The sequence below is a fragment of the Variovorax sp. RA8 genome (assembly GCF_901827175.1).
GTDB lineage: Bacteria > Pseudomonadota > Gammaproteobacteria > Burkholderiales > Burkholderiaceae_C > Variovorax.
In genome coordinates, this window is record NZ_LR594662.1 from 667722 (window position 1) to 776871 (window position 109150).

General features: G+C 68.0%; 113 protein-coding genes, 1 tRNA gene and 3 riboswitches (2 of these 117 only partly in view). Of the genes, 67 read left to right on the plus strand and 47 right to left on the minus strand.

What is annotated here, in order from left to right:
• Positions 1 to 1153, minus strand: the 5' portion of a protein-coding gene (locus E5P3_RS03195) for a WS/DGAT/MGAT family O-acyltransferase (protein ID WP_162584648.1). 446 nt of this gene lie to the left of the window's left edge; the window shows 1153 of its 1599 coding nt (coding positions 1-1153); its start codon is at positions 1151 to 1153; its stop codon lies beyond the left edge, outside the window.
• 307 nt (positions 1154 to 1460) lie between these two features.
• On the opposite strand from E5P3_RS03195, the gene E5P3_RS03200 reads away from it, so the two are divergent.
• The 7 genes from E5P3_RS03200 (at position 1461) to E5P3_RS03230 (ending at position 5317) form a co-directional block, all read left to right on the plus strand.
• Complete coding sequence (locus E5P3_RS03200; RefSeq protein ID WP_174263033.1) at positions 1461 to 2012, plus strand: hypothetical protein; 552 nt, start codon at positions 1461 to 1463, stop codon at positions 2010 to 2012.
• 57 nt (positions 2013 to 2069) lie between these two features.
• The gene (locus E5P3_RS03205; protein WP_162584649.1) at positions 2070 to 2555 is read left to right on the plus strand and encodes a phasin family protein; all 486 of its coding nucleotides are present in this window, start codon (positions 2070 to 2072) and stop codon (positions 2553 to 2555) included.
• A 16-nt stretch (positions 2556 to 2571) separates the two neighbouring features.
• Entirely contained in the window at positions 2572 to 3204 is a 633-nt protein-coding gene (locus E5P3_RS03210; protein WP_162584650.1) for a TetR/AcrR family transcriptional regulator, read from the plus strand.
• Positions 3205 to 3272: 68 nt separating this feature from the next.
• A complete protein-coding gene (locus E5P3_RS03215; RefSeq protein WP_197893933.1) occupies positions 3273 to 4046 on the plus strand; it encodes an esterase/lipase family protein in 774 nt (257 codons plus the stop codon).
• A gap of 48 nt (positions 4047 to 4094) precedes the next feature.
• Positions 4095 to 4286, plus strand: coding sequence for an addiction module protein (locus E5P3_RS36410; RefSeq protein ID WP_162584651.1), 192 nt, complete (start codon positions 4095 to 4097; stop codon positions 4284 to 4286).
• Between the two features lie 37 nt (positions 4287 to 4323).
• Positions 4324 to 4878, plus strand: coding sequence for a hypothetical protein (locus E5P3_RS03225; RefSeq protein ID WP_197893934.1), 555 nt, complete (start codon positions 4324 to 4326; stop codon positions 4876 to 4878).
• 55 nt (positions 4879 to 4933) lie between these two features.
• On the plus strand, positions 4934 to 5317 hold the full coding sequence (locus E5P3_RS03230; protein ID WP_162584652.1) for a RidA family protein: 384 nt from the start codon (positions 4934 to 4936) through the stop codon (positions 5315 to 5317).
• Positions 5318 to 5332: 15 nt separating this feature from the next.
• Here E5P3_RS03230 and E5P3_RS03235 read toward each other — a convergent pair whose 3' ends face one another.
• The 3 genes from E5P3_RS03235 to E5P3_RS03245 all read right to left on the minus strand — a co-directional run bounded on the left by E5P3_RS03235 (position 5333) and on the right by E5P3_RS03245 (position 10630).
• Entirely contained in the window at positions 5333 to 8554 is a 3222-nt protein-coding gene (locus tag E5P3_RS03235) for a bifunctional cytochrome P450/NADPH--P450 reductase (protein ID WP_162584653.1), read from the minus strand.
• Positions 8555 to 8653: 99 nt separating this feature from the next.
• Positions 8654 to 9907 (minus strand): branched-chain amino acid ABC transporter substrate-binding protein, encoded by a 1254-nt coding sequence (locus E5P3_RS03240; RefSeq protein ID WP_162584654.1) that lies wholly within the window; start codon positions 9905 to 9907, stop codon positions 8654 to 8656.
• A 51-nt stretch (positions 9908 to 9958) separates the two neighbouring features.
• Positions 9959 to 10630, minus strand: a complete 672-nt coding sequence (locus tag E5P3_RS03245; protein WP_162584655.1) for a TetR/AcrR family transcriptional regulator — start codon at positions 10628 to 10630, stop codon at positions 9959 to 9961.
• A 74-nt stretch (positions 10631 to 10704) separates the two neighbouring features.
• Between E5P3_RS03245 and E5P3_RS03250 the strand changes: the two genes are divergently transcribed.
• The 4 genes from E5P3_RS03250 (at position 10705) to E5P3_RS03265 (ending at position 17574) form a co-directional block, all read left to right on the plus strand.
• Positions 10705 to 12327, plus strand: coding sequence for an AMP-binding protein (locus E5P3_RS03250; protein ID WP_162584656.1), 1623 nt, complete (start codon positions 10705 to 10707; stop codon positions 12325 to 12327).
• Positions 12328 to 12338: 11 nt separating this feature from the next.
• Positions 12339 to 15638: a carboxyl transferase domain-containing protein gene (locus tag E5P3_RS03255; RefSeq protein ID WP_162584657.1), complete on the plus strand. Its 3300-nt coding sequence runs from the start codon at positions 12339 to 12341 to the stop codon at positions 15636 to 15638.
• Between the two features lie 40 nt (positions 15639 to 15678).
• Positions 15679 to 16998 carry an SGNH/GDSL hydrolase family protein gene (locus tag E5P3_RS03260; RefSeq protein WP_162584658.1) on the plus strand — a complete coding sequence of 440 codons (1320 nt, stop codon included), beginning with the start codon at positions 15679 to 15681 and terminating at the stop codon, positions 16996 to 16998.
• A gap of 120 nt (positions 16999 to 17118) precedes the next feature.
• The gene (locus E5P3_RS03265; protein WP_162584659.1) at positions 17119 to 17574 is read left to right on the plus strand and encodes a thrombospondin type 3 repeat-containing protein; all 456 of its coding nucleotides are present in this window, start codon (positions 17119 to 17121) and stop codon (positions 17572 to 17574) included.
• Positions 17575 to 17629: 55 nt separating this feature from the next.
• Here E5P3_RS03265 and E5P3_RS03270 read toward each other — a convergent pair whose 3' ends face one another.
• Genes E5P3_RS03270 through purU form a run of 4 tightly spaced genes read right to left on the minus strand, consistent with a single transcriptional unit; the run spans position 17630 to position 21111 of the window.
• Complete coding sequence (locus E5P3_RS03270; RefSeq protein ID WP_162584660.1) at positions 17630 to 18358, minus strand: LrgB family protein; 729 nt, start codon at positions 18356 to 18358, stop codon at positions 17630 to 17632.
• 3 nt (positions 18359 to 18361) lie between these two features.
• The gene (locus E5P3_RS03275) at positions 18362 to 18721 is read right to left on the minus strand and encodes a CidA/LrgA family protein (RefSeq protein WP_162584661.1); all 360 of its coding nucleotides are present in this window, start codon (positions 18719 to 18721) and stop codon (positions 18362 to 18364) included.
• A gap of 1 nt (position 18722) precedes the next feature.
• On the minus strand, positions 18723 to 20228 hold the full coding sequence (locus tag E5P3_RS03280) for an FAD-linked oxidase C-terminal domain-containing protein (RefSeq protein WP_162584662.1): 1506 nt from the start codon (positions 20226 to 20228) through the stop codon (positions 18723 to 18725).
• Between the two features lie 34 nt (positions 20229 to 20262).
• Positions 20263 to 21111 (minus strand): formyltetrahydrofolate deformylase, encoded by an 849-nt coding sequence (gene purU, locus E5P3_RS03285; protein ID WP_068674653.1) that lies wholly within the window; start codon positions 21109 to 21111, stop codon positions 20263 to 20265.
• A 90-nt stretch (positions 21112 to 21201) separates the two neighbouring features.
• Between purU and E5P3_RS03290 the strand changes: the two genes are divergently transcribed.
• Positions 21202 to 22536, plus strand: a complete 1335-nt coding sequence (locus tag E5P3_RS03290; protein WP_162584663.1) for an aminotransferase class III-fold pyridoxal phosphate-dependent enzyme — start codon at positions 21202 to 21204, stop codon at positions 22534 to 22536.
• 37 nt (positions 22537 to 22573) lie between these two features.
• Here the strand turns inward: E5P3_RS03290 and E5P3_RS03295 are convergent, their stop codons facing one another.
• Positions 22574 to 23410 (minus strand): ChaN family lipoprotein, encoded by an 837-nt coding sequence (locus tag E5P3_RS03295; RefSeq protein WP_162584664.1) that lies wholly within the window; start codon positions 23408 to 23410, stop codon positions 22574 to 22576.
• 77 nt (positions 23411 to 23487) lie between these two features.
• Between E5P3_RS03295 and E5P3_RS03300 the strand changes: the two genes are divergently transcribed.
• On the plus strand, positions 23488 to 24558 hold the full coding sequence (locus tag E5P3_RS03300; protein WP_232072967.1) for an AbrB family transcriptional regulator: 1071 nt from the start codon (positions 23488 to 23490) through the stop codon (positions 24556 to 24558).
• Here E5P3_RS03300 and E5P3_RS03305 read toward each other — a convergent pair.
• Positions 24555 to 24833: a BTH_I0359 family protein gene (locus E5P3_RS03305; RefSeq protein WP_068674884.1), complete on the minus strand. Its 279-nt coding sequence runs from the start codon at positions 24831 to 24833 to the stop codon at positions 24555 to 24557. The two genes, E5P3_RS03300 and E5P3_RS03305, sit on opposite strands and share 4 nt — an antisense overlap.
• 121 nt (positions 24834 to 24954) lie before the next feature.
• Positions 24955 to 26124 carry a DUF3108 domain-containing protein gene (locus E5P3_RS03310; RefSeq protein ID WP_232072968.1) on the minus strand — a complete coding sequence of 390 codons (1170 nt, stop codon included), beginning with the start codon at positions 26122 to 26124 and terminating at the stop codon, positions 24955 to 24957.
• Positions 26125 to 26206: 82 nt separating this feature from the next.
• Here E5P3_RS03310 and E5P3_RS03315 point away from each other — a divergent pair, with 82 nt between their 5' ends.
• On the plus strand, positions 26207 to 27211 hold the full coding sequence (locus E5P3_RS03315) for a fumarylacetoacetate hydrolase family protein (RefSeq protein ID WP_162584666.1): 1005 nt from the start codon (positions 26207 to 26209) through the stop codon (positions 27209 to 27211).
• 117 nt (positions 27212 to 27328) lie between these two features.
• Here E5P3_RS03315 and E5P3_RS03320 read toward each other — a convergent pair whose 3' ends face one another.
• Positions 27329 to 28108 carry a helix-turn-helix domain-containing protein gene (locus tag E5P3_RS03320; protein ID WP_162584667.1) on the minus strand — a complete coding sequence of 260 codons (780 nt, stop codon included), beginning with the start codon at positions 28106 to 28108 and terminating at the stop codon, positions 27329 to 27331.
• Positions 28109 to 28182: 74 nt separating this feature from the next.
• Here E5P3_RS03320 and E5P3_RS03325 point away from each other — a divergent pair, with 74 nt between their 5' ends.
• The 3 genes from E5P3_RS03325 to E5P3_RS03335 are packed head-to-tail and all read left to right on the plus strand — an operon-like array spanning position 28183 to position 31162.
• The gene (locus E5P3_RS03325) at positions 28183 to 29928 is read left to right on the plus strand and encodes an FAD-dependent monooxygenase (protein WP_162584668.1); all 1746 of its coding nucleotides are present in this window, start codon (positions 28183 to 28185) and stop codon (positions 29926 to 29928) included.
• Positions 29925 to 30155, plus strand: a complete 231-nt coding sequence (locus tag E5P3_RS03330; protein WP_162584669.1) for a DUF2783 domain-containing protein — start codon at positions 29925 to 29927, stop codon at positions 30153 to 30155. The genes E5P3_RS03325 and E5P3_RS03330 overlap by 4 nt, the downstream gene beginning before the upstream one ends.
• A gap of 32 nt (positions 30156 to 30187) precedes the next feature.
• Positions 30188 to 31162, plus strand: coding sequence for a Bug family tripartite tricarboxylate transporter substrate binding protein (locus E5P3_RS03335; protein ID WP_162584670.1), 975 nt, complete (start codon positions 30188 to 30190; stop codon positions 31160 to 31162).
• Positions 31163 to 31174: 12 nt separating this feature from the next.
• Here the strand turns inward: E5P3_RS03335 and E5P3_RS03340 are convergent, their stop codons facing one another.
• The gene (locus E5P3_RS03340) at positions 31175 to 32341 is read right to left on the minus strand and encodes a toxin-antitoxin system YwqK family antitoxin (RefSeq protein WP_162584671.1); all 1167 of its coding nucleotides are present in this window, start codon (positions 32339 to 32341) and stop codon (positions 31175 to 31177) included.
• 7 nt (positions 32342 to 32348) lie between these two features.
• On the minus strand, positions 32349 to 32762 hold the full coding sequence (locus E5P3_RS03345) for a VOC family protein (RefSeq protein ID WP_162584672.1): 414 nt from the start codon (positions 32760 to 32762) through the stop codon (positions 32349 to 32351).
• 112 nt (positions 32763 to 32874) lie between these two features.
• On the opposite strand from E5P3_RS03345, the gene E5P3_RS03350 reads away from it, so the two are divergent.
• The 5 genes from E5P3_RS03350 to E5P3_RS03370 all read left to right on the plus strand — a co-directional run bounded on the left by E5P3_RS03350 (position 32875) and on the right by E5P3_RS03370 (position 38279).
• Positions 32875 to 33228 carry a DUF2946 family protein gene (locus E5P3_RS03350; protein WP_162584673.1) on the plus strand — a complete coding sequence of 118 codons (354 nt, stop codon included), beginning with the start codon at positions 32875 to 32877 and terminating at the stop codon, positions 33226 to 33228.
• A gap of 102 nt (positions 33229 to 33330) precedes the next feature.
• The gene (locus E5P3_RS03355) at positions 33331 to 35658 is read left to right on the plus strand and encodes a TonB-dependent receptor (protein ID WP_162584674.1); all 2328 of its coding nucleotides are present in this window, start codon (positions 33331 to 33333) and stop codon (positions 35656 to 35658) included.
• A 25-nt stretch (positions 35659 to 35683) separates the two neighbouring features.
• Entirely contained in the window at positions 35684 to 36178 is a 495-nt protein-coding gene (locus tag E5P3_RS03360) for a copper chaperone PCu(A)C (protein ID WP_162584675.1), read from the plus strand.
• 70 nt (positions 36179 to 36248) lie between these two features.
• The gene (locus tag E5P3_RS03365; RefSeq protein WP_162584676.1) at positions 36249 to 36980 is read left to right on the plus strand and encodes a PhaM family polyhydroxyalkanoate granule multifunctional regulatory protein; all 732 of its coding nucleotides are present in this window, start codon (positions 36249 to 36251) and stop codon (positions 36978 to 36980) included.
• A gap of 30 nt (positions 36981 to 37010) precedes the next feature.
• Positions 37011 to 38279, plus strand: a complete 1269-nt coding sequence (locus E5P3_RS03370) for an FIST signal transduction protein (protein WP_162584677.1) — start codon at positions 37011 to 37013, stop codon at positions 38277 to 38279.
• On the opposite strand, the gene E5P3_RS03375 is transcribed toward E5P3_RS03370, so the two are convergent.
• Positions 38276 to 39448, minus strand: a complete 1173-nt coding sequence (locus tag E5P3_RS03375) for a M20 aminoacylase family protein (RefSeq protein WP_162584678.1) — start codon at positions 39446 to 39448, stop codon at positions 38276 to 38278. The genes E5P3_RS03370 and E5P3_RS03375 overlap by 4 nt on opposite strands.
• A gap of 10 nt (positions 39449 to 39458) precedes the next feature.
• Positions 39459 to 40442: a tripartite tricarboxylate transporter substrate binding protein gene (locus E5P3_RS03380; protein WP_162584679.1), complete on the minus strand. Its 984-nt coding sequence runs from the start codon at positions 40440 to 40442 to the stop codon at positions 39459 to 39461.
• Between the two features lie 123 nt (positions 40443 to 40565).
• Here E5P3_RS03380 and E5P3_RS03385 point away from each other — a divergent pair, with 123 nt between their 5' ends.
• Positions 40566 to 41453, plus strand: a complete 888-nt coding sequence (locus E5P3_RS03385) for a LysR family transcriptional regulator (RefSeq protein ID WP_162584680.1) — start codon at positions 40566 to 40568, stop codon at positions 41451 to 41453.
• Positions 41454 to 41455: 2 nt separating this feature from the next.
• Here E5P3_RS03385 and E5P3_RS03390 read toward each other — a convergent pair whose 3' ends face one another.
• The 3 genes from E5P3_RS03390 to E5P3_RS03400 all read right to left on the minus strand — a co-directional run bounded on the left by E5P3_RS03390 (position 41456) and on the right by E5P3_RS03400 (position 45381).
• On the minus strand, positions 41456 to 42724 hold the full coding sequence (locus tag E5P3_RS03390) for a D-amino acid dehydrogenase (RefSeq protein ID WP_162584681.1): 1269 nt from the start codon (positions 42722 to 42724) through the stop codon (positions 41456 to 41458).
• A 93-nt stretch (positions 42725 to 42817) separates the two neighbouring features.
• A riboswitch (glycine riboswitch) is annotated at positions 42818 to 42925 on the minus strand.
• Between the two features lie 4 nt (positions 42926 to 42929).
• Positions 42930 to 43034, minus strand: a riboswitch (glycine riboswitch).
• A 40-nt stretch (positions 43035 to 43074) separates the two neighbouring features.
• Entirely contained in the window at positions 43075 to 44319 is a 1245-nt protein-coding gene (locus E5P3_RS03395; protein ID WP_162584682.1) for an FAD-dependent oxidoreductase, read from the minus strand.
• 80 nt (positions 44320 to 44399) lie between these two features.
• A riboswitch (glycine riboswitch) is annotated at positions 44400 to 44507 on the minus strand.
• A gap of 139 nt (positions 44508 to 44646) precedes the next feature.
• Positions 44647 to 45381 carry a helix-turn-helix domain-containing protein gene (locus E5P3_RS03400; protein WP_162584683.1) on the minus strand — a complete coding sequence of 245 codons (735 nt, stop codon included), beginning with the start codon at positions 45379 to 45381 and terminating at the stop codon, positions 44647 to 44649.
• Positions 45382 to 45505: 124 nt separating this feature from the next.
• Here E5P3_RS03400 and E5P3_RS03405 point away from each other — a divergent pair, with 124 nt between their 5' ends.
• The 7 genes from E5P3_RS03405 to E5P3_RS03435 all read left to right on the plus strand — a co-directional run bounded on the left by E5P3_RS03405 (position 45506) and on the right by E5P3_RS03435 (position 52078).
• The gene (locus E5P3_RS03405) at positions 45506 to 46351 is read left to right on the plus strand and encodes a hypothetical protein (RefSeq protein WP_162584684.1); all 846 of its coding nucleotides are present in this window, start codon (positions 45506 to 45508) and stop codon (positions 46349 to 46351) included.
• Positions 46352 to 46374: 23 nt separating this feature from the next.
• Positions 46375 to 48339 carry an MFS transporter gene (locus E5P3_RS03410; RefSeq protein ID WP_162584685.1) on the plus strand — a complete coding sequence of 655 codons (1965 nt, stop codon included), beginning with the start codon at positions 46375 to 46377 and terminating at the stop codon, positions 48337 to 48339.
• Entirely contained in the window at positions 48339 to 48992 is a 654-nt protein-coding gene (locus E5P3_RS03415; protein ID WP_162584686.1) for a phosphatase PAP2 family protein, read from the plus strand. Before E5P3_RS03410 ends, E5P3_RS03415 begins: the two co-directional genes overlap by 1 nt.
• A 103-nt stretch (positions 48993 to 49095) precedes the next feature.
• Positions 49096 to 49581, plus strand: a complete 486-nt coding sequence (locus E5P3_RS03420; RefSeq protein WP_162584687.1) for a YiaA/YiaB family inner membrane protein — start codon at positions 49096 to 49098, stop codon at positions 49579 to 49581.
• Positions 49582 to 49622: 41 nt separating this feature from the next.
• A complete protein-coding gene (locus tag E5P3_RS03425; protein ID WP_162584688.1) occupies positions 49623 to 50081 on the plus strand; it encodes a hypothetical protein in 459 nt (152 codons plus the stop codon).
• A gap of 83 nt (positions 50082 to 50164) precedes the next feature.
• The gene (locus tag E5P3_RS03430) at positions 50165 to 50962 is read left to right on the plus strand and encodes a DUF2145 domain-containing protein (protein WP_162589520.1); all 798 of its coding nucleotides are present in this window, start codon (positions 50165 to 50167) and stop codon (positions 50960 to 50962) included.
• A gap of 27 nt (positions 50963 to 50989) precedes the next feature.
• Positions 50990 to 52078 (plus strand): zinc ribbon domain-containing protein, encoded by a 1089-nt coding sequence (locus E5P3_RS03435; protein WP_162584689.1) that lies wholly within the window; start codon positions 50990 to 50992, stop codon positions 52076 to 52078.
• Here the strand turns inward: E5P3_RS03435 and E5P3_RS03440 are convergent.
• The 3 genes from E5P3_RS03440 to queA all read right to left on the minus strand — a co-directional run bounded on the left by E5P3_RS03440 (position 52051) and on the right by queA (position 55381).
• A complete protein-coding gene (locus E5P3_RS03440; RefSeq protein ID WP_162584690.1) occupies positions 52051 to 52827 on the minus strand; it encodes an SDR family NAD(P)-dependent oxidoreductase in 777 nt (258 codons plus the stop codon). The genes E5P3_RS03435 and E5P3_RS03440 overlap by 28 nt on opposite strands.
• A gap of 326 nt (positions 52828 to 53153) precedes the next feature.
• Positions 53154 to 54326 carry a tRNA guanosine(34) transglycosylase Tgt gene (tgt, locus tag E5P3_RS03445; protein WP_162584691.1) on the minus strand — a complete coding sequence of 391 codons (1173 nt, stop codon included), beginning with the start codon at positions 54324 to 54326 and terminating at the stop codon, positions 53154 to 53156.
• Between the two features lie 14 nt (positions 54327 to 54340).
• A complete protein-coding gene (gene queA, locus E5P3_RS03450; protein ID WP_162584692.1) occupies positions 54341 to 55381 on the minus strand; it encodes a tRNA preQ1(34) S-adenosylmethionine ribosyltransferase-isomerase QueA in 1041 nt (346 codons plus the stop codon).
• A gap of 73 nt (positions 55382 to 55454) precedes the next feature.
• Here queA and recG point away from each other — a divergent pair, with 73 nt between their 5' ends.
• From recG to ubiA, 4 genes are all read left to right on the plus strand, one after another.
• Positions 55455 to 57563: an ATP-dependent DNA helicase RecG gene (gene recG / locus E5P3_RS03455; RefSeq protein WP_162584693.1), complete on the plus strand. Its 2109-nt coding sequence runs from the start codon at positions 55455 to 55457 to the stop codon at positions 57561 to 57563.
• Positions 57564 to 57628: 65 nt separating this feature from the next.
• Positions 57629 to 58600: a LysR substrate-binding domain-containing protein gene (locus E5P3_RS03460; protein WP_162584694.1), complete on the plus strand. Its 972-nt coding sequence runs from the start codon at positions 57629 to 57631 to the stop codon at positions 58598 to 58600.
• Between the two features lie 152 nt (positions 58601 to 58752).
• On the plus strand, positions 58753 to 59346 hold the full coding sequence (locus E5P3_RS03465) for a Dps family protein (RefSeq protein WP_162584695.1): 594 nt from the start codon (positions 58753 to 58755) through the stop codon (positions 59344 to 59346).
• A gap of 79 nt (positions 59347 to 59425) precedes the next feature.
• Entirely contained in the window at positions 59426 to 60307 is an 882-nt protein-coding gene (gene ubiA, locus E5P3_RS03470) for a 4-hydroxybenzoate octaprenyltransferase (RefSeq protein WP_162584696.1), read from the plus strand.
• A gap of 19 nt (positions 60308 to 60326) precedes the next feature.
• Here ubiA and proC read toward each other — a convergent pair whose 3' ends face one another.
• The gene (gene proC / locus E5P3_RS03475) at positions 60327 to 61184 is read right to left on the minus strand and encodes a pyrroline-5-carboxylate reductase (RefSeq protein WP_162584697.1); all 858 of its coding nucleotides are present in this window, start codon (positions 61182 to 61184) and stop codon (positions 60327 to 60329) included.
• Between proC and E5P3_RS03480 the strand changes: the two genes are divergently transcribed.
• The 20 genes from E5P3_RS03480 to E5P3_RS03575 all read left to right on the plus strand — a co-directional run bounded on the left by E5P3_RS03480 (position 61177) and on the right by E5P3_RS03575 (position 70737).
• Entirely contained in the window at positions 61177 to 61446 is a 270-nt protein-coding gene (locus E5P3_RS03480) for a hypothetical protein (RefSeq protein WP_162584698.1), read from the plus strand. The genes proC and E5P3_RS03480 overlap by 8 nt on opposite strands.
• Before the next feature lie 185 nt (positions 61447 to 61631).
• The gene (gene rplN / locus E5P3_RS03485) at positions 61632 to 62000 is read left to right on the plus strand and encodes a 50S ribosomal protein L14 (RefSeq protein ID WP_068674584.1); all 369 of its coding nucleotides are present in this window, start codon (positions 61632 to 61634) and stop codon (positions 61998 to 62000) included.
• A 10-nt stretch (positions 62001 to 62010) separates the two neighbouring features.
• On the plus strand, positions 62011 to 62328 hold the full coding sequence (gene rplX, locus E5P3_RS03490) for a 50S ribosomal protein L24 (protein WP_162578314.1): 318 nt from the start codon (positions 62011 to 62013) through the stop codon (positions 62326 to 62328).
• Positions 62329 to 62339: 11 nt separating this feature from the next.
• Positions 62340 to 62879 (plus strand): 50S ribosomal protein L5, encoded by a 540-nt coding sequence (gene rplE / locus E5P3_RS03495; protein ID WP_068674580.1) that lies wholly within the window; start codon positions 62340 to 62342, stop codon positions 62877 to 62879.
• An 8-nt stretch (positions 62880 to 62887) separates the two neighbouring features.
• Complete coding sequence (rpsN, locus tag E5P3_RS03500; protein ID WP_106556362.1) at positions 62888 to 63193, plus strand: 30S ribosomal protein S14; 306 nt, start codon at positions 62888 to 62890, stop codon at positions 63191 to 63193.
• A gap of 20 nt (positions 63194 to 63213) precedes the next feature.
• Positions 63214 to 63609, plus strand: coding sequence for a 30S ribosomal protein S8 (gene rpsH / locus E5P3_RS03505; RefSeq protein WP_068674576.1), 396 nt, complete (start codon positions 63214 to 63216; stop codon positions 63607 to 63609).
• A 25-nt stretch (positions 63610 to 63634) separates the two neighbouring features.
• Entirely contained in the window at positions 63635 to 64168 is a 534-nt protein-coding gene (gene rplF / locus E5P3_RS03510) for a 50S ribosomal protein L6 (protein WP_162584699.1), read from the plus strand.
• 14 nt (positions 64169 to 64182) lie between these two features.
• The gene (rplR, locus tag E5P3_RS03515) at positions 64183 to 64548 is read left to right on the plus strand and encodes a 50S ribosomal protein L18 (protein WP_102905243.1); all 366 of its coding nucleotides are present in this window, start codon (positions 64183 to 64185) and stop codon (positions 64546 to 64548) included.
• An 18-nt stretch (positions 64549 to 64566) separates the two neighbouring features.
• Complete coding sequence (gene rpsE, locus E5P3_RS03520) at positions 64567 to 65085, plus strand: 30S ribosomal protein S5 (RefSeq protein WP_106556360.1); 519 nt, start codon at positions 64567 to 64569, stop codon at positions 65083 to 65085.
• Between the two features lie 14 nt (positions 65086 to 65099).
• Positions 65100 to 65285 carry a 50S ribosomal protein L30 gene (gene rpmD / locus E5P3_RS03525; RefSeq protein WP_057593150.1) on the plus strand — a complete coding sequence of 62 codons (186 nt, stop codon included), beginning with the start codon at positions 65100 to 65102 and terminating at the stop codon, positions 65283 to 65285.
• A 24-nt stretch (positions 65286 to 65309) separates the two neighbouring features.
• Positions 65310 to 65741 carry a 50S ribosomal protein L15 gene (gene rplO / locus E5P3_RS03530; protein WP_162584700.1) on the plus strand — a complete coding sequence of 144 codons (432 nt, stop codon included), beginning with the start codon at positions 65310 to 65312 and terminating at the stop codon, positions 65739 to 65741.
• A 22-nt stretch (positions 65742 to 65763) separates the two neighbouring features.
• Positions 65764 to 67074: a preprotein translocase subunit SecY gene (gene secY, locus E5P3_RS03535; protein ID WP_068674567.1), complete on the plus strand. Its 1311-nt coding sequence runs from the start codon at positions 65764 to 65766 to the stop codon at positions 67072 to 67074.
• Positions 67075 to 67086: 12 nt separating this feature from the next.
• Positions 67087 to 67305, plus strand: a complete 219-nt coding sequence (gene infA / locus E5P3_RS03540) for a translation initiation factor IF-1 (RefSeq protein ID WP_162584701.1) — start codon at positions 67087 to 67089, stop codon at positions 67303 to 67305.
• Positions 67306 to 67338: 33 nt separating this feature from the next.
• The gene (gene rpmJ / locus E5P3_RS03545) at positions 67339 to 67452 is read left to right on the plus strand and encodes a 50S ribosomal protein L36 (RefSeq protein WP_038201958.1); all 114 of its coding nucleotides are present in this window, start codon (positions 67339 to 67341) and stop codon (positions 67450 to 67452) included.
• A gap of 23 nt (positions 67453 to 67475) precedes the next feature.
• Entirely contained in the window at positions 67476 to 67841 is a 366-nt protein-coding gene (gene rpsM, locus E5P3_RS03550; RefSeq protein ID WP_019653977.1) for a 30S ribosomal protein S13, read from the plus strand.
• Positions 67842 to 67853: 12 nt separating this feature from the next.
• Positions 67854 to 68258 carry a 30S ribosomal protein S11 gene (rpsK, locus tag E5P3_RS03555; protein WP_009124825.1) on the plus strand — a complete coding sequence of 135 codons (405 nt, stop codon included), beginning with the start codon at positions 67854 to 67856 and terminating at the stop codon, positions 68256 to 68258.
• Positions 68259 to 68393: 135 nt separating this feature from the next.
• A complete protein-coding gene (gene rpsD / locus E5P3_RS03560) occupies positions 68394 to 69017 on the plus strand; it encodes a 30S ribosomal protein S4 (protein WP_077002176.1) in 624 nt (207 codons plus the stop codon).
• Between the two features lie 128 nt (positions 69018 to 69145).
• Positions 69146 to 70135, plus strand: coding sequence for a DNA-directed RNA polymerase subunit alpha (locus E5P3_RS03565; RefSeq protein ID WP_086919805.1), 990 nt, complete (start codon positions 69146 to 69148; stop codon positions 70133 to 70135).
• 105 nt (positions 70136 to 70240) lie between these two features.
• Entirely contained in the window at positions 70241 to 70642 is a 402-nt protein-coding gene (gene rplQ / locus E5P3_RS03570; protein WP_162584702.1) for a 50S ribosomal protein L17, read from the plus strand.
• A gap of 18 nt (positions 70643 to 70660) precedes the next feature.
• Positions 70661 to 70737, plus strand: a tRNA-Met gene (locus E5P3_RS03575).
• A gap of 392 nt (positions 70738 to 71129) precedes the next feature.
• On the opposite strand, the gene E5P3_RS03580 is transcribed toward E5P3_RS03575, so the two are convergent.
• The 6 genes from E5P3_RS03580 to E5P3_RS03605 are packed head-to-tail and all read right to left on the minus strand — an operon-like array spanning position 71130 to position 78029.
• Positions 71130 to 71525, minus strand: coding sequence for a RidA family protein (locus E5P3_RS03580; RefSeq protein ID WP_162584703.1), 396 nt, complete (start codon positions 71523 to 71525; stop codon positions 71130 to 71132).
• A complete protein-coding gene (locus E5P3_RS03585) occupies positions 71522 to 73138 on the minus strand; it encodes an AMP-binding protein (RefSeq protein ID WP_162584704.1) in 1617 nt (538 codons plus the stop codon). The genes E5P3_RS03580 and E5P3_RS03585 overlap by 4 nt, the downstream gene beginning before the upstream one ends.
• Positions 73135 to 74331 (minus strand): acyl-CoA dehydrogenase family protein, encoded by a 1197-nt coding sequence (locus tag E5P3_RS03590; protein WP_162584705.1) that lies wholly within the window; start codon positions 74329 to 74331, stop codon positions 73135 to 73137. The genes E5P3_RS03585 and E5P3_RS03590 overlap by 4 nt, the downstream gene beginning before the upstream one ends.
• Before the next feature lie 4 nt (positions 74332 to 74335).
• Positions 74336 to 75190, minus strand: a complete 855-nt coding sequence (locus tag E5P3_RS03595) for an enoyl-CoA hydratase family protein (protein WP_162584706.1) — start codon at positions 75188 to 75190, stop codon at positions 74336 to 74338.
• Complete coding sequence (locus E5P3_RS03600; protein WP_162584707.1) at positions 75187 to 75663, minus strand: MarR family winged helix-turn-helix transcriptional regulator; 477 nt, start codon at positions 75661 to 75663, stop codon at positions 75187 to 75189. The genes E5P3_RS03595 and E5P3_RS03600 overlap by 4 nt, the downstream gene beginning before the upstream one ends.
• A 2-nt stretch (positions 75664 to 75665) precedes the next feature.
• On the minus strand, positions 75666 to 78029 hold the full coding sequence (locus E5P3_RS03605; protein ID WP_162584708.1) for a bifunctional salicylyl-CoA 5-hydroxylase/oxidoreductase: 2364 nt from the start codon (positions 78027 to 78029) through the stop codon (positions 75666 to 75668).
• A 100-nt stretch (positions 78030 to 78129) separates the two neighbouring features.
• On the opposite strand from E5P3_RS03605, the gene E5P3_RS03610 reads away from it, so the two are divergent.
• The 4 genes from E5P3_RS03610 to E5P3_RS35675 all read left to right on the plus strand — a co-directional run bounded on the left by E5P3_RS03610 (position 78130) and on the right by E5P3_RS35675 (position 81926).
• On the plus strand, positions 78130 to 79416 hold the full coding sequence (locus tag E5P3_RS03610) for an SAM-dependent methyltransferase (protein ID WP_232072969.1): 1287 nt from the start codon (positions 78130 to 78132) through the stop codon (positions 79414 to 79416).
• A 12-nt stretch (positions 79417 to 79428) separates the two neighbouring features.
• On the plus strand, positions 79429 to 79752 hold the full coding sequence (locus E5P3_RS03615; RefSeq protein ID WP_162584709.1) for a DUF1840 domain-containing protein: 324 nt from the start codon (positions 79429 to 79431) through the stop codon (positions 79750 to 79752).
• Positions 79753 to 80461: 709 nt separating this feature from the next.
• Positions 80462 to 80998, plus strand: coding sequence for a hypothetical protein (locus E5P3_RS03620; RefSeq protein ID WP_162584710.1), 537 nt, complete (start codon positions 80462 to 80464; stop codon positions 80996 to 80998).
• 409 nt (positions 80999 to 81407) lie between these two features.
• A complete protein-coding gene (locus tag E5P3_RS35675) occupies positions 81408 to 81926 on the plus strand; it encodes a hypothetical protein (RefSeq protein WP_232072970.1) in 519 nt (172 codons plus the stop codon).
• A gap of 110 nt (positions 81927 to 82036) precedes the next feature.
• On the opposite strand, the gene E5P3_RS03630 is transcribed toward E5P3_RS35675, so the two are convergent.
• Together E5P3_RS03630 and E5P3_RS03635 are read right to left on the minus strand one after the other, a co-directional pair.
• On the minus strand, positions 82037 to 83044 hold the full coding sequence (locus E5P3_RS03630) for a Bug family tripartite tricarboxylate transporter substrate binding protein (RefSeq protein WP_162584712.1): 1008 nt from the start codon (positions 83042 to 83044) through the stop codon (positions 82037 to 82039).
• A gap of 136 nt (positions 83045 to 83180) precedes the next feature.
• Positions 83181 to 84119: a LysR family transcriptional regulator gene (locus tag E5P3_RS03635; RefSeq protein WP_162584713.1), complete on the minus strand. Its 939-nt coding sequence runs from the start codon at positions 84117 to 84119 to the stop codon at positions 83181 to 83183.
• Between the two features lie 110 nt (positions 84120 to 84229).
• Here E5P3_RS03635 and E5P3_RS03640 point away from each other — a divergent pair, with 110 nt between their 5' ends.
• On the plus strand, positions 84230 to 84991 hold the full coding sequence (locus E5P3_RS03640) for an SDR family oxidoreductase (RefSeq protein ID WP_162584714.1): 762 nt from the start codon (positions 84230 to 84232) through the stop codon (positions 84989 to 84991).
• Here the strand turns inward: E5P3_RS03640 and E5P3_RS03645 are convergent.
• From E5P3_RS03645 to E5P3_RS03670, 6 genes are all read right to left on the minus strand, one after another.
• Positions 84988 to 85470 carry a MarR family winged helix-turn-helix transcriptional regulator gene (locus tag E5P3_RS03645; protein WP_162584715.1) on the minus strand — a complete coding sequence of 161 codons (483 nt, stop codon included), beginning with the start codon at positions 85468 to 85470 and terminating at the stop codon, positions 84988 to 84990. The two genes, E5P3_RS03640 and E5P3_RS03645, sit on opposite strands and share 4 nt — an antisense overlap.
• Positions 85467 to 86465, minus strand: coding sequence for an alpha-ketoacid dehydrogenase subunit beta (locus tag E5P3_RS03650; protein ID WP_162589522.1), 999 nt, complete (start codon positions 86463 to 86465; stop codon positions 85467 to 85469). Before E5P3_RS03650 ends, E5P3_RS03645 begins: the two co-directional genes overlap by 4 nt.
• Positions 86462 to 87481 carry a thiamine pyrophosphate-dependent dehydrogenase E1 component subunit alpha gene (locus tag E5P3_RS03655; protein WP_162584716.1) on the minus strand — a complete coding sequence of 340 codons (1020 nt, stop codon included), beginning with the start codon at positions 87479 to 87481 and terminating at the stop codon, positions 86462 to 86464. The genes E5P3_RS03650 and E5P3_RS03655 overlap by 4 nt, the downstream gene beginning before the upstream one ends.
• A 100-nt stretch (positions 87482 to 87581) precedes the next feature.
• A complete protein-coding gene (locus tag E5P3_RS03660; RefSeq protein ID WP_162584717.1) occupies positions 87582 to 88298 on the minus strand; it encodes a hypothetical protein in 717 nt (238 codons plus the stop codon).
• 1339 nt (positions 88299 to 89637) lie between these two features.
• Positions 89638 to 89964 carry a hypothetical protein gene (locus tag E5P3_RS03665; RefSeq protein WP_162584718.1) on the minus strand — a complete coding sequence of 109 codons (327 nt, stop codon included), beginning with the start codon at positions 89962 to 89964 and terminating at the stop codon, positions 89638 to 89640.
• A 25-nt stretch (positions 89965 to 89989) separates the two neighbouring features.
• Entirely contained in the window at positions 89990 to 90292 is a 303-nt protein-coding gene (locus E5P3_RS03670) for a hypothetical protein (protein WP_162584719.1), read from the minus strand.
• Positions 90293 to 90455: 163 nt separating this feature from the next.
• Here E5P3_RS03670 and E5P3_RS03675 point away from each other — a divergent pair, with 163 nt between their 5' ends.
• The 7 genes from E5P3_RS03675 (at position 90456) to E5P3_RS03705 (ending at position 97143) form a co-directional block, all read left to right on the plus strand.
• Positions 90456 to 90659, plus strand: coding sequence for a hypothetical protein (locus E5P3_RS03675; RefSeq protein WP_162584720.1), 204 nt, complete (start codon positions 90456 to 90458; stop codon positions 90657 to 90659).
• A gap of 55 nt (positions 90660 to 90714) precedes the next feature.
• Entirely contained in the window at positions 90715 to 91548 is an 834-nt protein-coding gene (locus tag E5P3_RS03680; protein WP_162584721.1) for a DUF6502 family protein, read from the plus strand.
• Complete coding sequence (locus E5P3_RS03685; RefSeq protein ID WP_162584722.1) at positions 91545 to 92924, plus strand: DUF5666 domain-containing protein; 1380 nt, start codon at positions 91545 to 91547, stop codon at positions 92922 to 92924. Before E5P3_RS03680 ends, E5P3_RS03685 begins: the two co-directional genes overlap by 4 nt.
• A 9-nt stretch (positions 92925 to 92933) precedes the next feature.
• Positions 92934 to 93884: a hypothetical protein gene (locus E5P3_RS03690; protein ID WP_197893935.1), complete on the plus strand. Its 951-nt coding sequence runs from the start codon at positions 92934 to 92936 to the stop codon at positions 93882 to 93884.
• Positions 93885 to 94077: 193 nt separating this feature from the next.
• Complete coding sequence (gene xylF / locus E5P3_RS03695) at positions 94078 to 95103, plus strand: D-xylose ABC transporter substrate-binding protein (RefSeq protein ID WP_162584723.1); 1026 nt, start codon at positions 94078 to 94080, stop codon at positions 95101 to 95103.
• 13 nt (positions 95104 to 95116) lie between these two features.
• The gene (locus E5P3_RS03700) at positions 95117 to 96307 is read left to right on the plus strand and encodes a sugar ABC transporter permease (protein ID WP_162584724.1); all 1191 of its coding nucleotides are present in this window, start codon (positions 95117 to 95119) and stop codon (positions 96305 to 96307) included.
• Entirely contained in the window at positions 96304 to 97143 is an 840-nt protein-coding gene (locus E5P3_RS03705; protein ID WP_232072972.1) for an ATP-binding cassette domain-containing protein, read from the plus strand. The genes E5P3_RS03700 and E5P3_RS03705 overlap by 4 nt, the downstream gene beginning before the upstream one ends.
• A 24-nt stretch (positions 97144 to 97167) precedes the next feature.
• On the opposite strand, the gene E5P3_RS03710 is transcribed toward E5P3_RS03705, so the two are convergent.
• The 3 genes from E5P3_RS03710 to E5P3_RS03720 all read right to left on the minus strand — a co-directional run bounded on the left by E5P3_RS03710 (position 97168) and on the right by E5P3_RS03720 (position 100891).
• Positions 97168 to 98145: a tripartite tricarboxylate transporter substrate-binding protein gene (locus tag E5P3_RS03710; protein ID WP_162584725.1), complete on the minus strand. Its 978-nt coding sequence runs from the start codon at positions 98143 to 98145 to the stop codon at positions 97168 to 97170.
• Between the two features lie 227 nt (positions 98146 to 98372).
• Complete coding sequence (locus E5P3_RS03715) at positions 98373 to 99374, minus strand: zinc ribbon domain-containing protein (protein WP_162584726.1); 1002 nt, start codon at positions 99372 to 99374, stop codon at positions 98373 to 98375.
• A gap of 179 nt (positions 99375 to 99553) precedes the next feature.
• Positions 99554 to 100891 carry a cytosine deaminase gene (locus E5P3_RS03720; protein ID WP_162584727.1) on the minus strand — a complete coding sequence of 446 codons (1338 nt, stop codon included), beginning with the start codon at positions 100889 to 100891 and terminating at the stop codon, positions 99554 to 99556.
• A 141-nt stretch (positions 100892 to 101032) separates the two neighbouring features.
• On the opposite strand from E5P3_RS03720, the gene E5P3_RS03725 reads away from it, so the two are divergent.
• On the plus strand, positions 101033 to 101590 hold the full coding sequence (locus E5P3_RS03725) for a type 1 glutamine amidotransferase domain-containing protein (protein WP_162584728.1): 558 nt from the start codon (positions 101033 to 101035) through the stop codon (positions 101588 to 101590).
• 71 nt (positions 101591 to 101661) lie between these two features.
• Here E5P3_RS03725 and E5P3_RS03730 read toward each other — a convergent pair whose 3' ends face one another.
• The 7 genes from E5P3_RS03730 to E5P3_RS03760 all read right to left on the minus strand — a co-directional run.
• Positions 101662 to 102909: a phenylacetate--CoA ligase family protein gene (locus E5P3_RS03730; protein WP_162584729.1), complete on the minus strand. Its 1248-nt coding sequence runs from the start codon at positions 102907 to 102909 to the stop codon at positions 101662 to 101664.
• Positions 102906 to 103718 (minus strand): ABC transporter ATP-binding protein, encoded by an 813-nt coding sequence (locus E5P3_RS03735; protein ID WP_162584730.1) that lies wholly within the window; start codon positions 103716 to 103718, stop codon positions 102906 to 102908. Before E5P3_RS03735 ends, E5P3_RS03730 begins: the two co-directional genes overlap by 4 nt.
• A 136-nt stretch (positions 103719 to 103854) precedes the next feature.
• Positions 103855 to 105171, minus strand: a complete 1317-nt coding sequence (locus tag E5P3_RS03740) for an ABC transporter substrate-binding protein (RefSeq protein ID WP_162584731.1) — start codon at positions 105169 to 105171, stop codon at positions 103855 to 103857.
• Positions 105172 to 105211: 40 nt separating this feature from the next.
• On the minus strand, positions 105212 to 106276 hold the full coding sequence (locus E5P3_RS03745; RefSeq protein WP_162584732.1) for a branched-chain amino acid ABC transporter permease: 1065 nt from the start codon (positions 106274 to 106276) through the stop codon (positions 105212 to 105214).
• A gap of 2 nt (positions 106277 to 106278) precedes the next feature.
• Entirely contained in the window at positions 106279 to 107208 is a 930-nt protein-coding gene (locus E5P3_RS03750; RefSeq protein ID WP_162584733.1) for a branched-chain amino acid ABC transporter permease, read from the minus strand.
• Positions 107208 to 108041 (minus strand): ABC transporter ATP-binding protein, encoded by an 834-nt coding sequence (locus E5P3_RS03755; protein ID WP_162584734.1) that lies wholly within the window; start codon positions 108039 to 108041, stop codon positions 107208 to 107210. The genes E5P3_RS03750 and E5P3_RS03755 overlap by 1 nt, the downstream gene beginning before the upstream one ends.
• A protein-coding gene (locus E5P3_RS03760; RefSeq protein ID WP_162584735.1) for an AMP-dependent synthetase/ligase crosses the window boundary here: on the minus strand, positions 108038 to 109150 show its 3' portion. Its footprint extends 846 nt past the window's final position; the window shows 1113 of its 1959 coding nt (coding positions 847-1959); the start codon falls outside the window, past its right edge — the gene reads right to left on this strand; its stop codon occupies positions 108038 to 108040. The genes E5P3_RS03755 and E5P3_RS03760 overlap by 4 nt, the downstream gene beginning before the upstream one ends.

The window sequence follows — 109150 nt, forward strand, 5'->3', positions numbered from 1 at the left end:
CCGCCAGCCGCGAGCGGCCGTACATCGAGGCCAGGCCCGACATGAGCCATGGCGCGCCGAAGGACGGGTAGTCGGTGGGGATCGCGGCCTTGATGCTGCCCATCAGGTTCTTGGCCGCTGTGGAGGATTCGCGGATGCGCTCGATCCGCTCGATCGGATCGGCCACGTCGGTCGCCAGCGTCATCACCGTCATCGACACCTGGTTGTTCGACGAGGTGTCGCCCGGCGCGCGCAGCGTCACGGGAATCGCCGCGCTCATCGGCTTCTTCGGCAGCTTGCCGTGGTCCGCCAGGTAGCGGCGCAGCGCGCCGGCGCAGAGCCCCATCACCACGTCGTTGAGGCTGGCACCCAGCTTCTTGCCGGCCTGCTTGACCTCGGCCAGCGGGATCGAGCGCACCGCATAGGCGCGCTGGTTGGTGATGGCCACGTTCAGCGGCGTGCGCGGCCCCAGCAGGTTGAGGTTCTTCGGCTGCTGCCAGAAGCTGGCCCCCTCGCTTCGGGGCTGCGGCACGATCAGGCTCTGCACCGCGCGTGCCATGTCCGGAAAGGTCTTCACCAGCTTGACGTACTGCTGCAACGTGTTGCTGACGGCGGCACCCGCCAGCTCGGCCACGCCCAGTTGGTAGCGGTTGTGGCGGCGGGCCTTCTGGCGCGGCGCCTTGACCGGCTCGGGATGCGGCTCCAGGTCCATGATGGCCTGCGCGAAGGCCGTGCCGGCCTGGCCGTCGATGCCCGCGTGGTGGACCTTCGTGTACATCGCGACGCGGCCGCCCTGCAGCCCGTCGATCACGTAGAACTCCCACAGCGGGCGGCTGCGGTCCATCAGCGTCGAGTGGAGGCGGCCTACGTACTGCTCGAGCTGGCGCAGCGTGCCCGGCCGCGGCAGCGTGACGCGGCGCACGTGGTAGTCGAGGTCCACGTCGTCGTCCTCCACCCACACCGGGTTCGACAGCTCGAAGGGCATCAGCGCGAGCTTGCGCGTGAAGATCTCCGACAGGTGCATGCGGCTCGCCACATGCGCCTGCACGTCCTCGTAGAAATCGCCCTTGTAGCCGGCCGGCAGCTCGAGCAGGTGCAGGCCGCCGACATGCATCGGCGTCTCGGGTGTCTCGGTGTGCAGGAAGGTCGCGTCCAGGCCGCTCAGGTGCTTCATTCGGATGTTTCCTCTTGTTGTCGTGGGCGCATGGTGCGCGATGGAGCGATCGAAAATGATCCGCAATGTCCGCGGGCCCCGATAGCGGGTAAGCCCGGGGAGCCAGGGGCGCGGCGGCTGCGTGGGTCGTCGTAGCATCGCGAGGCCCGGGAAATTGGGGCAGTTGGCCTAACTATCCGACGCTTCTAGTTTTTCAGGCCTAGGGCTTTGCGAAGAAGATGGGGCCATCGCGTCGGAACCATGGCGCGTGCGATGGCAGGATCGGTTCCCGCTGTCGTGTGTCCCCATCCAACTTCAAGGAATCATCATGTCCACGCAGAACATCTCCACCGCCGCCGTCCACGTCATCGGCCAGTACAACGATGCCGGCAAGACCCTGGTCGGTGCCTACCGCGCCGGTGCCCATCGCCTGCTGAACGGCGCCGCCTCGCGCACCAGCGAATTCCTCAATGCCCGGCAATTGCCGCTGGTGAGCGAGACGCTCAAGGCCCGCTTGATCGGCGCGCAGGAGAAGGTCAACGGCTTCCTGGCCAACCGCCTCGACATCGACACCGGCCGCGTCGTCGCCGTGATGGACCGCATTGCCGGCACCACTGCCGGCGGTATCGAGACGGTCGCCAACGCTGCTGGCCGCATCGAGTCGCCGCTTGGCAACTCGATGCTGCAGGCCCTGGGCAACCTGCACCAGCCGATCGCCGCCGTCTCGGTGCAGATCGCCGATCGCATCGCCGCCGGCGCCAAGCAGCTCGAAAGCCGCGTGGCGGGTGCTTCCGACGAAGCAGCGCCGGTCAAGACCGTGAAGGCCAAGGCCCGCACGGCCGCGCGCCGCCCGGTGCGCACCGCGCGCAAGGCCGCCTGAGCGCAGGCGCCATGGCCGGCCGGCCGCCTTTCCGATTGACCTGTCCTGGAGCAACGCATGGCGACTCGCCGCGATGAAACTGTCAGCATGAAGACGAAGGCGGCTGCGGCCGGCAAGAAGACGCTTCCCGCAAAGAAGACGGCGCCGCGCACGAAGGCGGCCCCGGCGAAGAAGGCAGCCCCCGCGAAGAAGGCCCTGCCACCCGGCAAGCAGGCCGGCGCCCAGGGTTTGCTGCGCGCCGGCCTGAAGGCACTGGGCAACGTGCGCGACGACGTCGTCAAGCGCCAGACCAACGTCATCGAGAGCCTGCTCGGCATCGGCCAGCCCAAGGGCGATGCGGCGCCGCGCGGCTTCGCGCTCGAGAGCTTCGGAATCCGCAAGTTCGAGGACGTGTTCGACCAGCGCGTGGCCACTGCGCTGCAGCGGCTGGGCATGCCGACTGCGCAGGAGATCCAGGAGCTGCGCGACCAGATGAAGCGCCTGCTCGAACACCTGGAGCGCATCGAATCCGAGCGCATCGAATCGGGACAGCGCAAGCGCTGAGTCGAATCCAGAGCCCGTGGCCAGCATCAACACGCGCGAGCGCATCCTGCAGACCAGCCTGGCGCTGTTCAACGCGCAGGGGCTCGCCGCGGTGTCCACGCACCGCATCGCGGCCGAGCTGGAGATGAGTCCCGGCAACCTGCACTACCACTTCAAGGCCAAGCAGCTGATCGTCGATCGCCTGTTCCGGCGCTTCGAGGAGCGGCTGGAGCTGCTTAACGCCTCCTCGAATACGGTGCGCGCGATCGACGACCTTTGGCTCGCGCTGCACCTGCGCTTCGAGGCCATCGACGCCTACCGCTTCGTCTACCGCGACATGGCCTTCCTGGCCGGCGAATACCCGGCGCTGGGCCAGCGGGCGCAGGCCCTGACCGCGCAGAACCTGCTGGCCGCGCAAGCGCTGTGCGAGACGCTCGTGGCCGCCGGCGTCATCGAGGCGACGGCAGAAGATGCGCAGATGCTGGCCCTGCAGATGGTCTTCACCACCACCTGCTGGCTCTCCTTCGAGCGGCTGGTGCCGGGGCGCGATGCGCTGCAGCAGGCCGATCCGGGGCTGGCGGCCTTCTACACGCTGACGCTGGTTTCGCCGTATGTTTCCCGCGAATCGAGGGCTTACCTCGATTACCTGCGTGGCAAATACCTCGGATAACCGGCACAGTCCCGCACACAAGGGAACCGTGCGCATGCGCGCGGGGACTCAGAACGAAGGAGAGATTCATGATGGCAGCCGCCGGTGATCCGATCAAACCCCCTTCGCGCCTGCTGCTGCTGGCCGAAGGACGCGCGCTCTGGGAAGCCGGCGCCGCGCTGGCCCTGTGGCCGCTCCTGCAACTCACGCCGCGCGGCGACGGCCATCCCGTGCTGGTGCTACCGGGCCTGGTGGCCAGCGACATGTCGACCAGGCTGCTGCGGCGCTATCTCGAAGGCCGCGGCTACGACGCCCACGGCTGGGGCCTGGGCCGCAACCTCGGCCCGCGCGAGGGCATCGAGGACGGCATGACTGCCAAGCTCGAGGCCCTGCACGCCGAGAGCGGCCGCAAGGTCAGCCTGGTGGGCTGGAGCCTGGGCGGCGTGTATGCGCGCCTGCTTGCCGCGCGCCATCCGCAATGGGTGCGCAGCGTGGTCACGCTGGGCAGCCCCTTCACCGGCAGCGCGCGCGCCACCAACGCGTGGCGAGTCTACGAAGGCGTGAGCGGCCAGAGCGCGGAGGACCCGCGCCGCATGAAGCACGTGCGCCCCACGCCACCGGTGCCCACCACCTCCATCTTCAGCCGCAGCGACGGCGTGGTCGCCTGGCGCTGCAGCGTCGAGGAGGCCGGGCCGCAAGCCGAGAACATCGAGGTGATCGCCAGCCACCTCGGCCTGGGCGCCCATCCGGCCGTGCTCTATGCGCTGGCCGACCGGCTGGCGCAGGCCGAGGGGCAGTGGAAGCCTTTCGATCGCGGGCTGTGGGGGCCGCTGGTGTATCCGGACCCGGGGCGGCCGGAGTAGGCTCGGGCTGATCCATCCGCCGAACGCCGGGACACACACTTCACGACCATGCCCATTGCCCCTTCCGATCGTTCGCACCTTCTCGAGCGGTTCATCGTGAGCCTTGATACGGATCCTGGGACCGAGGAAGCGTGGGAGCGCGAGGCGGACAGAAGGGAAGCGGAACTGAACACCGGCGGGGCGACGGCAGTCGCCGGACCCGAAGCCTTGCGTCGCCTTCGATCAAGGCTGTCTAGGTGACCATCAGCATCGAAAGCCGAATTTCGGCGGCCAGACATTGATCGGCCAGGTGAGTGTGTCCTCTATCCACGCCTGCGAACTGCCGGATCAATCGTTACTCGCACGGTATGCGCATGGCGGTGCCTATGCGGATTGCTACGCGACCGAAGTCGCCGGTGTCGTGTCGCACGCGGCGTACGTCGAAGCGTTCTACACCGGTGCCATCTTCAGGCTGGAAAGATTCCTGCTCGCGCGGCTCGCATCCAAGCCGTCGACGGACGCGCAGGTGAGGCAGCTCGCTGCCGGCGAACGAGACAGCTTTTCTGCCTGGAAGGTAGAGGCGCGAACGGCAGATCAGTTGCTGATGTGCGATCTTGCCGGTCGCACGCGTTCGTGGCTGATGGTGGCGCAGGCGCCCGGCGATTCATCCTCCACGCGCCTGTACTTCGGCTCGGCCGTGGTGCCAGTCGTTGACAAGGTGTCCGGCGAAGCGAGGATGGGCTTTCTCTTCAAGGCCTTGCTCGGGTTCCACAAGCTCTATTCGCGGGTGCTGCTGCACGCGGCCCGATCGCGTCTTCGCGCCGTGCTTGAGGAAGACAAAAGAAAAGCCTGAGGCTGCGCTGCGGCCAGGGCGAGAATCGCATTCCCTCGACTTCGCAAGCCAGCCCATGACACGCAGACTCATCAGCTCCGGCTCGACCTTCGAGCAGGAGATCGGCTATTCCCGCGCCGTGGTGGACGCCGAGTGGGTGTTCGTCTCCGGCACCACCGGCTTCGACTACGCGACCATGACCATTCGCGACGGCGTGGTCGAGCAGGCCGAGCAATGCCTGCGCAACATCGCCGCGGCCCTCGCCGAAGCCGGCGCCTCCTTCGCCGACGTGGTGCGCGTCACCTACGTGCTGCCCAAGGCGGACGACTTCCCCGCCTGCTGGCCCGTGCTGCGCAAGTACTTCGGCGAGTCCAGGCCGGCCGCGATGATGATCTCGGCAGGGCTCGCCGACCCCCGGATGAAGATCGAGATCGAGGTCACCGCGCGCAAGCGCGCCTGAAATCCCGGGCGGGGCTCAGTTGCCCGCCCACACGTCCAGCACGTAGCGCCTGTCGGCGATCATGCGTTCGAGCCAGGCATCGCCATCCTGTCCATGCTCGCGCGCGATGTCGGACAACGCGCGCCGCACGTCGGGCTCCATGCGCGAGCCGTCGCCGCACACATAGACGATCGCACCCTGCTCCAGCAGCCGCCAGACCTCGGCGCCCTGCTCGCGAATGCGGTCCTGCACGTAGACCTTGCGCTCGCCGGCGCGCGAGAAGGCGGTGAAGAGCCGCACCACGCCGCGCTCGGCCCAGCCGTTCAATTCGTCGGCGTAGATGAAATCCTGCTCCGGATGGCGGCAGCCGAAGAAGAGCAGCGCCTCGCCGGGCGCCGTGCCCTTGGCGATCTGCGCCTCGCGCTCCTGCAGGAAGCCGCGAAAGGGCGCGAGGCCCGTGCCCGGCCCCACCATGACCAGCGGCCGCTGCGCATCTTCGGGCAGCCGGAAGCCCTCGGCCGTGGTCTCGCGCACCACGCCGTGCACCAGCTCGCCGGCCTCGGCGCGCGCCAGGTAGCTGGAGCACACGCCCTCGAACCTTCCCAGGCCCGAGCGCGCCGGCCCGGCCACCACGCCCACCGTGATGCTGCAGCGCCCGCCATCGACCAGCGGCGATGAGGAGATGGAGTAGTAGCGCAGCGAGAGCGGCGACAGCATTTCCAGGAAGAGCGCGAAGGGCAGCTGGCAGGCCGGGAATTCCTCCAGCAGGTCGAGCACCGACTTGCGCTTGTGCAGCACCTCGCTCCTGTAGAGCGCAGCCGAGGCCTCGTCGGCGCCCGACAGGGCCTCCAGCCTGGGCCGTGTGAAGGGGCATTGCGTATGCGCCGCGAGCTGGGCGATCTGCTTGCGCGTGGCCACGTCCTGCAGCTCGACGTAGTCGCCCAGCAGCCGGTCCACCGCGATCACTTCGTCCACCGGCAGCGCGGCCTTGCGCCCCGGCGCGGCCTGCAGCCGCACGTGGGCCTTGCGGTCGAAGCCGAAGCGCGCCATGGCTCGCTCCACCTGCGCCGCGCCGTTGCGCGGCACCACGCTCAGGTGGTCGCCGGCGCGGTAGCTCACGCCTTCGGGCAATTGCAGCTCGACGTGGCGCGTGGAGCGGTCCTGCGAAGGGTCGTTGCCGCAGCGTTGCAGCTCGCGGTTCTCGAGCACGCGCAGGCCCACTGCGCCCAGGGCATCGACCAACGCGTTCTTCTGCGGCGGCGGCATCTCTTCCAGCGTGTAGAGCGGCTCGCTCTGCAAGGGCGCTGAGTCGGCGTCCTTCAGATCGAAGGCCTTCGCCAGCTGCGGCCACAGCGCATCGCTCCAGTCCTGGAAACTTCCATCCATGTCCTCGCGCGCATCGCCCTCGCCGCGCGCATGCACGCGCGTGGCGCCCAGCGCGGCCAGGCGCTCGTCGATGCGCCGCGGCACGGCCTGGTAGGTGGAGGCCCAGTCGGTGTTGCCGCAGCCGAAGACGCTGAAGCGCACGCCGTTGAGCGAATCGTCGGCAGTGTCGAGCCAGCGATGGAACTCGGCCGCGTTGTCCGGCGCCGTGCCGTTGTAGGAGGCGGAGACGATCGCGACCGCGCCGCTGGCGGGCAGCCGCTCGGCATAGTCGTCCAGCGATGCGAGCTGGGTCGAATAGCCGCGCATCTCGCCGGCTTCGGCCAACTGGCGCGCCAGGTCTTCCGCGGTGCCGAGGTTCGAGCCCTGCAGCACCAGAAGCGAGGTGCCATGGCGTGCGGCCTGCGGCTTGGCCGCGGCAGGCCGCGGGGCCGCCGCCTGCACGGGTTGCGATGCGGTGGAGTCGCCTCGCGCGCGCGTGGCCGGATCGCGCGGCACCGCGCGGATCTTGAAGCCCTCCGGCTTGATCGTGAGCGCCTCGCGGATCTTGAGCTGGTAGCCGGTGTGGTCGACCAGATCGAAGCGCTGCAGGATCATGCCCAGCGTGAGCACCGCCTCCTGGAGCGCGAACTGGCGCCCGATGCACGCACGCTGCCCATTGCCGAAGGGCTTGAAGGCATTGACCGGCCGCTCCCGCTCGGCCTCCCGGCTGAAATGGTCGGGGTTGAAGCGGTCCGCGTCCTCGCCCCAAACCGTCTTGTCGCGGTGCAGCGCGAGCGCGTGCAGGATCACCATGTTGCGCCGCTTGATCGTGTACTGGCCGCCGATGGTCGTGTCCTCCTTGGCGGCCATCGCGACCGCCGGCGCGGTCGGGAACATGCGCAGCGATTCCTTGAGCACCTGCAGAACGTAGACCAGGCGGTTGACCTGCGCGTAGGTCGGCTTCACCGAGGGGTCGGGGCCGAACACGTGGTCGACTTCGGCTTGTGCCCTGGCCATCGCCTCGGGGTTGTTGAGCAGGAAGTAGATCGCGAAGGACAGCAGCCCGCTCGTGGTCTCGTGGCCCGCGATCAGGAACTCGATGCACTCGTCGCGGATCTGCCGGTCGTCCAGCCGCTCGCCGGTCTTCTTGTCGACGCCGGCGATCATGTAGCTCAGCAGGTCGGGCTTGGTCGCGATGTCGGCCCCGCTCTGGCGACGCTCCTGGATGATGTCCTCCACCATCTTGTGCATGAAGCGGATGTCCTTGCGCTGCTGCGCCAGCTCCTTCTTCAGCATCAGCTCCTCGAGCGGGATGCCGCGCCGGTTCTGCACTGTCTCGAGCGTGCGCACCATCGCGTCGACGAAAGGATGGAAGCCCTCGCGGTAGAAGGAGTTGAAGCGGTAGCCGAAGCCGCACAGGCCGATGGTGTCGAGCGTGAGCGCGGTCATGTCGCGCACCACGTCCACCTCCTCGTCGAAGTTCAGGCGCTCCCACTTGGTCACCAGCTGCTCGGCGATGTCCAGCATCATCGGGTGGTAGGCCTGCATCGCGCGCTGGCTGAAATTGGCCAGCAGGATGTTGTGCGGCTTGGACCAGGTCGACTCGTTCGTGTCGGAGGTGAAGAGCCCATGCGAGAGCGCGCGCAGCCGGCGCAGCGTGCCCTTGGTGCTCTTGTCGAAGCGCTTCTCGTCGCACAGCTCGTCGACCAGCGCGGCCGAGGAGACCACGATCACCGGCATGCCCGGCATGTCCAGCCAGTAGATCGGGCCCAGCTCCTGCGCGATCCTCCACATGTCGAGCACCGGCGACTCGGAGCCGATCGACAGGATGTTGCCGACGAAAGGCTTCCTCGCGGGATGCGGGATCGGATAGAGCGGGTTCTTGCCTGCCATGGTGTTCTTCGACCTCCTGGTCAGCCCTTTGCGAGCGACATCGCAGTATCTCGATGCCGCCGCGCGCGGCGGGCAGGGCTATCCCTTAGCGCAAGGGGATCAGGAAGCGGGCCGCACCATCTTGCACTCCGTGCCCTGCGCCAGCTCGTTGCCCGTATAGACTGCATCGGTGCGGAAGCCGTAGTTCGTGCCTTCCCAACCCACCTTCACCGCCTTGCCGTCGACAGGCGCGATGGTGTTGACCACCTGTGGCAGCAACAGCTGGTGGTCCTCGGCGCGCATGCGCACGGGGCCGACCACCGAATCGAAGCTCATGTCTTCCATCGCGCGCGCCACCTTGATGGTGTCGGTGCTGCCGGCCTTGTTGATGGCAGCTGCCAGCAGCCGCGGCGTGAGCTCGATGCGCGGCGCCAGGAAGTCCTTGCTTGTCTTGGCCTTGTAGGCCTTGGCCAGCGCATCGGCCTTCGGCCGGTCGGCCTGCCCCGGATGCCATTCGGCCACCCAGGTGAGCTTGCCCAGCTTGGCCTGCGACACCGCCAGCACCGTGCCCGGAACCGAGCCCGCGCTGTGGTTGAAATAATGCAGGTCGTAGCCCGCGTCGCCCGCGGCCTTGAGCAGCAGCGTCATGTCCTGCCCCCAGTTGCCGGTGATCACCGAATCGGCGCCGGCCTGGCGCACGTTGGCCAGGTAGGGCGCGAAGTCCTTCACGCGCCCGATGGGGTGCAGCGTTTCGCCCACGAACTGGATGTCGGGCCGCGCCAGCCCGACCAGCTGCCGGCCGTAGCTGGCCCATTGCTTGCCATGTGCGTAGTCCTGGTTGAGCAGGTAGACCTTCTTGATCTCCGGCGTTTTCTTGATGTGGTTGGCCAGCGCCTTCATCTTCATCGCGGTGTTGGCCTCCGTCTGGAAATGCCAGAAGCTGCAGGCCTTGCCCGTCATCTCGGGATCGATCGAGGAGTGGTTGAGCACGATCAGTTCCTTGCCCGGATTGCGCTGGTTCCAGCGGTTGACCGACTGCACCAGCGCCGTCACCACCGAGGAGCCCGAGCCGCCGGTCACGATGGCCTGGGCGCCCTGGTCGATTGCGGCTTGCAGCGCACTCTGGCTCTCCTGCGCCGAGAGCTTGCTGTCGAACTGCAGCAGTTGCAGCCTGGTGCCGCCGAGGACGCCGCCCTTGGCGTTGATGTCCTCGATCGCGTACTGCGTGTGCGTGAGCATCAGCTCGCCGACGTTCGCGAAAGGGCCCGAGAGCGGGTCGATGTAGGCGATCTTGTAGGTCTGCTGGGCGTGTGCGGCGCCGGCGGCGAGCACTGCGGCGGCGGCCAGAGGCGCGAGCGCGAAGGTGGACTTCATGGCTTGTCTCGGAAAGTTGGGGTGGACGAAAGGGAAGGACGCGCGGGCCGGTCAGCCCCCACGCTCGCGCAGGCCCAGCACGCGCCACGAGAGCTGCGTGAGCTCGGCCACCACCTCGTCGGGCGAGAGGCGGCCCTCGGGCCGGTACCAGCTGTAGAGGAAGCCGGGCAGGCTGAGCGCGGCCAGCGCGGTGATCTTGGTCTCGTGAAAGTCCAGGTCGCCATCGCGCCGCGCCTCCTCGAGCAGGGGACAGAGGCGGTCGTAGAAATGGTGCGCCAGCTTCTTCTGCGCCGCGACGTACTCGGGCCGGTAGACCTGCGGCTCGCGGTACGGAAAGAAGGCGCAGGGATGATGGGCCACCGTGGCGCGGATCAGGCGCTCGATGCCTTCCTTCACCTTCTCGACGGCGGGGCGCGGATCGCCTTCGGCGAAGTCCAGCGAGGTGAAGCAATCGACCGTGGGCTGCCACGAGAGCGTCTCGAAGATCTCCTGCTTGTCGCGGAAGTAGTAGTAGACGAAGGGCTTGGTGACCTCGAGCGCGCGCACGATCTGGGCCATGGTGGTGTTGGCATAGCCCTGCGTTGCGAAGAGCTGCGCGGCCGCCTGCAGGATGCGCTCGCGTTGGACGTCGGTCCCCGCGGTGGCCGCGCGCTGGCGGCCGGTGCCCTGCGGCAGGTCGGTGCGGTCAGAGGGTTTGCGAGGTGTCGCCGAAGTTATACCCATGGGTAGGATTGTTGGAGCACCATCGGGGCTTGGCAAGCGGCCAGTCCTATCGATAACCCTGTGAGAGTGACGCCATGGAGACATTGACCCGGCTCCCCGATCGCCCCGAGCAACCCCTGCACGAGTACCTGCGCGCGCATGCGCGCGAGCGCGGCAGCCATCCGGCATGCATCTGGTACGGCCATTCGATGAACTACGCCGAGCTCGACGCGGCGAGCGATGCCTTCGCGGCGCGGCTGCAGGCGATCGGCGTGAGGAAGGGCGACCCGGTCGTGCTCTTCCTCAACAACTGCCCGCAGTACCTGGCGGCGCACTTCGGCATCCAGAAGATCGGCGCGATCGTCTGCCCCAGCGGCCCGCTGAACAAGGAGCACGAGCTGGCCTACCAGGTCAATGACCTGAACGCGCGGGTGATTGTCGCGGCCTCCTCGCTGCTGCCGGTGGTGGACAAGGTGCGTGGCCAGAGTGCGTTGGCGCACGTATTCGTGGTGCACTACGCGGACCTGCTGCCGCAGGCGCCCACGCTCGACCTTCCAGGCGACCTGGCCGCGGCGCAACGCGAGCCGCGGCTCGTGCCGGACGGATGCGAGGACTTCCTGGCCGTCATGAAAAGCGGAGCGCGCCCGGCACCTGTCGCCCTGTCGATGGACGACGTTGCGCTGATGACCTACACGTCCGGCACCACCGGCCTGCCCAAGGGCGCGATGCTGAGCTACGGCAATGCGCTCTTCAAGACGCGCGCCGCCGCCGACTGCAACGGCGTGGCAGGCGGCGACGTGCTTCTGTCCATCGCGCCGCTCTATCACATCGCCGGCATGCTGATGGGCGTCAACGTGCCGGTGCTCACCGGCGCCACCTCGGTGCTGCTGCACCGCTTCGAGCCTAGCGCGGTGCTCCAGGCCATCGAGCGCTACCGCGTCAGCTGGTGGTACAGCATTGCGCCGATGAACGTGGCATGCATGCAGGTGGAGGGCATCGAAGGCTTCGACCTGTCCAGCCTGCGGATGAATCCGGTCACCAGCTTCGGCATCACCTTCACCGAGCCCCTGGCCGCGCAGTGGCGCAGCGTTGCGAAGAACTGCGCATCCTTCGAGGCGGCCTATGGCTTGTCGGAGACCCACACCTGCGACACCTACACGCCGCACCATGCGCCGCGCTGGGGCACGCAGGGGATCGCGGTGCCGGGTGTCACCATCCGGATCATCGACCCCGACTCCGGCGCCGACCGGCCCGTGGGCGAGATCGGCGAGATCGTGCTCACGAGCCCCGGCAGCTTCAAGGGCTACTGGAACAAGCCGGAAGCGACCGCCGCGACGCTGCGGCACGGGTGGGTGCACACCGGCGACATGGGCAAGCTCGATGCGGACGGCTACCTGACCTTCATCGGTCGCTTCAAGGAAATGATCAAGGTCTCGGGCTACAGCGTCTTCCCCGAGGAGGTCGAGACCCTCCTCGTCAAGCACCCGGCCGTGGCGCAGGCGGCGGTGATCGCCGAGCCCGACCCGGACAAGGGCGAGGTGGTCAAGGCCTTCATCGTGCGCAAGCCTGGCGCTGCGCTCGAAGCCGACGCGCTGGTGGCCTGGGCGCGCGAGAACATGGCGCCCTACAAGGCGCCGCGCACGGTGCGCTTCATCGATGCGCTGCCCACCACGGGCGCCGGCAAGGTGCTGCGCCGGCTGCTGAAAGACCATCCCTGAAAGGGCCTGCGTTGTTCAAGAAGATCCTTGTGGCCAACCGCGGCGAGGTCGCGGTGCGGCTGGTGCGCGCGCTGCGCGACCTGGGCATGGCGAGCGTCGCCGTCCATGCGAAGGACGATGCCGCGGCCCTGCACGTTCAACTGGCCGACACGGCGGTCCCGCTCGGCCTCACCGGGCCTGCCGCGTACCTGGACGGCGCCGCGCTGATCGAGATCGCGCGTGCCGAGGGCTGTGATGCCGTGCATCCCGGCTACGGCTTTCTCAGTGAGAGGGCCGATTTCGCGCAGGCCTGTGCGGACGCGGGCTTGTGCTTCATCGGCCCTGCGCCGGATCAGCTCGCGCTCTTCGGCGACAAGGCGCGTGCCCGCGCGCTGGCGCAGCAATGCGATGTGCCGGTCATGCCGGGCAGCGCCGGTGCCGTGACGCTGGCCGAGGCGCAGGCCTTCTTCGCCGCGCAGCAGGCCGACAAGGCGGGCGTCATGGTCAAGGCCATCGGCGGGGGCGGAGGGCGCGGGATGCGCGCCGTGCTGAGTGCGTCCGACCTGCCGCAAGCGCATGCGCGCTGCGTGTCCGAGGCGAAGGCCGCCTTCGGCGTCGAGGGCGTGTACGTCGAGCGGCTGATGCGCCACGCGCGACATATCGAGATCCAGGTGCTGGGCGATGGACGTGCGGTCGCGAGCCTGGGCGAGCGCGAATGCACGCTGCAGCGGCGCTTCCAGAAGCTGGTCGAGATCGCGCCCAGCCCCTCGCTGCCGACGGAATTGCGCGAGCGCCTGACGCAGGCCGCGCTGCGGATGGCGAAGGCCGTGGGCTACCGCGGCCTGGGCACCTTCGAATTCCTGGTGGATGAAGAATCGACGAGCCTGCCCTTCGTCTTCATCGAGGCCAATCCGCGCCTGCAGGTCGAGCACACGGTGACGGAAGCGGTCACCGGGCTCGACCTGGTGCAGTTGCAGATCGGCGTCGCGGCAGGGCAGCGGCTCGATGAACTGGGCATCGAAGCCGATCGCAGCGCGCCGCAGCGCGGCTTCGCGGTGCAGTGGCGCCTCAACGCCGAGACACTCGACGCGCAGGGCCAGGCGCGCCCGGCCGGCGGCGTGCTGTCGCGCTTCGACCTGCCTGCCGGCCTCGGCGTGCGCATCGACACCCACGGCTACACGGGGCTCGCGCCCTCGCCGCACTACGACACGCTCCTCGCCAAGCTGATCGTCCACACCGCCTCGCCGCGCTTCGACGACGTGCTGCGGCGCTCGTTGCGCGCACTGGAGGAATGCCGCATCGAGGGCGTCTCGACCAACCTTGCGCTGCTGCGTGCGATCGGCGAGCGACCGGAGTTTGCGACGCAGAAGCTGCACACCCGCTTCGTCGAGGAGCACCTGTCCGACCTGCTCGCGGCGGCCTCGCGCATCGATGCGGCGACGGCCGAGGCGGCCCACCCGCCGGCGGTCGAGCCGAAGGCGATGCCGCCGCAGGAGGACGGGAGCGGCCTGGTGGTCAAGGCCCCGATGCCGGCGCGACTGGTGCAGTTCGAGGTCGAGGTGGGCGACATCCTGCCGGCCGGTGCGCAGCTCGGCGTGCTCGAGGCGATGAAGATGGAGCATCTGCTGCATGCGCCTGCAGCAGGCCGCGTGGTCGCGCTGCTCGCCGCGCCCGGCGACTACCTGGTGGAGGGCCAGTCGCTGCTGCGGCTCGAGCCGGTGGATGCGCAGGCCGCCGAGGCCGAATTGCATCCCGAGCAGGACCTCGATGCGATCCGGCCCGACCTGCAGAAGGTGATCGATCGCCACGCCTTCACGCTCGACGCCAACCGCGGCGCAGCGGTCGCGAAGCGCGAGGCTAAGGGCGGCCGCACCGCGCGCGCCAATATCGCGGACCTCTGCGACCTGGCCGAGGAGCCGGCCAACTTCAATGAATACGGTGCACTCGCGATCGCGGCGCAGACGCGCCGCCGCCCGCTGGAGGACCTGATCGCCAACACGCCGGCAGACGGCATGGTGACCGGCATCGGCAGCGTCAACGCGAAGCAGTTCGGCCCCGAGAAGTCGCGCTGCGTGGTCATGGCCTACGACTACACGGTGCTTGCCGGCACGCAGGGCCTGCGCAACCACCAGAAAACCGATCGCATGCTGGGCATCGCGCACCAGCTGAAGCTGCCGGTGGTGCTGTTCGCCGAAGGCGGCGGCGGGCGACCGGGCGACACCGACATGCCGATCGTCGCCGGTCTCAACAACCACACCTTCAGCCGGTTCGCGGCGCTCTCCGGCCAGGTGCCGGTGGTGGGCATCGTGCACGGGCGCTGCTTTGCCGGCAATGCGGCGCTGCTGGGCTGCACCGACGTGATCATCGCCACCGAGGCCAGCAACATCGGCATGAGCGGGCCGGCCATGATCGAGGGCGGCGGGCTCGGCACCTTCGCGCCCGAGCAGATCGGGCCCAGCGCCGTGCAGTCGCGCAACGGCGTGATCGATATCCTCGTGGAGGACGAGGCGGCGGCGGTGGCGGCGGCGAAGCAGTACCTCTCGTACTTCCAGGGTTCGATGCGCGAATGGCAGTGCGCCGACCCGCGCGCGCTGCGCCATGTGGTGCCCGAGAACCGGCTGCGCGTGTACGACGTGCGCGCCGCGATGCGCGGCGTGGCCGACACCGGCTCGCTGCTGGAGCTGCGCGCCGGCTTCGGCGCCGGGATCGTCACCGCATTGGCGCGCATCGAAGGCAAGCCGGTGGGCCTGCTCGCGAACAATCCGCACCACCTCGGCGGCGCGATCGACGTCGAGGCCGCCGACAAGGCCGCGCGCTTCATGCAGCTGTGCAACGCGCACGGCCTGCCGCTGGTCGCGCTGTGCGACACACCTGGCTTCATGGTGGGCCCGGAGATCGAGGCACAGGCCCAGGTGCGCCATGTGTGTCGCATGTTCATGGTGGCCTCGCACCTGCGCGTGCCGTATTTCGCGGTGGTGCTGCGCAAGGGCTACGGGCTGGGCGCGCAGGCGATGACGGCTGGTGGCTTCGACGCGCCGGTCTTCACCGTGGCCTGGCCCACCGGCGAGTTCGGTGCGATGGGGCTGGAAGGCGCGGTGCGCCTGGGCTTTCGCAAGGAGCTCGAGGCCGCGGCCGAGGGCCCCGAGCGCGATGCCTTGTTCAAGAAGCTGGTGGCGCAGCAGTATGCGAACGGCGAGGCGATCCACATGGCGCAGACGCTGGAGATCGATGCGGTGATCGACCCGGCCGACACGCGCGCCTGGCTGGTGCGCGGACTGGCCTCGGCCTCGGTGGCGCCGCGGCCGGCCACGCCGTTCGTGGATACCTGGTAGCCCTCACGGGCCTGCGTCCGACACGCCGGGGCGCGAGCTCATGCGTAAACTGCCGCGCTTGCGCACGGACCTGTTGACACGACGACGATTCGCCCAGGCCGGGCTCGCGCGCTGCGCGGGCCTGGGGCTTTTGGCCATCATTCCGCTTCCCCTGCGCGCGCAGTCGAAACCAGCGCAAGCGCCGCGCTGGGCCGCGAGCTGGGCTGCGGCGCCGTTCGACTACGTGCCGGCGCCGCTGTTCCCCGGCCTGCCGGCGCTGCCCGCCAGGCCGCAGCGCTTCGAAGGGCAGAGCCTGCGCCAACTGATGGTGTCGGCCCTCGCGGGCGGGCGCGTGCGTGTGCGCTTCTCGAACCTGTTCGGACGCCAACCCCTGCGCATCCTGGAGGCCAGCGTGGGGCTTGCCGCCGGCGCCGACGTGGTGGCGCCGGCCACGCTGCAGCGCCTGCGTTTCGGCGGGCGTAGCGGCGTCACGATCGCGCCAGGGCGCGAGGCCTGGAGCGACGGGACGCCGCTTGCCGTCGAGTCCGGCCAGACCGTCGCCGTGAGCTACCTGGTCGAAGCGGGCACGCCCTTCGCAACCATGCATCCGCTCGGCGCGACGGTGATGGTGCCCGGCGCCGCGGCGATGCGCGCGAGCTGGCGCGGTGCTGCTCCCTCGCCAATCAACCACATCGTCACCGGCCTGGACGTCGCCATGCAGGCCACACCGCGCGTGGTGGTGGCCTTCGGCGACTCGATCACCCAGGGCACGGGCAACGGCGAGGCCGCGCCGGCGAGCTATCCGGATCGGCTGGCCCAGCGCCTGCGCGAGCAGCAGCCCGGTGGACAAGGAGGCTTCGCGGTGATCAATGCCGGCATCGGCGGCAACCGGCTCCTCTTGGACGGCACGGGTCCGCGCGGCGTCGATCGCTTCCGGCGCGATGCGCTGGGTCAGAGCGGCGTGACGCATGTGCTGATCCTCATCGGCATCAACGACCTCGGTGTCAGCCTGCCGGCCGCGATGCAGGGGCTGTCGCGGGCCTTCAGGCCGCCGAGCGCCGAGCAGCTGGCGGCCGGGCTGCGGCAGCTGATCGGGGAGGCGCGCGGCCGCGGTGTGAAGGTGCTGCTCGGCACGATCACGCCCTTCAAGGGTGCCGGCTACTGGAGCGAGGAGAAGGAGCTGCGCCGGCAGGCCCTGAACCGCTGGATCCGTGGCCGCCAGGACGTCGATGCGGTGGTGGATTTCGACCAGGCACTGCGCGACCCCGCCGATCCGGCCACCATGAACCCGCTGTACGACAGCGGCGACCACCTGCACCCCGGTCCCGCCGGCTATGCGGCGATGGGCGATGCGATCGACCTGCGCGAGCTGAGCGAATAGCGCGCTTTGGGGTTGCAACAAAAAGCGACACACGTTTACAAGAAGCTGCGCAGCGGGCTTACACGCGCTTCACACCGTCCCGCGAGGATGAAGGCTCCAACAACTCATGAGGGCCTCCCCATGAAAAAACTCGCGATTTCTCTTGCCGTGGGCGCCGCCTCGCTCCTGTCGCTGGGCACCGCCGTGATGGTCCCGACGACCGCACAGGCCCAGCCCGCGATCGTCATCCAGACCCCGCCGCCCCCGCCGCGCTCCGAGCGCGTGCCGCCGCCGCGCCGTGGCTACGTGTGGGCACCGGGCCACTACGAGTGGCAACGTGGGCGCCACGTCTGGGTGCGCGGCGCCTGGGTCCGCGCCCGGCCGGGCTATGCCTACCGTGCGCCGGAATGGCGTGAGCGGGATGGGCGCTGGGAATACAACCGCGGCCGCTGGGACCGTGATCGCGACGGCGTGCCGAACCGCTACGACCGTGACCGCGACAACGACGGCGTGCCCAACCGGTACGACCGCGACCGCGACAACGATGGCGTGCCGAACCGCCGCGACAACCGTCCCAACAACCCGAACCGCAGCTGATATGAGCCAGAAGGAAACGCCCGCGCAGCGGGCGTTTTTTCTTCTGTCGAGGCATTCAGCGAAGCATGCTGAACACCAGCGGCATCAGCAGCGCCGCCAGCACCACTTGCATCCCCAGCGCGAGTCCCGCGTAGGCCCCTGCATTCGCATCCACGTGCAGGGCGCGCGCGGCGCCGATGCCGTGGGCGGTGGTGCCGAGCGCAAAGCCGCGCGCTGCGAAGCCGTGGGGGCTGGTGCCGATGCGCAGGGCATCGAAGAGGTATTTGCCCGAGAGCGCGCCAATCATGCCGGTCAGCACCGCGAACACCGCGGACAACGCCGGGATCCCGCCGATCTTCTCGGAGATGCCCATCGCCACCGGCGCGGTGACCGACTTGGGCGCCAGCGAAAGCACCACGTCGTGCGGCAGTCCCACGGCCCAGGCCAGCGCCACGGCCGAGGCGCTCGCCGCTACGCCGCCCAGCAGCGCCGCCAGCAGCAGCCGGCCGAAGCGCGTCCTGAGCTCGGCGCGCCGTTGCCACAGCGGCCAGGCCAGCGCGACGACCGCGGGGCCGAGCAGGAAATGGATGAACTGGGCGCCCGCGAAATAGCTGGGGTAGTCCACGCCGGTCGCCAGCAGGCCGCCGGCCAGCGCGATCACCGACCACAGCACGGGATTTGCCCAGGGTGCGCTGCCCAGCCGCGCGTAGGCCGCATTCGCGAGAAGGTAGGTCACCAGCGTGGCCGTGAGGCCGAAGAGCGGCGTGGCCGAGAGATAGATCCACAGTTCGACGAAGCGGGGCATGGGTCAGCGCTCCTCCTCGCGGCTGCGCTTGCGATCGGGCCAATAGAGCACCGTGGCCGTCACGGCCAGCCCGATCCAGGTCGATAGTGCGATCACGAACAGCATGCGGCCGCCATATTGCGCAAGCAGCGCGAGGTGCGTCATCACGCCCACGCCGACCGGGATGAAGAGCAGCGACAGGTGCGAGAGCAGGAAGTTCGCGCATTCGGCCACCGGCTCGCGCACGGGTTCGAAGTTGAGCGCGGCGAGCAGCAGCACCAGGCCCAGCACCGGTCCGGGCAGGGGAAGAGAAAGCCCTCGCGACAGCAGCTCGCCGATCGATTGCAGGACCAGAAGCCAGGCCAGGCCGCGCAGTCCTTTCATCTCAGAAGCGCGGCAGGTCGCCGTGCGGCATCGGCTGCCCTGCGCGGAACACCTGCTTGCCGTACTCGGCGCAGCGCTGCAGCGTCGGGATGGTCTTGCCCGGGTTGAGCAGGCCCGCCGGGTCGAAGGCACGCTTGACGCCGAACATCTGCTCGTTCTCCTCGGCCGTGAACTGCACGCACATGCTGTTGAGCTTCTCCACGCCCACGCCGTGCTCGCCCGAGACCGTCCCGCCCATGGCGACGCTGGTCTCCAGGATGTCGGCGCCGAAGAGCTCGCAGCGGTGCAGCTCGTCGGGGTCGTTGGCATCGAAGAGCACCAGCGGATGCAGGTTGCCGTCGCCCGCGTGGAACACGTTGCAGCAGCGCAGGTTGTATTTGATTTCCATCTGCTGGATCGCCAGCAGGATGTCGGCCAGGCGCTTGCGCGGGATGGTGGAGTCGAGGCACATGTAGTCGGGGCTGATGCGGCCCGAGGCCGGGAAGGCGTTCTTGCGCCCGCTCCAGAATTTCAGGCGCTCTTCCTCGCTGGTGCTCACCGAGATCGCGGTCGCGCCCGAGGCCCGCAGCACGTCGCTCATGCGGCCGATCTCTTCCTCGACCTCCTCCGGCGTGCCGTCCGATTCGCACAGGAGGATGGCCGCCGCCTCGAGGTCGTAGCCGGCGCGCACGAAGTCCTCGACCGCGGCCGTCATCGGCTTGTCCATCATCTCGAGGCCGGCCGGGATGATGCCGGCCGCGATCACCGCCGCCACCGCATCGCCGGCTTTGCGCACATCGTCGAAGCTGGCCATGATGCAGCGCGCCAACTGCGGCTTGGGCACCAGCTTGACCGTGACTTCGGTGGTGACGGCCAGCATGCCTTCGCTACCCACCACCAAGGCCAGCAGGTCGAGCCCTGCGCAGTCCAGCGCCTCGCTGCCGAACTCCACTGCTTCGCCCTCGGCGGTGAAGCCGCGCACGCGCAGCACGTTGTGCAGGGTCAGGCCGTACTTGAGGCAGTGCACGCCGCCCGAGTTCTCGGCCACGTTGCCGCCGATGGTGCAGGCGATCTGGCTCGAGGGGTCGGGGGCGTAGTAGAGGTTGAAGGGCGCGGCCGCCTCGCTGATCGCGAGGTTGCGCACGCCGCACTGGACCACCGCGGTGCGGCTGACCGGATCGACCTTCAGGATGTTGTTGAACTTGGCGAGCGAGAGCGTGACGCCCATCGCATGCGGCATCGCGCCGCCGGAGAGCCCGGTGCCTGCGCCGCGCGCCACCACCGGCACGCCGAGCGCGTGACAGCTCTGGAGCACGGCCTGCACCTGCGCCTCGGTCTCGGGCAGGGCAACCGCCAGCGGGCGCTGGCGATAGGCGGTGAGGCCGTCGCATTCGTAGGGCGTGGTGTCCTCGGGTTGCCAGATCAGCGCATGGGCGGGCAGGCGGGCCTGGAGCGCGCGGACCACCTCGGCCTGGCGTTCGGAAGCCTGCAGCAGCTCGCGCTGGGTGGTGGTCGTGGGCGCGTTCATGGACCCGACTCTACGGCAAGGGCCGCGGGGCGTGCTATTTGAAGACCACCGTGCGGTGCCCGTTGAGCAGCACCCGGTGTTCGCTGTGCCACTTCACGGCGCGGGCCAGCACCTGGGTCTCGGTGTCGCGGCCGCGGGCGGTGAGGTCCTCGACCGTGTCGGTGTGGTCGGACCGCTCCACGTCCTGCTCGATGATCGGGCCCTCGTCGAGGTCGGCCGTCACGTAGTGGGCGGTGGCGCCGATCAGCTTCACGCCGCGGTCGTGCGCCTGGTAGTAGGGCTTGGCGCCCTTGAAACTGGGGAGGAAGGAGTGGTGGATGTTGATCGCGCGGCCGGCGAGCTGGGTGCACAGGTCGTTGCTGAGGATCTGCATGTAGCGCGCCAGCACCACCAGCTCGGCGCCCTCGGCCTCGATGATCTCCAGCTGCTTCGCCTCGGCCTGGGCCTTGGTGGCCGCCGTGACCGGGATGTGGTGGAAAGGCACGTTGTAGCTGGCGGCCAGCTGGTAGAAGTCGCGGTGGTTCGAGACGATGGCGCGCACGTCGATCGAGAGCAGACCGCTCTTCCAGCGGAACAGCAGGTCGTTGAGGCAGTGGCCTTCCTTGCTGACCAGGATCACCGTCTTCATCGGCTCGGCCGCCACGTGCAGCTTCCAGCGCATGCCGAAGCTCGCAGCCAGGCCCCCGATCTGCTCGCGCAGCGCCGCTTCGCCGTGGTCGGCGCAGGCAAAGCGCACGCGCATGAAGAACAGGCCCGTGCCGTGGTCGTTGTACTGCGCCGCTTCTTCGATGTTGCCGCCGCGCTCGAGCAGGAAGCCGGATACGGCATGGACGATGCCGGTGCGGTCGGGGCAGGAAAGGGTGAGGATGTACGCGGGGGTCATAAGGGGCAGGATTGTCGCAGGGCTGCCGAAGAACGCGGCCGGTGCCAAAATGCCCTTCCCCCCAGCGTCCACCCTGCAGGAGCGAACAAGATGGCCTACAACGACTTCAGCATGGACAACCAGTGGTTGCCCTTCACCCCCAACCGCCATTTCCGCAAGGATCCGCGCGTCTTCGTGGCCGCCGACGGCATGGAGTTCACCACCCACGACGGGCGCAAGGTGATCGACGGGATCTCCTCGCTCTGGTGCGTGGGCGCGGGCCACAACCGCAAGCCCATCAACGAGGCGATCAAGAAGCAGCTGGACACGCTCGACTACGCAACGGCCTTCCAGGTCAGCAACGACAAGGCCTTCAAGGCGGCCGAGATGATCGCCGCGATGGCGCCGGGCGACCTCAACAAGGTGTTGTTCTGCAACTCCGGCAGCGAGGCGGCGGACACCTCGCTGAAGGTGGCGCTGGCCTACCACCGCGCGCGCGGAGAAGGGCACCGCAACGTCTTCATCGGGCGCGAGAAGGGCTACCACGGCGTGGGCTTCGGCGGCATGTCGGTGGGCGGCATCCCGGGCAACCGCAAGGTGTTCGGCTCGGCCTTCCTGCCGCGGGTGGACCACATGCGCTTCATCCACGATCCGGTGAACCATGCCTACATCCACAACCAGGAGCCGGTGTGGGCCGAGGACGCGCTGGCCGACCTGGAGCAGCGCATCCTGCCGCTGCACGATCCGAGCAATGTGGCCGCGATCATCGTGGAGCCGATAGCAGGCTCTGCGGGCTGGTACCTGCCGCCCAAGGGCTACCTGCAGAAGCTGCGCGAGATCTGCGACAAGCACGGCATCCTGCTGATCTTCGACGAGGTCATCACCGGCTTCGGCCGCATGGGCACCAACTTCGCGTCGGACTTCTACGGCGTTGTGCCCGACATGCTGAACTTCGCCAAGTGCGTGACCAACGGCGTGATCCCGCTGGGCGGCGTGATCTGCCGCGACAAGCTCTACGACGCGATGATGAACACCTCGGCGCCCGAGTACGTCGTGGAGTTCTTCCACGGCTACACCTACTCGGGCCATCCGGTGGCCTGCGCCGCGGCGATCGCGACGCTCGAGCTGCTGCAGCAGGAAAAGCTCTTCGCCCGCGCCGGCGAGATGGCCAAGGTGCTGGGCGATGCCTTCCATGGCACGTTCAAGGGCCTGCCCAACGTGATCGGCATCCGCAGCCTCGGCTTGGCCGCGGCGGTGGAGTTCGCGCCGATCGCCGGCGCGCCGGGCAAGCGCGCCTACGACATCTTCCTGGACTGCTTCCACAAGGGCTCGCTGGTGCGCCCGGCCGGCGACGTGATCGTGATCGCGCCGCCCTTCGTGGTGGAGAAGTCGCACATCGACACGCTGGTCAACACGCTGGCGGACTCGATCCGGAAGAACGCCTGAACCTGAATCGGCCCGTCTTTCGCGTCTTCCGCGCCTTTCAGCTCCCGGGCCCGGCCTGCGCCCGGAGAGTCGCGCAATAGTCCTTCTCCGGCAGCGCGGGCGTTTGCCACACGGCATCGAAGGCGCCCGGCTCGCGCGGCGGGTTGGACGTGCCGCCGGCCTGCAGCTGCACCGTCTTCACCGCGAGATCGCTCGGCAGGTGCTGCGGCACGCCGAGCGCCCTGGCCGTGTGGCCGGCACCGCTCAGCAACAGCACCGTCTTGCCCGGCACGCGCGCCTTGACGATGGTCTGCGCCATCGCGCGGTCGCGTGCGATCTGGATGCGCGTCATGGGCGCGATCTGCGACTCGGGCAGCAGGTTGCAGTGGCCGCTGCGCACGGCCTCCTGCTGGGCCTTGTGCGCCTCGGCCCCCAACTGCACGTCCAGCGACACGTCGGCCATGGCGTCCTTCATGCGCTCGCGCGGCAGGTTGGCGCCGAGCACCGGCACGCCGGCGCGTACCGCGGCCATCACGGCGGGGCCGTAGGCGCTCCAGGGCCAGGCCTTTTCGTTCCAACCGAGGGCGGTCTGCACCTGGGCTTCGGTCGCGGCGGGGCCGAGGTGGGCCGTGCCGCTGCCTTCCTCGGCCATCTCGATCGCCAGTGCAGCCAGGCGCCCGCGCGCGGCCAGCGCCTCCACCGTCTCGCGCTCGATCACGTGGTGCTCGGGCGCGTCGTGCTGCTCGCCCAGCAGCAGCGCGTCGGCCGGCAGCAGGGCCATGGCGCGGCGGGCGACCGGCGCACCCGCCGGTCCCGGTGCAGAGCAGCCGGCGAGCAGCGCCGCGGCCAGCAGGGACGGCAGCCAGCCGGGCGGGAGCAGGGGGCGATGCGGCATCGGGCCATACTACGCGAGGGCGGCCGCGCCGCGTCGCCATCCATCGTCCCTTCCTCCTGTCCGTGCCCCCGCCTCGATTGACGCTGCGCATCCTCGCCACCCTGTTGCTTGCGCTCGTGGCCGCAGGCGCCTGCCTCGCGCTGCACACCCCGCTGCCGTGGATGATCGGGCCGCTGCTGGCAGTGTCGCTCGCCTCCATCGCCGGGGCGCCGACGGCCAGCTATACGCTGCTGCGCAATGCGGGGCAGTGGGCGATCGGGCTGGCCCTGGGGCTCTATTTCACGCCGCAGATGGTGGGGCTGGTGGCCGGCCTCTGGTGGGCCATCGTCCTGGCGATCGCCTGGGCGCTCGGCCTGGGCTGGCTGTTCGGCAACTGGTTGCAGGTCATGCATGCCACGCGCATGCCGCATGTGCCGGTGCATTCCATGAGAGCCACGACTTACTTCTCAGGCGCGATCGGCGGCGCCTCGGAGATGACGCTGCTGGCCGAGCGGGCGGGTGCGCGCACCGATCTGGTGGCCGCGGCCCACAGCCTGCGGCTGGTGCTGGTCACAGTGGCGATTCCCTTCGCCATGCAATGGAGCGGGCTGCACGGGCTCGAGCTCCATGCGGCGGGGCCGCGCGAGGTGCGCTGGGGCGGGCTTGGCCTGCTGGCGCTGGCGACCGGGGTGGGCGGGCTGGCGATGCAGCTCGCGGGGCGCACCAATCCCTGGTTCATCGGGCCGCTGGTGGTCTCCATGGGATTCGCCGTCGCGGGCCAGTCGCTCTCGGCCGTGCCAGCCTGGCTGTCGAACACGGCCCAACTGGTGATCGCTGTCAGCCTGGGCGTGCGCTTCAGCCGCGAGTTCCTGCACACGGCGCCGCGCTGGCTGGCGACGGTGGCGCTGGGAACCCTGGGGATGATCGTTCTGTGCGCCGGCTTCGCGTGGCTGCTGGCATGGGGCACGGGGCTGCATCCGGCTACCTTGATCCTCGGCACCTCGCCGGGCGGCATCGCCGAGATGGCGATCACCGCCAAGGTGCTTCAGTTGGGGGTGCCGGTCGTGACGGCATTCCAGGTGTGCCGGCTGGTAGCCGTGCTGCTGATCGTCGGGCCGATGTATGGCCGCTTGTACGGAACGAAAGGAAGCCGGACTCCTGGCGCTTAGTGCACCAGCACGGGCGTGTGGGCGAGCTCGGCGTAGCCCTCGAGCGTGTCTTCGACCTCTTCCTGGGTCGGGGTGTTGACCTGCCACGCGGCGATCTGCTGCTGGAACAGCTCCGCCCACGAGCCGTCGAGGTAAACCTCCTTGCCGGAGCGCTTGTCCACGATCTCGAAGCCATGGCGTGCGAGCACGGGAATGTTCGGCGCCACCGGCGTGTCGCCTTCGGTCGGCTGTACGTGCACGACGACGAAGGAGTCGGAGTCGTAAAGCATTTGCATGGCGGGTCCAGTGAGGATGTCGATAGCCTTCATGGTCGTTAGATAGCAATCAACGCGCCAGTTTCAATAAGCGCTGTTGTTTTGTAGGCACGGGCCGTTATTTTTTGTGCTTTGTTCGGCTTCAGGGCCGCGCGCCCTGGGCGTCGCGCAACTGGAAATCCGCGAAATCTCCATTGGCCAGGGTCTGCCGGATCCGCACCGGCAGGTAGCCGAGTTCGGGCGCGAGCCAGAGCTCCACCTTGTCGTCGTAAGGCTTGCGCGGGTTGCGCGTGAGCTTGCGGGCGTTGTATTGGCCAGCCGGGAGCGTCAGGTGCTCGTCGTCCTCGACCTTGAAAATCCAGAGGTCGGCGTCGCGCGGCCCGACGGTCTGGATCGCGAAGGCGCCGCCGGGCGGATAGCGCGCCGGGTCCCCGGCCATCAGGGCACCGAGCTGCAGCATCACGCTGAGCCGGTCCTGCGCGCCGGGCAGGAGCGGCACGCTCGGCGCGTTGTTGCTGAACACCACCTGGCCCTGCTCGCGCATGAAATGCGCGGCCACCTCGCTGCGGCGCGTGTCCGAGAAACGCGCGGGCTCGATGCCTCCGGCACCGATCGCGCCGTTGCTGTGCTGGCTGCGGATGGTCTTGAAGAGAAAGCGAAGCGACAGCTGGGCATCGTATTGCTGGCCGTCCTGCTGCCAGACCAGCGTGCCGAACACGCCTTGCATCGGCGCGCTGCCCATCTGGCCCGTTACCGCGAAGGCGAGCTGGACCGAACCCGGGACGTGCGTGGGCGGCGGGGCTTCGGCCTGGCCCGCGGCGGCGCCAGCGCCGGCGGTGGAACCGTCGGATGCCGCGCCGGCAGCGGCGCCCGCGGCCGGTTCGGAAGGTGCCTCCGCGGCGGCCGGCTCCGCCGGAGCCGTGACCTCGGCCGGGGCCGCCTGTTCGGGAGCCGGGCTGTCGGAAGGCGGCGGGCTCGGGGCCGCGGGCGCCTCGGGCCGGGCCGGGGGGCGTGGCCGCACGGGTTTGGGCGCGGGGGGCTTGGAGGCGGCCGGCGGCGCTGGCGCTGCCAGCGGCTCCGGCGCCGCCACCGGCGGCGGGGCGATCACGATGGTTCGCGTCACGAACTTGCCCGCCAACGGCGAGGGATGCGGCCCTCCTGCCAGCGGCGCCAGGCCCAGCAAGGCCAGGTGCGTGAGCAGCACGGCAGCGGCCAGCAGCGCCAAGGCGCGCCACGGTGGGCGCGGGACGCCGGGGAGGGCTGGAGCGGCGGGGCGCAGGTGCATCGGGAGTGGATCGGAGGCCGTTGCCAAGGTGCAGCTCGGTACACTGCCGGCCCGTCCAATCAGTTTAGTAGCAGCGATGCCACGTCGGCATCCGCACCCCGCTTCATCCATGAAACTCGCCACTCTCAAAGACGGCTCGCGCGACGGCCAGCTCGTCGTCGTTTCGCGCGACCTGGCCAGCGCCCACTACGCCACCGGCATCGCCAACCGTCTGCAGCAGGCGCTCGACGACTGGGGCTTCATCAGCCCGCAGCTGCAGGATCTGTCGGATGCCCTCAACGCCGGCCGCGCCCGCCACGCCTTCCCCTTCGACCCCGCGCAATGCATGGCGCCGCTGCCGCGCGCCTACCAGTGGGCCGACGGCTCGGCCTACCTCAACCACGTGGAGCTGGTGCGCAAGGCGCGCAACGCCGAGGTGCCGGAGAGCTTCTACAGCGACCCGCTGATGTACCAGGGCGGCAGTGACGACTTCATCGGCCCGTGCGACCGCATCGTGGTGCCCAGCGAGGCCTTCGGCATCGACTTCGAGGCCGAGGTCGCGGTCGTCACCGGCGACGTGAAGATGGGCGCCACCCCCGAACAGGCGCTCGACGGCATCCGCCTGCTGATGCTGGCCAACGACGTGAGCCTGCGCAACCTGATTCCGGCCGAGCTGGCCAAGGGCTTCGGCTTTTTCCAGAGCAAGCCCGCCACCGCTTTCAGCCCCGTGGCCGTCACGCCCGATGAACTTGGCGAGGCCTGGCAAGGTGGCCGCGTGCACCTCACGCTGCAAAGCAGCTGGAACGGCCGCAAGGTCGGTATGTGCGATGCCGGCGAGGAGATGACCTTCCACTTCGGCCAGCTGATTGCGCACATCGCCAGGACGCGCAACGTGCGCGCCGGCAGCATCGTCGGCAGCGGCACGGTCAGCAACAAGGGCGTCGAGAAGAACGGCCGGATGGAGTGGCCCAAGGGCTACAGCTGCATCGCCGAGAAGCGCTGCATCGAGACCATCCAGGACGGGCAGCCCTCCACCGAGTTCATGAAGTACGGGGACACGATCCGCATCGAGATGAAGGGGCGGGACGGGCAGTCGGTGTTCGGGGCGATCGATCAGGAAGTGGCGGCGCCCTGATCGCTCCAACGGAACGTGTCGTTATTTTTCAATTTCGACGACATGAGCTTGCCCTCATGTCGTTGACCGCGACATGAACCTCGGGATGTGTCGCACATTTTCGGTGTTGACGACACGTCAAGCCGAAGCGCCGCGCAGCAGATCCTTCAGACTCCTGATCCCCAGCCGCCGAAACGCCCGGTACTGGTGGGTCCGCACCGTGGTCAGCTCGACGCCGATTTCGCGCGCCGTTGCCTTGGCAGTCTTGCCGGCCAGCAGATGGCCGACGACCTCGCGTTCGCGCAGGCTGAGCGCGAGCAGACGGGTGCTCAGCGTAGGTTCGGCCGCCTCGCGGGCCGCCATCGCGCTGCGGCCGTGTGCGAGGGTCGCATCGGCCAGCACCGTGGCGTGGACCTCCAGCAGCGCGAAGTCCGCATCGCCGAACTCGGGCTGCGCCAGGCTGCGATAGAAACTCACCGCCGTGCGCTGCCCGGTCGGCAGCAGCAACAGCACCGAGGCGCGCTCGCGGATGCCGACGTCGCCATAGCAGGCCGCGCGGTAGGCCGGGTCCGCCACCTCCTCGGCGACCTGGTGCCCCATCCAGAGCTGGGGCCGCTTGGGCAGTTTGCGGGCCGCGAGCCACACCATGTTCGGATCGAGCCGGTCGAAGCGCTGGGCCACATAGCGCTCGGCCGTGCGCTCGGCGGTGCTGCCGTAGCTGCTCGCGGCCGACACGGTCTCGATGCGGCCGGCGGCGCTCACGGTGAAGACGGTGCAGAAGGTCACCGGCAGCACCCGGTGCATGGCGCTCAGGTAGCTGGCCGCCAGGTGCGGCGTGCCGATGCCGGCGAGCACGCCGCTGACCACGGGAGCCGCAAGCAGGCGCTCTTCCGCGCTGTTCAGGGGCCAGCGCCTCATAGAAGTCTCAGGGTTAACACTTCGTACGAAGTTATGACACCGGCGGGCGGGACGCATCGGGACAATCCCTTCGCATGAACACCGCAGTCCTGTCCTCGCCAGCCGCGCGCCCCGGCGATGCCGCCACCGGCCCGCTGCCGCCCGCGGCCGGCGCGTTGCCGCCGCCGGTCGGCGACTTCCGCTACACCCGCTTCGCGCCCGTACTGCCCCCGCTCCAGAACGGGGTCGAGGCCGGCCGTCATCCGGTGGTGATCGCGGGCGGCGGCCCGGTCGGCATGGCGCTGGCACTGGGCCTGGCCAACCACGGCGTGCGCAGTGTGATCCTGGAGGCCGACGACACCGTCTGCGTGGGCAGTCGCGCCGCCTGCATCTCGCGCCGCAGCCTGGAGATCGTCGAGCGGCTGGGCGTGCTCCGATCCTTCCTGGCCAAGGGCCTGCCCTGGACCGGCGGGCGCAGCTTCTACAAGACCGAGGAGGTATTCCGCTTCGAGATGCCGCACGACGAGCGGCAGAAGCTGCCGCCGATGATCAACCTCGAGCAGTACTACATCGAGCAGTACCTGCTGGACGAGATCGTGCGCCGCAACGCGGCCGAGCCGGGGCTGATCGACATCCGCTGGGGCACCGAACTCACCGGCCTCGCGCAGGAGGCCGATGGCGTCTCGCTCCAGGCGCGCAATGCCCTGGGCAGCTATGCGCTGAACGCCGCGTGGCTGGCCGGCTGCGACGGTGGCCAGAGCTTCGTGCGCAGGTCGCTCGGCCTCAACCTCGAGGGGACGGGCTATGAAGGTCGCTACGTGATCATCGACATCGAGCTGCACAGCGCGCACCCGACCGAGCGCCGGGCCTGGTTCGACCCGCCGTGGAACCCCGGCTCGACGGTGCTGATGCACCGCCAGCCCGACGATATCTGGCGCATCGACTACCAGCTGCGCGCCGGCCAGAGCACGGAAGACGCGCTGAAGCCCGACGCGGTGACCGAGTTCGTGCAGCGCCACCTCGACGCCATCGGCGAGGGCCATCTCCCGTGGAAGACGGTCTGGACTTCGGTCTACCGGGCCGGCGCGATGACGCTGCAGAGCTACCGCCACGGCCGAGTGCTCTTCGCCGGCAACGCCGCGCATGCGATGCCCATCTTCGGCGTGCGCGGCCTCAACTCGGGCTTCGACGACGCCGACAACCTGGCCTGGAAGCTCGCACTGGTGGCGCGCGGCGTGTCCGGCGATGCGCTGCTCGACAGCTATTCGCAGGAGCGCATCGCCGCCTTCCACATCAACGCCGAGAGCGCGATGCGCAGCACCGAGTTCATGTCGCCGCCCTCGCGCGGCTTCGATCTGCTGCGCGAGGCGGCGCTGTCGCTCGCGGGCGCGCACCGCGGGATCGCCAACCTGATCAACCCGCGGCAGACGCAGGCGGTGCACTACGAGGACTCCGCGCTGTCCAGCGAGAGCGAGGCGCTGCCGGCCGGGCCCCGGCCCGGCGAGACCCTGCCCGAGCAGCCGCTGGGGCCGCGGCTGCATCTCACCGATTGGCTGGGCCCGCGGTTCACCATTCTCGTGCTCAACATCGAGCGCCTGGATCCCGCTTTCGAGGCCGAGCTCCGCGCCGCGCAGGCCGGTCCGTTGGAGGCCGTGCTGCGCACGCTGCCGCCGTCCGAGGCGCATGCCCCGGTGTTCGAAGCGCTGGGCGCGCAGGATGGCGCGGTCTACCTGGTGCGTCCCGATGGCCATGTGGCCGCGCGATGGCACCGCGTCACGCCAGGGGCGCTGGCGCAGGCACTGGCACGCGCCTCGGCGCTGGCCCTGAAGGAGGCCGCATGACTGCCCTGAGCCTCGAGGCACGCGACCGGCTCTACGCCGAATGCGCCCGCGCCATCAGCGAAGCCGGCGCCGAGCGAGAATCGCTCTTCCTCGCGCGACTTGTGCTGCTGCTCTTCGAGCAACTCGGCGACGAGGCGCGTTGCCGGGCCTCGCTGGCGGAGGCGCTGCGCGACTTGCCGGTGCCTTCGCTGTCGGCGGCAGCGCCGGACGATGCCGATACGGCTTGATTCATTCATTCGAACCCCAGGAGACTTCATCGATGGACCGCAGAACCCTGCTCACCACCCTCGCCGCGACCGCGGCCGCCGGCGCCGCACCCTGGGCGCGCGCGCAGAACTACCCCGAGCAGCTCATCAAGTGGGTGGTGCCCTATCCCGCCGGCGGCGGCACCGACGTCATCGCGCGCACCCTGGCCGAGGCCATGCGCCAGACCCTGGGCCAGCAGATCGTGATCGACAACCGGCCCGGCGCATCGACCAACATCGGCGCCGACCTGGTCGCCAAGTCCAAGCCCGACGGCTACACCATCATGTCGGCCGACAACGCGGTGCTGGCCTTCAACGAATACCTGTTCGGCAAGCTGCCCTTCAACCCGGAGAAGGACTTCACCTACATCGGCGCAATCGGCAAGTTCCCGCTGGCGCTGGTGGTGCACCCGGACTTCCCGGCCAAGGACTTCAAGGCCTTCCTCGCTTACGTCAAGGCCAATCCCGGCAAGGTCAACTACGCCTCGCCCGGCAACGGCTCGCCGCACCATCTGGCGATGGAAATGTTCAAGAACCGCACCGGCACCTTTATCACGCACATTCCCTACCGCGGCGCTGCGCCGGCGATGGCGGATGTGATGGGCGGCCAGGTGCCTTGCATGTTCCTCGACCTCGCCTCGGGCCTGCCGATCATGCAGGGCCAGAAGGTGCGCGTGCTGGCGATTGGCTCGGGCGCGCGCTCCAAGCTGCTGCCCGATGTGCCGACGCTGGCGGAAGTGGGCGTGCCCAACACCGAGGTGTTCGCCTTCCAGGGCATCCTGGGCCCGGCCGGCCTGCCCGCGCCCGTGGTGAGCAAGCTCAACGCGGAACTCAACCGCGCCTTCAGCGTGCCGGCCGTGCAGAAGCGCTTCAACGACTTCGGCATGGAGGCCATGCCCGGCACGCCGCAGCAGTTCGCGGCGCTCTCGCGCGCCGAGTCGAAGCGCTGGGGGCCGATCATCAAGTCGGCCGGTATCAAGCTGGATTGAGGCTTCGAAGGGCTACCTTGCGTAGGCCTTCCGAGACCCGTCCTCGAAGACCTCGTCGTCGCGCTCCAGCTTGCCGTCGGCGTTCCAGCTGCGCTCGCGCGTGACGCGACCCTTGTCGTCGTAGCTCGATTCGGCGCGCAGCTTTCCGCCATCGCCGAAGCGCTGGTGCAGGCCGATCGGGATCTGGCGGAAGCGGCTCACGACGGCGAAGCGGCCCTGCGCGGCGCGCTGGCCGTTATCGTGGAACTCGGTGATCTCGACCGTGCGCGCCTCGTTGCCCTCGCCGTAGACCGCCTTGCTGCGGGGCTGGCCGTTGAGGTAGTAGCTCTCGTCGGACAGCGGCTCGCCGGCCGCGCTCCAGCGCTGGTCGCGCACCAGCGTGCCCTTTTCGGAGAATTCCTGCTCGCTCCGCTTGATCGCGCCGCGTTCCAGCAGCAGATAGACGATCTCCCGGCGCTTGATGCCCTCGGAGGACCAGCGCCGCTCGGTGCGCTGGTTGCCGCTGATCTCGTCCTGCATTGCCGGCTTGCCGTTGTCGTAGAGCTCCTCGCTGCGCAGCCGCTTGCCGGCCAGGTAGGCGAGCCGCGTGCGCAGGATGCCCTTGGCGTCGAAGAGCTCGACCTGCGAGGGGGTGCTGCCCACGAAGCCGCACAGCCGCGCATCGTCGACCAAGGGGGCGAGCAGGGGCTTGTCGCCGCAGCGCAGGGCCGACAGCTGGCCGCGTTCGGTGAATTCGGCATAGGCGCGCTCCCCCGGCTCGGCGTAGAAGGTGGCGCGGCGCAGCTGCCCGCCGGGGTGGAAGCTGCGCGAGAGGCCGGTCTCGTGGCCGTCGTCGTACACGGCCTCGCGCAGCACCCGGCCCGTGGCAGGCGAGAACTCGCGCGCGGGGCCTTCCATGTTGCCGCGCGCGTTCAGGCTGTGTTCCTTCACCAGCTTGCCGCGCTCGTAGTAGCGCACCAGGCCCATGAAGACGCCGTTCTGGAGCTGCTGCTCGCGCACCAGCTCGCCGCTGCCGCGATCCTTGCAGCGCATCAGGCCGGTCTTGCCGGCGGTGGTCTGGCCGTTGGCCGGGTTCACGTGCTGGCCGTTGAGCTCGCAGTCCTGCACCGCCTGCGCCGCCAGCGGCAACAGGGCGAGCAGCGCGGCTGCAAGTCCGGCCGGGCGCAGGGACTGGGGCATGGCGGAATCAGGTGGCGTAGACGGCATCCAGGGAGCGGAAACCCTTGACCTCGATCGGGTTGCCGAAGGGGTCGCAGAAGAACATGGTCCACTGCTCGCCGGGCTGGCCCTCGAAGCGCACCTGCGGCTTCAGGACGAACTCGGTGCCGGCGGCTTCCAGGCGCGCGGCCAGCGCCTGCCAGTCGGGCAGCTCCAGGATCAGGCCCAGGTGCGGCATCGGCACCATGACATCGCCGACATGGCCGGTGCGTGCGGTGGCGAAGGGTTCGCCGAGGTGCAGCGAGATCTGGTGGCCGAAGAAGTCGAAATCGACCCAGGTGTCGGTGCTGCGGCCTTCGGTGCAACCGAGGCGGCCGCCGTAGAAGCGACGAGCCTCGTCGAGATCCCGGACGTTGAAGGCGAGGTGAAATATGCTGCGCATCCGAAGAGCATAGCGGCGCTGCCGCCGTGTTGACACCCCTGGATACATTCACCCTGGCCTCGTCGTGCGGCCGCGCGATGCGGCCGCCCGTCTCGCCGATAATCCCCATCCCATGTCCTGCCTGCGTCACGCCCACCGCCTCGGCCGCCTCGTGCTGCTGTGGTTCGCGCTGTCGCTGGGCGCGGCGATTGCCTCGCCGATCGTGCATCCGCAGGCGATGGAGCTGGTGTGTTCCAGCGTCGGCACCATCAAGGTGATGGTCCAGGGCGAGGACGGTGCGCAGGACCTGGGCACCACCCACCTCGATTGCCCGCTGTGCCTGCTGACCGGCGCACCGCCGCCGGCGCTGGTGGCGGCGCTGCCACATCCCCTCCCGCTGGCCCATGCGGTCCAGCCCATCCCGGCCGCGCGCATCGCAGCGGCCACTGCGGCCCCGCTGCCCGCGCGCGGGCCGCCCGCGCTCTGAGCTTGCCGTCGATCTCGTAGCGCGCTGCGCGTCGTCCGGGCGCGCAGCGCGCCGATCTCCCTGCAATGCACCGGCGCTCTGCGGCGCCGAGGAGCGCTCTCCATGAACAAGAAAACCGTGCTGTCGCTCGCGCTGGGCGCAGCTTTCCCGTGGCTGGCCGGGCCGGCCTTCGCCCAGGCCCCTCCGAGCCCTGCCGACGACCAGGGGCCCGAGCGCATCAAGTCGCTCGGCGTGGTGACCGTCACCGGCGGCCAGCCGACCTCTCTGCCCACGCAGATTCCCACCACCATCGAAGGCGTGACGCGCGAGGAGATCGAGACCCGCATCAACGCCACCGACAGCGAGGACGCGCTCAAGTACCTGCCCAGCCTGCTGGTGCGCAAGCGCTACATCGGCGACTACAACCACGCCATCCTCTCGACCCGCGCCTCCGGCACCGGCAACAGCGCGCGTTCGGCGGTCTATGCGGACGGCATCCTGCTGTCGAACTACCTGGGCAACGGCATCGCCAACGGCACCAACTACGCGCCGCGCTGGGGCCTGGTCACCCCCGAGGAGATCGAGCGCGTCGACGTGATGTACGGGCCCTTCTCCGCCGCCTACCCCGGCAACTCGGCCGGCGCCGTGGTCGACTACGTGACGCGCATGCCGAACCGGCTCGAGGCGCATGTGAAGGCCGGCTACTTCTCTCAGCCCTTCGACCTCTACAACACGGACCGGACCTTCGATGGCTGGCAGACCAGCGCCTCGCTCGGCAGCAGGAGCGGCGACTGGTCCTGGTGGATCGACGTCAACCACACAGACAGCCGCGGCCAGCCGCTGACCTTCACGACCGCCACGGTAGCCTCGGGCGTGCCGGGCCGCGCCGGCGCGCCGGTGGCGGGTTTCGTGCCGGGACTGAACACTACCAACACGCCCTGGTACATCCTGGGCACCGGCACCGCCTATCGCACGGTGCAGGATCACGCGAAGCTGAAGCTGGCCTACGACTTCTCGCCCACCATCCGCGCCACCTACACGCTGGGCTGGTGGCAGAACAGCGCGGAAGGCCGGCCCGACAGCTACCTGGTCAATGCGGCCGGCCAGCCGGTCTTCAGCGGACCCATCCGCATCGGCGGGCGCGGCTACACGCTGGCGCCCACCGCCTTCCCCCTGACCAACGACGCCCAGACGCACAACATGCACGGGCTCTCGGTCAAGAGCAACACCCGAGGCGAATGGGACTGGGAAGTGGCGGCGAGCCTGTACGACTACGCCCGGGACCGACAGCGCGCGCCTACCGTCGCGCTGCCGCTGGCGGCCATCGGCGGCACCGGCACGCTGCAGGACCAGGACGGCACCGGCTGGAACACGCTGGCGGCCAAGGGCACCTGGCGGCCTTGGGGCGTCGGCGGCGCGCACATCGTCGACTTCGGCATCGGCCGCGATGCTTACAAGCTTTCCATCGCGAAGAACAACGTGCTGGGGAACTGGCTGGACGGCCCGGCCCTGCCCGGGTCCCTGGTCAGCCATGTCGGTGGCCGCACGCAGACCCGCAGCGCCTGGATACAGGACAGCTGGGGCTTCGCGCCGCGATGGAAGGCCGTGCTCGGCCTGCGCTACGAGCATTGGCAGGCGAAGGACGGCTTCACCACGGCCGGCACTGGTTCGCAGGCCTATGCCACGCGCAGCGAATCGGACCTGTCGCCGAAGGCCGCGCTCGCCTGGCAGCTGGCGAAGGACATGGTGCTGAAGGCGTCGGTCGGCCGTGCGGTGCGCTACCCGACCGTGGGAGAGCTCTACGGCGCGACCTCGGGCGGGGCGCTTTCCTTCATCAACGACCCGAACCTGAAGCCCGAGAAGTCGTGGACCGGCGAGCTTTCCGCCGAGAAGGACTTGGGCAGCGGACTGGCGCGCGCCACGCTGTTCCACGAGACCACCAGGGATGCGCTCTACAGCCAGCTGATCCCGAACTCCACCGTCTCGCGCGTGCAGAACGTCGACAAGGTACGCACCACCGGCCTGGAGCTGGCTTATACCGGCCAGGACGTGTGGGTCCGCGGCCTGGACCTGGGCGCCAGCCTGACCTACGCCGATTCGACGATCGTCGCCAACGCCGCCTTCCCTGCCAGCATCGGCAAGTGGCAGCCGCGCGTGCCGCGCTGGCGCTCCACGGTCTACGCCAGCTACAAGCCCGACGCGCGCTGGGCCTTCACCGTGGCGGCGCGCTACAGCGGCCGCCAATACTCGAACCTGGACAACAGTGACGTGAACGCCAATGCCTACTTCGGCGCCAGCCGCTACTTCACCGTCGACCTCCGCGTGCGCTACCAGATCGACAAGCGCTGGTCGGCGGCTTTTGGCATCGACAACGCCAACAACGAGCAGTACTGGAACTTTCACCCCTACCCGCAGCGCACCTATAGCGCTGAACTCCGCTTCGACCTTTGATTCACACTTCGCCGAGGACCTTGCCATGAACGCTCGCTTTCTTTCCCCATTCCCCCGCCGTACCGCCGCCTCCCTCCTCCTGCTGGCCCTCGCCGGCAGCGCCCTCGCCCAGGCGCCGGCGGTCGACGTGCGGGATGCCTGGATCCGCGCCTCGGTGCCCGGCCAGAGCGGTACCGGCGCCTTCATGAAACTCAACGCACCTGCGGGCGCGCGCCTGGTCGGCGCTTCCACGCCCGTGGCCGGCGTGGCCGAAGTCCACGAAATGAAGATGGAAGGCGACACCATGCGGATGCGCGGGCTGGAACGCGGCCTCGAACTGCCGGCGCGGCAGACCGTCGAGCTCAAGCCCGGCGGCTACCACCTGATGCTCATGGACCTGAAGCAGCCCCTGGCCAAGGACAGCACCGTGCCCCTGACACTGAGCTTCGAGGATGCGAAGGGCCACAAGAGCACGCTGGAGCTCAAGGTCCCGGTGCTCGCCGGGCCCGCCGCGCCCGCGGCCGGCGCCCACAAGCATTGAGCGCTTCCAAGTTCATGCGCATGGAGTAAGCTGGTCGGACACAAGAAACCCTCTTGCAGGAGACCCTCCCATGAGCGACGCCAAGCCCTTCGCCTTCAGTCAGTTCGTTCCGGGCTTCGACTTCCTCCAGAGCCTTGCGAAGGGTGCTTCTGGCGGCACGAGCGCCTTGCCGGGCATGCCCGGCCTGTCGAACTGGGTCGCGCCGACGCTGAGCGTGGAGGAGGTCGACAAACGCATCCAGGAGCTCAAGACGGTGCAGTACTGGCTGGAGCAGAACGGCCACGCGCTCAAGGCCACCATCCAGGCGCTGGAAGTGCAGAAGATGACGCTGTCGACCCTGCGCGGCATGAACGTGCGCATGGAGGACCTGGCCAATGCCTTCACCCGGTCGGCCGCGCCGCCGGTCCCGACGGCGCCCGCACCCCAGGCTCAGGCGCCCGAACCGGAAGCCGAACCCGAGGACGTCGCCGAGCCGGAGGAGCCGGCCGAAGTGCCGGCGCCCCGGCGCGGTGCCAAGGCCAAGGCATCCAACGGGCCCGCGCCGGATGCCGCCGGCGGCGTGGTCGACCCGCTTCAGTGGTGGGGGGCGCTCACGCAGCAGTTCCAGCAGATCGCGAGCTCCGCCCTGCAGGATGCGTCGCAACTCAAGATGCCCGCCGTGGCCCAGCCGATCGCCGATGCGGTGGGCGAGGCGATGAACGCGGCGGCGCGTCCCGCGGCGCGCAAGACAGGCGCCACCGCGAAGAAGGCACCGGCCGCAGCCAAGAAGACGGCGGCGCGCAAGCGAACACGCGCGCGCTGATTTGCAACCCTTGCCTGGGATTCCGAGGCCATGAAGCTGTTCCCCACGGGCCACGCCACCCATCCCCAATGGCGCATGGCAGCCGGGCTCGTGCTCGCGCAACTGCGGGCGCAGATGGCGCTGCCGGACTATGCGCGTGCGCCCACGCTGGGCCTGCTCTACATCACGGACCACTACGCCGCCGATGCGCAGGAGATCCTCGACCACCTGGGCGCCGAGCTGCCGGAGATCACGGACTGGTCCGGCACGGTCGGCGTCGGCGTATCGGCCAACAACGCGGAGTACTTCGACGAGCCGGCGTTGTCCGTCATGCTGTGCATGCTTCCGAGCGACCAGTACCGCGTGTTCTCGGGCGTGGCGCCGCTGGCCGGCTCGGAAATGAGCGGGTTCGCGGCCCACACGGCCCTGGTGCACGCCGATCCCGAGACGCCGGACCTCACGGAGCTGGTGGCCGAGATGGCAGGGCGCACCGACACCGGCTATCTCTTCGGCGGCCTGTCCTCGGGCCGCAGCGGCGCGCTCCAGTTCGCGATCGGGGGCAACGGCAACATCCGCGGCCACGGGGCCGCTGGCGGCGTGTTCTCGGGCGGCCTGTCAGGCGTGGCCTTCGGCGAGGGAGTGCGCCTGGTGTCGCGCGTCACCCAGGGCTGCCAGCCGGTCTCGCGCGAACGGGAGATCACCGAAGCCGAAGGCAACCTGCTGCTCAGGCTGGACGGCGAGCCGGCGCTCGACGTGCTGCTGGCCGAACTCGGCGTGTCGCTGGAGGCGCCGCAGGAAGCGATCGAGGCGGTGCGCGCCACGCTGGTGGGCCTGGTCGACGCCGGCAGCGACGGTATCCGGCGCACCGGCGACCTCGGCGCCGACGTGCTGGTGCGCCACATCATCGGTCTCGATCCCACGCGCCGCGGAGTCGCCATCGCCGACGTGGCCCAGGCGGGCATGCGCATGAGCTTCGTGCGCCGCAACGCGCAGGCCGCGCGCGCCGATCTGATGCGCATCTGTGCCGAGGTCCGCGAGGAACTCGAGCCGCAGGAGCAGACGCTCGCCACCGCGCGTGCGGTGGCGGCCGGCGAGGCCGAGGCCGCGCCCCATCCGGCGCGCCGCATCGCGGGCGCCGTGTACGTGAGCTGCTCGGGGCGGGGCGGCCCGCATTTCGGCGCGCCCGGCGCCGAGCTGCAGATCGTGCGCCATGCGCTCGGTGATGTGCCGCTGGTCGGTTTCTTTGCCGCCGGCGAGATCGCGCGGCACCATCTGTATGGCTATACGGGCGTGCTGACGGTGTTCGCTGCGAACGACTAGCTCAAGAAGCGCTCGGCCAGGAGCACCCAGTAGGCCGCGCCGATCGCGACGTTGCCGTCGTTGAAATCGTAGCCGGGGTTATGCACCATGCACGCGCCGTGGCCGTCGCCTTCGCCGTTGCCGATCAACAGGTAGCTGCCGGGCACGCGCTCCAGCATGAAGGCGAAGTCCTCGCTGCCGGGCAGTGCCGGAGCCTGCAGCGTGACGCGTTCCGGGCCCAGCAGTTCCAGCGCCACCTCGCGCGCGAAGGCGGTCTCCTGCGGCGTGTTGACCAGCACGGCGTAGCCCGGTCGCCAGTCGATCTGCGCCTTGACGCCGAAGCTCTCGGCCTGCGCCGCGATCAGCGCCTTGATGCGTTCCTCCAACCGGCTTCGCACGTCGCCGTCGAGCGCGCGCACGCTGAGCTCCAGCGTGGCGCTTTGCGGGATCACGTTGTTGGCCTTGCCGGCATGCACGGCGCCCACCGTCACCACGGCCATCTGCAGCGGGTCGATGTTGCGCGAGACCACCGTCTGCAGCGCCATCACGATGCTGGCTGCCGCCACGATGGGGTCCGCCGTACGATGCGGCATCGCGCCGTGGCCGCCGATGCCGGCGAGCGTGACCGTTGCGTAGTCGGAAGAGGCCATTGCCGGCCCTTCGCGCAGCGCCAGCCGGCCCTGCGGCAGGCCGGGCATGTTGTGCATCGCGAAGATGGCGTCGCACGGGTACTTGTCGAACAGGCCTTGCTCCATCATCCGCAGCGCCCCGCCGCCGCCTTCTTCGGCCGGCTGGAAGATCAGGTTCAGCGTGCCCGAAAAGCGCCCGCGTTCGGCCAGGTGGTGTGCGGCGGCCAGCAGCATCGCGGTGTGGCCGTCGTGGCCGCAGGCGTGCATGACGCCGGCGTGGCTGCTGGCATAGGCCAGGCCGGTGGATTCGTCGATGGGCAGGGCGTCCATGTCGGCGCGCAGGCCCAGGCGGCGCTCGCCGTCGCCGCGAACCAGCCGGCCCACCACGCCGGTGCCTCCGAGGCCGCGCTCGACCTGGTACCCCCAGGCTTCGAGCCGCTCGGCGACCAGGGCCGAGGTACGGTGCTCGTCGAAGCCGAGCTCGGGATGGTGGTGGATGTCGCGGCGGATGTCGATGAAGGCGCCGGCCTGCGCGTGCAGGTCTTCGAGAAGCGTGCTCATGGATTTCAGCTTACTGCGGTTGCAGGTGGATCGACCTGGCGATGTCCCGGTAGCGCGCGGTCTCGGCCTCGAAGAACTTCGCCGACTCGGCCAGCGACATCGGCGGCGAGGCGACCTGGGTCTGGGCCGCGAGCTGCGTACGGACGCTCGGGTCCTTCAGGGTCGCGCCGATCGCCTTGTGCAGCTTCTGCACCACCTCCTCCGGCGTGTTCCTCGGCACCATGAAGCCGCTCCAGGTCTTGTAGGCGAAGTTCTTCAGCTCCTTGCCTTCGCTCGCGGTGGGGACGTTCGTCAGCAGCTCGGAGCGTTGCGCGCCGAGCTGCCCGATCACCTTGAGCCGGCCCTGCTCGGCCAGTGCGCCCATGGCGGCGCTGTACACCAGCACCGCGAAATCGACCTGCCCGCCGCCGATGTCCTGCAGGAGCGGCGCGTTGCCCTTGTAGGGGGCGTGCATCAGTTTGATGCCGGCGTCCTGCTGCACCTTCTCCAGGATCAGGTGGTAGAGCGATCCGACGCCCACGCTGCCGTAGGAAAGCGGCTTGTCGGCCGACCTGCGGGCGAGCGCGATCAGCTCGTCCACGCTGTTGGCCGGCAGGTCCTTGCGCGCGACGAAGACCATCACCGCGTCGGCCACCGGATGCACCAGGCGGAAGTCCTCGGCCTTGAGCTTGACGGCCGCGTTGGCCAGCGGCGAGAGGATCACCTCGTTGGGTGAGCCCTGGAAAATGTAGTAGCCGTCGGCCGGCGCCGCCAGCACCTTCTGGGCCGCCATCGCGCCGCTGACGCCGCCGAGGTTCTCCACCAGCACTTGCTGGCCCAGCTCCTTGCCCAGCGGCGTGGCGAAGATGCGCGCGGCGGCATCGGAGGGGCCGCCCGCGGGGTAGGGAACCATCAGGTTGACCGGCTTGGCCGGGTAGCTCTGAGCGAGGGCGGTGCCCGCTGCCAGCAACAGGGTGCAGGCGAGAAGATGCGAGCGCTGGAAGATCGATGTCATCGGAACTCCGGTAGGGCTGGGATGGGAATGCCGGCTCATCGTAGGAGCGGCAAATGCGCACGTCCAATGCATTGTTGGCTGCATTAGCATGAGTTCAATGCAGCTTTCTCGCAGGCCCTCGCCATGACGCTGGTCCAACTCAGGCACCTCATCTCGCTGGCCCACACGGGCTCGTTCAGCAAGTCCGCACAGGCCCTGCACCTGACGCAGCCCGCGCTGAGCCGCAGCATCCGCGCGCTGGAAGAGGAGCTGGGCATGCCGCTGTTCGACCGCGTGGGTCGCCGCAATGAGCTCACCGCCTTCGGCCGCGAGGTGCTGGAGCGCTCGCGCCACCTGGTCTTCGAGGCCGACGAACTGCGCGACAGCGGCCGCCGGCTGCGCGAGGGGGAGGGCGGCACGGTGCGCATCGGCATGGGCTCGGGCCCGGGCGCGATGCTGATGACGCCCTTCCTGATGCACATGGCGAAGCACCACCCGAGGATGCGCGTCGCGGTGGCGCGCGGCGGCACCGATCTGCTCGTGCAGTCGCTGCGTGCGCACACCCTCGATGCGCTGGTGATCGACGCGCGTTCGCTAAACCCGGCGCCCGATCTCGAGCTCGGGCTGGTGCGCGAGATGCGCGGCACCTTCATGTGCCGCCGCGGCCATCCTCTCGCGCGGCTGCGCGCCGGTGTGCGCTTCGAGGCGGTGCAGCGCTATCCGATCGCCTCCACGCCGCTGAGCGACGAGGTGGCGCGAACCCTGGTCGAGGCCTACGGGCCCGAGGCGCATCCGGCGCACTGCGTGACGCTGCGATGCGAGGAGATCCCCAGCCTGGTGGAGGTGGCGCGCCAGAGCGACGCCGTGCTGCTGGCGGTCCGCGCGGCGGCGCCCGGGCTGGTCGAGCTGAAGATGAATCCGCCGTTCGACGCCGTGGCCCGCTTCGGCCTCGTGACGCTACGCCGGCGCACCGAGGCGCCGGCGCTGGGCATTCTGCGCGCGCTGATGCAGGCGCTGATCCGCGACGACTGAGCTCAGGCGCCGACGAAGGCGAAGTCGACCTCGGGCTTCAGCCCGCTCACGATGCGCGCGATCGCGTGGCCCGAGCCGCAGGCATGGGTCCATCCCAGCGTGCCGTGGCCGGTGTTGAGAAACAGGTTGGGCAGGCGCGTCCGGCCGATCAGCGGCACGTTGCTCGGCGTGGCGGGGCGCAGGCCGGTCCAGAACTGCGCCCGTGTGGTGTCGCCAGCGCCGGGGAAGAGTTCTTCCACGCGCCGCACGATGGCTTCGCAGCGCACGCGGTTGAGGTCGCGGTCGTAGCCGTTGAGTTCGGCCGTGCCTGCAATGCGCAGCCGGTCGCCGCTTTCCGAGGTGTAGCGCGAGAAGACGAGCTTGTATTCGTCGTCGGTCAGCGAGACCTGGTGCGCCTTCGAGGCGTCCTTCACCGGCAGCGTGACCGAGTAGCCCTTGGCCGGGTAGATCGGCAACCGGATGCCGAGCGGCGCGGCATGGAGCGGGGACAGCGAGCCCATCGCCAGCACCACGGCATCGCCGCGGATGCGCTGGAATCGGCCCTCGCTATCGGTGGCTTCGACATGGTCGATGCGCCCGCCCGCTTCGCGCAGCGCGGTGACGGTGTGGCTCATGAGGAACTGCACGCCGTCGGCCACGGCCAGCGCGACCAGTTCCCGCGCGAAGCGGTTGGCATCGCCGGACTCGTCCTCGGCCGTGTAGGTGGCGCCGGCCAGCCGCGGCCGGATGTGGGCCAGAGCCGGCTCGATGCGGACTGCTTCGTCGGCCGAAACCACGCGGCGCTCGCAACCCAGGGCCCGCATCTGCTCGGCCGGCTTCAGGGCGGCGTCGAATTCTTTCTGCGTCGTGTAGAAGTGCAGGATGCCCTGGGTGCGCTGGTCGTATTGCAGTCCCTTGTCGCGGCGCAGCTGCTGCAGCAGCTCGCGACTGTAGGTCCCCAGGCGCACGATCTGCTCGATGTTGCGCTGGGTGCGCGCAGGCGTGCACTCGCGCAGGAAGGCCAGGCCCCAGAGCCACTGGCGCAGGTCGGCGCGCAGGCGGAAGAGCAGCGGCGCATCTTCCTTGCCCAGCCATTGCAGCAGTTTGAGCGGTGCACCAGGATTGGCCCAGGGCTCGGCATGGCTGACCGAGATCTGGCCGCCGTTGGCGAAGCTGGTTTCGGCGGCTGGCGTGGCCTGCCGGTCGATCACGGTCACTTCGTGGCCGAGTTGGCGGAGGTAGTAGGCCGAGGTGACGCCGAGCAGGCCGGCGCCGAGAACGATCACGCGCATTGCAGGAACCTTTCAGGTTGCAGCGCTCGGACGTGGGGAAGGCAACGGCAGCTTGTGAAGAAAGAGAAAGCAACCGGCGCACGCGTCCGAGTTGCCGCTCCCCCTGTCCTCGGTACCTGAGAGATTCATCCGCTGCGCCCGCAGCGGATTTGCTCCTTCGGTGCATCGCGCGTGGCGCGATGGCTCTCCAGACGGCTCTGACAGTTGGTGCAGTACAGGCTCATCGTTGCGAGCCGACCTGAGCGTTTATGGGAGTTTGCGCCTTCGGTGGGGCCGTCTTGACGTCGACCCGCTCTCCTGCAGTGCTGCGGATTGTAGGTGGCCCTTTGCGCCCTACCAAGCGCAGCCTGCTACAAGCGGCGGAAGGCGAACTCCAGTTCCGGTCGCAGGCCGCTCACGATGCGCGCGATGGACTTGCCGGCGCCGCAGGCGTTGATCCAGCCGCGCGCGCCCGGCGCGGAGTTGAGGAAGAGATTGCGCAGTCGGGTCTTGCCGATGGTCGGCAGGCCGCTCCTGCTCACCGCGTGCAGGGCCGTCTCGAAGCCGGCCTGGCCGGCGTCCACGGCGCCCGGCAGCATCTTCTCGACCCGGAGCAGCATCGCTTCGAAGCACTCCGGGTCGGACTCGCTCCCGGCGCCGGCCTTGGCGTGCACGGTCGTAGACACCCGCAGGCAGTCGCCGGCCGGTGTCTCGACGCGGCGAATGCGCAGCCGGCCCTGCCAATCGCGCAGCGCCATGCGCGGAGCGCGCGCCGGATCCTTGATCGGCAGGGTGAGGATGTGTTCGCGCATGAAGCGCAGCGGCATCGCGATCCCCAACTGCTCGGCATGCGTCACGCTGGAGGCGCCCAGCGCCAGGACATAAGCCTGGGCCTGCAGCCTGACGGGGCGGCCATGGGCGTCCAGCGCCTTCACATGGTCGATGCGGCCGGCGCCCTCGTGCAGCGAGAGCACCTGGTGCCGCGTCAGGAAGCGCACGCCCGCCGCGCGGCACAGGAAGATGAGGCCCGCGGCAAACTGGGCCGGATCGCGCGACGGGTCGTCGAGCGCATGGGCCGCGCCCGCCAGCGCCTCGCGCGCGCCGCTCAGCGCGGGTTCGAGCGCGAGCGCGTCCTCTGCCGAGAGCAGCCGCTCCTCGCAGCCCAGCGCGTCCCAGCGGGGCTGGCGCGCCAGGCGGCCCTCGAAGGCGTTGGCATCCGTGTAGAAGCTCAGCACGCCCGCATTGCGCGCGCCGCCGGACACGCCGACCTCATCGCGCAGGGCGCGCGCGCTGGCGCGGCTGTAGGCACCCAGCCGCACCAGGTGCTCGAGGGGATTGAAGCGGGGCGAGGGGCCGAACGCGTGGTCGAGCCATCGGCCCACGCGACCGCGCAGCTGGCGTCGAAGCGCCTTCCAGCCGGCCTGCGTGGGCCAGGCGAGGGACGACTGCTGGAGAAGCCGGGCGGCATCCGGCGAGAGGCCGGCGGCGGCGAGGCCGCGGGCCTTGGCCCCGGGCGTCGCATGCCGGTCGATCACGGTCACTTCGTGGCCCAGCTGCTGCAGGTAATAGGCCGATGTGACGCCGAGCAGGCCGGCGCCGAGTACGAGCACGCGCATGTCCGAATCCTTATGGGATGGCATGAACGGCGAGCCGCGGCACCCGGTTTGGGAGGCGCCTGGACCCGGGTTCCAGTTTTGCCGCTCCCCCTGTCCTTGGTGCCTGAGAGATTCACCCGCTGCGCTGTCGCAACGGATTTGCTCCTTCGGCGCATCACGCGGGGTGATGACTCTCCAGTCGGCGATTGACGAAGGCAGCAGTGATCGAACCGCGTGGGTCTACCGCTTGGGCGTTCATGGGAGTTTTCGCCGACGGTGGGATGGCGGGCATCCGCTTACCTGCTGCAAGCGGGGATTCTAGCTTGAAACCGGTTTCTTGGACGGTTGTCACGAACGGCGCAGGCGGGTGAACAGCTCGAATTCCCAGTTGCGCATGCCCAGCAGCAGCGTGTAGCCCTCGCGTTCCTTGGGGGAGAGCTTCTGGTCGGTCTGGTGCTGCTGTGCGAAATCCTGCGCCACGCGCTGCAGGCGATCGAGGAAGGCCGGCGCCAGGGACTTGCTGATCGATCCGTGTACCAGCAGCAGGCCCTCGGCCGGCCCGTCGAAACCCCCGCGGTAATAGTCCAGCACCACGTTCTCGCGGAAGAAGTCCATCACCGGCCCGTGCGGGCGCCAGCGGAAGGTCTTGGCCAGCTTGAGCCGGTAGCGGTTGAGCGGCCTGAGCTCGATGATGCCGATGCGGTCCAGCTGCGCCAGGTAGCCGATGCATTCGGCGTCGCTGAGGCGGTAGGCGGCGACGATCTGCTCCAGCGTCCACTGGCTCAGCACGCAGATGGCCATGAGCAGCAGCTTCTTGTCCTTGACCACGGCCTTCTCCTGCTCCAGCGTCAGCTCCTTGAGCAGCGGCTGCGCGTCGGCAACGCGCCGCGCCAGTTCCGCGAAGTCGATCTTCAGGGCGCGGCAGATCGCGTCGACCCGGGTCAACGGCATGTCGCCCTTGGCCAGCATGCGCTTGACGCTCGATTCGGCCATGTCCAGCGATTTGGCGAGATCCGCATAGGTCATGCGCGCTGTCTTGAGCTCGTTCTTGAGAGCCTGGATGAGATCGACGGTGGTGCTCATGGGTCCGGGTATAGCGTTTCGATACCGAAGGGCGTGAAAAAGTACTCCGTATCGATTCTCGATGCTGCCATAGGCGCTGGCAACCTACATTCCGCCGCACCGACATTCCACCCCCGGAGCCGCCATGTCCCTCTTGTCTCTTCTCTCCCGCCGCGAACGTGCTCTCCTGCTCTTTTTCACCTTGCTCCTGCTGACCGGCATGTTCGGCCCCGCGCTGGGCGCGCCAGGGATCGGCGACGGGCCCTTTGCCGACGAACGCGGCTGGGCCGGGTTGCCGCACGCCATGGACGTGCTGAGCAACCTGCCCTTCGCGGCGCTAGGCGTCTGGGGCCTGCGCTGGCTGCACTGGCACGACAGGACGCACGAGCACGTACAGGACGCGGTGCCGCTGCACCACGCGGTGACCCAGCCGCCGGTCAACCTGCTCGACTGCGCCTGGATGTTCTTCGCCGGCCTGGTCATCACGGCTGCGGGCTCGGCCTTCTACCATCTGCAACCCGACGCCCTGCGTTTGGCGGCCGACCGTGCCGGGATGACCGTGGCTTTCGCCGGGTTGATCGGTTGCGCCGTCTGCGAGCGGGTCAGCGCGCGCGCCGGCTGGCCCGCCGCCTGGTTCGTGCTTGCTGCCGGCCTGCTGGCGGTCGCGGTCTGCCAGGCCACGGACAACGTGCTGCCCTGGGCCCTGGTCCAGTTCGGCGGGATGCTGTTGGTGCTCGCGCTGGCGCTGGTCAGGCCCGCGCAGGGTGCCATCGGCCTGCGGCTGGGATGGGTGATCTTTTTCTATGCCCTCGCCAAGCTCTTCGAGCTCGCGGACCATGCCGTTTACGAGGCGACGCACCATCTGCTGGCCGGCCACAGCCTCAAGCACGTGACGGCGGCCCTGGCGGCGCTGCCGGTACTGCATGCACTGCAGGCCATGGGGCGCGAGACGCTGCGGCACAATCCGGGCGCGGCCGCATTGACGGCCTGAGGAGCCCGCCAGGGAGATTTCGAATGACGATATCCACCGATACCTCCCCGCTCGTCGGCGCGCCCGCGCCGAACTCCCACGCCAACCAATTCTCCCTGCTTGGCCAGCGACGCTTCGCGCCCTTCTTCTGGACCCAGTTCGCTGGGGCCGCGAACGACAACCTGTTCAAGTTCGCTTTCACCGTGATGGTGACCTACCAGTTGCAGCTCGGCTGGATGCCGCCGGCCATGGCGGGGCTGGTGATCGGCGCGCTGTTCATCCTGCCCTTCCTGCTGTTCTCGGCGACGGCGGGGCAGCTCACCGACAAGTACGACAAGACGAAGATGATCCGCTTCGTCAAGAACCTCGAGATCGCGATCATGGTGCTGGCCGCGTGGGGATTCATGCGTGCCGATGCGGTGTTGCTGCTGGGCTGCGTGTTCCTGATGGGGCTTCACTCGACGCTCTTCGGCCCCGTCAAGTTCGCCTACCTGCCGCAGGTGCTCGATGCGCGCGAGCTGACCGGCGGCAACGGCATGGTCGAGATGGGCACCTTCGTCGCCATCCTGCTGGGCCAGGTGGCCGGCGGCGTGCTGGTCGCGTTGCCGGGCATCGGGCATACCACCGTGGCGGTGGCCTGCCTGCTGCTGGCGCTGGTGGGGCGCGGCGTGGCGCAGGCCATTCCGCCTGCGCCGGCAACCGACCCGGGCCTGGCGATCAATTGGAACCCGGTGGGCGAGACCTGGCGCAACCTGCGGCTTGCGCACGGCAACCTGGTGGTGTTCCGCTCGCTGCTGGGAATCTCGTGGATGTGGTTCTTCGGCGCCGTCTTCCTGAGCCAGTTCCCGAGCTTCGCCAAGGAGGTGCTGCATGGCAACGAGCAGGTCGCCTCGCTGCTGCTGGTGGTGTTCTCGGTCGGCATCGGCATCGGCTCGCTGCTGTGCGAGACGCTGAGCCGCCGCCAGGTGGAGATCGGCCTGGTGCCGCTGGGCGCGATCGGCATGAGCGTGTTCGCCATCGACCTCTACTTCGCCTCGCGCAGCCTGTCGCCCGCGACCGAGATGGGCTTGCAAGGCTTCGTGGCCCAGGTCCCGCACTGGCGGGTGATGGCCGACCTGGGCTTGCTCTCGCTCTTCGCCGGCCTCTACAGCGTGCCGATGTACGCGCTGATCCAGCTGCGCAGCCAGCCCACGCACCGCGCACGCATCATTGCGGCCAACAACATCCTCAATGCGCTCTTCATGATCGCCAGCGCGGCAATTGCGGGGGCGCTGCTCAAGGCCGGCTTCACCATCCCGCAGATCTTCCTCTTCACCGGCATCGCCAATGCGGTGGTGGCCTTCTACATCTTCATGCTGGTGCCGGAGTACCTGCTGCGCTTCGTCGCCTGGGTCCTGACGCACCTGGTCTATCGCTTCGAGGTGAAGGGCGAGGAGCACATCCCCGCGGAGGGCCCGGCCTTGCTGGTCTGCAACCATGTGAGCTTCATCGACGCGGTACTGCTGATGGCCGCCAGCCCGCGGCCGATCCGCTTCATCATGGACCACCGGATCTTCCGCGTGCCGGTGCTCGGCTGGCTGTTCCGCCTGGCCAAGGCCATTCCGATCGCGCCGCAGAAGGAAGATCCCGCCGCCTACGCGGCGGCCTTCGCCAGCGCGGTGCAGGTGCTGCGCGAGGGCGACCTGCTCGCCATCTTCCCCGAGGGCGCGATCACGCGGGACGGCACGCTACAGACCTTCAAGGGCGGGGTGATGAAGATCCTGGATGACGCCCGCGCCGAAGGCGTCGACGCGCCGGTCATCCCGATGGCGCTGACCAACCTCTGGGGCTCCTACTTCAGCCGCATCGAGGTTCGCGACGGCGAGCGCGTGGCGATGGTGCGTCCCTTCCGGCGCGGCTTCTTCAGCCGCGTCGGGCTCCGTGTCGGCAGCGCGATGGCGCGCGCCGAAGTGCAGCCGGAGTCCCTGCAGCGGCGCGTGAGCAGCCTGCTGGGGAGCCAGCCGGCCTGATGCTGTTCCTGCCCGACGACTTCTGGTATTCGATTACCTGGTTCGGTGACAGCGGCTTCCTGCTGCCGGTCGCGGCCTGGATCGCCGTGTGGCTGGGCGTGCGGACGGTCACGCGGCCGGTCGCCTGGCGCTGGCTCGCGCTCTTCGGCTCGGCCGGCGCCTTGGTGGCGGCCTCGAAGATTGCCTTCATGGGCTGGGGCATCGGCAGCGCCACGCTCAACTTCACCGGCATCAGCGGGCACACGATGCTCTCGACCAGCATCTGGCCGGTCGCCTTCTGGCTGGTCGCCGCGCACTGGCGGCCGCGCGTGCGCGCGGCCGTCGCTGCGCTCGGCTGGGTCTTTGCCGCGCTCATCGGGCTGTCGAGGCTGGCGATCTATGCCCATTCCAAGTCGGAGGTGGCGGCCGGCTTCCTGCTTGGCGCGGCCGTCAGCGCGGTCTTCCTCTGGCGCCAGCATCACCGGCCTCCGCGGCTCCACTGGGTCCTGCTGCTGATCAGCATCGCGTCGCCGCTGCTGTTCCTGCGCCCCGGCACGCCGGCGCCCACGCACGACGCGCTCGAGGTAATCGCCGTGCGGCTGGCCGGCGCCGAGCGGGCCTTCACGCGCGACGACCTGCTGCGACGCCGGCAGCAGCGCATCGGTACCGACTGACGATACCGGTGGCGGCCAGATCCGCCACTGGTGCAGGAATCTGCGCCCCGCGGTGAACGAGCGAACCATGATTCGCGCACCTTCACTACGCCGCGAGGCATTCATGCAACCCTCTACCTCCACCGTCTCCATCCAGCGCGACACCCGCGCCTGGCAAGTCCAGGTCTGGATCTCCTTCGGGCTCGCCGTGTTCCTCTGCGCGACCGGCCTCGGCTGGTTGCCGGGACAGGCGCTGGATCGGGCGTTCATGGTGATGGGCTACGTGTTCTGCCTGTCGGCTGCCTTCGTGCTCGCCAAGTTCGTGCGCGACAACCAGCGCGGCGCGACGCCCGGCGCCGGCGACACGCCGATGTGGAAGCTCGTGGTGTGGGGCGGCTTCTTCACCGCCATGGGCCTGACCGGGTGGGGCTTGCTACGCATGGAGATCGGCGAGACCTACAAGGCCTTTCTCGGCGTGAGCTGGCTGTTCCTGATCAGCAGTGCCTTCACCCTGGCCAAGACCCTGCGGGACCGCCATGAAGCCGACATCGCCGAAGCGCGCCTGCAAGGCCGCCGCGAAGCCCGCGCCGAAGCAGATCGAAGCGAATGAACGCCCAGCCCCTTCCATCACTCTTTTCCGGAGAACACATCATGAAGAAGTCCTTGGTCACGGCGTTGATCGCGGCCTGTGCCGCGCTGGCCGGCGCCGCCGCCCCGCTGCAGGCTCATGCACAGAGCGAAGGCTCGGCCGCGCTGTCGATGCTCCCGGTGGCCTCGGTGGTCGGGACCGCCTCGCTGGCCGCCAGCGCGGCGAGCGCGGTGGTGGCCGTGCCTGCGGCGCTGTCGGTGGGCGGGACGGCGCTCACAGTGGTGGCGGTCGAGGCGTCGGTGGACGGCACCGTCTATCTGCTGGAGCGCGCATCCGACGGCGCCCGCGCCAGTGTCAAGGTGCTGGGCCGCTCCGTGCATGGCAGCGCCGTCGTGGCCGGCACCGTGGTGACGGTCAGCGTGATCGGCACGGGCGTCGTGCTGTCGGCGGCCGGCGAGGTGCTGGCCTTCGTTCCCAACGCCATCGGCCGCGCGCTGCTCTACAACGAGAGGCTGTCGTGAGACGCATCCCCACCAACTTCGGCAGCTACGAGACCGAGTACCGCAGCCGCGTGTCGCGCGCGCGGCGCGGTCTGCGGGCGGTGATGCACCTGCTCGCGGCCGCGGTGGCGGTGGTGCTGGCGGGGCTCTTCCTCTTCCCGCTCAACGCGCACGCCGGCCGGTCCTGCGAGGAGCAGAAGGTGAGCGCGGCATCGATCATCAAGGGCATGGAGCTCGCGCAGCGCACGGCGCAGCAGTTCGACGCCAGCGGCGCGCAGGTAGTGCTGCTGGCGCGGGCGGGGCAGGACCTGGGCAAGTACGGGCTGCGCTACTCCCACATGGGCCTGGCCTACAAGACCGAGGCGGGGGCTTGGCGCGTGGTGCACAAGCTCAACCAGTGCAACACTGCGACGGCGGCGATCTACCGCCAGGGGCTGGGCGAGTTCTTCCTCGACGACCTGTGGCGCCACGAAGCCGCATGGGTGGTGCCGAGCCCCGCCGTGCAGGCGCGACTGCGGGCCGCGCTCGACGAATCGCCCTCGCGCGTCACGCGGTTGCACACGGCGCCCTACAGCATCGTGAGCTATGTCTGGGGCGACAGGTACCAGCAGTCGAACCAGTGGGTCATCGAGACGCTTGCCGCGGCGATGGAGCCCGCGACGATCCGTACGCGTGGGCAGGCGCAGGCGTGGCTGAAATTCAAGGGCTACGAGCCCGCCACGCTCAAGCTCGGGCCGTTGACGCGCCTCGGGGGGCGCGTCAGCGCGGCCAACGTCGCCTTCGATGACCATCCCAACGAGAAGCGATTTTCCGACCGCATCGAGACCGTGACAGTCGACTCGGTCTTTGCCTGGCTGCCCCGAGCGGGCTTAGGCGCGTCGCCGGTGACGCTCAGGCTCTAATGCTGCGCTTCAACAACGAGGAGTGAAATGAGCAGTAAATCCTTGCGCCTGTCCGAGAAGTGGTTCCGCCGTGGCCTGTGGGTGGTGGCGCTGGTGTTCGCGAGCTTCCTGATCGGGCTGGGCAGCACCATCGTGGGCGACCTGCCGCGGGTCGAGCGCACGCTCACGCTCGACGACTTCATCGACCGCCCGGCGGCCGAGCCGCTGCGCCAGACCATCCGGGCCAGCCAGCGTACCGAGCAGGAATCCACGCGCGAGCGCGAGCAGGCCGAGCTCGCACTGCTCGCCGCGCAGCAGGCCAGCCGCGCGGGGCGCGAGACCTTCGGCAACTGGCTTGCCACGCGCCGCGCGACCGCGCAGCCCGACCAGGACAGCGAGCTGATCGCGCGCACCAAGGCGCTCGACGCGCTGAAGGCCAAGGAAGACGAAGCGCAGCGCGCAGTGGGAACGCAGCGCCAGATTGCGCTCGACGCCCGCCAGGCGCGCCAGACTGCGCAGGAGAAGCTCGCAGTCCTGGAAGAGACGGCGCGCAAGGCGCTCGAGGCGGAGAACCGGCGCGTCGAGCTGCGCGTGTTCGCGTACCGCCTGGCGCTCACTCTGCCGCTGCTGGTGGTCGCAGGCTGGCTGTTCGCGAAGAAGCGCAAGAGCACCTGGTGGCCCTTCGTCTGGGGCTTCATCTTCTTCGCGTTGTTCGCCTTCTTCGTCGAGCTCGTGCCCTACCTGCCGAGTTACGGAGGCTATGTGCGCTACGCGGTGGGCATCGTGCTCACGGTGCTGGTCGGGCGCTACGCGATCATCGCGCTCAACCGCTACCTCGCGCGCCAGAAGCTGGCCGAGGCGCAGCCCGACACGGTGCGGCGCAACGAGCTGAGCTACGACACCGCGCTGGCGCGGCTGGCCAAGAGCGTCTGTCCCGGCTGCGAGCGGCCGGTGGATCTCAAGAACACCGAGATCGACTTCTGCCCGCACTGCGGCATCGGCCTGTTCGACCACTGCCGTGCGTGCAAGGCGCGCAAGAGCGCCTTCTCGCGCTTCTGCCATGCCTGCGGCGCCGTCGCGGCATCGCCCGCGGCCGAGGGCCTGCGGCCTCAGGTCCAGCCGGCATCCACCACGTAGTCCTGCGCGCTGCACATCCTCGAATCATCGGCCGCCAGGAAGAGCGCCATGCTGGCGATGTCCTGAGCCATCACGCGGCCGGGCAGGCACTGCGCGGCGTCGATCTGGGCCTCGGACTCGGGCTTGACCCACAGCATGAGCTGGCGCTCGGTCATCACCCAGCCCGGCACGATGGAGTTGACGCGGATGTTGGCCTTGCCGAGGTCGCGTGCCAGGGAGCGGGTGAGGCCGCGCGCGGCGGCCTTGCAGGCCTGGTAGACCGGATAGCCGGCGCCCTTGATCATCCAGCTGATCGAGCCGAAGTTGATGATCGAGCCGCCGCCGGCCGCGCGCATGTCCTCCGCCACGGCCTGCGCGGCGAAGAACTGGTGCTTGAAGTTGACCGCCACCAGCGCATCGAAATCCTCGCTCGTGACGTCGGCGATGTCGTGGCGGCGGTCGTTGGCGGCGTTGTTGAGCAGCACGCGGATCGGCCCGAAGCGCACCCGCGTTGCGGCAATGGCCGCCTGCAGCGCGGCGACGTCGGTGACGTCGCACTCGTGGAACAGCACGCTGTTGTCGCCTTGCAACTGGGCCGCGAGTGCGTTGCCCGCCGTTGCGTCGATGTCGCAGAAGCCGACATGCGCACCCTGCGCATGGAAGGCGCGTACCAGGGCCTCGCCGATGCCGGTGGCACCGCCGGAGATGAAAGCGCTGCGACCGACGAGGGACGGATAGCGCGCCGAATAGAAGGAGGTCGTTGCCGTCATGATCAGGATGTCCGTGCGAGTGGAGGGAGCCGCCGCGGCGGGCGCGGCCGAGTGATTCTCTACGTCGCGGGCGGTGCGCGCCAGTCCGCGCACCCGCCTCGCGCGTGCGGCGTATGGCTTAGGTCGTGTTCCTGCGCGCGCGGCTTCTGGCTACGCTCGAAGCCTTCGATCCCAGTCATCCCAGCCATGTTCAGCCAGTTCCTCCGCCGCCACGCCGCCGCCGGCCTGTACCTTGCATCCTTCATCGCCGCTTTGCTGTCGGCGGCCAGCCTGGTCGCGGGTGCACGGTAGCTGCGCCGCACCCGGCTCCTCGAGGTTGCCGCGGCTCAGATGCCGCGTGCGCGGTCGGCCTTGAATTGCGCACGGAACGCCGAATAGCGCCCCTCGTCGAGCGCCGTGCGGATCTCGCGCATCAGGTTCAGGTAGTAATGCAAGTTGTGGATGGTCGTGAGCATCGGCCCAAGCATCTCGCCGCAGCGGTCCAGGTGATGCAGGTAGGCGCGGCTGAAGCCCTCGCGCCCGCCGTTGTTCCACGACACGCCGGAGGCGCCCGCGCAGGCATGGCAGTGGCAGCTTGGGTCGATGGGCTGCGGGTCGTTCTTGTGGCGCGCGTTACGCATCTTCAGATCGCCGAAGCGAGTGAAGAGGGTGCCGTTGCGCGCATTGCGCGTGGGCATCACGCAGTCGAACATGTCGACGCCCTGGCCCACGCCCTCCACCAGGTCCTCGGGCGTGCCGACGCCCATCAGGTAGCGCGGCTTGAGGGAGGGTAGCCGGTGCGGCGTGTGCGCCATGATGCGCAGCATCTCCTCCTTGGGCTCGCCCACGCTCACACCGCCGATGGCGTAGCCGGGGAAGTCGAGTTCGACCAGCTGCGCCAGCGACTCTTCGCGCAGGTTCTCATACATGCCTCCCTGCACGATGCCGAAGAGCGCGTTGGGGTTCGCCAGCCGCGCGAATTCGGCCTGGCAGCGCCGCGCCCAGCGCAGGCTCAAGGCCATCGACGAGCGCGCCTCGGCCTCGGTCGTGATGTGACCGTTGGTGTCGTAGGGCGTGCACTCGTCGAATTGCATGACGATGTCGCTGTTGAGAATGGTCTGGATCTGCATCGAGACCTCGGGCGTGAGGAAGAGCTTGTCGCCGTTGACGGGCGAGGCGAATTTGACGCCTTCTTCGCTGATCTTGCGCATCGCGCCCAGCGACCAGACCTGGAAGCCGCCCGAGTCGGTGAGGATGGGCTTGTTCCATTTCTCGAATTGATGCAGGCCGCCGAAGCTGGCCATCACGTCCAGCCCGGGGCGCATCCAGAGGTGGAAGGTGTTTCCCAGGATGATCTGCGCGCCCATCTCCTCGAGGCTGCGCGGCATCACGCCCTTGACGGTGCCGTAGGTGCCCACGGGCATGAAGATCGGCGTCTGCACCACGCCGTGGTTGAGGGTGAGCGTGCCGCGGCGGGCGTGGCTGTCGGGGTCGGTGGCGAGGAGTTCGAAATTCAGCATGCGTCGTCTCTTGATCAGTTCGCCCGGGCCAGCAGCATCGCGTCGCCGTAGCTGAAGAAGCGGTAGCGCGCACGGATCGCGTGGGCATAGAGCGCCATGACGCGCTCGTGGCCGGCGAAGGCACTCACCAGCATCATGAGCGTGCTCTTGGGCAGGTGGAAGTTGGTAACCAACAGATCCACGTGCTCGAAGGCGAAGCCGGGCGTGATGAAGATACGCGTGTCCCCGCCGGCTTCGCCGCTCTTGGCCCACGATTCGAGCGTGCGAACGGTGGTGGTGCCGACGGCGACGACGCGGCCGCCCCGCGCCTTGGCCTCGGTGATCGCGTGCTGCGTCGCCTCGGGCACCTCGTAGCGCTCGGCGTGCATCTGGTGCTCGGCGATGTTCTCGGTCTTGACGGGCTGGAAGGTGCCGGCGCCCACGTGCAGCGTGACGTTGGCGCGTTGAACACCTCGCGCCTCGAGCTCGTCGAGCAGCGCCTCGTCGAAGTGCAGCGCCGCCGTGGGTGCGGCCACCGCGCCGGGCACGCGGGCGAACACCGTCTGGTAGCGGCGCTCGTCCTCCTGCGAATCGGCGTGCGTGATGTAAGGGGGCAAGGGCACGTGGCCGCAGCGCGCCATCAGCGCATAGGGGTCCTCGCCCGTGGGACTGTTCAAGCGCAGGCGGAACAGCGCGCCTTGTTCGTCGGGCCAGCGGCCCAGCAGCGTCGCCTGGAAGCCGCCCGCCATGGCCAGCACGGTGCCCTTCGGTGGCTTCTTGCTGACCTTCATGTGGGCCACGACCTCGTGGTCCTGCAGCACGCGCTCCACCAGCAGCTCGAGCTTGCCGCCGGTGGGCTTCTCGCCGAACAGGCGCGCCTTGACCACGCGGGTGTCGTTGAAGACCAGCAGGTCGCCCGCGCGCAGCAGCGAAGGCAGTTCTTTGAAGATGCGATCGGCGGGTGCGTTCGCAGTGCCGTCGAGCAGGCGCGAGGCGCTGCGTTCGGCTGCGGGATGCTGGGCCACCAGTTCAGGCGGCAGATGGAAATCGAAGTCGGAAAGCGTGAAGGCGCGCATGAGTCTTGAGGGCCGGACGGGCCCGTGCCAAGGAGACGAGGGGGGAAGCCGGAGAGGCGGGCAGAATTGTCCCATGCCCGCCACCGCCAAGTCCTCGCCATCGGAAAAGCCCGTGCAGACGGCGGCGCCCGGGACCGGCCTGAGTGCGGTGCAGCGCGCGTTGCGCAAGCTGGGCCTGCTGCGCGACATCGACTTCGCGCTCTACCTGCCGATGCGCTACGAGGACGAGACCCGCATCGTTCGCCTGGCCGACACGCGCGATGGCGACACGGCGCAGATCGAGGCGGTGGTGACCGAGAGCGAGGTGGTCTTTCGCCCGCGCCGCCAGCTGATCGTGACGGTGGACGACGGCAGCGACACCTGCCAGCTGCGCTTCTTCAACTTCTATCCCTCGCAGCAGAAGCAACTGGCGGTGGGCGCACGGGTGCGCGTGCGCGGCGAAGTGCGGGGCGGCTTCGTCGGGCGGCAGATGATGCATCCGAACGTCAAGGCCGCGGGCACGGAGCTGCCCCAGGCGCTGACGCCGGTGTACTCGACCATCGCTGGTCTGCCCCAGCCCGTGCTGCGGCGCGAGGTGCGCTCCGGCCTGGCGCGCGCGGTGCTCGACGAGACCATTCCTGCCGCCCACGCGCCGAATGGAGCCTGGGAACTGCGGCGTGCGCTTCATTTCCTGCACTACCCGGCACCCGATGTCGCGATGGCCACGCTGGAGGATCACACCCACCCGGCCTGGCAGCGGCTCAAGGCCGACGAGTTGCTGGCACAGCAGCTGTCGCAGCTGCAGGCGCGGCGGGCCCGCGCCGTGCAGCGGGCCCCGGTGCTGGCGGCGGTGTCCTCCAAAGACTCGCTGGGCGACGCGCTGCGGGCTGCCTTGCCATTCGCCCTCACCGGCGCCCAGCAGCGCGTGGTGGAAGAGATCTCCCGTGACCTGGCGCGCGAGGTGCCGATGCACCGGCTGCTGCAGGGCGATGTGGGCTCCGGCAAGACCGTCGTCGCGGCGCTTGCCGCCGCGCGCTGCATCGACGCGGGCCACCAGTGCGCGCTCATGGCGCCCACCGAGATCCTGGCCGCCCAGCATTTCGGCAAGTTGGTCGGGTGGCTCGATCCTCTGCTGGCCGAGCGCGGCCTGCGGGTGGCCTGGCTCACCGGCAGCCAGAAGAAGAAGGAGCGCGACACGATGTCGGCCGCGGCCGAGAACGGTGAGGCCGCGCTGGTGATCGGCACGCACGCGGTGATCTCGGAGAAGGTGCGCTTTCGCCGGCTGGCACTGGCGATCATCGACGAGCAGCACCGCTTCGGCGTGGCGCAGCGCCTGGCTCTGCGTGGCAAGGCGGGCGGGCAACTGGAGCCTCACCTGCTGATGATGAGCGCCACTCCGATCCCGCGCACCCTGGCGATGAGCTACTACGCCGACCTCGACGTCTCCACCCTCGATGAGCTGCCGCCGGGCCGCACGCCCATCGTCACCAAGCTGGTGGCCGAGCACCGGCGCGACGAGGTCGTCGACCGCATCCGCGTCCAACTGGAGCAGGGCCGGCAGGTCTACTGGGTGTGTCCCCTGATCGAGGAAAGCGAGGCGGTCGACCTGCGCAACGCCACCGAGACGCGCGACGAGCTCGCCGCGGCGCTGGGGGAGCAGGTCTGCGTCGGGCTCCTGCATTCGCGCATGCCGACGGCGGAGAAACAGGCGGTGATGGAAGGCTTCACGGCCAACCGCGTGCAGGTGCTGGTCAGCACCACCGTGATCGAGGTTGGTGTCGACGTCCCCAATGCCTCGCTGATGGTCATCGAGCACGCCGAGCGCTTCGGGCTCTCGCAGCTGCACCAGCTGCGCGGCCGGGTGGGCCGCGGCGCGGCGGCCTCGGCCTGCGTGCTGCTCTACGCGCCCAACGAGGGCGGCCGGGTCGGGGAGGCGGCACGGGCGCGGCTCAAGGCCATGGCCGAAACCAGCGACGGTTTCGAGATCGCGCGGCGCGACCTCGACATCCGCGGCCCCGGGGAATTCCTCGGCGCGCGCCAGTCGGGGGCGCCGCTGCTGCGCTTCGCGGACCTCAGCACCGACGTCCTGCTGCTCGACTGGGCCCGCGCGCTGGCCCCGCGCATGCTGGACCGGCATCCCGAGCTGGCCGAGAAACATGTCGACCGCTGGCTGGGCAGCAAGGCCGAATACCTCAAAGCCTGAATGCGGGTCAATGCGCGATGCCCCCGGCACGCTTAGGGAGCTCTTGCGCATAATTGACGAAAGCTATGACCCTCACCGAACTCAAATACATCGTTGCGGTCGCGCGCGAGCGGCATTTCGGCAAGGCGGCCGAGGCCTGCTACGTTTCGCAGCCCACTCTCTCGGTCGCGATCAAGAAGCTGGAGGACGAGCTGGAGGTCAAGCTCTTCGAGCGCAGCGCCGGCGAGGTCACGGTCACGCCGCTGGGCGAGCAGATCGTGCAGCAGGCGCAGAGCGTGCTTGACCAGGCCGCCAGCATCAAGGAGATCGCCAAGCGCGGGAAGGACCCGCTGTCGGGGCCGCTCAACCTGGGCGTGATCTACACCATCGGCCCGTACCTGCTGCCCGACCTGGTGCGCCAGAACATCGCGCGCACGCCGCAGATGCCACTGGTGCTGCAGGAGAACTTCACCGCCAAGCTGTTGGAGATGCTGCGCGCCGGCGAGATCGACTGCGCGATCATGGCCGAGCCCTTCCCGGATACCGGGCTCGCGGTGGCGCAGCTCTACGATGAGCCCTTCATGGCGGCCGTTCCCGTCCACCATCCGCTGGCCGAGCGCGAGTCCGTGAGCTCCGACGAGCTCAAGAAGGAGACCATGCTGCTGCTCGGCACGGGCCACTGCTTTCGCGACCACGTGCTCGAGGTCTGCCCTGAGTTCGCGCGTTTCTCGAGTGACGCCGAGGGCATCCGCAAGAGCTTCGAAGGCTCCTCGCTCGAGACCATCAAGCACATGGTCGCGGCCGGCATGGGCGTGACGCTGGTGCCGCGCCTGTCGGTGCCGGCCGATGCGCTCAAGCCCCGGGCCGGGAAGGGGCGCGGCAGGGAGCCCGAGCAGATCGTGCGCTACCTGCCGGTACGAGACCTCCAGGGCGGCGAGCCGCCGACGCGCCGCGTGGTGCTGGCCTGGCGCCGCAGCTTTACCCGCTACGAGGCCATCGCGGCGCTGCGTAACGCGATCTACGCTTGCGAGCTGCCGGGCGTCAAGCGGCTCTCGTAGCAGCCGCGATAGCCCACAAGTGGTGCCATCGGCCAACGCTCTTCGAACGGACTCCGACGCAATCGCTGCGATAGAGTGCGGCTGTTGCGAAGCCAGCCCTCGGCTTTTAAAGTTTCCTCCAGTTCCCCAACCTCGAAGAAAGAATTTTCGCCATGGCCAAAGTCGACAAGAAGTCCAAGTCCCCCGTCGCCAATGCACCGGCCACTTCCGTTGGCAAGGTGCCCAGGAAGGGTGGATCGCTGGTGGCCCAGGAATCGGGCGGCCGCAATGCGCCGATCATCAACATCGGCATCGACCGCGAAGACCGTGCCGCCATTGCCGAAGGCCTGAGCCGTGTGCTGGCGGACACCTACACGCTCTATCTCACGACCCACAACTTCCACTGGAATGTGACCGGCCCGCACTTCAACTCGCTGCATGCGATGTTCATGGCGCAGTACACCGAGCTGTGGGGCTCGACCGACGTCATCGCCGAGCGCATCCGTGCGCTGGGCCATTACGCGCCGGGCTCCTATGCCGAGTTCAGCAAGATCGCGACCGTGCCCGATGTGCCAAGGGACCCGCCCAAGGCGATGGAGATGGTGCGCATTCTGGTCAAGGGCCACGAGACGGTCTCGCGCATCGCGCGTGAGTTCATCCCTGTGGCCGAGGAGGCTGGGGACGACCCGACCGCCGACATGCTGACCGCGCGCTGCACGGTGCATGACCAGACGGCCTGGATGCTGCGTTCGCTGCTCGAAGACTGAGCTGTATTCCGAACCGCGTCGCTCGGGGAAGGCCCAGCGCGTGCGGCCTTCTTCCGTGGACGTGGCGCAAAATCGCGGCATGTCCGCATCCACCGCCATTGCTCCCCGCGGCCGCCTCTCGCTCTATCTGGACCTGATCCGCTGGAACCGGCCGGCCGGCTGGCTGCTGCTGCTGTGGCCTTCGCTGGCGGCGCTCTGGTTCGCGGCTGATGGCTTTCCCGGCTGGCACCTGCTCACGGTCTTCGTGCTCGGTACCATCCTGATGCGCAGCGCCGGCTGCTGCGTCAATGACGTTGCCGACCGCGATTTCGATCGGCACGTGAAGCGCACTGCGCAACGGCCGGTCACCAGCGGTGCGCTTTCGGTTGCCGAGGCGCTTGCCGTGGGGGCCGTGCTCGCGCTGGCCGCTTTCGCGCTGGTGCTCACGACCAATCGTGCGACGGTTTTGTGGTCCTTCGCTGCGCTGGCGGTCACGCTGGTCTATCCCTTCGCCAAGCGCTTCATGTCCGTCCCACAGGCGGTGCTGGGAATCGCCTTCAGTTTCGGCATTCCGATGGCCTTTGCAGCGGTGCAGTCCTCGGTGCCGGCCTTCGCTTGGTGGCTATTGGCGGGCAATCTGTTCTGGGTGCTGGCCTACGACACCGAGTACGCGATGGTCGACCGCGACGACGATCTCAAGATCGGGATGAAGACCTCGGCCATCACCTTCGGGCGCTTCGATGTGACCGCAGTCATGGCGAGCTATGCAATCTATCTCGGCATCTGGGCCGCCGCCGGCACGAGCCGCCAACTGGCTCCCGTCTTCCACGCCGGCGTTGCCTTGGCGGCGGCGCAAGCGCTGTGGCACTGGCGGCTGATCCGCAAGCGCACCCGGGATGGCTGCTTCAAGGCCTTTCGGCTCAACCACTGGCTGGGCTTCACCGTGTTTGCGGGCGTCGTGGCCGGCTATCTGATGCGCTGAATCCGGAGGGCCCGCGGTCTCACCCGTGGCCGAACTCCTCGGCCAGTTCCGCCGCGCGCTGGTGGGCGGCGCGGATCGCCGTCTTGAACTTCGCCTTGACATCGGCGTGCTCGAGCGAGGTGATCGCGGCGTAGGTGGTCCCGCCCTTGGAGGTCACGCGCTCGCGCAGCACGGCGGGCGGCTCGCTCGCATCGTTCGCCAGGGCCGAGGCGCCAGTGAAGGTGCCGACGGCCAACCGGTGCGCCTGCTCGGGCGTGAGACCCAGCTCGACGCCAGCCTCGGTCATGGCCTCGATGAAATAGAACACGTAGGCGGGCCCCGAGCCGGATACCGCAGTGACTGCATCCAGCGCGCTCTCGGTGTCCACCCAGAGCAATTCGCCGGTAGCTTCCAGCACTTGCTCGATCTGCTTGCGCCCAGCCGGGTCGACGGCCGGCCGCGCGAACAGGCCGGTCATGCCCTTGCCGACCAGCGCCGGCGTGTTCGGCATGGCGCGGACCACCTGCTCGGTGGCGATCCAGCGCGCGATGCTGTCGGAGGGGATGCCGGCGGCGACGCTGAGATGCAGCGCGTCCTTGGCCAGCCCCCGGACGGCCTGCGCGGCCTGGGCAAAGCTCTGCGGCTTGACGGCCCAGACCAGCACCCCGCAGCGCTGGAGCGCTGCGCCAGCCTCGGCCTGGGCCGTGATGCCGAAGTCGTGCCGTAGCCGCTCGCGGGCTTCGGCCTGGGGTTCGACAATCTCGAAGGTCGTGGCTGGCACCTGGCGCTTGATTAGCCCACCGATGATGGCACTGGCCATGTTCCCGCCGCCGATGAAGCCGATCGGCGGAAGGGGAGCCCGCTCCTGGCGGGGCAGGAAGGTGACGGCGATGTTCATGTTTTATCTGATGAATTCGAAAGCGGCGAGCTGGGGTAGCTGCAGCGGATTGAAATTGTCGCCGCTTGCCGCATCACATGCTGCTTCCGCGCCGGCCGTGTCGGACAAGGCCAATCTCGCTAGGGCGACATTGCACAACAATCAGGCTCTATCGGCAATTATCGAGAAGCCTGCACTCACATCGATGTTTTTGGCCGGTCTCGATAGCGTGCGATCTATCGACGGCACGGAACCCAGGCCGTCGCACAACACCAGCGTTTGACAGCCATGCACTCCCATGCCACAATCGCGGGCTTCGCTTTTCAAAAGGCGAAAAACAGCGATAGAGCTTCTGCCCAACGGAAGTGCACCGAAGTGGTTTCGATGCGTGGACGACGGGCCCAAGACTGACCGCTAGCTGCTTCCGGTGTTCGGAGTGGCGATCGGTACAAGTTGGGAATACACGAAATGATCCAAACTGAATCCCGGCTCGATGTGGCCGACAATACAGGCGCGAAATCCGTCCTGTGTATCAAGGTGCTCGGTGGCTCCAAGCGGCGTTATGCCAGCGTGGGCGACGTCATCAAGGTCAGCATCAAGGAAGCCGCTCCGCGTGGTCGCGTCAAGAAGGGCGAGATCTACAGCGCTGTGGTGGTTCGTACCGCCAAGGGCATCCGTCGCGCCGACGGCTCGCTCGTCAAGTTCGACGGCAACGCCGCCGTTCTGCTTAACGCCAAGCTGGAGCCCATCGGCACCCGCATCTTCGGACCGGTGACGCGCGAGCTGCGCACCGAGAAGTTCATGAAGATTGTGTCGCTGGCCCCCGAAGTTCTGTAAGGACAACGCCATGAACAAGATTCGCAAGGGCGACCAGGTCATCGTGCTGGCTGGGCGCGACAAGGGTAAGCGTGGCACGGTGTCGCTGCGCAAGGATGACTCGCACCTGATCGTCGACGGCATCAATCTGGTCAAGAAGCACACCAAACCGAACCCGCTCAAGGGTACGACCGGTGGCATCGTCGAGAAGGCCATGCCGATTCACCAATCCAACGTGGCGATCTTCAATGCCGCGACCGGCAAGGCCGATCGCGTGGGCATCAAGGTCACGGACGGCAAGCGCGTGCGCGTCTTCAAGTCCAGCGGCGAAGAAATCAAGGCCGCCTAAGGGGTACTCACATGGCACGTCTCCAACAACACTACCGCGAAAAGATCGCGAAGGACTTGACCGAAAAGTTCGGCTACAAGTCGCCCATGCAGGTCCCGCGCCTGACCAAGATCACGCTCAATATGGGTGTGGGCGAAGCAGTTGCCGACAAGAAGGTTCTCGACAACGCGGTCGCCGATCTGACCAAGATCGCCGGCCAGAAGCCCGTCGTGACCAAGTCGAAGAAGGCTATCGCCGGCTTCAAGATCCGCGAGAACCAGCCGATCGGGTGCATGGTCACGCTGCGCGGCGTCCAGATGTACGAATTCCTGGACCGCTTCGTGACCGTGGCGCTGCCGCGCGTCCGCGACTTCCGCGGCATCTCCGGCCGTGCCTTCGACGGCCGCGGCAACTACAACATCGGCGTGAAAGAGCAGATCATTTTCCCGGAGATCGAGTACGACAAGGTCGACGCCCTTCGCGGTCTCAATATCAGCATCACGACCACGGCCAAGACCGACGAGGAGGCCAAGGCGCTGCTCGCGGGCTTCCGTTTCCCGTTCAAGAACTGAGGTGACTTGTGGCTAAAGTAGCTTTGATCGAGCGCGAGCTCAAGCGAGAAAAACTGGTCGCAAAGTACGCCGCCAAGCACGCGGAACTGAAGGCGATCGCCAACGACGCAAAGAAGAGCGACGAAGAGCGCGCAGCTGCCCGCTTGGCCCTGCAGAAGCTTCCGCGTAACGCCAACCCGACGCGCCAGCGCAACCGCTGCGAAATCACCGGCCGTCCCCGTGGCACCTTCCGCCAGTTCGGTCTGGCCCGCGCCAAGATCCGTGAGCTGGCCTTCAACGGCGACATTCCCGGTGTCACCAAGGCCAGCTGGTAAGCCAGGCAGGAGCAGAAAACATGAGCATGAGTGATCCCATTGCCGACCTGCTGACGCGTATCCGCAACGCGCAGATGGTGGCGAAGCCCACGGTGTCGGTCCCGTCTTCCAAGGTGAAGGTTGCGATCGCACAGGTGCTGAAGGACGAGGGCTACATCGACGGCTTCCAGGTCAAGACCGAAGCCGGCAAGAGTGAACTCGAAATCGCGCTGAAGTACTACGCCGGCCGTCCGGTCATCGAGCGCATCGAACGCGTGAGTCGTCCCGGCCTGCGCGTTTACAAGGCCAGCGCCGCGATCCCGCAAGTGCAAAACGGTCTGGGCGTCGCCATCGTCACTACCCCCAAGGGCGTGATGACCGATCGCAAGGCTCGCGCCAGCGGCGTCGGCGGCGAAGTGCTGTGCTACGTCGCCTGACCGAGACATCGAGGAGAACACTGAAATGTCCCGAGTAGGAAAAATGCCGATCGACATCCCCCAAGACGTGGATGTGGCGATCAAGGAAGACCAAATCAGCGTCAAGGGCAAGGGCGGTACGCTCAGCCTGCCGCTGAATACCCTGGTGAACATCGTCAACAAGGACGGTAAGCTGAGCTTCGAGCCGGCCAACGAATCGCGCGATGCGAACGCGATGAGCGGAACGGTGCGCCAGTTGGTGAACAACATGGTGGTTGGTGTGACCAAGGGCTTCGAGAAGAAGCTGAACCTGGTCGGAGTGGGTTACAAGGCCCAGGCGCAAGGCGCCAAGCTGAACCTGCAAGTCGGCTATTCGCACCCGGTCGACAAGCTGATGCCGGAAGGCATCACTGTGGCAACGCCCACTCCGACGGAAGTCGTGATCAAGGGTGCCGACCGCCAGCGCGTCGGGCAGGTGGCCGCTGAGATCAGAGCTGTTCGTCCGCCTGAGCCGTACAAGGGCAAGGGCATCCGTTATTCGGACGAGAAGATCGTGATCAAAGAGACCAAGAAGAAATAAGGGGCAGCAAAATGATGTTGACCAAGAAAGCACAGCGTCTTCGCCGCTCGCGCCAGACCCGCATCCGCATTGCGACGCAAGGCGTGGCGCGCCTGACGGTGAACCGCACCAACCTGCACATCTATGCCGCCGTCATTTCCGACGACGGCACCAAGGTGATCGCCTCCGCCTCGACGGCGGAAGCCGAAGTGCGCAACTCGCTGGGCGGTTCCGGCAAGGGCGGCAATGCCGCCGCAGCCACGATCATCGGCAAGCGCATCGCCGAAAAGGCGAAGGCCGCCGGTGTCGAGAAGGTCGCCTTCGACCGCGCCGGTTTTGCCTACCACGGCCGCGTCAAGGCGCTGGCCGATGCGGCCCGCGAAGCCGGCCTGCAGTTCTAACCGGACACGAGATTCAACATGGCAAAGATTCAGGCAAGAACGCAAAGCGAAGGCCCCGAAGACGGTCTGCGCGAGAAGATGATCGCGATCAACCGCGTCACCAAGGTGGTGAAGGGCGGTCGTATCCTCGGTTTCGCAGCACTCACCGTGGTCGGCGACGGCGATGGCCGCGTCGGCATGGGCAAGGGCAAGTCCAAGGAAGTGCCGGCCGCAGTGCAGAAGGCGATGGAAGAAGCGCGTCGTAATCTCGCGAAGATCTCGATCAAGAACGGCACGCTGCACCATCGCGTGACGGGGCATTGGGGCGCCGCCTCGGTGGTCATGATCCCGGCGCCAAAGGGTACCGGCATCATCGCGGGTGGCCCGATGCGCGCCGTGTTCGAAGTGATGGGCATCACCGACATCGTGGCCAAGAGCCACGGTTCGTCGAACCCGTACAACATGGTCCGCGCCACGCTTAATGGCCTGCGCAACTCGACGACGGCTTCCGAAGTCGCAGCCAAGCGCGGCCTGACCGTCGAGCAACTCTTCGCCTGATCGGGAGCATCGACATGACGACACAACAACAGACGCTCAAGGTGCAACTGGTCAAGAGCCCGATCGGCACCAAGCAATCGCATCGCGACACCGTGCGCGGCCTGGGTCTGCGCAAGCTCAACAGCGTGAGCGAGCTGCAAGATACGCCCGCGGTGCGCGGCATGATCAACAAGATCAGTTATCTGGTCAAAGTGCTCTAAACAGAGTCGCTGAGAGAGACGCATATGGAACTCAATGGCATCAAGCCGGCGGCGGGCGCCAAGCACGCCAAGCGCCGCGTCGGCCGCGGCATCGGCTCCGGTCTGGGCAAGACCGCGGGTCGCGGTCACAAGGGTCAGAAATCCCGCGCGGGCGGCTTCCACAAGGTGGGCTTCGAAGGCGGCCAAATGCCGCTGCAGCGCCGCCTGCCCAAGCGCGGCTTCAAGTCGCAAACGCTCAAGTACAACGCCGAAGTGACGCTGACGGCGCTCGAGAAGCTGGGCCTGGCCGAAGTGGACCTGCTCGCGCTCAAGCAAGCTGGTCTGGTGGGCCAGATTGCCAAGGTGGTGAAGGTCATCAAGTCCGGCGAACTGACCAGGGCCGTCAAGCTGACGGGTATCGGCGCGTCCGCCGGTGCCAAGGCCGCGATCGAAGCGGTCGGCGGCAGCGTGGCCTGATCGCAAGCGAAAGAAGGTCATAGTGGCAACGAACGCGGCGACGCTCGCAAAGACAGGCAAGTTCGGCGACCTGCGTCGCCGGCTGGTCTTCTTGCTGCTCGCCCTCGTGGTTTACCGCATCGGAGCGCACATTCCGGTGCCGGGCATCAACCCGGACCAATTGGCGCAGCTGTTCCAGGGCCAGCAAGGCGGCATCCTGAGCCTGTTCAACATGTTCTCAGGCGGGGCGCTATCGCGCTTCACGGTGTTCGCGCTGGGGATCATGCCGTACATCTCTGCGTCGATCATCATGCAGTTGATGACCTACGTGGTGCCGACCTTCGAGCAGCTGAAGAAGGAAGGCGAGGCCGGCCGGCGCAAGATTACGCAGTACACCCGCTATGGGACGCTGGGTCTCGCACTCTTCCAATCTTTCAGCATTGCAGTGGCGCTGGAATCTTCGGCAGGGCTGGTGATCTCCCCCGGGTTCGGCTTCCGCCTCACGGCGATGGTCAGCCTGACGGCGGGCTCGATGTTCCTGATGTGGCTTGGCGAGCAGATCACCGAGCGAGGCCTGGGCAACGGGATTTCGATCCTGATCTTCGCTGGCATCGCGGCCGGCCTGCCGAGCGCGATCGGGGGGCTGCTCGAACTGGTGCGTACCGGCGCCATGAATGTGCTCGTCGCGCTGTTCATCGTTGCGGTGGTGATCCTGGTCACCTACTTCGTCGTGTTCGTGGAACGCGGTCAGCGCAAGATTCTGGTGAACTACGCACGCCGGCAGGTCGGCAACAAGGTCTATGGCGGCCAGTCTTCCCATCTGCCGCTAAAGCTCAATATGGCTGGCGTAATCCCGCCGATCTTCGCCTCGTCGATCATCCTGCTGCCGACCACGGTGGTGAGCTGGTTCAGCACCGGCGACAGCATGCGCTGGATCAAGGACATTGCTAGCGCGCTGACGCCGGGGCAACCGATCTACGTGCTGCTCTATGCGGCCGCCATCGTGTTCTTCTGCTTCTTCTACACGGCACTTGTGTTCAACAGCCGCGAGACCGCCGACAACCTGAAGAAGAGTGGTGCATTCATCCCGGGCATTCGCCCAGGTGATCAGACCGCGCGCTACATCGACAAGATCCTGGTTCGCTTGACGCTGGCCGGGGCGGTGTACATCACCTTCGTCTGCCTGCTGCCAGAGTTCCTGATCCTGAAATACAACGTGCCGTTCTATTTTGGCGGCACCTCTCTGCTGATCATCGTGGTGGTCACGATGGACTTCATGGCCCAAGTGCAGAACTACATGATGTCGCAGCAGTACGAATCCCTGCTAAAGAAAGCCAATTTCAAGACTTCCTAGCAGGCGAGCGAGATGTCGAAGGACGATGTCATCCAGATGCAGGGTGAGGTTCTGGAGAACCTTCCGAATGCGACCTTCCGGGTCAAACTGGAAAACGGACACATCGTGCTGGGACATATTTCCGGAAGGATGCGGATGCACTACATCCGCATCCTTCCAGGTGACAAGGTCACCGTCGAGTTGACGCCCTACGACTTGAGCCGGGCGCGCATTGTGTTTAGGGCGAAGTGAGTCGCCGGGTTGAACAGAGTTTAGGAGAGTGAAATGAGAGTTTCGGCTTCGGTCAAGACCATTTGTCGCAATTGCAAGATCATCCGCCGCAAAGGTGTTGTGCGCGTGATCTGCACCGACCCGCGCCACAAGCAGCGCCAGGGTTGAGTTAGAGATTTAAGAGGACGCACATGGCACGTATTGCTGGCATCAACATTCCGCCGCACAAGCACGCTGAAATCGGCCTGACCGCCATCTTCGGCATCGGTCGCACCCGCGCCCGCAAGATTTGCGAAGCGAGCGGCATCGAGTATTCGAAGAAGATCAAGGATCTGACCGATGCCGATCTCGAGAAGATCCGCGATCAGATCGCGCTCTTCACCATCGAAGGTGACCTGCGCCGCGAAACGACGATGAACATCAAGCGCTTGATGGACATCGGTTGCTACCGCGGCTTCCGTCACCGTCGCGGCCTGCCGATGCGCGGACAGCGCACGCGCACCAACGCCCGTACCCGCAAGGGTCCGCGCAAGGCCGCGCAGTCCCTGAAGAAGTAAGGATAGACAAGCATGGCTAAAGCTCCTGCCAACAACGCTGCACAGCGCGTTCGCAAGAAGGTCCGCAAGAACGTGGCGGACGGCATCGCGCACGTGCATGCGTCGTTCAACAACACGATCATCACGATCACTGATCGCCAGGGCAACGCCCTGTCGTGGGCTTCGTCGGGTGGCCAGGGCTTCAAGGGCTCGCGCAAATCGACGCCCTTCGCTGCCCAGGTTGCTTCGGAAGTTGCCGGCCGTGCCGCGGTGGAACAAGGTATCAAGAACCTCGACGTCGAGATCAAGGGCCCTGGCCCGGGTCGCGAGTCCTCGGTGCGCGCGCTGGCCGCACTGGGCATTCGCATCAACTCGATCGCCGACGTGACGCCGGTTCCTCACAACGGCTGCCGTCCGCAAAAGCGTCGTCGTATCTGAGGCGAAGGCGTTCGGCGCAGCCAGCTTCCGGGCCGGCTGCGCATTTGTTTTTGTTTTTTAACAAGCCCACCGCCATCGGCACGCCGCTGATGGCTCCCGCAGACCTCTGCGGCAGATGACACAAAGGAAGATCAAGTGGCACGCTACCTCGGCCCCAAGGCCAAACTCTCCCGCCGCGAAGGCACCGACCTGTTCCTGAAGAGCGCGCGTCGCTCCATCCAGGACAAGGCCAAGTTCGATTCCAAGCCCGGCCAGCATGGCCGCACCTCGGGCCAGCGCACCTCCGACTTCGGTCTGCAACTGCGCGAGAAGCAGAAGGTCAAGCGCATGTACGGTGTGCTTGAGAAGCAGTTCCGCCGCTACTTCGAGGAAGCCGATCGCCGCCGCGGCAACACTGGCGCCAACCTGCTGTTCCTGCTCGAGTCGCGGCTGGACAACGTGGTCTACCGCATGGGCTTTGGATCCACGCGCGCCGAGGCACGTCAGCTGGTCTCGCATAAGGCGATCACGGTAAACGGCCAATCGGTCAACATTCCGTCGTACTTGGTCAAGACGGGTGACGTGGTCGCGGTGCGGGACAAATCGAAGAAGCAGAACCGCATCGTTGAGGCTCTGCAACTGGCCCAGCAGGTCGGGATTCCGGCCTGGGTCGAAGTAAACATCGACAAGGCCGAAGGTACCTTCAAGAAGGTGCCCGATCGTGACGAATTCGGGGCCGACATTAACGAATCGCTGATCGTCGAGCTGTACTCGAGGTAACAGGCGATGACGTGCCGCCTGCCGGCGGCCCGAATTTTTGATTCTTGTTCCCTGTCGCGGATAGCGCGGCCGGGCACTTCACCAGCCTTACCGGTGTAACGAGCCGGGGGTATTGAGAGGAAGTCTGCATGCAAACCACCCTGTTGAAACCCAAGACCATTCAGGTCGAGCAACTGGCCGCCAACAAGGCGAAGGTCACGCTCGAGCCTTTCGAGCGCGGCTACGGCCACACGCTCGGCAACGCGCTGCGCCGCGTGCTGCTGTCCTCGATGGTGGGTTACTCCGCCACCGAAGTGACGATCGCCGGCGTGCTGCACGAGTACTCGTCCATCGATGGCGTGCAAGAAGACGTCGTTAACATCCTGCTGAACCTGAAGGGTGTGGTGTTCAAGCTCCACAACCGCGACGAAGTGACGCTGAGCCTGCGCAAGGACGGCGAAGGCGCTGTCACTGCGTCGGACATCCAGACCCCGCACGACGTGGAGATCATCAATCCCGACCACGTGATCGCACACCTGTCGCAAGGCGGCAAGCTGGATATGCAGATCAAGGTGGAGAAGGGCCGTGGCTATGTGCCTGGCACCATGCGCCGCTATGCGGACGAACCGACCAAGTCGATCGGCCGCATCGTGCTCGACGCCTCCTTCTCGCCGGTCAAGCGCGTCAGCTACACCGTCGAAAGTGCTCGCGTCGAGCAGCGCACCGACCTGGACAAACTGCTGGTCGAGATCGAGACCAATGGTGCGATCACTGCGGAAGACGCTGTTCGCGCCTCGGCCAAGATCCTGGTTGAGCAACTGGCCGTGTTCGCCCAGCTGGAGGGGGGAGAGCTCGCCGCCTTCGACCAGCCTGCGCCGCGCAGCGCTCAGCAATTCGACCCGATTCTGCTGCGCCCGGTCGACGAGCTCGAGCTGACGGTGCGGTCGGCCAACTGCCTGAAGGCCGAAAACATCTATTACATCGGTGATCTGATCCAGCGAACCGAGAACGAGCTACTCAAGACCCCGAACCTGGGTCGCAAGTCGCTCAACGAAATCAAGGAAGTGCTCGCCTCCCGCGGGTTGACCTTGGGCATGAAGCTCGAGAGCTGGCCGCCGGCCGGTCTGGACAAGCGATAGCCAAAAGTGCAAGGTTGCCGCGCGCGGCAAGCCTTGTTTTCTCCTCCGCGAAGCACCTTGCAGTACCTGATACGGCTGCGAGTCTTATAAAGAAAGGAACTCACCATGCGTCACGGACACGGACTCCGCAAACTCAACCGTACCAGCTCGCACCGCCTGGCGATGCTGCAGAACATGATGAACTCGCTCATCGAGCACGAGGTCATCAAGACCACGGTCCCCAAGGCCAAGGAACTGCGCCGCGTCATCGAGCCGATGATCACCCTGGCCAAGAAGCCGACGGTCGCCAATAAGCGCCTGGCATTCAATCGCCTGCGCGACCGCGACAGTGTGGTCAAGCTGTTCGGCGAACTGGGTCCGCGCTACCAGGCGCGCCCCGGCGGCTACACGCGCATCTTGAAGATGGGCTTCCGCGTGGGCGATAACGCTCCCATGGCTCTGGTCGAGCTAGTCGACCGTCCGGAAATCGCCGATACCCCTGCTGACGAGCAAACCGGCGAAGAATAAGCTATAATATTTATCTGCCGCGCGATGGAGCAGCCTGGTAGCTCGTTGGGCTCATAACCCAAAGGTCGCAAGTTCAAATCTTGCTCGCGCAACCAGATTTTTTACGGGGTCGAGTTTCTCGTAAATTGCAAAACGCCCACTTCCGAGTGGGCGTTTTTGTTTTTGCACTACGACGCGACAGGACTCGCAATTGCCAGCACGAAAATCGGCAATACACATTGGCGACATCTGGCTGCTAACGAAGAGCTCGTGAATGTCGGCGAGAAAAAATTCATGACGAATCCCTCGATTCCGCGTGAGCTGATTGAAACTCGATGGATACCGTACACCAGCCCGCTTCCACAGCCGGTTGCGTTCAACCGGAGACAGCACCTGCGGCTGGTCGATCGACGAACCAGATCGCGGGCCGAGCCGCCAACCGAGCGGCGCTGATCCTTTTCGATCCCGACGCCGAGAACAACACCTCCCGCCAAGTTCGCGGCCAAGCTCAATCGGGCACGACGGCCGTGACTTCGATCTCCACCTTGGCCCGCGCTTCCACCAGCGCTGCGACCTGAACGGCGGTCATCGCCGGGAAGTTGCGCCCCATTGCGTCCCGATAAACCGGGCCCAGCTCGGCGAGGCGCCGGTTGTACTCGTCACGGTCGGTCACATACCAGGTCATGCGCACCATGTGCTCGGGGCCGGCTCCGCCCTCGCGGAGGATCTCGGCGATGTTGCGCAGTGCCTGGCCGGCCTGCTCGATGAAGTCGTCGGAGACGAACTGCTGCTGCGCATCCCAGCCAACCTGTCCCCCGACGAAAATCATCGTGCCGCGCGCGGCGACCCCGTTCGCGTAGCCCCTGGGAGGTGCCCAGCCTGCCGGTTGCAAGAGTTTGTTCATGGTGTCATCTGCCTCAGTTTGAATCGTTGGAGCTTTCCGGTTTCGGTGCGCGGCAAGCCGCCAACGAACTCGATCTCCCGTGGGTATTTGAAGGGTGCAATGGTGGCCTTGACGTGGTCCTGGAGTGCCTTGACCATCGCTGCATCGCCGGTGTGGCCGGGCTTGAGCACGCAGAAGGCCTTGACGATCATCCCGCGCTCCTCGTCCGGCTTGCCGACGACGCCGCACTCGGCGACGGCGGGGTGCTTGAGCAGCGCATCCTCGACCTCCGGCCCGCCCACGTTGTAGCCGGCCGTGATGATCATGTCGTCAGCGCGCGACTGGTAGAAGAAGTAGCCGTCCTCGTCCTGCATGAAGGCGTCGCCTGGGTAGTTCCAGCCCTTCTTCACATAGTCGGTCTGGCGCGGATCGTCGAGATAGCGGCAGCCGACCGGGCCGATCAATGCCAGCTTGCCGACGGTGCCGCGCGGCAGCTCATTCCCCTCATCGTCGACCACCTTGGCGGTGAATCCGGGCACGACCTTGCCCACTGCGCCGCGCCGGACTTCAGCGCCGGCCGAAGAGATGTAGATGTGGAACACCTCGGTGCCGCCGATGCCATCCACCATCTCGATGCCGGTCGCTTCCTTCCACAGCTGACGCGTCGCATCCGGAAGCGCCTCCCCGGCGCTCACGCTGATGCGCAACGTGGGGACGCCCAAGGCTTTGGCAAAGGGCGCCATCTGCCGATAGAAGGTGGGCGCGGTGTAGCAGATCGTCGCGCCTGCGTCTCGGATGGTCTTGACCATGCTCTCCGGCGTGTACGCGCCATCGTTGAAATAAACGGAGGCGCCGGCCCACATCGGGAAGATCAGCAGCCCGCCGAGCCCGAAGGTGAAGGCCAAGGGCGGCGAGCCCAGCACGATGTCGTCGCTGCGGGCGCGCAGCACGTGGCGCGGCCAGGTCTCGCACATCGCGAGCACGTCGCGGTGCGTGGTCACCGGCGCCTTCGGCTTGCCGGTCGTGCCGGAAGTGAAGGCCAGCAAGGCGATGTCGTCTGCGGCGGTGGGGCAGGCCTTGAAGACCCCAGTCTTGGTGGCGGCGCGCATCTCCAAGGAGCCCGGCACCTCGGGCTGATTGAAGGCGATCACCGTCTCGAGCACTGGATGGGCCTGCTGCGCGCTCTGGATCTCACCCAGCAAGCGGCCGTCACACAGTGCGACCGAGGGGCGCGCCTTCTCGATGATGTCGCCCAACTCCTTGGCGCGCAGCAGTGGCATAGTGGCGACCGCGATCAGTCCCGCCTTCACGACCGCGAGCCAGCCCAGTGCCATCGCGATCGAATTGCCGCCGCGCAGGAGCACGCGGTTGCCGGGTATCAGGCCCAGGTCTTCTACCAGCACCTGCGCAATGCGATTAACCTCCGCGGCGGCCTCGGCATAGGTCAGCGTGCGCGCTTGCGAACGCAGCATCGGCTGGCGGGCCCACGGCTTGGAGGCGGCCTTGTCCAGCAGCTCCTCCACGAGGTTCAACGGGTCCGGCAACTGCAACTCCGGCAGGTCGTAGCGCAACATCGGCAACTGCTCCGCTGGCGGCAGCCGATCGTGAACGAAGCGATCGACCTGTGCACTCATGACAAGCTCCGCAACACGGCCTTGCCGATGATCAGCTGCTGCACCTCCGTCGCGCCTTCGTAGATGCGCAGCGACCGGATGTCGCGGTAGAGGCTCTCGACCTTGGTGCCCACCTTCACGCCCAGGCCGCCGTGCATCTGCAGCGCCATGTCGATCACGCGGCTCGCGTTCTCGGTGGCGCACATCTTGGCCATCGCGGCCGCCGCCGTGATGTCGCCTGCGGGTGGGGCGCCGCGACTCTCGCTGTCGTCGCGCATCCAGGCGGCGCGGTAGGTCAGCAGCGCGGCGCTGTCGATCAGCGCGGCCATCTCGCCAAGCTTGGCCTGCGTGAGCTGGAAGTCCGCCAGGGTCTGACCGAACATGCGGCGGTTGCTCGCATGCCGCACGGCTTCGGCCAGCGCGCGGCGCGCCATGCCGAGCGCAGCGCCGGCGACCGAGGCACGGAAGATGTCGAGCGTGCGCATCGCGAGCTTGAAGCCGCCGTTCAGCTCGCCCAGCTGTGTCTCACGGGGGACCGCGCAGCCTTCGAAGCGTAGCGTGGCCAGCGGATGCGGCGCCATGACCTCGATATGGTCCGAGGTGTCCAGCCCCGGCGTGCTCGCGTCGACGACGAAGGCCGTGATGCCGCGTGATCCTGCGCCCGGGTCGGTCTTGGCGAACACGCAGTAGAAGTCGGCGATGCCGCCGTTGCTGATCCAGGTCTTCTGGCCGTCAAGGCGCCAGCCCTGCGGCGTGGCGACTGCCTGCATCGCCATCGCGCCCACGTCCGACCCGGCCTCGGGCTCGCTGAGCGCGAAGGCCGCGATCTTGTGGCCCCGCGCCACGGCGCCCAGGTAGTCGCGCTGCTGCGCGGCGCTGCCCGCCAGCGTGATCGCGCCGCTGCCCAGGCCCTGCATGGCGAAGGCGAAATCGGCGAGCGGCGAATGGAAGGCCAGCGTCTCGCGCAGCAGCACCAGCGCGCGCGAGTCCAGGCGCTCCAGCGCGCCGCCCGATGCGGCCGGCACGCAATAACGCAGCCAACCGCCCTCGCCGAGGCGTCTCACCCAGTCGCGGCAGGCGACGCGGTCGTCGCGCTCATCTACCGATTGCGCCGCCGCCCAAGGCAGCAGCTCGCATGAAAGCGCGCGGTGCGCGTCGTCGAAGAAGGGCAGCGCCAGATGCGCTGTGGAGGGGGGCGTTGCGGATGCAGCCATCGCTTCAGTCCCCGCCGAACGCCGGCTTGCGCTTGGCCGCGAACGCCTCGAAGGCGCGCTTGAAGTCCTCGGTCTGCATGCAGATCGCCTGGGCCTGGGCTTCGGCCTCGATCGCCTGGTCGATGGTCATCGCCCATTCCTGCGAGAGCATGGTCTTGGTCATGCCGTGCGCGAAACTCGGCCCTTCGGCCAGCTTGCGCGCCATGGTGGTGGCGGCGGACAGGAGCGAGTCGCTTTCGTGCAAGGCGTTGAAGAAGCCCCAGGCCTGCCCCTCCTGCGCCGTCATCGCGCGGCCGGTGAACAGCAGCTCCGAGGCTCGGCCCTGGCCGATCACCCGCGGCAGCAACGCGCAGGCCCCCATGTCGGCACCGGCCAGCCCGACGCGCGTGAACAGGAAGGCGGTATTCGTGGATGGCGTGCCGTAGCGCAGGTCGCAGGCCAACGCGATCATCGCGCCGGCGCCCGCGCACACGCCGTCGATCGCACCCACGATGGGCTGCGGGCAATGGCGCATCGCCTTCACCAGGTCGCCCGTCATGCGCGTGAACTCCAGCAGCTCCGGCATGCGCATCCTGGTCAGCGGACCGATGATCTCGTGCACGTCCCCGCCCGAGCAGAAATTCCCGCCCGCGCCGGTCACCACGATGGCCTTGACGTCGGTCGCGAAGTTCAGCGCACGGAACAGGTCGCGCAGCTCGGCATAGGAATCGAAGGTCAGCGGGTTCTTGCGTTCCGGCCTGTTCAGGGTGATGGTGCCGACGCCGGCCTCGAAGGCCCAGCTGAAGTGCTCGGCCTTGTAGGAAGATTTCGGTTCGAACTGCGCGTGCATGGGATTGCCTGCGCCGATGTAGTGTTTCATAGGGCCTCCGCCAATTGCTGATGGGAATGCTGCTTGACCTTGCCGAGCAGCTTGTGCAGCTGCGCGATCTCCTTGGCATTGAGCGCCGCGAAGGCGTCGACGATCCATGCCTCGTGCTGCTGCGCCATGTCGTTGAAAAGCCGTCGCCCGCGCGGCGTGAGGCGCACGCGCCACGCGCGGCGGTCGCCCTCCACATCGACGCGCTCGACCAGGCCCTCGGCCACCAGCTGGTCGGTGATGCCGGTGATGTTGCCGCCGGTGACCATCATGCGGCGCGACAGCTCGTTCATCTTGAGCCCGTCGGGCGCGCGTTCCAGCTGCGACATCAGGTCGAAGCGGGGCAGGGTGGTGCCGAACTGTTCGCGCAGTTCGTTGCGCACCTGCTTCTCGATCAGCTGCGTGCAGGTCAGGAGCCGCAGCCAGAGCCGCAACTCCTCCGGATGCTCGCTGTGGACGCGCGCTTCGAGGTCCATGCCTATTGCTCCTCCTCGGGATCGCGCGGCGCCGCGCTTGCTGCCATTGCGGCGGCGAGCTGCTGCTGCTTGGCGATCTCGCGGTACATCTGGTCGCGGCCGCTCAGGTACTGCCTGGGCCAGTCGATGTCGCGGCTTTGCAGCTTGGCCGTCTCGTGCAGGGTCCAGGCCGGATCGGCCAGGTGCGGTCGCGCGATAGCGCAAAGGTCGGCCCGGCCCGCGGCGATGATGCTGTTGGCCTGGTCGGCGTCGGTGATCGCGCCCACCGCGATCGTCGAGATGCCCACCTCGTTGCGGATGCGGTCGGCAAAGGGCGTCTGGTACATGCGGCCGTACACCGGCTTCGCCGCGCGGGTGGTCTGGCCGGAGGAGACGTCGATGAAATCGCAGTCCGCGTCTTTGAACAGGCGTGCCACCACCACGGCGTCTGCGTCGGTATTGCCACCCGGCGCCCAATCATGGGCCGAGATCCGCACGCTCATCGGCTTGTCCTCGGGCCAGGCCGCGCGCATGGCGCGGAACACTTCCAGCGGATATCGGCAGCGGTTCTCGAGGCTGCCGCCGTACTCGTCGGTGCGCAGGTTGGTCAGCGGGCTGATGAAGGAGGCCAGCAGATAGCCGTGCGCGCAGTGCAGCTCCAGCCAGTCGAAACCGGCCGCGGCGGCACGCCGGGTGGAGGCCACGAATTGCTCGCGCAGCTCATCCATCTGGGCCCGCGTCATCGCGGCTGGCAGCTGATTTTGTTCTCCGTAGGCCACGGGGCTGGCGGCGATCAGCGGCCAATTGCCTTCGGGCAGCGGCTCGTCGATCGCTTCCCAGCCCAGTTGCGTGGAGCCTTTCGGTCCGCTGTGACCTAGCTGCATGCCGATCTTCGCGCTGGTCTGCGAGTGGACGAAGTCGACGATACGCTTGAAGGCGGCCGACTGCGCATCGTTGTAGAGCCCGGTGCATCCCGGCGTAATGCGCCCTTCCGGCGTGGGACTGGTCATCTCCACGAAAACAATGGCTGCGCCGCCGAGTGCGCGTGCGCCGAGATGCACGAGCAGAAAATCCTGCGGCACGCCATCCACTGAGCTGTAGGTCGCCATGGGCGAGACCATGATCCGATTCTTGAGCGTCAGGCCGCGCACCTTCAGCGGCAACAGCATCGGGGGCACGGACTTGCCGCCCGAAAGCCATTGCTCATAGCCCCCTAGCCATTCCGTGTCACGCAGCCGCAGGTTCTCGTGGCTGATGCGCTGCGAGCGCGTCAGCAGCGAGTAGGCGAACTGCTCGATCTCCATGCCCGTGTAGCGCTTCACGTTCTCGAACCACTCGGTCGAATTGCGCGCCGCGTTCTGGATCTTCAGCACCTCCACGCTGCGCCGCGCTTCATAGGCCTCGAGCACGGTATCGATCTCGCCGCCGCTCGCGAACTCGTTGCACAGGTCGATCGCGTCCTCGAGTGCGAGCTTGGTGCCCGAGCCGATCGAGAAATGCGCCGTGTGCGCCGCATCGCCCATCAGCACCACCGGCACGCTCTTGCCCTTGACGTCGATGCGGTGCGTCCAGTGCTTGCATACCACGCGCGGGAAGCGGATCCAGTTGGCCGAGCCGCGCAGGTGGGAGGCATTGCTGATCAGCGCGTGGCCGCCCAGGTACTTCGCGAACATCTTCTCGCAGAAGGCAATCGCCTCTGGTTGCTCCATCTGGTCCAGGCCGTGGGCCTTCCAGACTTCCTCGGGCGTCTCCACGATGAAGGTCGAGGTCTTGTCGTCGAACTGGTAGGCATGGGCCTGGAACCAGCCATGCTCGGTCTGTTCGAAGGCGAAGGTGAAGGCGTCGAAGGTCTGGTGCGTCCCGAGCCAGACGAAGCGGCACTGGCGCAGGTCGACGTCGGGCTCGAAGACTTCGGCGTAGCGCTGGCGGATGCGGCTGTTGAGGCCGTCGCTGGCGATCACCAGGTCGGCGTCGTACTGGGCGGCCAGGGCCTGGTCGTCCGTCACGTCGGTCTCGAACACCAGCTTGACCCCCAGGGCCAGGCAGCGCTCCTGCAGGATGTTGAGCAGCCGCTTGCGCCCGATGCCGCAGAAGCCGTGGCCGCCCGAGCGCACCTGACGGCCCTTGAAGAAGACCTGGATGTCGTCCCAATGGTGGAACTCGTTGCCGATCAGCGAGGCGGTCTGCGGATCGGCTGCACGCAGGTTGTCCAGCGTCTGATCGCTCAGTACCACGCCCCAGCCAAAAGTGTCGAAGGGGCGGTTGCGCTCGACCACGGTGACCTCGAGCCCGGGCTGCCTGGCTTTCATCAGGAGCGCGAAGTAGAGGCCGGCGGGGCCGCCGCCGATGCACAGGATGCGCTGCAGGGTGGATGCTGAGCTATTCATGGATCAATAGTTTAGACCTAAACAATATGATGTCAACTCCATGAAGGGCTTTCCCTGAGGGTCGGTTGACGACTTTGCGCGTGCTGGCAAGAATGGCTCCATGCCAAGTCTGATGCCAAGCTCCGTGCCCAGCCTGATGCCGAAGATCGAGTCGCAGCTTTCCGATCTGCCGGTTCCGCTGACGCTGCAGTTGCCCGATGGCCGGCAGGTGAGCCGGCCGGGATCGCGAATCACGCTGGCCTTCTCGGACTGGTCGGCGCTCGCCAAGCTGGGCGCACGGCAGCTCGGCGCCATCGGAGAGGCCTACGTCGAAGGCAAGGTCCAGATCCAGGGCGCCATGCGCGACCTGGTCGACGTCACGGTCGGGCTGCTGCCGCGCAACCCGGTGGAGATCACGCATGGCTGGTGGAGCAAGTTGCAGCGGCATGCCCGCTCGCGCAGCTCGCATTCGCTGGGCAAGGACGCCCAGCAGATCGAGTTCCACTACGACGTATCCGACGACTTCTATGCGCTGTGGCTGGACCCGCGCCGGGTCTATTCATGCGCCTATTTCCGTGACGCCGACATGACGCTGGCGCAGGCCCAGGAGGCCAAGCTCGACCACATCTGCCGCAAGCTCATGCTGCAGCCCGGCGAGCGCTATCTCGACATCGGCTCGGGCTGGGGTGCGCTGCTGCTGTGGGCGGCCGAGCACTACGGCGTCGATGCGACCGGCATCACGCTGTCGAAGAATCAGCATGCCTACGTGACGCGCCTGATCGAGGAAAAGGGCTTGCAAGGCCGGGTGCGGGTCGAGTTGCGCGACTACCGCCTGCTCGAGGAGGACAAGCCCTTCGACAAGATCTCTTCCGTTGGCATGTTCGAGCACGTGGGCAGCGCCAACATGGGCGCCTACTTCCGCAAGATCCATGCTCTGCTCAAGCCCGGCGGCCTGGCCATGAACCATGGCATCACGTCCGGCCAGCTCGACTATGCGCAGCTGGGTGCCGGCCTGGGCGACTTCATCGAGAAGTACATCTTCCCGGGCGGCGAGCTGCTGCACGTCACCACCATCCTGCGCGAAACCGCGGCAGCAGGACTCGAGATGGTCGACACCGAGAACCTGCGGCCGCACTACGCGCGCACGCTGTGGCACTGGTCCGACGCGCTCGAAGCTCGCTTCGACGAGGCGCGAGAGGTCCTGGTGCGCACCAGCGGCGCGGAGAAGGCCGAACGCGTCCTGCGGGCATATCGCCTCTATCTCGCGGGCTCGGCCATGAGCTTCGAGCAGGGCTGGATCGCACTGCACCAGATGCTGTCCACCAAGCCCGACGGCAACGTCAAGGCGGGGCCGCTGTTCGGCGCACAGTCGGCGTACCCTTTCGTTCGCAACTACATTTACAAGTAAAGCGAGGCACCCATGCTGTACCGATTCAAATCCCGCGCCACCCCTCCCTTCGTGATGCTCGAGACCCATGCGCAGCAGCTGTTCGACATCATCGGCAAGGCGTCGGCGCCCAAGGGGGTCATCACGGTCGAGCACATGCCGGCGGCCATTTCCGCCCTCGAGTCCGCCATTGCGCGCGAAAGCCGCAACGCGCACAACTACGACGACTACGCGGTCGAGGGCCACGACAACGAGGCCGAGAAGCAGCATATCGGGCTGCACCAGCGCGCCGTGCCGCTGCTGCACATGCTGAAAGAGTCCCTGGCCGACGGCAAGGACGTGACCTGGGAGGTTTAGCTCGCCCCCAGGTTGGCTCACTTCGTGTAGCCGCCCACCCCTACCGGGGGCGACACCAGCGGCCCGGCGAAGCCGGTTCCGCGGTGGAGATGTTGCTCGCCCCCAGGTTGGCTCACTTCGTGTAGCCGCCCACCCCCCTACCGGGGGCGACACCAGCGGCCCGGCGAAGCCGGTTCCGCGGTGGAGATGTTGCTCGCCCCCAGGTTGGCTCACTTCGTGTAGCCGCCCACCCCCTACCGGGGGCGACACCAGCGGCCCGGCGAAGCCGGTTCCGCGGTCTCTCGAAAGAGCGTCGCGTCGCGCGCCGACGGGAAGTCCTGCCGTTCCGTTCACCTTTGCGCCCGAGGCTTTCACCACCGTCGGCGGGCGCGGGCAGCCCCTGGTCGCGACTTCGCCTCGTAGCCCTTGAACGACGCGGTTGGCATTGGCGTACTTCACCAAGTCCGCCACGCGGTTGTGGTTGAGCGCCTTCGCATTTTCGACATTCACCTCCACCACGTTAGGCACGGCTGCCACCAGCGCGATCGGCACGAAGTCCTCGATCGGGTCTCAATGCCCGCCCGCCACTAAAGGTGGAACCGATCCGTGGTCGGCTGTTACCCAGTCTGTGCGAATAACGAGACCGGAGAAACAAACCCCCTGCCTACCCGACTGCTCGGTCCACGGACCATTGCTTTTGTCTGCGCCTACCCAACCAAAAACAGAACTCATGAGTTTTTTTCAAGCACATCCCGATCCCCAAATCGCAAGCATCGTTTCAGAATTGACTTCGCAGTTGCGTCGTCTGAGCGAGCAACCGAACGAACTCCTTGCCGCCCTCCAGGCGAACCGGCCGCTGCCCACCGGCGATCTGCCCGAGGGCCAGAGCCCGGATGAGCTTTATCAAATCGCCGCCCGCCTCTGCGATGCAGGTGAGTTCGCGCATGCGCTTCCCATCGCGTTGCATCTCGCCGGCCGGCCGGAACGCGAGGCGCGCTACGCCTTCCTCGCCGGCAGTTGCCTGCAGCGCCTCGATCACCCGCACGTCGCTCTGGGAATGTTCGGACTGAGCACCATCAACGAAGCCGAGAGCCCCACGCCGGGGCCTCTGCTGCGTTCGGGTGAATGCCTTGCTGCCATGGGCCTGAATGATCGGGCCATCGAGGCTTTCGAAGCAGCCGTCGAGATCGCGCGATCTGATTCCGAGTATGCGCAGCTGCAAGACATTGCCCTCGAAAAGGCAGCCCTGCTTCGGAACGCTCATTAAGTACTCATTTGACATTTTCTCGATATCTACCATGCGGCCTGTCAACTCGCCTCCCAATCTGCTTCGTACCGCGTCGGATCCATCCCTCCTTAGCCCCTTGAACAATCCCAGTCTCCAACCCGCGCAACCTTCTGGGAAATGGAATGAAGGTGCGCCACCAAAGCCGTCGACAGACGATGTCGTTCGCGCGCCTAGTCACGACCAAATCGTGCCTACGCCCGTCGAGGACACTGGCAGTTCTTCCGACACTGACGCGGGTTCGTCAACAAGCCATGTCGATATCGTCATCCCGAGGTCCGTCGACAGTTCTGGGCCACCGGGACGGAATGACGACACCGTCGTCGTGGTGCCTTTCAACGCCGCCGGGATTCCTCAACAACCAAGCGCCACGACCCCGCAAACGAGCGCCGTGAGCAGAGTGCTGGAAGCGGTTCGCAGACATCCCTATAGGACCGCGACGGTCGCCTTGGGTCTTGTTGCTGCGGGCGTAGTGACCGGCGTCATCGTGACCCGGGGGGAGGGAGGTAGGCCGATCGGAAGCACCCAGACTCAAGTTGAACGCTTCACAGACCTGATCCAGAAATGGCTCTGCGACTGTGGGTTCGCGGTTGGACCGGGTGAGTGCAAAAACATGGCCGAAGAAATCGCCTACAGCGTCGGCCCGCCGTATGCCCAACCCCCTGCACCAGGCGAAATCCCAGACGGCTGGCTCTCCAAGCCGCTGTGGTCGCAATGCCCTACCGAGTCCGAGCGGGTGCAGCCTTTGGACGGCCAGGGGAAGACCGCGGTCGCTCTGAACAACGTGGGTTTTTGGGCAGAGAGCCACAAAGAGCTCTGGGCACCCGCGACCAATGGCGGACAAGCCGTGATGGTGCAATGGCTGATGCTGATCGCGGCATTGGCCATTCACACCCTCTTGCAGGGCTGACGAGCCGAACACCGTCTCGCGGGGCCCACGGCCTGGGGATGCGCAGGTCGATGGCGCTCGACCGCGATGCCCAAGGCTTGCGCGCTCCGCGGAGCCGCCAGCCTGCCATTTCAGTCGACCTTGGCGCCTGAAGCTTTCACCACCTTCGCCCACTTGGTGTGTTCGCTGTCGATCAGCTTGGCGAACTCGGCCGGCGTGTTGCCGCTCGGGATCGCACCCTGGGCGACCATCTTCTCCTTGATGGCCGCCGTGCCCAGCGACTTGGCGACCTCCTGCTGGATGCGATTCACGATCTCCGGCGGGGTGCCGGCCGGCGCCAGCAGGCCGAACCACGAGCTCGCCTCGTAGCCCTTGAGCGCGGGGCCGCCGGCTTCCTCGACCGTGGGCACGTCGGGCAGGGCCGGCGAGCGCTGCGCGCTGGTCACGGCCAGCGCCTTGAGCTTGCCGCCCTTGATCTGCTGCATCGACGAAGGCAGGTTGTCGAACATCACGTCGGCATTGCCGCCCACCAGGTCCAGCAGCGCCGGGCCCGACCCGCGGTACGGGATGTGCGTCATGAAGCTGCCGGTCATCGTCTTGAAGAGCTCGCCTGCCAGGTGGATCGAGGTGCCGCTGCCGCTGGAAGCCATGTTGAGCTTGCCCGGGTTGGCCTTGGCGTACTTCACGAAGTCTGCCACGCTGTTGATGTTGAGCGCCTTCGCCTTGTCGACGTTCATTTCCATCACGTTCGGCACCGCCGCCACCAGCGTGATCGGCGCGAAATCCTTGATCGGGTCATAGGGCAGCTTGGGGTAGAGCGCGCGGTTGATACCGTGGGTGCCCACCGTGCCCATCAGCAGCGTGTAGCCGTCGTTGGGCGCCTTGGCGACGATGTCGGCGCCGACGTTGCCGCCGGCGCCCGCGCGGTTGTCGACGATGAACTGCTGGCCGAAGGCCTTGGACAATTCGGGCGCCACCGCGCGCGCCAGGATGTCGGTGGTGCCGCCGGGCGCAAAGGGCACGACGATGCGCACCGGCTTGGTCGGCCAGGCGCCTTGGGCGGCGGCGGGACCTGCGGCGAGTACCGCTGCGGCCGCGAGGGCCAGTGCGGCGCGGCGGGAAATGAATGCAGAGCTCATGCGGAATTCCTGTTGGTACATGGCGCCGTGTTGTACAGGGCGCTGGCCACATCCGCCGCAGGGAATTACCCCGTGTTCGCTGGAGCATCTTCGCCTGCGGCGACGGCGCTATTCGCTTTCGGAGCGGTTATGCGGCTCATCCCGGCGCCGGGGACGCCCCATGCATGCGCTGCGCAAAGCGCCCCGCCCGGAACTGTTCCACCACGAAGTCGACGAACACGCGGGTCTTCGCCGGGAGCAGCTTCTTGCTCGAGTAGTACAGCGACAACGGGCCGGCGTCGTCATACCAGCCCGGCAGCAGGCGCAGCAGCGCGCCGCTTTGCAACCCAGGCAGCGCAAAGGGCATCGGCACCAGCGCGACGCCCAGCCCCTGCATCGCGGCGCGGCATATCGCCTCGGGGTCGCTGAAGATCAGGCGGGGCCGGGTGTTCACCGCCACTTCGTCGCCGGCGGTGTTGCGCAGCGTCCATGGGCGAATGCGCCCGGTGGGCGAGGAACGGCGCACGATGCTGTCGAGGGCGGCCAGCTCTGCCGGGTGCGACGGCATCGCCTTGCCGGCCAGATAGTGCGGCGCGGCGACGGCGACTACATGGATGCGCGCCAGCTCGCGCGCCACCAGCCCCGGCGTGAGCTCGATGCCGCCGCCGATCGCCGCGTCGAAGCCCTCGCCGATCAGGTCCACCTGCCGGTTGTCGAAGTGCCAGTCGGGCAGCACGGCCGGATAACGCGCCAGGAACTCGCCGAGCAGCGGTACCACGTATTCGCGTCCGAAGGCCTGCCCCATGCTGACCTTGAGGGTGCCGGCGGGCTGCCGGTCGGCTTCGGCTGCGCCGGCCACGGCGTCGGCCAGCGTCCCGAGCGCACCGGCGACCTGGTGCAGCAGCCGCTCGCCGCCCTCGGTCAGAGTCAGCTTGCGGGTGCTGCGCTGGAACAGGCGCAGGCCCAGGCTGGTTTCGAGCCGCGCCACGTTCTTGCTCACCGCCGCGGGCGTCAGGCCCAGTTGCCGCGCGGCCGCAGAGAAACTGCCGGTCTCGGCGCTGCGGACGAAGGACTCGAGATGGCTCAAGGGTTGCACGCGCGGATTTTCAACCCAAAGTTGAAATTGATAGGGCTTGTGGGGAGCTACCGAAGGTGCAATCGAAGCTGGACACTTCAGTCATCGCAACTCACTTCCAAAGCTTCACCATGTCCCAAGCTACCTCCCCCAAGCCCATCCTGGGCGGCAAGGCCGCCTTCGTCACCGGCGGCTCGCGCGGCATCGGCGCCGCGATCGTGCGGCGTCTCGCCCAGGACGGCGCCGCCGTCGCCTTCAGCTACGCCAGCAACGATGCCGCGGCCAGGGACCTGGCCGCAAGCATCGAAGCCGCAGGCGGGCGCGCGATTCCGTTGCGCGTCGACAGCGCCGATGCGGATGCGCTGCGCTCGGCCATTGACCAGGCCGCACATGCGTTCGGCCGGCTCGACATCCTGGTCAACAACGCAGGCGTTCTCAAACTCGGTGCCGTCGACCAGGTCTCACTGGAAGATTTCGACCTCACCTTGAAGGTCAATGTGCGCGCCGTCTTCGTCGCCATCCAGGCGGCGCTGCGCCACATGGGCGAAGGGGGCCGCATCATCAATATCGGCAGCACCAACGCCGAGCGCATGCCCTTTGCCGGCGGTGGTGTCTATGCCATGAGCAAATCCGCACTCACGGGACTCGTGCAAGGTTTCGCGCGCGACCTCGGGCCACGCGGCATCACGATCAACAACGTGCAGCCCGGTCCCGTCGACACCGACATGAACCCGGCCGACGGCCCGATGGCTTCCACCATGCACAGCTTCATGGCCCTTTCGAGACACGGCCGCGGCGACGAGATCGCGGGCATGGTGGCTTACCTTGCAGGGCCCGAGGCCGGCTTTGTCACCGGCGCCAGCCTCAACATCGACGGCGGCTTCGCGGCTTAGGTGGGCCCTCGCGGGCATGCGGTGCGCGACTGCTCGCTTCCCGCTTGCGTCACCGACGCGATCAGCTTGTCCAGCGTCGCCCCCAGCCGCCCCAGTTCCTGCGCATCGGCCAGCGCGAACAGCTCCGCCTCGCGCGCCCGGGCCTCCACACTGACGATGGCGTGGAGCGCCTTGCCTTCGCTGCTCAAGTAGAGCCGGCTGCGGCGCTGGTCCGTCGGGTCCTCGTGGCGGTGCAGGCGCTTGTGGCGCTTCAGGCCCGCGAGCGCGCGGCTCACTGCCATCTTGTCCAGCCCCGTCGCTTCCGCCAGCTGGGTCGCTGTGAGCCCGGGCTGCCGGCCCAGCACGGCCATCGTGCGCCACTCGTTGAGCGTGAGCTGATGGCGCCGCCCCACGCGCTGCTGAAAAGGCCGCGCCGTCAGGTTCACCACGCGGACCAGCTTCAGAAAGACCGAATCCTCGAGACTGCCGGCATCGCTCATCGGCAGAGGGCTCGGGCCGTATCGGCGATGCGCCCGGCGCCCACGCGCGACTGCGCTTCCAGCACCGGCGCATAGCCCACCGGAATGCGTGGCGCGCCCAGCCGCGCGATGCGGCAGCCGGTGGCCTCGGCCGCGCTGGCCGCGATCTCGGCGCCGAAGCCGCCCGCCTGGACAGCCTCGTGCACCACCAGCAGCCGGCCGGTGCGCGCGCACGAGCCGAACACCGCCTCGCGGTCCCACGGCCACAGGGTGCGCAGGTCGATCAGCTCGACCGCGATGCCCTCGGCGGCGAGCACATCGCAGGCCGCGCTGCAGGCTTGCAGTTGGCGGCTCCAGCTGACCATCGTCAACGCGTCGCCAGCGCGCAGTCGCGCCGCCTTGCCGAGCGGCACGTCCAGCGATTCGTCCACGGCACCACGCAGTCCCCACAGGTTCTTGTGCTCGATGTAGACCACCGGATCGCCGCATTGCAGTGCCGCGCGCAGCAGCGAGTGGTTGTCCTGCGGCGTCGATGGGCACACCACGACCACGCCGGGCAGGTGCGCGAACCAGGCCTCCAGCGACTGCGAATGTTGCGCGGCCGACGCATCCCAGATACCACCCGGCATGCGCGCCACCAGCGGCACCCGGCCCTGGCCGCCGAACATGAAGCGGTTCTTGGCGGCCTGGTTCACCAACTCGTCCATGCCGCACAGCGCGAAGTCCACAACCCGCATCTCGACCACCGGCCTGAGCCCCGCGAGCGCCATGCCCACGCCGGCACCCATGATCGCGGCCTCGGAGATCGGCGTGTCGATCACCCGCTCGGCGCCGAAGCGCTGCTGCAGGCCCTTGTACTGACCGAAGATGCCGCCCCGGCCCACGTCCTCGCCGAGCACCACCACGCGGGCATCGGCCTCCATCTCGCGCTGCACGGCGAGCGCGGCGGCCTCGGCGTAGTTCAGTTCCCCCACCGTGGCCGCGGCCCCGCGCTCGGGCGCCGTATCGCTGCTCATGTCCATTGGCCGGCTCCGGTGCTTTGCACGTCGGTGAAGGCGGCCGCGGCCTCGGGCCAGGGCGCGGCGTCGGCCACGGCCAAGGCGGCCTCGACCTCTGCCTGCGCCTCGTGCTCGATGGCATCGAGCACCGCAGCCTCGGCGCCGCCGGCCAGCAGGCGCATGCGGGCGCGCTCGATCGGGTCGGTTTCGAGTGCAGCAGCCAGCTCGGCCGGATCGCGGTAGCCCGCCGGGTCGACCGAGACATGGCCTTTGACGCGGTACGTGAGGGCATGCAGCAGCCGCGGCCCGAGTCCGCTGCGCACCTCGCCCACCAGCGTTCGCGCGGCCGCGTGCACGGCGAAGACATCGTTGCCATCCACTCGCGTCGCCGCGATATCCAGCGCATCGGCGCGGGCCGAGGCGCCGTCGCCGGCCGTCATCGGCCCGCTGGCCGTGGTCGCGCTCCACTGGTTGTCCTCGCAGACGAAGAGCACCGGCAGCGCGTAGACGCGCGCCCAGTTGAGCGATTCCAGGAAGGGTCCGCGGTTGATCGCGCCGTCGCCGAAGAAGCACACGGTGATCGCGTCCTTGCGCTGCAGCTTCTGCGCGTGCGCCGCGCCCACCGCGATCGGCAGCCCGGCGGCGACCACCCCGTTGGCGCCGAGCATGCCTACCGAAAAGTCGGCGATGTGCATGGAGCCGCCCTTGCCGCCGTTGAAGCCGCTGGCCTTTCCGAAGAGCTCGCACATCATGCGCGTCAGGTCGGCGCCCTTCGCCAGCGTGTGGCCGTGGCCGCGGTGCGTGGAGGTCAGGTAGTCGGCCTTTGCGAGATGCGCGCAGACACCCGCGGCCACCGCCTCCTGCCCGGTCGACAGGTGCAGCGGGCCGCGCACCCTGGCGGCGCCCGCGGCTTCCTGGCCATAAGCGCTGACGCCGCCCTGGCTGGCCACCTCGGCAGCGTTCTCGAAGGCGCGGATGCGGCGCATCATTCGGTAGAGCGCCAGGCGCTCGGTCTCGGAGATCTCGGTGTTCATCTCGGCTCCAGCGCAGAGCACGGCTGCGCCTTGCCGGAAATCGTATCGATCGTGACCAAGCGTGCGTGAGCGGGCTAACCCGCGCGTCTACGCCGCGGCCCTACCGGCCTCGCCGTCGTGTCTTACCTGCCTGGCCCGCCACCGCCACCGCCGCCAGCACCACCACCGGGTCCGCCACCGCCACCGGGTCCACCGCCACCACCGGGTCCACCGCCGCCGGGTCCGCCGCCACCCGGTCCGCCACCGCCGCCGGGGCCGCCACCGCCGCCACCCGGGCCGCCACCCCCGCCGGGTCCGCCGCCGCCGCCGGGGCCGCCACCGCCGCCGGGTCCGCCACCGCCGCCGGGGCCGCCACCGCCGCCACCCGGGCCGCCACCCCCGCCGGGTCCGCCGCCGCCGGGGCCGCCACCGCCGGCACCACCACCGGCGCCACCGCCGGCACCACCACCAGCGCCACCGCCGGCACCACCACCAGCGCCGCCACCGGCACCACCACCGGCACCACCACCAGCACCACCACCAGCACCACCACCAGCACCACCACCAGCACCACCACCAGCACCACCACCAGCACCACCACCAGCACCACCACCAGCACCACCACCAGCACCACCACCAGCACCACCACCGGCACCGGCACCTGCGCCGCCACCGCCAGCGCCGCCGCCACCAGCACCAGCACCAGCACCAGCACCAGCACCAGCACCAGCACCAGCACCAGCACCAGCACCAGCACCGCCGCTTCCGCCTGCGCTACCGTCGCCACCCGCGGAACCGCCGCTGCCACCCGCGGCGAAGGTCCAACGGTCGTTGGCACCGATGCTCGGCCCCTTGGAGTTCCCGCCGCCTGCAGTGCTTGGAGTCCTCTGAGATGACTGCACCACCGCCCCCGATGGCCTGGCATTCATGCAGACGGCTTCGCCGAACGGGTTGTAGCGGTCGCAGTAGCTCGGAGGCGTCGAAGGCCGGGGCAGGGCGGCCTGGGGCTGCGGGCCAGCGACTGGTCGCGTCCGTGCGTCCGCAACGCCCGCTCGCGGCGGAGAGATCGTCGGCGGGGCCGACGCGGATGTCGTGCCGCCGCTCGTGTCGCCTTGGGCCTTGGGCTCGGTGACCCTGGCCGGCTCGGCGAGCTTTGCGGGCTCGGCGGCTCGTGCGGGCTCCGCAAGATTCGTACGCTCGGCAGCCCTTGTAGGCGCGACTTCCCTGCGAAATTCGTTCGCCCTCGCGGTTGCGGGAGCCCTGGCCGTTTCGACAGACGAAGACCTCGGCAGCGGCAACGGCGCCGGCAACGGCGTCGTTGCCGTTGCCGCTTCGGGCTGCGCCGTTGCAGGATCGTCGGGCGATGCCGCCACCGCCGTGTCGACCGGCGGTGGCACCGCAGCCGTCTCGACGGCCGGAGAAGGCGCGGCATCTTCCTGTGCACGAGGCGCAGCGGGCGCTGCCGGCTCGGCAACGCGCGTCTCCGGCACCTGCGGTCGATCGGGTTCGCCGCGGGGTTCGGTCGTCGGCGCTGCGGGCTGCACAGGCGGCAACGCTGCCGTCGGGCTCTCCTGCGAGGCCGCCGGCCGTGACACGTTGGAAACTTCAGGGGAGGGCGGCGGCGGGGCTTGCATCGCCGAGCGGCCGAGGTACCAGAGCACGAAGGCGCCATGCGACACCGCGAGCACGAGCAGCAACCAGACGATCGACGAATCGACGCCCGGCGGCACCGGGATGCCCAGCACACGCCGAGCTTTCGCGCCCCCGCGGCGGGCGCGCACCGGAGGCCAGTCATCGAGGGCCGCCACCGGTGCCGGATGCGCAGGGCGGCCGCCCGGCGGCGCCGTCACGGCGGCTTCGCCGACGCCTTGCGGCAATAGCTTATGAGCGCAACGCCGGCAGTACTGGGCGGTGTCCCGGTTGAGCGTTTGACAGGCGTCGCAGACGCGCGTCAGCTGATGCGGCGGGATGGCGGGCCCGGGCGGCTGCCAATCGGTCCAGTTGGGCTGCGCCGAGGTGGCCTGCGGCGACGGCGAGACCTCCTTCGGCAGCGGTTCGTTGGCGGCCGGGTCGGCCGCACGATCGAACGACAGCGAGCGGATCGACGCCTCGCTGGTGCCGGGCATCAGCTGGCTGGTTTTGACTGTTTCTCGCATGGCACGGGCCGGTGACGAGCGCTACCAGACGCTGCCGAGCGCGGTCGCGCCGGCCAGCGAATTGATGACGAGCCAGAAGGCGGCCAGGTCCCATGTCCAACCCCGCCTCGGTGTGCCGCCCCATCCGGCGGGAGGTGCCGTTGGCTCGTCGGCCGGCGTTGCGCCATAGAACGCCGGCAGCTTGTGCGAGCAGCCCTTGCAGAATCGCGCGGCGCCGAGGTTGATGGTGTTGCAGGCCTCGCAGACTTCCACAGACACCGCGCCCGTTCGAAGCATGGCCAGATCGATCAGATTTCCGAAGGCAACGTCCGAAGGAGACGACGAATTGGCAATGGCGACTGAAGTCATGGTGCTCTCCTCGGGACAGATGGATTCACGGCGACTGGCGCAGGCGGCGTGCCAGTCGCTGTTCTGCGATCGCCAGTCGTGCGAAGACCAGAAGGTCTTCGTCCGTGGGCCCAGGTCCGGACCCGTTGACGTATGTGCCGAAGGCCTCGACGATGCGCGCCTGCATGGCCTTCCTCACCCGCATCGCGGCGATCCAGGCGCCACGTGCCTTCTTCTCGCGGGGCTCCCGCCAGGTCCGCGACGACGATCTCGCGTAGCGCGCCGCCCCGATCGATCGGCTACTGCGCCACGCCGCGGCACTCTTCTTGTGTGTGACAGGCTTTGACATTTCTACCCTCTGGCAAATCGGCTATTTGGTTGATGTGAAAACTTCACATCAATAGTGCTCTTGTCTTATAGTCGTGTGCACCGTTCTGTAAGACGGTTACGCATGTCACTGTCCACTTCGTAACGGGGCGTTAGTGCCGCCATCTTCTGCACCGAGGAGCATCGTGTCTCGCAAGACGTTGCGCGCTCTGTTCGAGATCAGGCTGCGCTGGTCCGACAAAGTCATCCAGGAGGAACCTCGCCCGTACGTCGGCGGCTTGTGGGTTCCCGACACGCCGCGCAATCGGGACCGGCTCGACAAGGCGGTGGCCTTGGGCAACACACTTTATGGCGACCAAACGCACTGGATCGAAAAGCGCCAGGCCTGAACCAGGCAATGACGCCGCGCCCGTCGAAGCGGGCGCGCCCGGCGGCGAAGGCCCGATGGGCTGGGCCCTCCAGGCTTGCGCGCGCGTCATGCGTCCCATCGTCCGGCTCGCTTTGGCCCTGGGGCTGAAGCACGCCCATCTCGAGCTGATGCTGCGCGAGCTTCTCATCGACGAGGCTCGGCGGGCCTGGCTCGACAAGGGCGTCGAGCCAAACCTCAGCCAGCTTTCGGTGACCACCGGATTGAACCGCAAGGCGGTGACGGCCAAGGTGCGTGAAGCCGAGGAGCCGCTGCCGCACACCGAGATGTCAGCGGCGGCAAAGACGCTCACCTTGTGGCTGCAGATGTCCACCGATGACCCGGCCCTGCAGGCCTTGCCCCTTGTGGCAGAGGGCGGCGCACCCTCCTTCGAGGCCGTGGCCCGGCATGCCAGCCGCGGGAACGTGCACCACCGCACCATCCTCGATGAGCTGGTGCGGCTGAACCTGGTGACCGAGGATGCAGGCCGCGTCGCGCTCAACGCCGCCGGCTTCGTGCCGTCGAAGGATCTCAAGGGCATGCTCGCCTTCCTGGGCGACAACGCGCGGGACCACCTGCTGGCCAGCGTGGCCAACACCTTGGGCGAGGCGCCGCCCATGCTCGAGCGCGCGGTGTTCGCTACCGGCATCGCGGTCGAGGATTGCGAGCGGATCCACCAGCTCGCGCGGCAACGCTGGAACGCACTGCACCACGAACTGACCAGCGAGATGACGCGCGCGTACGAGGCCGCGGAGAGCACGGCCGCGGCTCGCATCCGCGTCGGGATCTACACCTACTATGAGGACGCCGCGGATGTGGCACACAATGGGCCGGTGACTCCCCCGAAAAAATCCAAGGGAAAAGAAGCATGACGAATGGCTTCCTGCGCGCTGCCCTGCTCGCCCTGTCGACCGCGCTGCTGCTTTCGTGCGGCGGTGGTGGCAGTGGTGGCGGCGGCAGCGTTGCGCTCGTCGGCGTTGGAGGCACGGCCTCGGTCACGGGGTCGAGCCTGGGCGACGGGAGCAACAGCCCGGTGGGTGGCGCGGCCGATGGCCAGGGCGGCAGCGCGTCCGGCACCGGCGGCGGTTCGGCAGGCACCGGCGGCGGTTCGGCAGGCACCGGCGGCACCTCGACGGCGGCCTCGGGCGACGACGGATCGGGCGTGGGCTCGGGCGGTACGGGCGTCAGCACCGCCGATGCGTCCGGCGTCGGCGGCGTCGATGGGGTGGGCAGCATCATCGTCAACGGCGTGCGCTACAACACCGACACAGCCGTCCTGAACGTCGAGGATGCCTCCGCCCTGCAATTGGGCATGAGCGCGAAGGTCACGGGGCCCTTCAACGCCGACTTGACCAGCGGTGTCGCCCGCCGGGTCGATTCCGCCGCGGATCTGCGCGGGACCTTGTCCTCGGTCGATCTGGTGCAAGGCAGCTTCGTCATCCTGGGCACCACCGTCACCACGGACGATGCCACGGTGTGGGCTGATTCCACCGGCCTCGCAGCCATCCCGCCCGGCAGCACGCTGCAGGTGTGGGGCTTGCCGGGGGCGCCGGGCGTCCTGCGGGCCACGCGCGTGGAGCAGCGCGGCCCCTCCGCGCCGGTCCTGACGGGCACGGTGCAAAACCTCGATCCGCTCCGCCGCGCCTTCACCATCGGCGCATTCACCGTCGACTACAGCACCGCGGTGTTGTCCGGGAGCCTGGACGGCAGCCCGCTGGCCAATGGCACCCTGGTGTGTGTGCGCGCCGCCACCGTGCTGCTGCCGGGCCGGCTGACCGCCACCCAAGTCCAGTGGTGGTATCCGGTGCCGAGGGCGAATGCCACGCCGGTCCAGCTCGCGGGCATCGTCACCGACTATGGCGGACTCGGTTCGCTGCGCGTGCTCAATGTCCCCGTGAACGCTGCGTCGGCGCAGATCACCGGCGGCCCTGCCGGCTCGGTCGGCAACGGCGTCAAGGTGGAAGTGGGCGGCACCATGTCCAACGGCGTGCTCCAGGCCACCAAGCTCAAGATCCGCCACGTGCCGGGCACCGGCGGACCCTCTTCGTTCACCCTCATCGGCACCGTCGGCAACTTCAGCTCGGCCGCGAGTTTCCGCGTGAGGGGCCAGCCCGTCGACGCCAGCGGCCCCGGCGTGGTGTTCGTCAACGGCACGGCGGCCAACCTGGGCAATGGGGTCAGCGTCAACATCGAGGGAGCTCGGGTGGTGAATGGGGTGCTCATCGCGACTCGCGTCAGCTTCCAATGACGTCCCGACATGGATGAACCCTCCGACGCCGCCGCAGCTGCGCTGCAGAACGAACGCCGTGTGCTGTTGAATCGCCTCTGCGCGCTTGCAACGGTCGGCATGGCATCTGGCAGCGCAACGCTCACAGCCTGCGGAGGAGGAGGCGGAGGAGGCGGAGGAGGCATCGCGCCGTTGGCTGCAGCCGCTCCGGCACCTGGCGCTTCGCCACCTCCAGCGCCGGCCCCTGCGCCGACGCAGGTGCCTCCGCCCGCGCCGACTGCAACACCCGAACCCCAAGCCGAACCTGCGCCTGCACCCGAACCTGCACCCGCTCCAGCGGCGCCGGTTCTCGGCGCCCACACCCTTGCCTTCAACCTCGACGGCGTTTCTTCACCGTCGCTGTCCATTTCCCCCATCGCCACGCAGTCCGCCGGCAGCACGCTCCTGGTCTGCGTCGGGCGAGGCCTGCTTGCCGCCTCCGTGCCGACCGACAACGCCGGCAACACCTTCGTCCCGCTCGGTGTGCCGCACACCTACACCCTGTGGCCGAGTTCGGGCACGGGTTTGTATGGCTGCGTGAAGGCCCAGGGCAGGGACGGGCACGTGGTCACCGCGGACAAGCCCAAGGTCACCGATGAAACCACCCTCAGCGTCGTCGAGATCACCAGCGGCGGCGACGTGCGCGACGTGCAATGGCGCGAGGTGCTGTCGGGTCAGCCCCTGACCAGCGCCAGCGTCACCACTACCGGCGCTGCACTGCTCGTCGCCTGGTGGTGGGGCGATGCAGGCGTGGACCTGGACAAGACGGCCGTGCCCGACAACGGCTTCACGGTCATCGATTCGGTGTTGGCTGCCGGCGCGTTGGTCCAGTGCGCCGTGGCCGTCAGGCAGGTGGGCGCGGCCGGCACCTACAACGTGACCTGGACGTCGACGCCGCTGCAGGGAGCCCAGCTCTGGCTCGTTGCCGTGCAGGCGGCCTGAGCTGCTGTGCGCGCGGAAACGCGCGCATCGGGCCATGCCGCGGCGATCGTCGGCCGCGTCCGCACCGTCGCCTGTAGTGCCTTCTCCCGCAGGGATTCTCCCGATGGCCGCACCCAAAGCCCCTCGCCATAGTTGATTTCCCTGGCCGCCGACGACCCTGCGGCCTCCCCCTGCAACTCCCGGAGATCCGCCCATGAACAAGCCTTTGCGCGCCCTGGGCGCCCTGGCCTTCGGCCTTTCCGCCATCGCCGCCTCCGCCCAGACCGTGGTCGGCGTCAGCTGGTCCAACTTCCAGGAGGAGCGCTGGAAGACCGACGAGGCCGCGATCAAGGCGCAGCTGGAGAAGCTGGGCGCGAAGTACATCAGCGCCGATGCCGGCGGCTCGCCCGAGAAGCAGCTGGGCGATATCGAGGGCCTGATGTCCAAGGGCGCCAAGGCGCTGATCGTGCTGGCAATGGACAAGGACGCGATCCTGCCCGCGGTCAACAAGGCGATGCGCCAGAAGGTGCCGGTGGTGGCCTACGACCGGCTCATCGAGACGCCCGGCGTCTTCTACATCACCTTCGACAACGTCGAGGTCGGCCGCATGCAGGCGCGCGCGGTCTACAAGGTGCAGCCCAAGGGCAACTACGTGTTCATCAAGGGCTCGCCGACCGACCCCAACGCCAACTTCCTGCGCGCCGGGCAGCAGGAGATCGTGGCCGAGGCGGTGAAGAAGGGCGACATCAAGATCGTGGGCGACGAGTACACCGACGGCTGGAAACCCGAAGTCGCGCAGAAGAACATGGAGCAGATCCTCACCAAGGCCGGCAACAAAGTCGACGCGGTGGTCGCGGCCAACGACGGCACCGCGGGCGGCGCGGTGGCGGCGCTCACGGCCAAGGGCATCCGCGGTATTCCCGTGTCGGGCCAGGACGCGGACTTCGCGGCGCTCAACCGCGTCGCGCTCGGCACGCAGACGGTCACTGTCTGGAAGGACTCGCGCGAGCTCGGCCGCGAGGCGGCCTCCGCCGCGATCGCACTGACGCAGGGCAAGACGCCGGAGAAGGCCGCCAACTGGAGCGGCGGCGAGAAGAAGGTGGCGATCTCCTCGCGCCTGCTCACGCCGGTGCCGATCACGCGCGACAACCTCGACGTGGTGGTCAAGGAAGGCTGGATCAAGAAGGACGAGCTCTGCAGGGGCGTGAGCGGCGACAAGGCTCCCGCGGCCTGCAAGTGACGCGCGCCGATCGATGAGCGACTCGCAATCGCTGTGGAAGCGCAGCGGGATCGACCTGCGCCTGCTGTTGATGTGCGCGCTGCTGGCCGTGATGGCGATCGTCTTCCACTGGCTGTCCGGCGGCGTCTTCCTCTCGCCCGAGAACCTCTACAACATCGCGCAGCAGACCGCCGTGGTGGGCATCGTCTCTACTGTGATGGTGCTGGTCATCGTGGCCCGGCACATCGACCTGTCGGTCGGCTCGGTGATGGGCTTCGTCGGCGTGCTGGTGGCCTACCTGCAGTACACCTCGGGCTGGTCCTGGCCGGCTGCCTGCCTGGCCGGCCTCGCGGTGGCGCTGCTGGTCTCGCTCTACCAGGGCGGGCTCACCGCGATGCTGGGCGTGCCTTCCTTCGTTGTCACGCTGGGCGGCCTGATGTCCTTCCGCGGCGCTGCCTTTCTGGTGGCCGACGGCAAGACGCAGCCGGTCAACGACGAATTCTTCCAGCGCCTGGGCGGCGGCTACGACGGCGGGATCGGCACCACGGCCAGCTGGGCGCTGGCGGCGCTGGTGGCGCTTGTGCTGTTCGCGCGCATGCTGCAGCAGCGCCGCGCGCGCCAACGGCATGAGATGCCGGTGGAGCCGCTGTGGCTCGACGTGCTGCTCACGGCCGTGCCGGTGGTGGTGGTGTTCGCCTTTGCCGCGACGATGAACAGCTACCAGATCTCCTCCAAGACCGAGCCGCAGGGCATTCCCATCCCGGTGCTGATCTGGGCCGTGGTAGCGGTGGTGCTGTCCTTCATCGTCCATCGGACCCGCTTCGGCCGCTATGTGTTCGCGATGGGCGGCAACCCCGATGCCGCGGCGCTGGTGGGCATCCCGGTCAAGCGCGTGACCCTGCTGCTGTTCGCGCTCCTGGCAGTGCTGGTGACGGTGGCTGCCATCGTCTCGATCGCGCGGCTCAACGCCGGCACCAACTCGCTGGGCTCGGGCATGGAGCTCTACGTGATCGCCGCCGCCGTGATCGGCGGCGCGGCGTTGGCGGGCGGCAGCGGCTCCATCTTCGGCTCCGTGCTGGGCGCGCTGATCATGCAATCGCTGGACAGCGGCATGCTGCTGCTCGACGTGGCGATCGGCAAGCGCATGGTGATCATCGGCCAGGTGCTGATCGTCGCGGTGGTATTCGACGTGCTCTACCGCAAGCACTTCGGGGAAGGCCGATGAGCAGCACGGCCGCTCCGAAGGCGAGTATCACCGCAGCCGAAGGCGAAGGCGAAGGTATTCCAGCGAGCGCCGCTCCCCCGCTGGTCGAGTTGCGCGACATCCGCAAGTCCTTCGGCGGCGTGAAGGCGGTCGATGGCGTCAGCGTCAACCTCTACCCCGGCGAAGTGGTCGCGCTGCTGGGCCACAACGGCGCCGGCAAGTCCACGCTCATGAAGATGCTCGCAGGCGCCTACCCCGTCGACTCGGGCGAGACGCGCATCGCGGGCGAGGCGGTCCACATCCGCACGCCCTCGGAGGCGCAGGCGCAAGGCATCGAGACCATCTACCAGACCCTGGCCCTGGCCGACAACCTGGACTCGGTGGCCAACCTCTTCCTCGGCCGCGAGAAGCTCACGCCCTGGCGCACGCTGGACGATCACTTCATGGAGAACGAGGCCCGCAAGGTGTTCCGCCGCCTCAACAAGAACTTCACCAACATCCGCGTGCCGGTGCGACGGCTCTCGGGCGGCCAGCGGCAGGTGGTGGCGATCTCGCGCGCGCTGTACTTCAACGCGCGCATCCTGATCATGGACGAGCCCTGCGCCGCCCTCGGCCCGGAAGAGACCGCGATGGTCGGCGCGCTGGTCAAGCAGCTCAAGGCTGACGGCGTAGGCATCTTCCTGATCACGCACGACATGCCCGACGTGTTTGCCCTGAGCGACCGCCTCGCAGTGATGAAGAACGGCCGGCTGGTGGGAACCTACCGCACCGCCGATGTGAACGAGGACGAGGTGCTCGGCATGATCATCGCAGGCAAGCGGCCCCACGGGAAGCCGCAGGCCGAACACGCGACATGATCGCGCGCCGGCCGACGGGGCACATCAGTCCGCGTAGACCCCCGCCGCCTTGATGATCGGGCTCCACTTGGCGATCTCGGCGGCGACGAACTTCTTGTGCTCGGCCGGCTCCACGCGGTTGTCGCTGGCGACCACGGCGCCCAGGCCTTCCTGCTTCTTGATGAAGTCCGGGTCCTTCAGTGCCACCTTGAGTGCATCGTTGAGCTTCTTGGTGACCGCCGGCGGCGTGCCCTTGGGCGCGTAGAGGCCGTGCCAGATCGTGATCTCGAAGCCCTTCAGCCCCGATTCCTGCAGTGTGGGCAGGTCCTTGAGCAGCGGCGTGGCCAGGCGCTTCGAGGTGGTCACGGCATACGCCTTGACCTTCTTGGCCTCGATCTGCGGCGAGGTGTTGGTGGTCTGGTCGCATAGCAGGTCGATCTGGCCGCCGATCAGGTCGGTGATGGCGGGCGCGGTACCCTTGTAGGGCACCGGCGTCATCTCGGTCTTGGTCGCGCTCTGGAACAGCAGGCCGCACAGGTGCGAGGCCGAGCCCACGCCCGCATTGCCCAGGTTGATCTTGCCCTTGTTCTCGGCGAGCCAGGCAGTCAGCTCCTTGTAGTTGTTGGCCTTCATCGAGGGCTTGGCGATGAGCGTCATCGGCACGTCGTTGACGATGCCCAGGTATTCGAAGTCGGTCTCGACCTTGAAGGGCACGTTGCGCACCAGCGTCGGGACGGTTGCCATGCCGATGTGGTTCAGGAGCAGCGTGTGACCGTCCGGCGCGGCGCGCGCCACCTTGGCGGCGCCGATCGAGCTGCCGGCGCCGGGCACGTTGTCGACCACGATGCTGGCGCCGCCCAGCGGCTTGCGCAGGGCCTCGGCCAAGTCGCGTGCGACCCGGTCGGTCGGCCCGCCCGCGGCGAAGGGGACCACGATGCTGATGGGCTTGCCGCCCGGGAATTCCTGGGCGTGGACGCCCGTGACGACGGCGGCAATTGCCGTGAGGGCGAGCAGTTTCTTCATGTCTCTTCTCCGTGTTCAATCCGAGTTCAAGGGCCGCGATCTTATCGCCGCACGTCGGGCGGCCAATACCGGGAACTCCATAGGAAGCCCGCACGATTTCGCGGGTATTTCGCGGGTCGAGAGGCCGCCGCTGGCTGCTGCGGCCTCCAACGGCCGGGGATCGATGTCTCCGTCTCGCTCATGTTCTTTGCTCGGATTGGCGGGCCGCTTTCTTTTTTTGGGGCGCGCTACCGGTCCCGCGCGCGGTTGTAGACCGGGCCGGGTCCGATTGCGACCGGGGGGCCAGAGTCGTTGGCCGTCCAACTCGGCGTGCGCTCGAAGTTGTAGAGAGGCCCCGGGCCGGGCGCGATCGGCGGCCCCGGGTCGTCGCGGGCCACGACCGGCGAAGGGCTCCTGGATGGAGTGACCAGCGGCCCTGCTCCTGGAGCGACCGGCGGCCCCGGGTCGTCGCGGCCCCAGGACATGGTGCTGCGTGTCGAGCTGTACACCGGACCCGGGCCCGGGACGATCGGCGGGCCAGGATCGTCACGGGTCCAGGCTGGCGCGCGCGCCGGCCCGGGCGAAGGGGCCGCCGGCGCCGCCGGCGCGATTGCAAGTGGCGGCGCCGGAGAATCATCGGCCCGGGCCGGCGCGCGGCTGCGCCGTGGCGGGGCTGGCGCGCTGTCGCCCTGGCGCTCGGCCGGCGCGGCCGATGGCGCGCGAGACGCGGTCGCGGTCGCCGCGGCCGGCTCCGCCTTCACGGGCACGGGGGTGGGCGCGGCGGTTTTGGGCGCAGCAGCGCGCGGGGGCGCAGGTGTCGGTGCGGCGGCCTTGGCCGGCGCCGGCGTCGTCGAGGCGCTCGGCGCCGCCAGCGCGATCGATTCGTCCGCGGCCGGCTTCCGGTCTTCCCCTGCCAACGCTGCCGTGACCTGGCTCAGGAAGGGCGGCTCCGTCAACTGGCGCGTGACGTAGAGATACCAGCCGATGAAGCCGATCCCCATCGCCAGGCCCAGCAAGGCGAGGCGCAGCCAGAAGCCTGCCGTTTCCGCCGGCAGCAGCGTCAGCGGATCATCGCGCCGCCAGGCGCGGCGGGGCGTGCGGGCAGGCACACGCGGCGGCTGCGCATTGTTGATGGCCTCCAGGGCCGAGGGTCCCGTGGGTACGAAGCCGGGCAGGCGGCGTGCACAGCCGATGCAGAACTTCGCGTTCTCCCGGTTATTGCTCCCGCAAGCCGTACAAACGACGGGCATGGACGAATTCCTCCGTTGAATCAGAAGTCATTCACTGTCCACGTGAACTCACGCCTGTCTGTCGGCAATCTCCTACACACTGCTTCAGAGGCCGGCGCTTGCCGAGGCGATGGCCGCGATCTCGCCGGCACCTTCGCCTTCGGCTGCGGTGCGGTTCACCTTCTGAACGGCCGTGCGGCTCACGCATCCATCAGGTCGTCCAGCAGGCGGTAATCCGGCGGCGTGGTATCGATTGCACGACCGGCACGCAGCACGGTACGGTCGAATTGCGTGCGCGAGAGCATCTCCGAATAGTTGCGCGCCTTGAGCACCAGCAGGTCGGCCGCCATGCCGGGCTTCAGCAAGCCCAGGTCCAGTCCCATGATCGCCGCCGGCGTCTCGCTGGCCGCGCGGATCCAGTCGGACAGCGGATGGTCCAGGTGAAGGATCTTCACGGCCTGAGTGAAGGTGTCCAGCATGTCATGGTCGCCGTAGGCGTAGAAGGGATCGCGGCAGTTGTCGCCGGCCACGGCCACCCGCAGGCCGTGCGCCTTCATCTCGTGCAGCACCGTCACGCCGCGCCAGCGCGGCGTGCGCCCTGCGGGGCTGCGGTCCTGCAAGTACATGTTGACGGTGGGCAGGCTCACGATGTCGATGCCGGCGTCCTTGCAGGCAGCGATCGTCTCTTCGATGAACTCGTCGGTCTGCAGCGCCAGGGCGGTGCAGTGGCCGCAGAGGATGCGGCCCGCGAAGTCCTGCGCGGCCGCGGTGCGGGCGACGCGGATCAGCGCCCGGGCGCGCGGATCGGTCGATTCATCCACATGCAGGTCGAGATCCAGCCCGCGTTCGGCCGCGAGCTGGAACACGCGCGCCAGTGCTTCGTCCAGGTCCGGCGGCATCGGGTCGCCGGGGTGGCGCGTCGAGCGCGTCACGCAGCCGAGCCGCCCGCCGCTTTCGGCCACGATGTCCGCCAGATGCCGGCCTTCTTCCGCGAGAAAGATGTCGAGCGGCGCGATCGAGGACACCTGCAGCGCGATGCGCCCGGCCCAGCGCTCGCGCACTTCGCGAAACACCGGAAAGGAGATCGCGGCCTGCGGCGCCAGCGAGTCGAGATGCGTGCGGATCGCAACCACGCCCTTCGCATACGCGGTTGCCAGGCCGAACTCCATGCGACGGCGCACGTCCTCGGCGTGCCAGCGGGCCTGGCGGTCGCGTTGCGTGGCCATCGAGGCGCCTGCGCCGTCGCCGGTGGGATTGGCCTGGCGCGGCCAGATGTGGCCCTTGTCGAGGTGGGTGTGGCAGTCCAGCAGGCCGGGCAGCACCATGGAGGCATCGAGGTCGGGACCGAGCTCGGCGGGCAGCGTGCCGGCCGGCTCGATGGCGGCGACGCGACCCTGGTCCACCAGCAGGTCGATGGCCGCAAGCTCGGAGTCCGCGCCGCTGCCCGCAAAGTCACCGGGCAGCAGGCAGCGCGGCGCGCTCAGCTTGCGCAGCGCGTAGCGGGAGGTTGCGGGAGGCTCGAAGAAGGCGTGGGTCATCTTGGCAATCGTAAGAGGTGCACTTCTACGCAAGCTCCATGCCGGGGAAGGCGACTTGTCCGACATGGTGAGCCGACGCGCGCCGATCCGGCAGCGCCCGCTGCGGCTTAGCGTGAAGGCTTCGAATTGAAAGGACTTTCCATGATCAAACGCCAGCTTGAGGGCATGAAGGTTGCCATCCTCGTCGCGGACGGCTTCGAGCAGTCCGAGATGATCGAGCCCCGCCGTGTGCTGGACGCCGCAGGCGCGGACACCAGCCTGGTGTCGCCGAGCAAAGGCGGCGTCCGCGGCTGGAAGCACCACACGCCGGCCGACCGCTTCGAGGTCGATGTGCCGCTCCAGCAGGCTGCCGCCCACGAATACGATGCCCTGGTCCTGCCGGGCGGTGTCATGAACCCCGACGCGTTGCGCATGGACGAACAGGCCGTGACCTTCGTGCGCGACTTCGTCAAGGCCGGCAAGCCGATCGCCGCGATCTGCCACGGCCCGTGGACCCTGATCGAGGCGGACGCGGTCAAGGGCCGCACGATGACCTCCTGGCCCTCACTGCGCACGGACCTGAAGAACGCCGGCGCAAGGTGGGTCGATCTGGAGGTCGTGGCCGATGGCCCGCTGATCACGAGCCGCAAGCCCGCCGATCTGCCGGCCTTCAACCGGGTGATGCTCGAGACCTTCGCCGGCGTGCACGCGCATGCCTGAGAGGGGATCGCGCCGTCGAGACCGGGGGCCGGCCAATCCGGTCATCCCTCGCGCCCGGCGAGCGGCCGGCGCTACCGGTAGCTGCGCGCGTCCTCGATCACCTTGCCGTCGTTGGGCAGGCTGCCCGGCTCCATCAGCTCGACCTCACCGCGCAGCTTCGTGACATCGCGCACCGCCTCGGCCACGCGCTCGACCAGGCCCTCGGGCTCGGAGGCGCATTCGAGCCGCAGCGTCATGCGGTCCTCGCCCATCTCGCCCTCGACCACCAGCCGCGCGCGCCGCACCTCCGGGAAGCGCCGCGCGATCTCCGCCACCTGGCCCGGATGCACGAACATGCCGCGCACCTTGGTAGTCTGGTCGGCACGGCCGAGCCAGCCCCGGATGCGGATGTTGGTGCGGCCGGTCGGGCAGGGGCCCGGCAGCACGGCCGAGAGGTCGCCGGTGCCGAAGCGGATCAGCGGATAGTCGGGGTTCAGCGTGGTGACCACGATCTCGCCTACCTCCCCCTCGGGCACTGGGTCGCCGGTTCCCGGGCGCACGATCTCGACGATCACGCCTTCGTCGAGCACCAGGCCTTCGCGTGCCGCGGTCTCGTAGGCGATCAGGCCCAGGTCCGCCGTCGCATAGCACTGCATGCCGGCCACGCCGCGCTCGGCGATCCAGTCGCGCAGGCTGGGCGGGAAGGCCTCGCCCGAGACGAGGGCCTTGGTCAGCGAGGGCAGGGCGACGGCGCGCTCGGCCGCCTTCTCCAGCAGGATCTTCAGGAAGCTCGGCGTGCCGGCATAGCCCGCGGGCTTGAGTTCGGCGATCGCGTCCACCTGCTGTTCGGTCTGGCCGGTGCCGCCGGCGAATACCGTGCAGCCCAGGGCGCGCGCCCCGCTTTCCATGATCGCGCCGGCAGGCGTCATGTGGTAGCTGAAGGCGTTGTGCACCAGATCGCCGCCGCGAAAGCCTGCCGCGTGCAGCGCGCGGGCCGTGCGCCAGTAGTCGCGTGCCTCGCCTTCGGGCTCGTAGATGGTCCCGGGGCTGGCGAACACGCGCAGCATGCGCGGCCCGAAGCGGATGGCGGAGAAACCGCCGAAGGGGTCGCGCGCGCGCTCGGCCTTCTGCCGCTCCAGCAGCTCGGACTTGCGCGTGACGGGCAGGCTGGCCAGCGCCTCGCGGCTGGCGATGTCGCCGGGCTTCACGCCGTCGAGGATCTTCGCGAAGGCGGGCGCAGCGGTCTGGGCCTGGGCGATCTGCTTCGGCAACGCCGCGAGCAGGTCCTGCTCGCGCTCGGCCGGATCGCGCACCTCCAGCTTGTCGTAGAACTCGGTCATGCCAGCCACCTCTTGCGGCGCTTGTAGCTCTTCACGTCGCGGAAGCTCTTGCGGTCCGCGCCGCCGACACCCAGGTAGAACTCCTTGACGTCCTCGTTCTCGCGCAAGCTCTGCGCCTCGCCGTCCATCACGATGCGGCCGTTCTCCAGGATGTAGCCGTAGTCGGCATAGCGCAGCGCCATGTTGGTGTTCTGCTCGGCCAGCAGGAAGGTCACGTGCTCCTTCTGGTTCAAGTCCTTCACGATGCCGAAGACCTCGTCCACGATCTGCGGTGCCAGGCCCATCGAAGGCTCGTCGAGCAGCACCATGCTCGGGTTGGCCATCAGCGCGCGGCCGATGGCGCACATCTGCTGCTCGCCGCCCGAGGTATAGGCGGCCTGCGAGCCGCGCCGGGTCTTCAGGCGCGGGAAGTAGGCATAGACCTTCTCCAGCGTCTGCGCCACCGCGGCCTTGCCGTCGGTGCGGGTGTAGGCGCCGGTCATCAGGTTGTCCTCGATGGTGAGGTGGGCGAAGCAGTGGCGGCCCTCCATCACCTGGATCAGCCCGCGCTTGACCAGCTCGGCCGGCGACAGCGCCTCGATGCGTTCGCCGCGCAGCTCGATCGTGCCCTTGGTCACCGCTCCGCGCTCGCCCGCCAGCAGGTTGGAGACGGCGCGCAGCGTCGTGGTCTTGCCCGCGCCGTTGCCGCCGAGCAGCGCCACGATGCCGCGCTCCGGGACCTTCAGCGAGACGCCCTTGAGCACCAGGATCACGTGGTTGTAGATGACCTCGATGCCGTTGACGTCGAGGAGGATGTCGGCTTGACTCATGGTGTTTTCATCAGCATTCGAAAAAGCGGGGTGGCCACACTTTCAGATGCCGCCCGATCGGCGGGAGCCCCCTCCCGCTTGGCGGGAGGGGACGGGGGCAGGTGCTGTCAGTGCGGGCACCGGTCCGCGCAGCGGGCTAAGCCTGGCAGTCGGAGGCCTCGCGCTTGGGCAGCTTCTTCTCGGTGGCGTACTTGTCGCCGGCTGCTTTCACCATCGGCTTGATGATCTGCTCGTCGGCCTGGTACCAGTCGCTCATCCCGCCCCACTTGCTGCCGTCCCAGGTATGGATACGCGCCCAGGTCGAGCCCATGTGGTCCTGGCAGGATGTGCTGATCGGCCGCAGCACGCCCGAGAAGCCGAGCGCGTCGAGCTTCTTCTGGTCGAGCGCGAGGTTTTCCAGCCCCCAGCGCACCTGCTCGCCGGTCATGACCTTGCCCTTGCCGAAGCGCTCCTGTGCGCGGCGCACCGCTTCCACGCCCAGCATCTGGATGATCAGCCCGCGCGTGTAGAGCACCGAGCCGACCTCGTCGCGCGGGCCCGTTCCCTGGCCCTTGTCATGCACGGTCTTCAGGATGTCCTGGATCACCTTGGGTTGCGTGCCCGAGGTGTTGAGCGCCAGCGCGTTGTAGCCCTTGGCCGAGGCGCCCACGTCCTTGACGTCGGGCTCGGCGCCGGCCCACCACACGCCGTACATCTTCTCGCGCGGGTAGCCGGTGGCCACCGCTTCCTTGAGGGCGGTCGAGTTCATCACGCCCCAGCCCCACAGCAGCACGTAGTCGGGCCGCTGCTGGCGCACCTGCAGCCAGGCCGACTTCTGCTCGATGCCGGGCGCGGCGACCGGGATCAGCGAGAGCTCGAAGCCGTTCATCTTCGCGCGCTCCTGCAGCAGCGGGATCGGCTCCTTGCCGAACGGCGAGTCGTGGTAGACCAGCGTGATCTTCTTGCCCTTGAGCTTGTCGAGACCGCCTTCCTTCTTCGCGATGTGCTGGATCAGGATGTCGGCCGCGGTCCAGTAGCTGCCCATCAGCGGAAAGTTCCACTTGAAGACGCTACCGTCCTGCGAGGCCGAGAGCCCGTAGCCCAGCGTGATGAGCGGGATCTTGTCGACCGGGGCCTTGTCCGTGAGCGCGAAGGTGATGCCGGTGGCCTGCGGATCGATCAGCGTGGCGCCCTTGTCCTTCAGGCGCTCGTAGCACTCCACGCCCTTGTCGGTGGCGTAGCCGGTCTCGCATTCCTCGTAGCTTATCTTCACGCCGTTGATGCCGCCGGTCGCGTTGATGAGCTTGATGTAGTCCTGCTTGCCGTTGGCCCAGGGCGTGCCGTTGGGCGCGTAGGGCCCGGTGCGGTAGACCAGCAGCGGGAAGAATTGCTCCTTGGCCTGCGCGAACGCAGGGGCCGTTCCCGCCAGCGCCGAGATCGCGGCAATGGCGAGTGCGAGTGACTTCAGCTTCATGGTTGTCTCCTTTGGAAAGGCTCGTTGATGGTGGTTGGAATCAATGTGGGAAGGGCCAGAGGCGCAGCTTTTCCTTGGCCGTGGACCACAGCCGCGCGAGCCCGTGCGGCTCCACGATCAGGAAGAACACGATCAGCGCGCCGAAGATCATGAACTCGAGGTGCGAGGCCAGCGCGGTCGACATCGAGATCCCGAACCAGCCGGGGATCTGGTTGAGCACGATCGGCAGCAGCACGATGAAGGCGGCGCCGAAGAAACTGCCCATGATCGAGCCCAGGCCGCCGATGATCACCATGAAGAGCAGCTGGAAGGAGCGGTCGATATTGAAGGCCGCGGGCTCCCAGGTACTCAGGTGCACGAAGCCCCACAGCGCGCCGGCCACTCCGACGATGAAGGAGCTCACCGCGAAGGCGGTCAGCTTGGCGTACACGGGGCGAATGCCGATCACCGCCGCGGCCACGTCCATGTCGCGTATCGCCATCCACTCGCGCCCGATGGCGCTGCGCACCAGGTTCTTGGCCAGAACCGCGAACAGCACCAGCAGCGTAAGGCACAGCAGGTACTTCTGCACCGCCGACTCGACCGGCAGCCCGAACACGCTGAGCCCTGCGACGCTGACCGAGCCCGAGGCCGAGTTGTTGGTCAGCCAGTTGATGCGCAGAAAGGCCCAGTCGAGGAAGAACTGCGCGGCCAGGGTCGCGACCGCCAGGTAGAGCCCCTTGATGCGCAGGCTGGGAACGCCGAAGAGCACGCCCACGACGGTGGCACACAGCCCGCCCAGCAGCAGCGACGCGATGAGCGGCATGCCCTCGATGCGCACGTGGAAGTTGTAGGCCGCGTAGGCGCCCACCGCCATGAAGGCGCCGGTGCCCAGCGAGATCTGGCCGCAATAGCCCACCAGGATGTTGAGGCCCAGCGCCGCCAGCGAAAGGATCAGGAACGGGATCAGGATCGCGCGGAAGAAGTACTCCGACGCGACCAGCGGCACCACCGCGAAGGCGATGGCGAGCAGCGCCAGCATGAAGATCCGGTCCTGCAGGATCGGGAAGACCTGCTGGTCGGCGCGGTAGCTGGACTTGAACTGGCCGTTTTCTCTGTAGAGCATGTTCAGACCCGATCGATGATCTTTTCGCCGAAGAGGCCTTGGGGGCGCACCAGCAGAAACACGAGTGCCAGCACATACGCGAACCAGATCTCGATGCCGCCACCGAGCATTGGACCCAGATAGATCTCGGACAGCTTCTCACCCACGCCGATCAGCAGCCCGCCGATGATCGCGCCCGGCACCGAGGTCAGGCCGCCCAGGATCACCACCGGCAGCGCCTTCAGCGCCACCAGCGACAGCGAGAACTGCACCCCCAGCTTCGAGCCCCAGATGATCCCGGCCACCAGCGCCGCGAAACCGGCCACCGACCACACGATGACCCAGATGCGGTTGAGCGGAATGCCGATGGACTGCGCGGCCTGGTGGTCGTCGGCCACTGCGCGCAGGGCGCGGCCGGTCGCGGTCTTCTGGAAGAAGAGCGCCAGCACCGCCACCAGCGCGGCCGCGACGCCCGCGGCGATCAGGTCTTCCTGGCTCAGCAGCAGGCCGCCCTGGAAAGTGCCCTCCAGCACCATCAGCGGTTCCTTGGGCATGCCGACATCGATCTTGTAGATGTCGTTGCCGAACAGAGTCTGGCCCAGCCCGTCGAGGAAGTAGGCGATGCCCAGCGTGGCCATCAGCAGCGTGATGCCTTCCTGGTTGACCAGCCTGCTGAGCGCGAGCCGCTCGATCAGCCACGCGACCACGATCATCACCGCCATCGCGGCGACGAAGGCCAGCACGTTGGCGAGCACCTGGCTCTCGAAGCCAAGCCAGCGCGGGAACCATTCCGCGAAGCGCGCCATGGCCAGCGCCGCGAACAGCACCATCGCGCCTTGCGCGAAGTTGAAGACGCCGGAGGCCTTGTAGATCAGGACGAAGCCGATCGCGATCAGCGAATACAGCATGCCGACCATCAGGCCGCCGAACAGGGTTTCGAGGAAAAAGCCCATCAGTGTTCCGTTCCGAGGTAAGCCCGGATCACGTCCTCGTTGTTGCGCACGTCGTCCGGCGTGCCGTCGCCGATCTTCTTGCCGTAATCCAGCACCACCACGCGGTCCGAGATGTCCATCACCACGCCCATGTCGTGCTCGATCAGCACGATGGTGGTCCCGAACTCGTCGTTCACGTCGAGGATGAAGCGGCTCATGTCCTGCTTCTCCTCCACGTTCATGCCCGCCATCGGCTCGTCCAGCAGCAGCACCTGCGGCTCCATCGCCAGTGCGCGGCCGAGATCGACGCGCTTCTGCAGGCCATAGGGGAGGCGCCCCACCGGCGTCTTGCGGTGCGGCTGGATCTCGAGGAAGTCGATGATGTGTTCGACGAACTCGCGGTGCGCGATTTCCTCGCGCTCGGCCGGGCCCCAGCGCAGCGCCTGCGCGAGCAGGCCGCTCTTCATCTTGAGGTTGCGCCCGGTCATGATGTTGTCGAGCACACTCATGCCCTTGAACAGCGCCAGGTTCTGGAAGGTGCGCGCCACGCCCATCTCGGCGACCTGGCGCGAGTTCATGTGATGGAAGGTCCGGCCGCGGAAGGTGATGGAGCCCTGCTGCGGCTGGTAGACGCCGTTGATGCAGTTGAGCATGGAGCTCTTGCCCGCGCCGTTGGGGCCGATGATGGCGCGCACCTCGTGCTCGCGCACGTCGAAGCTGATGTCGGTCAGCGCCTTGACGCCGCCGAAGGACAGCGAGATGTTCTGCACATCGAGGATGACCTCGCCGATGCGCCGGCCGCCCTGGGTGGCGCCGGCAAGCATGGCGGCCTCGGCGATGTTCTGCGCGTTCATGCGGCGGCCTTCAACGGTGGGAAACGCTTGGCTTCGACGATCTTCAGCGTGGCGCTCACCACGCCCGTGCGTCCGTCCTCGAACTTGACCTGCGTCTCGATGTACTGCTCGGCCTTGCCGCCGTAGAGCGCATCGACCAGCACGCGGTACTTGTCGGCGATGAAGCCACGCCGCACCTTGCGCGTGCGCGTGAGCTCGTCGTCGTCGGGGTCCAGCTCCTTGTGCAGCACCAGGAAGCGCGCGATCTGCGTCTCGCCCATGCCTTCCTCGCTCGCCAGGTCGGCATTCACCTTCTCGACGCATTCGGCGATCAGTTGCAGCACCTCGGGCTTGCCGGCCAGGTCCACGTAGCCGCCGTAGGGCAGGCCGCGGCGCTCGGCCCAGTTGCCCACGGCCTCGTAGTCGATGTTGATGGCGGCGCAGACCTCCTCGCGCCCGTTGCCGAAGCACACCGCTTCCTTGATCTGCGGGAAGAACTTCAGCTTGTTCTCGATGTAGTTGGGCGCGAAGATCGCGCCGCGCGAGAGCTTGCCCACGTCCTTGGCGCGGTCGATGATGCGCAGGTGGCCCTCGGCGTCTATCACGCCGGCATCGCCGGTGTGGAAATAGCCCTCGGCATCGAGCACCTCGGCCGTGGCGTCGGGCCGCTTGTAGTACTCCTTCAGCACCGAGACGCCGCGCACCAGCACCTCGCCGTCCGGCGCGATGCGCAGCTCGATGCCGGGGGCCGCGCTGCCCACGGTCTGCAGCTTGACCTTGCCGTCCTGCTGCAGGCAGACGTAGGCGCAGGTCTCGGTCTGGCCATAGAACTGCTTGAGGTTGACGCCGATCGAGCGGTAGAAGCGGAACAGGTCGGGCCCGATCGCCGCGCCCGCGGTGTACGCCACGCGGATGCGGCTCATGCCCAGCACGTTGCGCAGCGGTCCGTAGACCAGCACGTCGCCCAGGCCGTAGAGCAACCGGTCGCCCAGGCCCACCTTCGCGCCATTCAGGATGTCGGCGCCCACGCGCTGCGCCAGCGCCATGAACTTCGCGTAGAGCCAGCGCTTGGGCGCCGCCGCGTCCTCCATGCGGATAGACACCGCTGTCAGCAGTCCCTCGAAAGTGCG

Coding starts and splice junctions, on each gene's coding strand:
- E5P3_RS03290 (WP_162584663.1), top strand. CDS start 21,202: ATGGCCTACAACGACTTCAGCATGGACAACCAGTGGTTGCCCTTCACC.
- rplX (WP_162578314.1), top strand. CDS start 62,011: ATGAACAAGATTCGCAAGGGCGACCAGGTCATCGTGCTGGCTGGGCGC.
- E5P3_RS03610 (WP_232072969.1), top strand. CDS start 78,130: ATGCCAAGTCTGATGCCAAGCTCCGTGCCCAGCCTGATGCCGAAGATC.
- proC (WP_162584697.1), bottom strand. CDS start 61,184: ATGAACATCGCCGTCACCTTCCTGCCCCGCCAGGAGCGGGCTCCCCTT.
- E5P3_RS03235 (WP_162584653.1), bottom strand. CDS start 8,554: ATGGCAGGCAAGAACCCGCTCTATCCGATCCCGCATCCCGCGAGGAAG.
- E5P3_RS03730 (WP_162584729.1), bottom strand. CDS start 102,909: ATGACCGAGTTCTACGACAAGCTGGAGGTGCGCGATCCGGCCGAGCGC.
- E5P3_RS03615 (WP_162584709.1), top strand. CDS start 79,429: ATGCTGTACCGATTCAAATCCCGCGCCACCCCTCCCTTCGTGATGCTC.
- E5P3_RS03350 (WP_162584673.1), top strand. CDS start 32,875: ATGTCCTGCCTGCGTCACGCCCACCGCCTCGGCCGCCTCGTGCTGCTG.
- E5P3_RS03200 (WP_174263033.1), top strand. CDS start 1,461: ATGTCCACGCAGAACATCTCCACCGCCGCCGTCCACGTCATCGGCCAG.
- E5P3_RS03400 (WP_162584683.1), bottom strand. CDS start 45,381: ATGAGCACCACCGTCGATCTCATCCAGGCTCTCAAGAACGAGCTCAAG.
- E5P3_RS03715 (WP_162584726.1), bottom strand. CDS start 99,374: ATGCCCGTCGTTTGTACGGCTTGCGGGAGCAATAACCGGGAGAACGCG.
- E5P3_RS03335 (WP_162584670.1), top strand. CDS start 30,188: ATGGACCGCAGAACCCTGCTCACCACCCTCGCCGCGACCGCGGCCGCC.
- rpsK (WP_009124825.1), top strand. CDS start 67,854: ATGGCTAAAGCTCCTGCCAACAACGCTGCACAGCGCGTTCGCAAGAAG.
- E5P3_RS03465 (WP_162584695.1), top strand. CDS start 58,753: ATGGCCAAAGTCGACAAGAAGTCCAAGTCCCCCGTCGCCAATGCACCG.
- E5P3_RS03670 (WP_162584719.1), bottom strand. CDS start 90,292: ATGTCAAAGCCTGTCACACACAAGAAGAGTGCCGCGGCGTGGCGCAGT.
- E5P3_RS03320 (WP_162584667.1), bottom strand. CDS start 28,108: ATGAGGCGCTGGCCCCTGAACAGCGCGGAAGAGCGCCTGCTTGCGGCT.
- E5P3_RS03365 (WP_162584676.1), top strand. CDS start 36,249: ATGAGCGACGCCAAGCCCTTCGCCTTCAGTCAGTTCGTTCCGGGCTTC.
- E5P3_RS03590 (WP_162584705.1), bottom strand. CDS start 74,331: ATGGCTGCATCCGCAACGCCCCCCTCCACAGCGCATCTGGCGCTGCCC.
- E5P3_RS03280 (WP_162584662.1), bottom strand. CDS start 20,228: ATGAACGCGCCCACGACCACCACCCAGCGCGAGCTGCTGCAGGCTTCC.
- E5P3_RS03690 (WP_197893935.1), top strand. CDS start 92,934: ATGGATGAACCCTCCGACGCCGCCGCAGCTGCGCTGCAGAACGAACGC.
- infA (WP_162584701.1), top strand. CDS start 67,087: ATGTCGAAGGACGATGTCATCCAGATGCAGGGTGAGGTTCTGGAGAAC.
- E5P3_RS03650 (WP_162589522.1), bottom strand. CDS start 86,465: ATGAGCAGCGATACGGCGCCCGAGCGCGGGGCCGCGGCCACGGTGGGG.
- E5P3_RS03395 (WP_162584682.1), bottom strand. CDS start 44,319: ATGCGCGTGCTCGTACTCGGCGCCGGCCTGCTCGGCGTCACATCGGCC.
- E5P3_RS03680 (WP_162584721.1), top strand. CDS start 90,715: ATGGGCTGGGCCCTCCAGGCTTGCGCGCGCGTCATGCGTCCCATCGTC.
- E5P3_RS03620 (WP_162584710.1), top strand. CDS start 80,462: ATGAGTTTTTTTCAAGCACATCCCGATCCCCAAATCGCAAGCATCGTT.
- E5P3_RS03750 (WP_162584733.1), bottom strand. CDS start 107,208: ATGGGCTTTTTCCTCGAAACCCTGTTCGGCGGCCTGATGGTCGGCATG.
- E5P3_RS03415 (WP_162584686.1), top strand. CDS start 48,339: ATGCTGTTCCTGCCCGACGACTTCTGGTATTCGATTACCTGGTTCGGT.
- E5P3_RS03390 (WP_162584681.1), bottom strand. CDS start 42,724: ATGCGCGTGATCGTTCTCGGCGCCGGCCTGCTCGGCGTCACCTCGGCC.
- E5P3_RS03240 (WP_162584654.1), bottom strand. CDS start 9,907: ATGAAGTCCACCTTCGCGCTCGCGCCTCTGGCCGCCGCCGCAGTGCTC.
- ubiA (WP_162584696.1), top strand. CDS start 59,426: ATGTCCGCATCCACCGCCATTGCTCCCCGCGGCCGCCTCTCGCTCTAT.
- tgt (WP_162584691.1), bottom strand. CDS start 54,326: ATGCTGAATTTCGAACTCCTCGCCACCGACCCCGACAGCCACGCCCGC.
- E5P3_RS03230 (WP_162584652.1), top strand. CDS start 4,934: ATGACACGCAGACTCATCAGCTCCGGCTCGACCTTCGAGCAGGAGATC.
- E5P3_RS03595 (WP_162584706.1), bottom strand. CDS start 75,190: ATGAAACACTACATCGGCGCAGGCAATCCCATGCACGCGCAGTTCGAA.
- rplN (WP_068674584.1), top strand. CDS start 61,632: ATGATCCAAACTGAATCCCGGCTCGATGTGGCCGACAATACAGGCGCG.
- E5P3_RS03340 (WP_162584671.1), bottom strand. CDS start 32,341: ATGCCCCAGTCCCTGCGCCCGGCCGGACTTGCAGCCGCGCTGCTCGCC.
- E5P3_RS03410 (WP_162584685.1), top strand. CDS start 46,375: ATGACGATATCCACCGATACCTCCCCGCTCGTCGGCGCGCCCGCGCCG.
- purU (WP_068674653.1), bottom strand. CDS start 21,111: ATGACCCCCGCGTACATCCTCACCCTTTCCTGCCCCGACCGCACCGGC.
- xylF (WP_162584723.1), top strand. CDS start 94,078: ATGAACAAGCCTTTGCGCGCCCTGGGCGCCCTGGCCTTCGGCCTTTCC.
- E5P3_RS03755 (WP_162584734.1), bottom strand. CDS start 108,041: ATGAACGCGCAGAACATCGCCGAGGCCGCCATGCTTGCCGGCGCCACC.
- E5P3_RS03740 (WP_162584731.1), bottom strand. CDS start 105,171: ATGAAGCTGAAGTCACTCGCACTCGCCATTGCCGCGATCTCGGCGCTG.
- E5P3_RS03710 (WP_162584725.1), bottom strand. CDS start 98,145: ATGAAGAAACTGCTCGCCCTCACGGCAATTGCCGCCGTCGTCACGGGC.
- E5P3_RS03405 (WP_162584684.1), top strand. CDS start 45,506: ATGTCCCTCTTGTCTCTTCTCTCCCGCCGCGAACGTGCTCTCCTGCTC.
- E5P3_RS36410 (WP_162584651.1), top strand. CDS start 4,095: ATGCCCATTGCCCCTTCCGATCGTTCGCACCTTCTCGAGCGGTTCATC.
- E5P3_RS03295 (WP_162584664.1), bottom strand. CDS start 23,410: ATGCCGCATCGCCCCCTGCTCCCGCCCGGCTGGCTGCCGTCCCTGCTG.
- E5P3_RS03345 (WP_162584672.1), bottom strand. CDS start 32,762: ATGCGCAGCATATTTCACCTCGCCTTCAACGTCCGGGATCTCGACGAG.
- E5P3_RS03640 (WP_162584714.1), top strand. CDS start 84,230: ATGTCCCAAGCTACCTCCCCCAAGCCCATCCTGGGCGGCAAGGCCGCC.
- E5P3_RS03330 (WP_162584669.1), top strand. CDS start 29,925: ATGACTGCCCTGAGCCTCGAGGCACGCGACCGGCTCTACGCCGAATGC.
- E5P3_RS03565 (WP_086919805.1), top strand. CDS start 69,146: ATGCAAACCACCCTGTTGAAACCCAAGACCATTCAGGTCGAGCAACTG.
- rplF (WP_162584699.1), top strand. CDS start 63,635: ATGTCCCGAGTAGGAAAAATGCCGATCGACATCCCCCAAGACGTGGAT.
- E5P3_RS03375 (WP_162584678.1), bottom strand. CDS start 39,448: ATGAGCACGCTTCTCGAAGACCTGCACGCGCAGGCCGGCGCCTTCATC.
- E5P3_RS03605 (WP_162584708.1), bottom strand. CDS start 78,029: ATGAATAGCTCAGCATCCACCCTGCAGCGCATCCTGTGCATCGGCGGC.
- E5P3_RS03600 (WP_162584707.1), bottom strand. CDS start 75,663: ATGGACCTCGAAGCGCGCGTCCACAGCGAGCATCCGGAGGAGTTGCGG.
- rplE (WP_068674580.1), top strand. CDS start 62,340: ATGGCACGTCTCCAACAACACTACCGCGAAAAGATCGCGAAGGACTTG.
- E5P3_RS03275 (WP_162584661.1), bottom strand. CDS start 18,721: ATGAAAGGACTGCGCGGCCTGGCCTGGCTTCTGGTCCTGCAATCGATC.
- rplR (WP_102905243.1), top strand. CDS start 64,183: ATGTTGACCAAGAAAGCACAGCGTCTTCGCCGCTCGCGCCAGACCCGC.
- E5P3_RS03425 (WP_162584688.1), top strand. CDS start 49,623: ATGAAGAAGTCCTTGGTCACGGCGTTGATCGCGGCCTGTGCCGCGCTG.
- rpsE (WP_106556360.1), top strand. CDS start 64,567: ATGGCAAAGATTCAGGCAAGAACGCAAAGCGAAGGCCCCGAAGACGGT.
- rpsH (WP_068674576.1), top strand. CDS start 63,214: ATGAGCATGAGTGATCCCATTGCCGACCTGCTGACGCGTATCCGCAAC.
- E5P3_RS03265 (WP_162584659.1), top strand. CDS start 17,119: ATGAAAAAACTCGCGATTTCTCTTGCCGTGGGCGCCGCCTCGCTCCTG.
- E5P3_RS03585 (WP_162584704.1), bottom strand. CDS start 73,138: ATGAGTGCACAGGTCGATCGCTTCGTTCACGATCGGCTGCCGCCAGCG.
- E5P3_RS03385 (WP_162584680.1), top strand. CDS start 40,566: ATGACGCTGGTCCAACTCAGGCACCTCATCTCGCTGGCCCACACGGGC.
- E5P3_RS03215 (WP_197893933.1), top strand. CDS start 3,273: ATGATGGCAGCCGCCGGTGATCCGATCAAACCCCCTTCGCGCCTGCTG.
- E5P3_RS03360 (WP_162584675.1), top strand. CDS start 35,684: ATGAACGCTCGCTTTCTTTCCCCATTCCCCCGCCGTACCGCCGCCTCC.
- E5P3_RS03705 (WP_232072972.1), top strand. CDS start 96,304: ATGAGCAGCACGGCCGCTCCGAAGGCGAGTATCACCGCAGCCGAAGGC.
- rpmJ (WP_038201958.1), top strand. CDS start 67,339: ATGAGAGTTTCGGCTTCGGTCAAGACCATTTGTCGCAATTGCAAGATC.
- E5P3_RS03270 (WP_162584660.1), bottom strand. CDS start 18,358: ATGCCCCGCTTCGTCGAACTGTGGATCTATCTCTCGGCCACGCCGCTC.
- E5P3_RS03315 (WP_162584666.1), top strand. CDS start 26,207: ATGAAACTCGCCACTCTCAAAGACGGCTCGCGCGACGGCCAGCTCGTC.
- E5P3_RS03700 (WP_162584724.1), top strand. CDS start 95,117: ATGAGCGACTCGCAATCGCTGTGGAAGCGCAGCGGGATCGACCTGCGC.
- rpsM (WP_019653977.1), top strand. CDS start 67,476: ATGGCACGTATTGCTGGCATCAACATTCCGCCGCACAAGCACGCTGAA.
- E5P3_RS03460 (WP_162584694.1), top strand. CDS start 57,629: ATGACCCTCACCGAACTCAAATACATCGTTGCGGTCGCGCGCGAGCGG.
- E5P3_RS03370 (WP_162584677.1), top strand. CDS start 37,011: ATGAAGCTGTTCCCCACGGGCCACGCCACCCATCCCCAATGGCGCATG.
- E5P3_RS03305 (WP_068674884.1), bottom strand. CDS start 24,833: ATGCAAATGCTTTACGACTCCGACTCCTTCGTCGTCGTGCACGTACAG.
- queA (WP_162584692.1), bottom strand. CDS start 55,381: ATGCGCGCCTTCACGCTTTCCGACTTCGATTTCCATCTGCCGCCTGAA.
- E5P3_RS03205 (WP_162584649.1), top strand. CDS start 2,070: ATGGCGACTCGCCGCGATGAAACTGTCAGCATGAAGACGAAGGCGGCT.
- E5P3_RS03420 (WP_162584687.1), top strand. CDS start 49,096: ATGCAACCCTCTACCTCCACCGTCTCCATCCAGCGCGACACCCGCGCC.
- E5P3_RS03725 (WP_162584728.1), top strand. CDS start 101,033: ATGATCAAACGCCAGCTTGAGGGCATGAAGGTTGCCATCCTCGTCGCG.
- E5P3_RS03665 (WP_162584718.1), bottom strand. CDS start 89,964: ATGACTTCAGTCGCCATTGCCAATTCGTCGTCTCCTTCGGACGTTGCC.
- E5P3_RS03645 (WP_162584715.1), bottom strand. CDS start 85,470: ATGAGCGATGCCGGCAGTCTCGAGGATTCGGTCTTTCTGAAGCTGGTC.
- rpmD (WP_057593150.1), top strand. CDS start 65,100: ATGACGACACAACAACAGACGCTCAAGGTGCAACTGGTCAAGAGCCCG.
- E5P3_RS03325 (WP_162584668.1), top strand. CDS start 28,183: ATGAACACCGCAGTCCTGTCCTCGCCAGCCGCGCGCCCCGGCGATGCC.
- E5P3_RS03355 (WP_162584674.1), top strand. CDS start 33,331: ATGAACAAGAAAACCGTGCTGTCGCTCGCGCTGGGCGCAGCTTTCCCG.
- E5P3_RS03685 (WP_162584722.1), top strand. CDS start 91,545: ATGACGAATGGCTTCCTGCGCGCTGCCCTGCTCGCCCTGTCGACCGCG.
- E5P3_RS03480 (WP_162584698.1), top strand. CDS start 61,177: ATGTTCATGTTTTATCTGATGAATTCGAAAGCGGCGAGCTGGGGTAGC.
- E5P3_RS03745 (WP_162584732.1), bottom strand. CDS start 106,276: ATGCTCTACAGAGAAAACGGCCAGTTCAAGTCCAGCTACCGCGCCGAC.
- rplO (WP_162584700.1), top strand. CDS start 65,310: ATGGAACTCAATGGCATCAAGCCGGCGGCGGGCGCCAAGCACGCCAAG.
- E5P3_RS03630 (WP_162584712.1), bottom strand. CDS start 83,044: ATGAGCTCTGCATTCATTTCCCGCCGCGCCGCACTGGCCCTCGCGGCC.
- E5P3_RS03435 (WP_162584689.1), top strand. CDS start 50,990: ATGAGCAGTAAATCCTTGCGCCTGTCCGAGAAGTGGTTCCGCCGTGGC.
- rplQ (WP_162584702.1), top strand. CDS start 70,241: ATGCGTCACGGACACGGACTCCGCAAACTCAACCGTACCAGCTCGCAC.
- E5P3_RS03440 (WP_162584690.1), bottom strand. CDS start 52,827: ATGACGGCAACGACCTCCTTCTATTCGGCGCGCTATCCGTCCCTCGTC.
- E5P3_RS03655 (WP_162584716.1), bottom strand. CDS start 87,481: ATGAACACCGAGATCTCCGAGACCGAGCGCCTGGCGCTCTACCGAATG.
- E5P3_RS03245 (WP_162584655.1), bottom strand. CDS start 10,630: ATGGGTATAACTTCGGCGACACCTCGCAAACCCTCTGACCGCACCGAC.
- E5P3_RS03735 (WP_162584730.1), bottom strand. CDS start 103,718: ATGAGTCAAGCCGACATCCTCCTCGACGTCAACGGCATCGAGGTCATC.
- E5P3_RS03250 (WP_162584656.1), top strand. CDS start 10,705: ATGGAGACATTGACCCGGCTCCCCGATCGCCCCGAGCAACCCCTGCAC.
- E5P3_RS03430 (WP_162589520.1), top strand. CDS start 50,165: ATGCACCTGCTCGCGGCCGCGGTGGCGGTGGTGCTGGCGGGGCTCTTC.
- E5P3_RS03580 (WP_162584703.1), bottom strand. CDS start 71,525: ATGAACAAACTCTTGCAACCGGCAGGCTGGGCACCTCCCAGGGGCTAC.
- E5P3_RS03380 (WP_162584679.1), bottom strand. CDS start 40,442: ATGACATCGATCTTCCAGCGCTCGCATCTTCTCGCCTGCACCCTGTTG.
- recG (WP_162584693.1), top strand. CDS start 55,455: ATGCCCGCCACCGCCAAGTCCTCGCCATCGGAAAAGCCCGTGCAGACG.
- E5P3_RS03260 (WP_162584658.1), top strand. CDS start 15,679: ATGCGTAAACTGCCGCGCTTGCGCACGGACCTGTTGACACGACGACGA.
- E5P3_RS03720 (WP_162584727.1), bottom strand. CDS start 100,891: ATGACCCACGCCTTCTTCGAGCCTCCCGCAACCTCCCGCTACGCGCTG.